Source organism: Nocardia sp. NPDC004068 (genome assembly GCF_042874315.1).
Lineage (GTDB): Bacteria > Actinomycetota > Actinomycetes > Mycobacteriales > Mycobacteriaceae > Nocardia.
This window is the reverse complement of sequence record NZ_JBIAMW010000007.1, coordinates 112140-223584: the sequence shown is the minus strand read 5'-3', so window position 1 is coordinate 223584 and position 111445 is coordinate 112140. Positions and strand designations below refer to the sequence as shown.

Annotated in this window: 111 protein-coding genes, 1 pseudogene and 1 riboswitch (2 of these 113 only partly in view); of the genes and pseudogenes, 65 read left to right on the top strand and 47 right to left on the bottom strand. The window is 69.3% G+C overall.

Annotation, left to right across the window (positions count from 1 at the left end; all coding sequences use genetic code 11):
- Positions 1-350: the 3' end of a metallophosphoesterase gene (locus ACFYTQ_RS19850; protein ID WP_387362715.1), read on the top strand. 772 nt of this gene lie to the left of the window's left edge; only the last 350 of its 1122 coding nucleotides appear in the window; the start codon falls outside the window, past its left edge; its stop codon occupies positions 348-350.
- Here the strand turns inward: ACFYTQ_RS19850 and ACFYTQ_RS19845 are convergent, their stop codons facing one another.
- Both ACFYTQ_RS19845 and ACFYTQ_RS19840 read right to left on the bottom strand, forming a co-directional pair.
- Positions 351-2027: a type VII secretion-associated protein gene (locus ACFYTQ_RS19845; protein ID WP_387362713.1), complete on the bottom strand. Its 1677-nt coding sequence runs from the start codon at positions 2025-2027 to the stop codon at positions 351-353.
- On the bottom strand, positions 2024-3226 hold the full coding sequence (locus ACFYTQ_RS19840) for a hypothetical protein (RefSeq protein ID WP_387362712.1): 1203 nt from the start codon (positions 3224-3226) through the stop codon (positions 2024-2026). Before ACFYTQ_RS19840 ends, ACFYTQ_RS19845 begins: the two co-directional genes overlap by 4 nt.
- Before the next feature lie 140 nt (positions 3227-3366).
- Between ACFYTQ_RS19840 and ACFYTQ_RS19835 the strand changes: the two genes are divergently transcribed.
- Complete coding sequence (locus ACFYTQ_RS19835; protein WP_387362710.1) at positions 3367-4644, top strand: FHA domain-containing protein; 1278 nt, start codon at positions 3367-3369, stop codon at positions 4642-4644.
- 24 nt (positions 4645-4668) lie between these two features.
- Here the strand turns inward: ACFYTQ_RS19835 and ACFYTQ_RS19830 are convergent, their stop codons facing one another.
- Positions 4669-6099, bottom strand: coding sequence for a metallopeptidase (locus ACFYTQ_RS19830; RefSeq protein WP_387362708.1), 1431 nt, complete (start codon positions 6097-6099; stop codon positions 4669-4671).
- 128 nt (positions 6100-6227) lie between these two features.
- Between ACFYTQ_RS19830 and ACFYTQ_RS19825 the strand changes: the two genes are divergently transcribed.
- The 8 genes from ACFYTQ_RS19825 (at position 6228) to ACFYTQ_RS19790 (ending at position 16304) form a co-directional block, all read left to right on the top strand.
- On the top strand, positions 6228-8729 hold the full coding sequence (locus ACFYTQ_RS19825; RefSeq protein ID WP_387362706.1) for an ATP-binding cassette domain-containing protein: 2502 nt from the start codon (positions 6228-6230) through the stop codon (positions 8727-8729).
- A gap of 58 nt (positions 8730-8787) precedes the next feature.
- Positions 8788-10665: a hypothetical protein gene (locus ACFYTQ_RS19820; protein WP_387362704.1), complete on the top strand. Its 1878-nt coding sequence runs from the start codon at positions 8788-8790 to the stop codon at positions 10663-10665.
- A 271-nt stretch (positions 10666-10936) separates the two neighbouring features.
- A complete protein-coding gene (rplM, locus tag ACFYTQ_RS19815; RefSeq protein ID WP_387362702.1) occupies positions 10937-11380 on the top strand; it encodes a 50S ribosomal protein L13 in 444 nt (147 codons plus the stop codon).
- Entirely contained in the window at positions 11377-11886 is a 510-nt protein-coding gene (gene rpsI, locus ACFYTQ_RS19810) for a 30S ribosomal protein S9 (RefSeq protein WP_387362700.1), read from the top strand. The genes rplM and rpsI overlap by 4 nt, the downstream gene beginning before the upstream one ends.
- A 165-nt stretch (positions 11887-12051) precedes the next feature.
- On the top strand, positions 12052-13419 hold the full coding sequence (gene glmM, locus ACFYTQ_RS19805; RefSeq protein ID WP_387362698.1) for a phosphoglucosamine mutase: 1368 nt from the start codon (positions 12052-12054) through the stop codon (positions 13417-13419).
- A 140-nt stretch (positions 13420-13559) separates the two neighbouring features.
- Positions 13560-13883 (top strand): hypothetical protein, encoded by a 324-nt coding sequence (locus tag ACFYTQ_RS19800; RefSeq protein ID WP_387362696.1) that lies wholly within the window; start codon positions 13560-13562, stop codon positions 13881-13883.
- Positions 13880-15322 carry a hypothetical protein gene (locus tag ACFYTQ_RS19795; RefSeq protein ID WP_387362694.1) on the top strand — a complete coding sequence of 481 codons (1443 nt, stop codon included), beginning with the start codon at positions 13880-13882 and terminating at the stop codon, positions 15320-15322. Before ACFYTQ_RS19800 ends, ACFYTQ_RS19795 begins: the two co-directional genes overlap by 4 nt.
- Complete coding sequence (locus ACFYTQ_RS19790) at positions 15309-16304, top strand: hypothetical protein (protein WP_387362692.1); 996 nt, start codon at positions 15309-15311, stop codon at positions 16302-16304. Before ACFYTQ_RS19795 ends, ACFYTQ_RS19790 begins: the two co-directional genes overlap by 14 nt.
- 2 nt (positions 16305-16306) lie before the next feature.
- Here ACFYTQ_RS19790 and ACFYTQ_RS19785 read toward each other — a convergent pair whose 3' ends face one another.
- A complete protein-coding gene (locus ACFYTQ_RS19785) occupies positions 16307-17959 on the bottom strand; it encodes an ABC-F family ATP-binding cassette domain-containing protein (RefSeq protein WP_387362690.1) in 1653 nt (550 codons plus the stop codon).
- A gap of 139 nt (positions 17960-18098) precedes the next feature.
- Here ACFYTQ_RS19785 and ACFYTQ_RS19780 point away from each other — a divergent pair, with 139 nt between their 5' ends.
- The 3 genes from ACFYTQ_RS19780 (at position 18099) to ACFYTQ_RS19770 (ending at position 19249) form a co-directional block, all read left to right on the top strand.
- Entirely contained in the window at positions 18099-18290 is a 192-nt protein-coding gene (locus tag ACFYTQ_RS19780; protein ID WP_387362688.1) for a PspC domain-containing protein, read from the top strand.
- Positions 18291-18351: 61 nt separating this feature from the next.
- Positions 18352-18660 carry a DUF6802 family protein gene (locus ACFYTQ_RS19775; protein ID WP_387362686.1) on the top strand — a complete coding sequence of 103 codons (309 nt, stop codon included), beginning with the start codon at positions 18352-18354 and terminating at the stop codon, positions 18658-18660.
- Positions 18661-18724: 64 nt separating this feature from the next.
- The gene (locus tag ACFYTQ_RS19770; protein WP_387362684.1) at positions 18725-19249 is read left to right on the top strand and encodes an OsmC family protein; all 525 of its coding nucleotides are present in this window, start codon (positions 18725-18727) and stop codon (positions 19247-19249) included.
- 4 nt (positions 19250-19253) lie between these two features.
- Here ACFYTQ_RS19770 and ACFYTQ_RS19765 read toward each other — a convergent pair whose 3' ends face one another.
- From ACFYTQ_RS19765 to ACFYTQ_RS19745, 5 genes are all read right to left on the bottom strand, one after another.
- Positions 19254-19979, bottom strand: a complete 726-nt coding sequence (locus ACFYTQ_RS19765; protein WP_387362682.1) for an ESX secretion-associated protein EspG — start codon at positions 19977-19979, stop codon at positions 19254-19256.
- A gap of 22 nt (positions 19980-20001) precedes the next feature.
- Entirely contained in the window at positions 20002-21192 is a 1191-nt protein-coding gene (locus tag ACFYTQ_RS19760; RefSeq protein WP_387362680.1) for a WXG100 family type VII secretion target, read from the bottom strand.
- Entirely contained in the window at positions 21189-21704 is a 516-nt protein-coding gene (locus tag ACFYTQ_RS19755; protein WP_387362679.1) for a hypothetical protein, read from the bottom strand. Before ACFYTQ_RS19755 ends, ACFYTQ_RS19760 begins: the two co-directional genes overlap by 4 nt.
- Before the next feature lie 44 nt (positions 21705-21748).
- Positions 21749-22315 carry a DUF3558 domain-containing protein gene (locus ACFYTQ_RS19750; protein WP_387362677.1) on the bottom strand — a complete coding sequence of 189 codons (567 nt, stop codon included), beginning with the start codon at positions 22313-22315 and terminating at the stop codon, positions 21749-21751.
- Between the two features lie 98 nt (positions 22316-22413).
- Entirely contained in the window at positions 22414-23280 is an 867-nt protein-coding gene (locus ACFYTQ_RS19745; RefSeq protein ID WP_387362675.1) for a dienelactone hydrolase family protein, read from the bottom strand.
- A gap of 88 nt (positions 23281-23368) precedes the next feature.
- Between ACFYTQ_RS19745 and glmS the strand changes: the two genes are divergently transcribed.
- The gene (gene glmS, locus ACFYTQ_RS19740; RefSeq protein ID WP_387362673.1) at positions 23369-25234 is read left to right on the top strand and encodes a glutamine--fructose-6-phosphate transaminase (isomerizing); all 1866 of its coding nucleotides are present in this window, start codon (positions 23369-23371) and stop codon (positions 25232-25234) included.
- A 203-nt stretch (positions 25235-25437) separates the two neighbouring features.
- On the opposite strand, the gene ACFYTQ_RS19735 is transcribed toward glmS, so the two are convergent.
- A complete protein-coding gene (locus ACFYTQ_RS19735) occupies positions 25438-26625 on the bottom strand; it encodes an MFS transporter (protein ID WP_387362671.1) in 1188 nt (395 codons plus the stop codon).
- A 133-nt stretch (positions 26626-26758) separates the two neighbouring features.
- On the opposite strand from ACFYTQ_RS19735, the gene ACFYTQ_RS19730 reads away from it, so the two are divergent.
- Positions 26759-27223, top strand: a complete 465-nt coding sequence (locus ACFYTQ_RS19730) for a MarR family winged helix-turn-helix transcriptional regulator (protein ID WP_387362669.1) — start codon at positions 26759-26761, stop codon at positions 27221-27223.
- A gap of 101 nt (positions 27224-27324) precedes the next feature.
- Here the strand turns inward: ACFYTQ_RS19730 and ACFYTQ_RS19725 are convergent, their stop codons facing one another.
- Positions 27325-27753 (bottom strand): cupredoxin domain-containing protein, encoded by a 429-nt coding sequence (locus ACFYTQ_RS19725; protein ID WP_387362667.1) that lies wholly within the window; start codon positions 27751-27753, stop codon positions 27325-27327.
- Positions 27754-28292: 539 nt separating this feature from the next.
- Here ACFYTQ_RS19725 and ACFYTQ_RS19720 point away from each other — a divergent pair.
- On the top strand, positions 28293-29723 hold the full coding sequence (locus ACFYTQ_RS19720) for an NAD(P)H-hydrate dehydratase (RefSeq protein ID WP_387363091.1): 1431 nt from the start codon (positions 28293-28295) through the stop codon (positions 29721-29723).
- Positions 29724-29849: 126 nt separating this feature from the next.
- Here ACFYTQ_RS19720 and ACFYTQ_RS19715 read toward each other — a convergent pair whose 3' ends face one another.
- Positions 29850-30665 (bottom strand): SDR family oxidoreductase, encoded by an 816-nt coding sequence (locus tag ACFYTQ_RS19715; RefSeq protein WP_387362665.1) that lies wholly within the window; start codon positions 30663-30665, stop codon positions 29850-29852.
- 20 nt (positions 30666-30685) lie between these two features.
- Between ACFYTQ_RS19715 and alr the strand changes: the two genes are divergently transcribed.
- The 6 genes from alr to tsaD are packed head-to-tail and all read left to right on the top strand — an operon-like array spanning position 30686 to position 35681.
- On the top strand, positions 30686-31900 hold the full coding sequence (gene alr, locus ACFYTQ_RS19710) for an alanine racemase (RefSeq protein ID WP_387362663.1): 1215 nt from the start codon (positions 30686-30688) through the stop codon (positions 31898-31900).
- Positions 31897-32994: an alpha/beta fold hydrolase gene (locus ACFYTQ_RS19705; RefSeq protein ID WP_387362661.1), complete on the top strand. Its 1098-nt coding sequence runs from the start codon at positions 31897-31899 to the stop codon at positions 32992-32994. The genes alr and ACFYTQ_RS19705 overlap by 4 nt, the downstream gene beginning before the upstream one ends.
- Positions 32987-33433 (top strand): tRNA (adenosine(37)-N6)-threonylcarbamoyltransferase complex ATPase subunit type 1 TsaE, encoded by a 447-nt coding sequence (gene tsaE, locus ACFYTQ_RS19700; protein WP_387362659.1) that lies wholly within the window; start codon positions 32987-32989, stop codon positions 33431-33433. Before ACFYTQ_RS19705 ends, tsaE begins: the two co-directional genes overlap by 8 nt.
- A gap of 51 nt (positions 33434-33484) precedes the next feature.
- Positions 33485-34147 (top strand): tRNA (adenosine(37)-N6)-threonylcarbamoyltransferase complex dimerization subunit type 1 TsaB, encoded by a 663-nt coding sequence (gene tsaB, locus ACFYTQ_RS19695; RefSeq protein WP_387362657.1) that lies wholly within the window; start codon positions 33485-33487, stop codon positions 34145-34147.
- Positions 34144-34650 (top strand): ribosomal protein S18-alanine N-acetyltransferase, encoded by a 507-nt coding sequence (rimI, locus tag ACFYTQ_RS19690; protein ID WP_387362655.1) that lies wholly within the window; start codon positions 34144-34146, stop codon positions 34648-34650. The genes tsaB and rimI overlap by 4 nt, the downstream gene beginning before the upstream one ends.
- Positions 34647-35681, top strand: a complete 1035-nt coding sequence (tsaD, locus tag ACFYTQ_RS19685; RefSeq protein ID WP_387362653.1) for a tRNA (adenosine(37)-N6)-threonylcarbamoyltransferase complex transferase subunit TsaD — start codon at positions 34647-34649, stop codon at positions 35679-35681. The genes rimI and tsaD overlap by 4 nt, the downstream gene beginning before the upstream one ends.
- Before the next feature lie 78 nt (positions 35682-35759).
- Here the strand turns inward: tsaD and ACFYTQ_RS19680 are convergent, their stop codons facing one another.
- Positions 35760-37211, bottom strand: a complete 1452-nt coding sequence (locus ACFYTQ_RS19680) for an Hsp70 family protein (RefSeq protein WP_387362651.1) — start codon at positions 37209-37211, stop codon at positions 35760-35762.
- A gap of 590 nt (positions 37212-37801) precedes the next feature.
- Here ACFYTQ_RS19680 and groES point away from each other — a divergent pair.
- The gene (groES, locus tag ACFYTQ_RS19675; RefSeq protein ID WP_195107235.1) at positions 37802-38104 is read left to right on the top strand and encodes a co-chaperone GroES; all 303 of its coding nucleotides are present in this window, start codon (positions 37802-37804) and stop codon (positions 38102-38104) included.
- A gap of 84 nt (positions 38105-38188) precedes the next feature.
- Positions 38189-39799 (top strand): chaperonin GroEL, encoded by a 1611-nt coding sequence (groL, locus tag ACFYTQ_RS19670; RefSeq protein ID WP_387362649.1) that lies wholly within the window; start codon positions 38189-38191, stop codon positions 39797-39799.
- 66 nt (positions 39800-39865) lie between these two features.
- On the opposite strand, the gene ACFYTQ_RS19665 is transcribed toward groL, so the two are convergent.
- The 3 genes from ACFYTQ_RS19665 to ACFYTQ_RS19655 all read right to left on the bottom strand — a co-directional run bounded on the left by ACFYTQ_RS19665 (position 39866) and on the right by ACFYTQ_RS19655 (position 41388).
- On the bottom strand, positions 39866-40165 hold the full coding sequence (locus ACFYTQ_RS19665) for a hypothetical protein (protein WP_387362647.1): 300 nt from the start codon (positions 40163-40165) through the stop codon (positions 39866-39868).
- Between the two features lies 1 nt (position 40166).
- Positions 40167-40742: a sigma-70 family RNA polymerase sigma factor gene (locus ACFYTQ_RS19660; protein WP_387363088.1), complete on the bottom strand. Its 576-nt coding sequence runs from the start codon at positions 40740-40742 to the stop codon at positions 40167-40169.
- Between the two features lie 352 nt (positions 40743-41094).
- The gene (locus tag ACFYTQ_RS19655; RefSeq protein ID WP_387362645.1) at positions 41095-41388 is read right to left on the bottom strand and encodes a WhiB family transcriptional regulator; all 294 of its coding nucleotides are present in this window, start codon (positions 41386-41388) and stop codon (positions 41095-41097) included.
- A 650-nt stretch (positions 41389-42038) separates the two neighbouring features.
- Here ACFYTQ_RS19655 and ACFYTQ_RS19650 point away from each other — a divergent pair.
- The 3 genes from ACFYTQ_RS19650 to ACFYTQ_RS19640 all read left to right on the top strand — a co-directional run bounded on the left by ACFYTQ_RS19650 (position 42039) and on the right by ACFYTQ_RS19640 (position 44755).
- On the top strand, positions 42039-42923 hold the full coding sequence (locus tag ACFYTQ_RS19650) for a hypothetical protein (protein WP_387362643.1): 885 nt from the start codon (positions 42039-42041) through the stop codon (positions 42921-42923).
- Between the two features lie 121 nt (positions 42924-43044).
- Positions 43045-43623: a sigma-70 family RNA polymerase sigma factor gene (locus ACFYTQ_RS19645; RefSeq protein ID WP_387362641.1), complete on the top strand. Its 579-nt coding sequence runs from the start codon at positions 43045-43047 to the stop codon at positions 43621-43623.
- A complete protein-coding gene (locus ACFYTQ_RS19640; RefSeq protein ID WP_387362639.1) occupies positions 43616-44755 on the top strand; it encodes an anti-sigma-D factor RsdA in 1140 nt (379 codons plus the stop codon). Before ACFYTQ_RS19645 ends, ACFYTQ_RS19640 begins: the two co-directional genes overlap by 8 nt.
- A gap of 87 nt (positions 44756-44842) precedes the next feature.
- Here the strand turns inward: ACFYTQ_RS19640 and ACFYTQ_RS19635 are convergent, their stop codons facing one another.
- The gene (locus ACFYTQ_RS19635) at positions 44843-45256 is read right to left on the bottom strand and encodes a DUF5319 domain-containing protein (protein ID WP_062512720.1); all 414 of its coding nucleotides are present in this window, start codon (positions 45254-45256) and stop codon (positions 44843-44845) included.
- Positions 45257-45510: 254 nt separating this feature from the next.
- Here ACFYTQ_RS19635 and guaB point away from each other — a divergent pair, with 254 nt between their 5' ends.
- On the top strand, positions 45511-47112 hold the full coding sequence (gene guaB / locus ACFYTQ_RS19630; RefSeq protein ID WP_387362637.1) for an IMP dehydrogenase: 1602 nt from the start codon (positions 45511-45513) through the stop codon (positions 47110-47112).
- Positions 47113-47224: 112 nt separating this feature from the next.
- Positions 47225-48373: a GuaB3 family IMP dehydrogenase-related protein gene (locus ACFYTQ_RS19625; RefSeq protein ID WP_387362635.1), complete on the top strand. Its 1149-nt coding sequence runs from the start codon at positions 47225-47227 to the stop codon at positions 48371-48373.
- 6 nt (positions 48374-48379) lie between these two features.
- Here ACFYTQ_RS19625 and ACFYTQ_RS19620 read toward each other — a convergent pair whose 3' ends face one another.
- Positions 48380-49177 (bottom strand): alpha/beta fold hydrolase, encoded by a 798-nt coding sequence (locus ACFYTQ_RS19620; protein ID WP_387362633.1) that lies wholly within the window; start codon positions 49175-49177, stop codon positions 48380-48382.
- Positions 49178-49388: 211 nt separating this feature from the next.
- Here ACFYTQ_RS19620 and guaA point away from each other — a divergent pair, with 211 nt between their 5' ends.
- Positions 49389-50948: a glutamine-hydrolyzing GMP synthase gene (guaA, locus tag ACFYTQ_RS19615; RefSeq protein WP_387362631.1), complete on the top strand. Its 1560-nt coding sequence runs from the start codon at positions 49389-49391 to the stop codon at positions 50946-50948.
- Between the two features lie 145 nt (positions 50949-51093).
- Entirely contained in the window at positions 51094-51528 is a 435-nt protein-coding gene (locus ACFYTQ_RS19610) for a ribonuclease domain-containing protein (protein ID WP_387362629.1), read from the top strand.
- Positions 51529-51591: 63 nt separating this feature from the next.
- Here the strand turns inward: ACFYTQ_RS19610 and ACFYTQ_RS19605 are convergent, their stop codons facing one another.
- From ACFYTQ_RS19605 to ACFYTQ_RS19595, 3 genes are all read right to left on the bottom strand, one after another.
- Positions 51592-51795 carry a hypothetical protein gene (locus tag ACFYTQ_RS19605; protein ID WP_387362627.1) on the bottom strand — a complete coding sequence of 68 codons (204 nt, stop codon included), beginning with the start codon at positions 51793-51795 and terminating at the stop codon, positions 51592-51594.
- Positions 51788-53419: a PspC domain-containing protein gene (locus ACFYTQ_RS19600; protein ID WP_387362625.1), complete on the bottom strand. Its 1632-nt coding sequence runs from the start codon at positions 53417-53419 to the stop codon at positions 51788-51790. The genes ACFYTQ_RS19605 and ACFYTQ_RS19600 overlap by 8 nt, the downstream gene beginning before the upstream one ends.
- A 72-nt stretch (positions 53420-53491) precedes the next feature.
- Positions 53492-54133: an MspA family porin gene (locus tag ACFYTQ_RS19595; protein ID WP_387362624.1), complete on the bottom strand. Its 642-nt coding sequence runs from the start codon at positions 54131-54133 to the stop codon at positions 53492-53494.
- 177 nt (positions 54134-54310) lie between these two features.
- On the opposite strand from ACFYTQ_RS19595, the gene ACFYTQ_RS19590 reads away from it, so the two are divergent.
- Positions 54311-55567: a PspC domain-containing protein gene (locus ACFYTQ_RS19590; protein WP_387362622.1), complete on the top strand. Its 1257-nt coding sequence runs from the start codon at positions 54311-54313 to the stop codon at positions 55565-55567.
- A 169-nt stretch (positions 55568-55736) separates the two neighbouring features.
- A complete protein-coding gene (locus ACFYTQ_RS19585; RefSeq protein WP_387363085.1) occupies positions 55737-56375 on the top strand; it encodes a response regulator in 639 nt (212 codons plus the stop codon).
- A gap of 24 nt (positions 56376-56399) precedes the next feature.
- Here ACFYTQ_RS19585 and ACFYTQ_RS19580 read toward each other — a convergent pair whose 3' ends face one another.
- Positions 56400-57560 carry a serine/threonine-protein kinase gene (locus ACFYTQ_RS19580; protein ID WP_387362620.1) on the bottom strand — a complete coding sequence of 387 codons (1161 nt, stop codon included), beginning with the start codon at positions 57558-57560 and terminating at the stop codon, positions 56400-56402.
- 184 nt (positions 57561-57744) lie between these two features.
- Here ACFYTQ_RS19580 and ACFYTQ_RS19575 point away from each other — a divergent pair, with 184 nt between their 5' ends.
- Together ACFYTQ_RS19575 and ACFYTQ_RS19570 are read left to right on the top strand one after the other, a co-directional pair.
- Positions 57745-58482: a hypothetical protein gene (locus ACFYTQ_RS19575; protein ID WP_387362618.1), complete on the top strand. Its 738-nt coding sequence runs from the start codon at positions 57745-57747 to the stop codon at positions 58480-58482.
- A gap of 240 nt (positions 58483-58722) precedes the next feature.
- Positions 58723-60648 (top strand): DNA polymerase Y family protein, encoded by a 1926-nt coding sequence (locus tag ACFYTQ_RS19570; RefSeq protein WP_387362616.1) that lies wholly within the window; start codon positions 58723-58725, stop codon positions 60646-60648.
- A 13-nt stretch (positions 60649-60661) separates the two neighbouring features.
- On the opposite strand, the gene ACFYTQ_RS19565 is transcribed toward ACFYTQ_RS19570, so the two are convergent.
- Together ACFYTQ_RS19565 and ACFYTQ_RS19560 are read right to left on the bottom strand one after the other, a co-directional pair.
- Positions 60662-61030 carry a VOC family protein gene (locus ACFYTQ_RS19565; protein WP_387362614.1) on the bottom strand — a complete coding sequence of 123 codons (369 nt, stop codon included), beginning with the start codon at positions 61028-61030 and terminating at the stop codon, positions 60662-60664.
- 30 nt (positions 61031-61060) lie between these two features.
- Positions 61061-61759 carry a class I SAM-dependent DNA methyltransferase gene (locus ACFYTQ_RS19560; RefSeq protein ID WP_387362612.1) on the bottom strand — a complete coding sequence of 233 codons (699 nt, stop codon included), beginning with the start codon at positions 61757-61759 and terminating at the stop codon, positions 61061-61063.
- A 164-nt stretch (positions 61760-61923) separates the two neighbouring features.
- On the opposite strand from ACFYTQ_RS19560, the gene ACFYTQ_RS19555 reads away from it, so the two are divergent.
- Both ACFYTQ_RS19555 and ACFYTQ_RS19550 read left to right on the top strand, forming a co-directional pair.
- Positions 61924-62691, top strand: a complete 768-nt coding sequence (locus ACFYTQ_RS19555) for an alpha/beta fold hydrolase (protein WP_387362610.1) — start codon at positions 61924-61926, stop codon at positions 62689-62691.
- Complete coding sequence (locus ACFYTQ_RS19550; RefSeq protein WP_387362608.1) at positions 62688-63602, top strand: sucrase ferredoxin; 915 nt, start codon at positions 62688-62690, stop codon at positions 63600-63602. The genes ACFYTQ_RS19555 and ACFYTQ_RS19550 overlap by 4 nt, the downstream gene beginning before the upstream one ends.
- Before the next feature lie 145 nt (positions 63603-63747).
- Here the strand turns inward: ACFYTQ_RS19550 and ACFYTQ_RS19545 are convergent.
- Positions 63748-64683 (bottom strand): annotated as a pseudogene (locus ACFYTQ_RS19545) (SDR family NAD(P)-dependent oxidoreductase); the annotation flags it as partial.
- 202 nt (positions 64684-64885) lie between these two features.
- Here ACFYTQ_RS19545 and ACFYTQ_RS19540 point away from each other — a divergent pair.
- Positions 64886-68224 (top strand): error-prone DNA polymerase, encoded by a 3339-nt coding sequence (locus tag ACFYTQ_RS19540; RefSeq protein WP_387363082.1) that lies wholly within the window; start codon positions 64886-64888, stop codon positions 68222-68224.
- Positions 68225-68230: 6 nt separating this feature from the next.
- On the opposite strand, the gene ACFYTQ_RS19535 is transcribed toward ACFYTQ_RS19540, so the two are convergent.
- Positions 68231-69199 carry a hypothetical protein gene (locus ACFYTQ_RS19535; RefSeq protein WP_387362607.1) on the bottom strand — a complete coding sequence of 323 codons (969 nt, stop codon included), beginning with the start codon at positions 69197-69199 and terminating at the stop codon, positions 68231-68233.
- A 207-nt stretch (positions 69200-69406) separates the two neighbouring features.
- On the opposite strand from ACFYTQ_RS19535, the gene ACFYTQ_RS19530 reads away from it, so the two are divergent.
- The 4 genes from ACFYTQ_RS19530 to ACFYTQ_RS19515 all read left to right on the top strand — a co-directional run bounded on the left by ACFYTQ_RS19530 (position 69407) and on the right by ACFYTQ_RS19515 (position 72711).
- Positions 69407-69766 (top strand): hypothetical protein, encoded by a 360-nt coding sequence (locus ACFYTQ_RS19530; protein ID WP_387362605.1) that lies wholly within the window; start codon positions 69407-69409, stop codon positions 69764-69766.
- Positions 69763-71316: a glycoside hydrolase family 19 protein gene (locus ACFYTQ_RS19525; protein ID WP_387362603.1), complete on the top strand. Its 1554-nt coding sequence runs from the start codon at positions 69763-69765 to the stop codon at positions 71314-71316. Before ACFYTQ_RS19530 ends, ACFYTQ_RS19525 begins: the two co-directional genes overlap by 4 nt.
- A gap of 116 nt (positions 71317-71432) precedes the next feature.
- Entirely contained in the window at positions 71433-72443 is a 1011-nt protein-coding gene (locus tag ACFYTQ_RS19520) for a hypothetical protein (protein WP_387362601.1), read from the top strand.
- Between the two features lie 37 nt (positions 72444-72480).
- On the top strand, positions 72481-72711 hold the full coding sequence (locus ACFYTQ_RS19515; protein ID WP_387362599.1) for a DUF167 domain-containing protein: 231 nt from the start codon (positions 72481-72483) through the stop codon (positions 72709-72711).
- Between the two features lie 4 nt (positions 72712-72715).
- Here ACFYTQ_RS19515 and ACFYTQ_RS19510 read toward each other — a convergent pair whose 3' ends face one another.
- Genes ACFYTQ_RS19510 through ACFYTQ_RS19495 form a run of 4 tightly spaced genes read right to left on the bottom strand, consistent with a single transcriptional unit; the run spans position 72716 to position 75187 of the window.
- A complete protein-coding gene (locus ACFYTQ_RS19510; protein ID WP_387362598.1) occupies positions 72716-73966 on the bottom strand; it encodes a YhgE/Pip domain-containing protein in 1251 nt (416 codons plus the stop codon).
- A 48-nt stretch (positions 73967-74014) separates the two neighbouring features.
- Entirely contained in the window at positions 74015-74479 is a 465-nt protein-coding gene (locus ACFYTQ_RS19505; RefSeq protein WP_387362596.1) for a tRNA (cytidine(34)-2'-O)-methyltransferase, read from the bottom strand.
- Between the two features lie 46 nt (positions 74480-74525).
- On the bottom strand, positions 74526-74939 hold the full coding sequence (locus ACFYTQ_RS19500) for a type II toxin-antitoxin system VapC family toxin (RefSeq protein ID WP_387362594.1): 414 nt from the start codon (positions 74937-74939) through the stop codon (positions 74526-74528).
- On the bottom strand, positions 74936-75187 hold the full coding sequence (locus ACFYTQ_RS19495; RefSeq protein ID WP_387362592.1) for a hypothetical protein: 252 nt from the start codon (positions 75185-75187) through the stop codon (positions 74936-74938). Before ACFYTQ_RS19495 ends, ACFYTQ_RS19500 begins: the two co-directional genes overlap by 4 nt.
- Positions 75188-75392: 205 nt before the next feature.
- On the opposite strand from ACFYTQ_RS19495, the gene ACFYTQ_RS19490 reads away from it, so the two are divergent.
- Positions 75393-75713 carry a DUF3017 domain-containing protein gene (locus ACFYTQ_RS19490; protein WP_387362590.1) on the top strand — a complete coding sequence of 107 codons (321 nt, stop codon included), beginning with the start codon at positions 75393-75395 and terminating at the stop codon, positions 75711-75713.
- Positions 75714-75716: 3 nt separating this feature from the next.
- Here the strand turns inward: ACFYTQ_RS19490 and ACFYTQ_RS19485 are convergent, their stop codons facing one another.
- Both ACFYTQ_RS19485 and ACFYTQ_RS19480 read right to left on the bottom strand, forming a co-directional pair.
- Positions 75717-76856, bottom strand: coding sequence for a homoserine O-acetyltransferase (locus tag ACFYTQ_RS19485; RefSeq protein WP_387363080.1), 1140 nt, complete (start codon positions 76854-76856; stop codon positions 75717-75719).
- Positions 76857-77013: 157 nt separating this feature from the next.
- Positions 77014-77124, bottom strand: a riboswitch (SAM riboswitch).
- Between the two features lie 53 nt (positions 77125-77177).
- Complete coding sequence (locus ACFYTQ_RS19480) at positions 77178-77831, bottom strand: TetR family transcriptional regulator (protein ID WP_387362588.1); 654 nt, start codon at positions 77829-77831, stop codon at positions 77178-77180.
- Between the two features lie 159 nt (positions 77832-77990).
- Here ACFYTQ_RS19480 and ACFYTQ_RS19475 point away from each other — a divergent pair, with 159 nt between their 5' ends.
- The 4 genes from ACFYTQ_RS19475 to ACFYTQ_RS19460 all read left to right on the top strand — a co-directional run bounded on the left by ACFYTQ_RS19475 (position 77991) and on the right by ACFYTQ_RS19460 (position 83308).
- On the top strand, positions 77991-79490 hold the full coding sequence (locus tag ACFYTQ_RS19475) for an MFS transporter (RefSeq protein ID WP_387362586.1): 1500 nt from the start codon (positions 77991-77993) through the stop codon (positions 79488-79490).
- A 255-nt stretch (positions 79491-79745) separates the two neighbouring features.
- Positions 79746-80963 (top strand): NADP-dependent isocitrate dehydrogenase, encoded by a 1218-nt coding sequence (locus ACFYTQ_RS19470; RefSeq protein WP_387362584.1) that lies wholly within the window; start codon positions 79746-79748, stop codon positions 80961-80963.
- A gap of 432 nt (positions 80964-81395) precedes the next feature.
- Positions 81396-82610, top strand: a complete 1215-nt coding sequence (locus tag ACFYTQ_RS19465) for an MFS transporter (RefSeq protein WP_387363077.1) — start codon at positions 81396-81398, stop codon at positions 82608-82610.
- A 56-nt stretch (positions 82611-82666) separates the two neighbouring features.
- Positions 82667-83308, top strand: coding sequence for a TetR/AcrR family transcriptional regulator (locus ACFYTQ_RS19460; RefSeq protein WP_387362582.1), 642 nt, complete (start codon positions 82667-82669; stop codon positions 83306-83308).
- A 3-nt stretch (positions 83309-83311) separates the two neighbouring features.
- On the opposite strand, the gene ACFYTQ_RS19455 is transcribed toward ACFYTQ_RS19460, so the two are convergent.
- A complete protein-coding gene (locus tag ACFYTQ_RS19455; protein ID WP_387362580.1) occupies positions 83312-83743 on the bottom strand; it encodes a hypothetical protein in 432 nt (143 codons plus the stop codon).
- A gap of 216 nt (positions 83744-83959) precedes the next feature.
- Between ACFYTQ_RS19455 and ACFYTQ_RS19450 the strand changes: the two genes are divergently transcribed.
- Genes ACFYTQ_RS19450 through ACFYTQ_RS19430 form a run of 5 tightly spaced genes read left to right on the top strand, consistent with a single transcriptional unit; the run spans position 83960 to position 88618 of the window.
- Positions 83960-85165, top strand: a complete 1206-nt coding sequence (locus tag ACFYTQ_RS19450) for a lipid-transfer protein (protein WP_387362578.1) — start codon at positions 83960-83962, stop codon at positions 85163-85165.
- Positions 85166-85178: 13 nt separating this feature from the next.
- The gene (locus tag ACFYTQ_RS19445) at positions 85179-85613 is read left to right on the top strand and encodes an SRPBCC family protein (RefSeq protein ID WP_387362576.1); all 435 of its coding nucleotides are present in this window, start codon (positions 85179-85181) and stop codon (positions 85611-85613) included.
- Positions 85610-86482 carry a MaoC/PaaZ C-terminal domain-containing protein gene (locus tag ACFYTQ_RS19440; RefSeq protein WP_387362574.1) on the top strand — a complete coding sequence of 291 codons (873 nt, stop codon included), beginning with the start codon at positions 85610-85612 and terminating at the stop codon, positions 86480-86482. Before ACFYTQ_RS19445 ends, ACFYTQ_RS19440 begins: the two co-directional genes overlap by 4 nt.
- A gap of 12 nt (positions 86483-86494) precedes the next feature.
- Positions 86495-87364, top strand: a complete 870-nt coding sequence (locus tag ACFYTQ_RS19435) for an SDR family oxidoreductase (RefSeq protein ID WP_387362572.1) — start codon at positions 86495-86497, stop codon at positions 87362-87364.
- 12 nt (positions 87365-87376) lie between these two features.
- Positions 87377-88618, top strand: coding sequence for an acyl-CoA dehydrogenase family protein (locus ACFYTQ_RS19430; protein WP_387362570.1), 1242 nt, complete (start codon positions 87377-87379; stop codon positions 88616-88618).
- An 80-nt stretch (positions 88619-88698) separates the two neighbouring features.
- Here ACFYTQ_RS19430 and ACFYTQ_RS19425 read toward each other — a convergent pair whose 3' ends face one another.
- Positions 88699-89541, bottom strand: coding sequence for an alpha/beta fold hydrolase (locus tag ACFYTQ_RS19425; protein ID WP_387362568.1), 843 nt, complete (start codon positions 89539-89541; stop codon positions 88699-88701).
- A 69-nt stretch (positions 89542-89610) separates the two neighbouring features.
- Between ACFYTQ_RS19425 and ACFYTQ_RS19420 the strand changes: the two genes are divergently transcribed.
- Genes ACFYTQ_RS19420 through ACFYTQ_RS19410 form a run of 3 tightly spaced genes read left to right on the top strand, consistent with a single transcriptional unit; the run spans position 89611 to position 91365 of the window.
- Positions 89611-90399 (top strand): exodeoxyribonuclease III, encoded by a 789-nt coding sequence (locus ACFYTQ_RS19420; protein ID WP_387362567.1) that lies wholly within the window; start codon positions 89611-89613, stop codon positions 90397-90399.
- Entirely contained in the window at positions 90396-90860 is a 465-nt protein-coding gene (locus ACFYTQ_RS19415; protein WP_387362565.1) for a ribonuclease domain-containing protein, read from the top strand. Before ACFYTQ_RS19420 ends, ACFYTQ_RS19415 begins: the two co-directional genes overlap by 4 nt.
- A 31-nt stretch (positions 90861-90891) precedes the next feature.
- Positions 90892-91365 carry a barstar family protein gene (locus ACFYTQ_RS19410; RefSeq protein ID WP_387362563.1) on the top strand — a complete coding sequence of 158 codons (474 nt, stop codon included), beginning with the start codon at positions 90892-90894 and terminating at the stop codon, positions 91363-91365.
- Positions 91366-91375: 10 nt separating this feature from the next.
- Here the strand turns inward: ACFYTQ_RS19410 and ACFYTQ_RS19405 are convergent, their stop codons facing one another.
- The gene (locus tag ACFYTQ_RS19405) at positions 91376-92008 is read right to left on the bottom strand and encodes a TetR/AcrR family transcriptional regulator (protein WP_387362561.1); all 633 of its coding nucleotides are present in this window, start codon (positions 92006-92008) and stop codon (positions 91376-91378) included.
- An 89-nt stretch (positions 92009-92097) separates the two neighbouring features.
- Here ACFYTQ_RS19405 and ACFYTQ_RS19400 point away from each other — a divergent pair, with 89 nt between their 5' ends.
- From ACFYTQ_RS19400 to yhjD, 3 genes are all read left to right on the top strand, one after another.
- Positions 92098-93042: an oxygenase MpaB family protein gene (locus ACFYTQ_RS19400; RefSeq protein ID WP_387362559.1), complete on the top strand. Its 945-nt coding sequence runs from the start codon at positions 92098-92100 to the stop codon at positions 93040-93042.
- 23 nt (positions 93043-93065) lie between these two features.
- Positions 93066-94091: a tryptophan--tRNA ligase gene (trpS, locus tag ACFYTQ_RS19395; RefSeq protein WP_387362557.1), complete on the top strand. Its 1026-nt coding sequence runs from the start codon at positions 93066-93068 to the stop codon at positions 94089-94091.
- 129 nt (positions 94092-94220) lie between these two features.
- Positions 94221-95264: an inner membrane protein YhjD gene (yhjD, locus tag ACFYTQ_RS19390; RefSeq protein WP_387362555.1), complete on the top strand. Its 1044-nt coding sequence runs from the start codon at positions 94221-94223 to the stop codon at positions 95262-95264.
- Here yhjD and ACFYTQ_RS19385 read toward each other — a convergent pair.
- The 4 genes from ACFYTQ_RS19385 to ACFYTQ_RS19370 are packed head-to-tail and all read right to left on the bottom strand — an operon-like array spanning position 95230 to position 98345.
- Entirely contained in the window at positions 95230-95946 is a 717-nt protein-coding gene (locus tag ACFYTQ_RS19385) for an ESX secretion-associated protein EspG (protein WP_387362553.1), read from the bottom strand. The two genes, yhjD and ACFYTQ_RS19385, sit on opposite strands and share 35 nt — an antisense overlap.
- Complete coding sequence (locus ACFYTQ_RS19380; RefSeq protein ID WP_387362552.1) at positions 95943-97343, bottom strand: hypothetical protein; 1401 nt, start codon at positions 97341-97343, stop codon at positions 95943-95945. The genes ACFYTQ_RS19385 and ACFYTQ_RS19380 overlap by 4 nt, the downstream gene beginning before the upstream one ends.
- A 1-nt stretch (position 97344) precedes the next feature.
- Positions 97345-97980: a DUF3558 domain-containing protein gene (locus ACFYTQ_RS19375; protein WP_387362550.1), complete on the bottom strand. Its 636-nt coding sequence runs from the start codon at positions 97978-97980 to the stop codon at positions 97345-97347.
- Complete coding sequence (locus tag ACFYTQ_RS19370; RefSeq protein WP_387362548.1) at positions 97977-98345, bottom strand: hypothetical protein; 369 nt, start codon at positions 98343-98345, stop codon at positions 97977-97979. Before ACFYTQ_RS19370 ends, ACFYTQ_RS19375 begins: the two co-directional genes overlap by 4 nt.
- A gap of 221 nt (positions 98346-98566) precedes the next feature.
- Here ACFYTQ_RS19370 and ACFYTQ_RS19365 point away from each other — a divergent pair, with 221 nt between their 5' ends.
- Positions 98567-99472, top strand: coding sequence for a helix-turn-helix domain-containing protein (locus ACFYTQ_RS19365; protein WP_387362546.1), 906 nt, complete (start codon positions 98567-98569; stop codon positions 99470-99472).
- A gap of 36 nt (positions 99473-99508) precedes the next feature.
- Here the strand turns inward: ACFYTQ_RS19365 and ACFYTQ_RS19360 are convergent, their stop codons facing one another.
- Positions 99509-99709, bottom strand: coding sequence for a hypothetical protein (locus ACFYTQ_RS19360; protein ID WP_387362544.1), 201 nt, complete (start codon positions 99707-99709; stop codon positions 99509-99511).
- Positions 99710-99819: 110 nt separating this feature from the next.
- Positions 99820-101121 (bottom strand): D-alanyl-D-alanine carboxypeptidase family protein, encoded by a 1302-nt coding sequence (locus tag ACFYTQ_RS19355; RefSeq protein ID WP_387362542.1) that lies wholly within the window; start codon positions 101119-101121, stop codon positions 99820-99822.
- Positions 101122-101264: 143 nt separating this feature from the next.
- Between ACFYTQ_RS19355 and ACFYTQ_RS19350 the strand changes: the two genes are divergently transcribed.
- Both ACFYTQ_RS19350 and ACFYTQ_RS19345 read left to right on the top strand, forming a co-directional pair.
- Positions 101265-102788, top strand: coding sequence for an MFS transporter (locus ACFYTQ_RS19350; protein WP_387362540.1), 1524 nt, complete (start codon positions 101265-101267; stop codon positions 102786-102788).
- 72 nt (positions 102789-102860) lie between these two features.
- On the top strand, positions 102861-103454 hold the full coding sequence (locus ACFYTQ_RS19345) for a TetR family transcriptional regulator (protein ID WP_387362538.1): 594 nt from the start codon (positions 102861-102863) through the stop codon (positions 103452-103454).
- Positions 103455-103458: 4 nt separating this feature from the next.
- On the opposite strand, the gene ACFYTQ_RS19340 is transcribed toward ACFYTQ_RS19345, so the two are convergent.
- The gene (locus ACFYTQ_RS19340; protein WP_387362536.1) at positions 103459-104337 is read right to left on the bottom strand and encodes a phenylalanine 4-monooxygenase; all 879 of its coding nucleotides are present in this window, start codon (positions 104335-104337) and stop codon (positions 103459-103461) included.
- Positions 104338-104491: 154 nt separating this feature from the next.
- Between ACFYTQ_RS19340 and ACFYTQ_RS19335 the strand changes: the two genes are divergently transcribed.
- A complete protein-coding gene (locus ACFYTQ_RS19335; RefSeq protein WP_387362534.1) occupies positions 104492-105259 on the top strand; it encodes an ATP-binding protein in 768 nt (255 codons plus the stop codon).
- 69 nt (positions 105260-105328) lie between these two features.
- On the opposite strand, the gene ACFYTQ_RS19330 is transcribed toward ACFYTQ_RS19335, so the two are convergent.
- The 4 genes from ACFYTQ_RS19330 to sdhC are packed head-to-tail and all read right to left on the bottom strand — an operon-like array spanning position 105329 to position 108729.
- Positions 105329-106096, bottom strand: a complete 768-nt coding sequence (locus ACFYTQ_RS19330) for a succinate dehydrogenase iron-sulfur subunit (RefSeq protein WP_387362532.1) — start codon at positions 106094-106096, stop codon at positions 105329-105331.
- Positions 106096-107862, bottom strand: coding sequence for a succinate dehydrogenase flavoprotein subunit (gene sdhA, locus ACFYTQ_RS19325; RefSeq protein ID WP_387363074.1), 1767 nt, complete (start codon positions 107860-107862; stop codon positions 106096-106098). The genes ACFYTQ_RS19330 and sdhA overlap by 1 nt, the downstream gene beginning before the upstream one ends.
- 32 nt (positions 107863-107894) lie before the next feature.
- Positions 107895-108326: a succinate dehydrogenase hydrophobic membrane anchor subunit gene (locus ACFYTQ_RS19320; protein ID WP_387362530.1), complete on the bottom strand. Its 432-nt coding sequence runs from the start codon at positions 108324-108326 to the stop codon at positions 107895-107897.
- A gap of 1 nt (position 108327) precedes the next feature.
- Positions 108328-108729: a succinate dehydrogenase, cytochrome b556 subunit gene (gene sdhC / locus ACFYTQ_RS19315; protein ID WP_387362528.1), complete on the bottom strand. Its 402-nt coding sequence runs from the start codon at positions 108727-108729 to the stop codon at positions 108328-108330.
- Between the two features lie 336 nt (positions 108730-109065).
- On the opposite strand from sdhC, the gene ACFYTQ_RS19310 reads away from it, so the two are divergent.
- On the top strand, positions 109066-109467 hold the full coding sequence (locus tag ACFYTQ_RS19310; protein WP_387362526.1) for a cytidine deaminase: 402 nt from the start codon (positions 109066-109068) through the stop codon (positions 109465-109467).
- A 139-nt stretch (positions 109468-109606) separates the two neighbouring features.
- Here ACFYTQ_RS19310 and ACFYTQ_RS19305 read toward each other — a convergent pair whose 3' ends face one another.
- Complete coding sequence (locus ACFYTQ_RS19305) at positions 109607-109876, bottom strand: hypothetical protein (RefSeq protein WP_387362524.1); 270 nt, start codon at positions 109874-109876, stop codon at positions 109607-109609.
- Between the two features lie 143 nt (positions 109877-110019).
- On the opposite strand from ACFYTQ_RS19305, the gene ACFYTQ_RS19300 reads away from it, so the two are divergent.
- Positions 110020-111312, top strand: a complete 1293-nt coding sequence (locus ACFYTQ_RS19300; RefSeq protein WP_387362522.1) for a thymidine phosphorylase — start codon at positions 110020-110022, stop codon at positions 111310-111312.
- Between the two features lie 109 nt (positions 111313-111421).
- Positions 111422-111445 carry the beginning of an adenosine deaminase gene (locus ACFYTQ_RS19295; RefSeq protein ID WP_387362520.1) on the top strand. The gene runs 1068 nt beyond the window's last position, so the window shows 24 of its 1092 coding nt (coding positions 1-24); the start codon lies at positions 111422-111424; its stop codon lies beyond the right edge, outside the window.

The window sequence follows — 111445 nt, the reverse complement described above, 5'->3', positions numbered from 1 at the left end:
CGGGCATCGACGATCCGACCGGGGTGACCGTGCCCGGCCACGGTCCCGATCTGGCGGCCGCGTTGTCCGGCGCGGATCCGGACCTGCCGGTGATCCTGCTGGCCCACCAGCCCAAGCAGATCACCGACGCGGTGAAAGCCGGTGTGGCGCTTCAGATCTCGGGACACACGCACGGCGGTCAGATCTGGCCGTTCCACTATCTGGTCCGTCTCGATCAGCCCGTCGTGGCCGGATTGTCCGAGCACGGGCGCACCCGGCTCTACACCAGTCGCGGCACCGGCTTCTGGGGACCGCCCTTCCGCGTCTTCGCCCCGAGCGAGATCACGGTACTGACCCTGCGCGCGGCCTGATCAGCCGAGAATTCGCAGATCGCGCAGCAGGCGATCGCAGGTGGGCGCGAACGCCGCCCACGCCTCGGGCACGGTGCGGCAGCCGACGCTGACCTGAAGCGCCGAGCCGACGATGACCCGCCAGTGGACGGTCGTTCCGTCGCTGGGGAATTCGTCGTAGGCGAGGGCCGGAACCCCGGGAACGCTCGCGTCCTCGCGCAGCGGACCGAAGGTTCCCGGCGGGCGCCGCTGGATCTGGGTTTCCAGCACCGCGCGCACATCGGCCAGGGTCGAGGCCGGATCCAACGCCTGCTGCACGAGCACGACGCGCTGAGTGGACCCGTCGGCCGTCAGTTCGGTACGGGAATCGGATTCGGCGGTGACGTGCCAGCCGGGCGGCACCGCGACCCGCACCCGACCGGTCGTGTGGAGAACGGGCTGCGCGGTCGGGGGAGGAACCGTCGGCGCGGTCGACGGCGAGGGCGTCGGCGCGGCGGATTCGCGAGTTTGCTTGCCGCCCAACGCCACCGCTGTCACCGCCGCCGCCACGACCACCGCGCCCACCAGAACACCGACGATCAACAGCGAGCGACGCTCCCGCGGCGACCGCGCGGCCCGTGCCCGATCGCGCAGCGAGTCGCGTCGCGGCCGCGTACCCGACTCTCGTTCGCGCGAGACCACCTGTCGCGGCGGCCGAGCGGCCCACGAATCCTGTTGCGGCAGAACGGTGTCGGAAGACAGTCCGGTACCCTGCGGCCCGTCGCGCAGCGAATCGCCTTGCCACGACGTCGCACTCGGCCCGTGGTCGTCAGGCCCCACTCGTTCGGGAGGTGCGTCGTGTCCCGCACGCGCCGCCCGTTCCGAATCGCGTTTTCGTGTCCGTGTGGCAGCGGCCCGCTCACGCAGCGAACCGGGTCGTTCGATGGCCGGGGGCAAACCGTCGCGGGCGCGATCGAAGCCCGTGCCCGCGAGCAGATCACCGCCGGTGATCGCGCGGACGTCGACGGCGAATCCGCACTGCCGGGCGACGGCCTCGCGCAAAGCGGTCAGGGTTTCGATATCGGGAATACCCAGTGCCGCAACGTAATTCGGCGCGCGACCGGCGAGCAGCCGCGCCACCACCGCGGCCATCGCATCCGGTCCGTGGTCCTCGCCGAGGTCCGCCGCGCCCACGGTGGGCTCGAATTCGCGGGACTCCAGCCAGATCTGCTGTCCGGACCGGCCGACCAGGCTGACCGTCGTGGTCAGCGGGGCCGGTTCGAGCACCGCGATGCGCTGCTGCTGGCCGGTGCTTCCGCTCGCCGCGGCCGCGCGCAGGGCCAGCGGTTCGAGGGTCACGGTCGCGGCGAGTCGGAGTGCGGCGGTCTCCAGGGCGTGCCGCCGCCGCATACCCCATTCGGAGGGGATGGCGAGGGTCAGGCGTTCGCAGGGGCCGGGCAGGCGCAGGTCGGTGAGGACCGCGCCGAGCACCATGGCCAGGGCGTCGGTGGTCGTCGGCGGAATCGGGGCGAACGCGATCCGGTCCGCGGTGGCCAGGCCGACCACGGACACGGCCGGGTCGGCGGGACGCAGCGGCGGGCCCACCACGAAACCGGCGCGATCGCTGGTCGGGACGATCGAGGGCACGCCGTCCCAATGCGTCGCCTCGCCGCGCGCCCACAGCCGGGTCTCGGTCAGGACGACGTCGACCGTGCTCACAGACTGTTGGCCAGCAGGGCGTACGAGGCGGCGGTCCGCTGGTCGGCGTCGGCGCGATCATTGCTGGTGATCACCGCGACGTAGCGCTTGTAGGGCACGTAGCAGCGGAACTTCGGCTCGTGTTGCAGATCGCCGGTGCTGTTGAGCTGCACGCACTTCGCGCCGGGGACGTCCTTGGGGGCGTCGGTCGGATCGTATTCCGAGCCCGCGACCGAGATGAGTCCGGTGATCAGCCGCTGACCCGCGGCCGTGTCGCGCACGCGCAGCACCGAGTTGTTGTCGCCGACCGACAGCGCGTCCATGCCGGTGTCGTCGACCAGGCGTTGCCGGGCCGTCTCGTCGGCCGCGATCTGCACGAAGGCCGCCGAACCGTAGACGGCGAACTTGTCCGGATCGGGTGTGCGCGCGGACCGGTCCCGCACGAGCGTGCGCGCGAGCATGCCCTCCGGATCCACGGGCAGCGCGTCGAGGCGGTCCTTGGGCGTCGGGGCGAACTGATCGAGCGCGGGCACCTGGGCGTCCAGCGTCTTCTGCACCCACGCCAGCAGATCCTGTTCCTCGGAGCGCGGGCGCTCGATGAACAGCGAGATCACGAATTCCTTGTAGGCCATGAAGGTTCCGACGTTCGCCACGCCCGGCCGGTAGTGGACGAACGCGTCGCGGTACTTCGGCAGCGGCAGTTTGCGATTGAGGTCCGGCGCGACGGCGAAGTCGACGTCCTCGAGTTCGCGGGCGGCCGCGCGGGCGGCGTCGGCGTCGGGAAAGCGCATGACCAGATTGGTGACCGTGGTCGCGCCCGGCGTGGGCCCGTTGCCGGACGTGGGCCGGTCCGCGCCCGCGGCGATGTAGCCGACGATCATGTTGCGGCGATCGAGCACGGGTTTGGACACCCCGGCCAGGAAGTGGTCGGTGGCGTCGGCGCTGTCGGGCACCACGCGGCCCTGTTCGCCGACCGACAGCGAGGGGTCGATGCGCACGGTCGGCACCACCGCCTGCGACATCCGCATCCCCTCGAGCAACGCGCCCTTACCGCTGGCGGTCTGGTCGTACCGGTGTCGGTCTACCGGATAGGAGCCGACGTCCAGATGCCGGACGTCGATCTCGCCCGCCGCCGGGGTGCCCTTCATGCCGCATCCGGCGAGCAACCCGGCCGCGGCCAGACAGACGACGAACAATGATGTGCGCTTGCAGCGGTCCATGGACCAGTCCCCGTCCCTCGCGGTGCCTCGCTCACAAATTACCGGAGCGCGGGCGCTCGAGCACCGGCGATCGCCGATTGCCTTAACCTTGTCGGTGTGGCGACGACCCCGCAGCTGTGTCCCGGGAGCCGATTCCGTTGATGGATCGGCAGGTCGAGATCGTCGCGGGCACGCATGTCGCGGTCCGGGTGGCCGGGGCACTGGTGCTGGTGGCCCATCGCGAACCCGGTGCGGCGCACGCGGATTCGACGGCCGTGCTCGCCGCCGAGGAGCTGGCCCGGCTCGTCGCCGAGGTGTCCGAGCAGACCGAGGGCGGTCCGGGACGGCTGGTGGCGCGCGAGGTGACCCGCTGGCTGATGCGCGAGGCCGAGCAGCTGTCGCCGCGGCGGCCGATCGAGCTCGGCATCCTGTCCCGGGCGGACTCCGGCGGGATCGCGATCTTCCTGCACGGCGGCGTGAGCGCCCTGCTGTCGGGCGCGCGCGGGACCGAGTACTTCCGCGGCGTGGACGCGGCCTTCGCGGTGGATCGGGTCGCCGAGCAACCCGACCGCGCGGCCGCGTTGTTCGTCGACGAGGAGGGGCGCGTACCGGAACTGCCCGATCGCGGCATCGGCTCACTGGTCGAGGGCGTGGCCACCGCGTCGGGCGCGGTCGTGTGGTTCGAGGCCGAGCGGCCGCGCGCGCGGCACCGTCCGGCCGACAGCGGCGGCGCGCATCGCCGTCCCGAACCGCCCGAGCAGTCGTTCACCGAACTGCCCACCGAGGCGATGCCCGACGCGCATCGCTCCCAGCCGCAACCGCGGCCCGAACCCGAACCGCGCCAGCCGGTTCCGCAGACCCAGCCCGATCCCGGCGGCGCGCACGCCGGGACCAATCCCGCGCCCCGGCCCGATCCCGAACTCGAACGCCGCCTCGAGGCGACCGCCAAGGCCACCTCGCTGACGGTCAAGGTGCTCGGATTCAAATGCGCCCGAGCCCATCCCAGCGATCCGCGGTCGGCGTTCTGCACGGTGTGCGGGATGCCGGTGGATCAGACCCAGCAGCCCGCCGAGGTCGTCCGGCCGCCGCTGGGCGTGCTCGTGCTCGACGACGGCATGACCTACATGCTGGCCGCCGACGCCGTGATCGGCCGCGAGCCCGAGACCTCCGAGGCCGCCCAACGCGGGCTGATGCCGCTCAAGATCGACGACGTGTCCGGCGGCATGTCCCGCGTGCACGCCGAGGTCCACCTGGTGAACTGGGATGTGCTGGTCGTCGACCGCGGCTCCACCAACGGCACCCGCGCCCGTCTGCCCGGCTACCACGACTGGATTCGTTTGCAGCCCAACCAACCTCTGGCCCTGACCCACGGGGCGGAGATCATGCTCGGCAACCGGGTGTTGCGCTTCGAGCCCGCCGCACCGCCGCCGTTCGGGTGACGAGATGCGGCGGATACCCACCACTCAGGTATAACGGGCCTCGCAGGTCTGCTGGGTGCCGAGGACGCCCGCGCGGAACGCGTCGACGCGGGAGAAGCCGCTGGGGACGGTCTTGCCCTCGACATCGCTGGCGGCCAGGCCGTCGGTGAGCAGGCCGGAGACGGCCTTGTCGAGATCGCCCGCGGTCAGGCGCAGGTCGCCGGGTTTGAAGGTGTGGTTGGTGTCGGAGAGTTTGGCCGTGATCACCCCGGACAGGCAGGCCGCGCGCAGCCCCGTCTTCGCGCCCGTGAGCCGTTGGCCCGCATTGCCTTGGACCGCAAGGGTATAGCGCGAGACGAAGACGACGAAGGCGTCGTAGTCGCCGGTCACCCGGGTCGGGAAGCCCTCCTGGTCGGAGGTGCTCGCGGTGCCGCGTTCGGCGAGCGCGGGGATGTCGGTGCCGATGGTGTTGGTGGCCGGGCAGTAGGTGACCGGGACCGTGTCGGCGCCGTCGGCGCAGTGCAGTTTCGCGCCGTGATAGTCGTAGGTCGGCGCGTGCGGGACCGGCATGATGGCCGCCATCTGCCGACTCAGCGTGACCAGATTGTCCTTGCTGATCTCGGCCTGGTCCTGGGTGCCGGTGTCGGCGGCCAGGGCCTCGGGCAGATTCTTGCGGCGGCGGTTGATGTCCTTCATATCGATGGCCTTGCACGCCTTGGGCCCGTCGGTGAACCCGATCTGCACGGCGGTGACGCGTTCGAAGGCCGAACCGTGCACGGCCTCCGGATCGCCCGGGTTGGCGTCGCGGATCGCGACCGTGGCGGCCAGCACGCTGTTCAGGCCGTCGGCGGTGTTGATGGTGAAGTGCCGCGATTTGCCCTCGGCCACATGGCGAATGAACGCGCCCGCGAAACAGTCGGCCTGCTGCTCCTTGACGATCACCGGATCCTTCGCCGACACGATGCGCGACATGGTCTGGATGGCGTGGCCGTACTCGTGGGCCAGCACCATCACCACGGCCATCTTGCCGAAGCTGTCCTGCATCATCGGCAGCAGCACGCCGCGGTCCCAGCCGATCGAGCTGTCCAGACGGCAGTACGCGGCGTTCACCAGGTGATAGGTGGTCTCCTTGCAGAACTGGGTCTCCTGGCTGCGCGGCGCCTTGGCCGTCCAGGAGAAGAACTTGGTGACCGGGCTGAACTCACCGTCGAACTCGTTGTGATATTCGCCCTGCCAATAGGTTTGGATGTCGTCGATGGCGTTGAGGGCCAGCTTGTCGAACTCGCCGTTGTCCGCGCCCGTGGCGGTGAGCGCGGAATCGGGGACGCCCGGTCGCGGGCCGCTCGGCTCGTTCGTGGTGGGCAGGCCGCCCACCTGGAACGGGTCGTCGTAGATCGAGACCGCGCGGCCGTCCGTCGTGCGGGTGCAGCCGGAGAGCAGGGCGGCCGCCAGCACGAGTATCGCGAGCACACCCATGGTCTGGCTCCTCGCCAACATCCACCCCTCCCCGGGCCGGTCACGTGTGGGTTTCGGACTTCCGACAGGATAATTGCGGGCACCGACGACCCACACCTGTGTCAGGAGTATCGAATATAGTCCGCCACATGGCATCACCGGCGGCGCAGAAGATCACCGTGCGCCATGAGGGAACCGACCGCGTCTTCGACTCCACGCAACGCGTCACCATGGGCCGCGCGCCGGAGGTGACGCTGTTCGTGGACAGCCCGTTGGTCTCGCGCGTGCACGCGACGCTCGCCTGGCAGGGTACTGCGTGGGTGCTCAGCGACAACGGAAGCACCAACGGCGTGTTCGTGGAGGCGCGACGGCTGACCGGACCGGTCCCCATCGACCGCCCCACCCTGGTCCGGCTGGGCGACGCCATCTCCGGACCGCTGCTGCATCTGCTGCCCGCCGCGGTGGGCCGCCCGGATTCCGGTGCGCCGCAACGGCCAGCGCCGCCGCAGCGCACTCCCGTCCCGCCGCAGGCGCGCCCGCACACCCCGCCCGAACAGCGTCCGCAGCCGGTGCCGCCGAATCGTGTTCCGCCGCAACGGCCCACCGCGCAGCCGATCCCGAATTTCAACATGACCGCCAAGGCCGACAGCTCCGCGCTGCCGCCGCTGCGGGCGCGCGCCTCGACGGCCCCGATCGCGCGGGCCGACAAGATCCCGGCGGGCGGGCTCACCATCGGCCGCACCAGCGACAACCAGATCGTGGTCAACGATCCGCTGGCCTCGCGCAAGCACGCGCGGCTGGTGAAGGCGGCCGAGGGCCTGGTGATCGAGGACGTCGGCTCGGCCAACGGCACCTTCGTCAACGGCCGCCGCGAGCAGCGGACCGCGCTGCGCGAGCGCGACATCGTCACCATCGGCAATGTCGACTTCGTCGTCACCGACGGCAAACTCGTGCACCGCAAGAAGCCGGTCGCCGAACAGGGCCTGAACGTGCACGGCGTCGGCTTCGCGGTCGAGGGCAACAAGCAGTTGCTGGTCGATGTGAACCTCGCCGCCGGGCGCGGCACCCTCACCGCGCTCATCGGGCCCTCCGGCGCGGGCAAGTCGACGCTGTCGAAACTCATTGCGGGAACGACCCATCCGTCGGCGGGCGTGGTCACCTTCGAGGGCCGCAACCTGCACGCCGAATACGAGGCCATGCGCAGCCGCATCGGCATGGTCCCGCAGGACGACGTGCTGCACCGCCAGCTCACCGTGCGCCAGGCGCTGGGCTTCGCCGCCGAACTGCGGCTGCCGCCCGACTCCACCAAGGCCGATCGCCAGCGGGTCATCGACGGTGTGCTGAAGGAACTCTCGCTCACCGAGCACGCCGACACCCGGGTCGATCGGCTCTCCGGCGGTCAGCGCAAGCGCGCGTCGGTGGCGCTGGAACTGCTCACCGGCCCGGCGCTGCTGCTGCTCGACGAGCCGACCTCGGGTCTGGATCCGGCGCTGGACCGGCAGGTGATGACCATGCTGCGCGAACTGGCCGACGCCGGGCGCACGGTCATCGTGGTCACCCACTCGGTGGCGTGCCTGGACATGTGCGATCAGGTGCTGCTGCTCGCGCCGGGCGGGAAGACCGCGTTCTGCGGGCATCCGGGCGCGGTGGGGCACTTCCTGGGCACCAGCGATTGGGCCGAGATCTTCGCGCGGGTCGCGGCCGATCCGGATCGGGCCTTCGCCAACTACCGGTCCCGGCAGGCCGCCGCGGTGCCGCCGCCACCACCGGCCGCGCCGCGCGGGGTGGCCGGGCAACCACCGAAATCCAGTGCGTGGAAACAGTTCTCGACATTGTCGCGGCGGCAGGTGCGGTTGATCCTCGCCGATCGGGGATATCTGGCGTTCCTGGTGGTGCTGCCGTTCGTGCTGGGGGTGCTGTCGCTGGTGGTACCGGGCAAGAACGGGTTCGCGCCGGGGCCGTTGGTGCCGTTGCCGGACGGATCGATGGTGCCCAGCGGCGGTGGGGAGACCCAGCAGTTGCTGGTGGTGCTCATCCTCGGGGCATGCTTCATGGGCTCGACGTTGACCGTGCGCGATCTGGTGGGGGAGCGGCCCATCTTCTACCGCGAGCGGGCGGTGGGGCTGCTGCCGTCGGCGTATCTCATGGCCAAGATCATGGTGTTCGGGGTGGCGGCGCTGGTGCAGTCCGCGGTGCTCGTGGGCATCGTGCTGGCGGGCAAGAATCCGCCGGGCAAGGGTGCGATCGTGCCCTCGGGCAGCGTCGAGCTCTACATCGATCTGGCGTTCACGGCCGTGACGTGTGTGGTGATCGGCCTGTTGCTGTCGACGATCGCGAAGTCCAACGAGCAGGTGATGCCGCTGCTGGTGGTGGTGATCATGTGCCAGCTGGTGATGGCGGGCGGCATGATCCCGGTGACCGACCGGATCGTGCTCGAGCAGTTGTCGTATCTGTTCCCCTCGCGCTGGGGCTTCGCCTCGGGCGCGTCGACCGTGGATCTGCGCGGCCTGTTCGCGGGCGCGCAGCCGGACGCGCTGTGGCAGCACAAGCCCGCCTTCTGGCTGCTCGACATCGCGATGTTGCTGGTGCTGACCACGATCCTGTCGTTGCTCACCTGGTCGCGGCTGCGGTTGCGGAAGTCCGCGACGTGACCGGCCGCCCGGCTGCCCCGTCGCGCACGTCTCGCGAACGGCAGGCACACTAGTGCGTGTGACGGCTCGAGTTGGGGCAGTGCATCTCGGCTGGGATGTGGTGTCCGTGGCAGCAGGGGGCGGTGGCATACCGATTCGCCCGGTCCAGGTGGAGGGCACGTATACGCCACCCGCGTACCTGCTGGCGGACGCGTCCGGCCGGTTGCACACCGCCGGTGTGGATCTGCAGCGCTCGGATCTGGGCATCGCCGTCTCCGATGTGCGGGACGTGCTGGGCCATCAGCAGATTCGCATCGCGGGCGCGACCTGGCCGGTGGAACTGGTGTTCCGGGCGCGGCTGTACAACCCGCTGGCCGCGGTGGGCAAGTATCTGCGCGGTAAGCCCGCGGTGGTGGCGCTGCCGTATCCCGACGACTGGCCCGACGAGAAGGTCGACGAGTACTGCCGGTTGGTCGAGCTGCTGGACGTGATCACCGAGCCGTTGCCGGAGTCGGTGGCGCTGTCGGGGTACGTGCGCGCGCTGGGCCTGGTGCATCCGCCCGAGCCCGGCCGCCGCCCGATCGGCGCGACCGGCGTCTACTCCGACGGCCGGATCTGCCTGGTGGTCGCGGTGCACGGCGACGACGAGCAGCCCACCGAATCGGTCGGCGTGCCCATCGCGCCCGAGGCCATGCGCGAGGCGCACGCGGCCGACAACCTGGTCATCGAGGTCATGGCCGCGGCCCGGTCGATCGGCGCGGACACGTCCACGGTCCTGCTCACCGGGAACGTGTGCTTCAACGACGCGCTGCGGCTGGCCTTTCAGAACCATCTGGGCCATCGCCTCCGCGTCGCCGACCATCCCATGCACGCCCTCGCCCTCGGCTCGGCCCATCTGCTGGTCACCGACAGCGAATCCCCGGACAACCCGTATCCGCCCGCGCCGCCGAATCCGGTTCCGCCACACGGAACGACGGGTCCGGGCGGTGCCAGTGCCGCCGCGCCGGGGCAGGGTTACGGTGGTGCCACCGCGCCGCCGAGCGCACCCGGCCCCGGGGTCGTCGGTCCCCCGGGGCAGGGCTTCACGGGTCCGGCCGGGAGCCCCGGTGGCGGAGCGACGGGGATTCCCGGATTCGGGTACGGGGGTGCCGGGCCGACCGGAGGGTTTCCGGGTGCGGCGGGCGTGACCGACAGCGGGCGACATGCTGTGGTCGGGCCCGAGGTCGCGAATCCCGGTGTGCCGGGCCAGGTTTCGGGGCGGCACAGTGTGCGCGCGCCGCAGGGGCCGGTGCTCGATCAGGGGCCGCGGCACGTCGGGACTCCGGAAAGCACTGGGCGGCAAGCAGATTCGCCCCCCGCGGAGGGGCGGCACGCGGCACGGGAGTCGGCGGAGGAGCCCACGACCCGGGTCGATCGGGAGCAGCTGGGCGGACTGGGCGCGTACGCGAGCCGGTTCACCCGGCCGCCGAACCCGGTCGCGGACGCTCCCGCCGAGGACGACGACGAACAGCGCAAGGGCAAGCTCTGGGGCAAGGTGCGCGACAACCTGTTCGGCACCCCCGCCATCGTGGGGGCCGTCGCGCTCGCCGCGGTCGCCCTGCACGCGGGCGGCGAACTCCACCACCTCGCCGACCCGGTGGACGCGACGGCCGCCGTCGACACCCGCACCGGCGCGGCGGTCGAGGCGGCCCCGACCGCTGCCGGGGCCGCCGCCTTCGACGCGCGGTCCGCGACGTTCGACATCCGCTCCGACTTCGGCGCCTGGCCCTCGGTGCAGCGGGCCTCGCGCGTCCCGCCGCGCACCCCCGAATGCGCGCTGACCCCGTACGCCCGCCCGAACACCGGCCCGCACGCCATCGGCGACAAGGACTGCGCCCACCTGGGCGTGGACAACCTGCGCTACCTCGTGCCGACCGTCCCGGGCGTCACCAATCAGGGCCCGCCCACGCGCATCTGAACACCCGTGCACGCGGCCGTCCCCGCGGGTCCCGCAGGCGTCCAGGCGAGCCCGACCAGGGCCGTCCCCGCGCGTCCCACAGGCCGTCCAGGCGAGCCCGCCCGGGCTGATTTCAGGGGACACCGGCCTCGCTGGTATCGTGATCCGCTGGCGTGCGGTACGGCGCGGTTCCATCGTGCCGTCGTACGAGTCCCGGGTCTCCACCGGCCGCCGGGGTCGCTCGACCGCTCACGCCCGGCCGGCAGCCGAACCGACAGACAAGGGATGCACTGTGCCTACGTACAGCCCGAAGGCCGGTGACGTGACCCGCAAGTGGTACGTCATCGACGCCACCGACGTAGTGCTCGGACGCCTTGCCGTGCAGGCAGCCAACCTGCTGCGTGGCAAGACCAAGCCGACCTACGCCCCCAACGTGGATGGTGGCGACTTCGTCATCATCATCAACGCCGACAAGATCGCGATCGCCGGTAACAAGGCCGATCGCAAGTTCATCCACACGCACTCCGGCTTCCCGGGCGGCTTGAAGTCGCGGTCGGTCCGGCAGCTCATGGAGACTCGCCCCGAGCGCGTGGTCGAGAAGGCCATCAAGGGCATGATTCCGAAGAACAAGCTGGGCAACCAGATCGCGGGCAAGCTGAAGGTTTACGCGGGCCCGACGCATCCGCACGCCGCTCAGCAGCCCGTTCCGTTCGAGATCAAGCAGGTGGCCCAGTGACCGCTCCCGAGGAATTCAACGAAGAGATCGTCGCCGAGCCGACCGCCGAGGTCGTCGAGGAGGAGTACGGCTACGAGGCCGACGCCGAGCCCGGCTTCGCCCCCGCCCCGGTGCTCATCGACCGCCCGGTGCAGACCGTCGGCCGCCGCAAGGAGGCCGTGGTCCGGGTCCGCCTGGTCCCCGGTTCCGGTCAGTTCACCCTGAACGGCCGCACGCTGGAGAACTACTTCCCGAACAAGGTGCACCAGCAGCTGGTCAAGTCCCCGCTGGTCACCGTCGAGCGCACCGAGACCTTCGACGTGCACGCCCGCCTGGTCGGCGGCGGCCCGTCCGGTCAGGCCGGCGCGCTGCGCCTCGCCATCGCCCGCGCGCTGATCGAGGTCACCCCCGAGGATCGTCCCGCCCTGAAGCGGGCCGGATTCCTCACCCGTGACCCGCGTGCGACCGAGCGCAAGAAGTACGGCCTCAAGAAGGCCCGCAAGGCCCCGCAGTACTCGAAGCGCTGATCTTGCGACGGGCGCACGGCCCTTTCCGGCACCCAGCCGGTGCCGGAAGGGGTACGGTCGTCCCGTTACCTGTACGAGAGCAGGCGCCCGCGCCGAATGTTTCGGAATCGTCGGGCGCCTGCTCTCGTGCTGTATCGACACCGAAACCAACGCGAGGGCGAGGGAATGCGACGTTTGTTCGGCACCGACGGGGTCCGCGGGCTTGCCAACGAATCGCTGGGTCCTGAACTGGCACTTCATGTTTCGGCCGCGGCGGCGCAGGTGCTCAGCCGGGGCGAGCGGCGGGCGGTGGCCGTGGTGGGCCGCGACCCGCGCGCCAGCGGCGAGATGCTCGAGGCCGCCGTCACGGCGGGCCTGACCTCGGCCGGGGTGAACGTGCTCTCGGTGGGCGTGCTCCCGACGCCCGCGGTGGCCTATCTGACCGCCGAATACGACGCGTGCCTGGGCGTGATGATCTCCGCCTCGCACAATCCCATGCCCGACAACGGCATCAAGATCTTCGCCGCGGGCGGTCACAAACTCGACGACGCGGTCGAGGACCGCATCGAGGAACTGGTGCGCGAGCGCGACTTCCGCCGCCCCACGGGTGCGGGCATCGGCCGGGTGCTCGGCGGGTCCGGCGTGGACGGCCGGGTCGACGCGCACTACAGCCTCGCCGGAACGCACGAACGCTACGTCGAACATCTCGTGGAGGCCGCCGGTCGCGAGCTGAACGGTCTGACCGTCGTCGTCGACTGCGCCAACGGCGCGGCCTCGGACGTGGGCCCGGCCGCCTACCGCGAGGCGGGCGCCCGGGTGATCGCGATCAACGCCGAGCCGAACGGCGTGAACATCAACGACAATTGCGGCTCCACGCATCTCGAGCAGGTCTCGCGCGCGGTCCGCGAATACGGCGCGGATCTGGGTCTGGCCCACGACGGCGACGCCGACCGCTGCCTGGCCGTGGACGCCTCCGGCGCGGTGGTGGACGGCGACGCGATCATGGCGATCCTGGCGCTGGGCATGTTCGAGGCGGGCGAGCTGGCGCACGACACGCTGGTGGCCACCGTGATGAGCAACCTGGGCCTGCATCTGGCGCTGCGCGAGGCCGGAATCACCGTGCGCACCACGGCCGTCGGCGACCGCTACGTGCTCGAGGAGTTGCGCCGCGGCGGATTCACTTTGGGCGGTGAGCAGTCCGGCCACGTGGTCTTCCCGCGCTACGGCACCACCGGCGACGGCATCCTCACCGGCCTCGAACTCATGGCCCGCATGGCCGAAACCGGCCGCAGCCTGGCCGAATTGGCATCCGTGCTGCGGACCGTGCCGCAGGTGCTGGTGAACGTCCCCGTCACCGACAAGACCGCGGTCGCGTCCGCCCCCGAGATCCGCGACGCGGTGGCCGAGGCCGAACGCGTCCTCGGCGAGACCGGCCGAGTCCTGCTCCGGCCCAGCGGGACCGAACAACTCGTCCGGGTGATGGTCGAGGCCACCGACCAGGACCGCGCCCGTTCCCTCGCCGACGACCTGGCCAAACGGGTGGCGTCCCTGTAACCGGACGAAAGTCCGGAATGGAATTTTCGCCGGTGGTGGGTGACACTGGAGGAGATCGGGAGCACCGCCTCCTACCACGAAGTATGGTGGACGCTAATCACTCTGCGACAGCGCAAGCTTGGGTTCCGTGAGGGGGAACAGTGAATACGCTGAAGCTCGATCCGGCGGCAATGGCTACCTACACCGCCATCGCGGATACCGTCTCGCGGCAACTCGCCTCGGCCTCGGCGACCGCGGCCGGGGCGGTGAATCCGGGCCGGTTGTCGGCCGACCTCGGTTTGGTGGGCGCGGATTTCGCGGCCCGCTTCACCGCCGCGGTCTCCGAGCACGCGCAGGCGTTGTCGACCGCGAGCCAGCTCGTCGCCGCCTACGGGCAGGTGCTGCGCGAGAGCAGCACGGCCGCCCAGGGCACCGACGACGCCTCGGCGGGCGCGATCACGAACACCGGTGAGGTGATCGCATGAGGTCCGTGCTGCGGCGGCGGCCGACCGAAACGGTCGTCCAATCACCCACCACCACAACCGATCCCACCGTCGATCCGCCGATCGTGGCGACCCTGGTCCGCCCGCTGTTGCAGCTGCGCGCCTCGCTGGGCACCGGCCGCGCCGCGCCCGACGAGACCATCGCCGCCGCCCTGTCCAACTCCTCGGCGCAGGCCGCCGACACCGAGGCCCCGCACCGCGAGGGTGTGCACGCGGTCGAGTCCACCTGGGTCGGTGCGGGCGCGGACGCCGCGGTGCCCGCCCTGCGCACCACCCAGACCCAGATCGGCGACATCTCCGATCGCGGCCCGGCGTATCTGGCCGTGCTGTCCGACGCGCACGCCACCAGCGCCCGCGCGGCCCAGCAGGTCGATCAGATCATCGCCGATTTCCGGCGCGACGCCCGCACGATCCTCGGCAACGCCACCGCCGCGCCGGACACCGACGCCGTCATCACGCGCGCGACTCAGGCACTGCGCGATGCCATTTCGGCCGTCCAGTCCGCCCGCACCGAGATGGACGGGCACAGTCAGCGCCTGTCGGACATGGGTCCGCTGACCGTGACCCAGCCCGCGGGGCTGTCGGATTCGTCGTCCCCGTCGCCGGCCTACACGACGCCGAGCACCTACAGCGACGGCGGTACCGGCTACGAGTACGACACGCCGCAGTACGGCGCCGCGCCGAACCGGGTGCCGCTGGATCCGGCCCAGGCCGCGCAACTTCAGTTGCAGCAGCAGCTGATTCAGGCCGGGGTGCAGGTGGGCACGGCCGCGATCAACGCGGGCGTGGACATCGGCACCCACCTGATCGACAAGATCGCCGAGGTCGGCACGCACGCGATGGACACCGTCGCGGCGTCGGTCGACAAGGTGGTCGACAAGGCCGTGCCCGAACTCATCCATCCGGGCTCGACGACCAACGGTGACAGCTCGACCGGGGCCGCGTCGTCCTCCTCCGACGGCGGATCGAAGGTGTTCGACTTCGGCGGCACGGGCGGCGGCGCCTCCTCCTCGGGGCAGTCGGCCCCGAGCACCGCCAATCCCGGTGCGGTGCTTCCGGTCTCGCCGACTCCGCCGCAGAGTCAGCCCGCCGGGCCCAAACCGGTGCCCGCACCCGACCCCGAACCGGTCGCGCCCCCGCCCGCCGCGGCGAGCGAACCCGCGCCCGCGCCCATGCCGAATCCCGATCCGCCCGTGGCCGCCCCGGCCCCGGTGTCGCCCGATTCGGGTCAGCCCGGCCAGTCCGGTCAGTCCGGTCAGCCCGGTGTCACCGGCGGCCTGGCGATGCCGCCGAGCACCGGCAACGACTCCGAACACAAGCCGCGCGGCGACGGCCAGCTCGGCGTGACGGTGCCCGCGAATGTCGCGGAGGAGATGGTTCCGGCCGCCGTCATCGGCGACTTCGGCGATGACACGATCTGATCCGGGCGACCACGAATCCGGGCAGGGCAATCCGTTCGACCTGGGGCTGCCGATGCTGCGCACCCCGGCGCGGCGCGGCGGCAAACGCAAGCGCCCGGGCCGCCGGGCGCCCCGCCGCCGCGAGGAGCCGAACGGTCCTGCGCCCGAACCACTTCCGATCGCCGACGAGTCGGCCTACGAATCGGGCGACTGGGAGCAGTGGCTGGATTCGGGACCCGACGACCGGCGTGCCGCGCTCGCGCCGGAGGACGACGAGGACCACGACCCGCGTGAGCGACCGCGCTCCCACGACTACGATCCGCCGGACGATCTGGTCGACAAGTCCGCGCTGGTCCCCACCCTCATCGATCGCTCGGGCGGCAACCCCGGTCCGCGCCTGCGCCACCCGCGCCGACCCCGGCGGGACAATCGGCGCGGCGACAAACTGATCGCGGCCATGGTCATGATCGGGCTCGGCGTGGTCGTGATCGCGGTGCTGCTCACCGTCATTCACACCGGCAAACGCGCCAAACCCGCGGCCACCGTCACCCGGCCGGTCCCCGCGCACACGTCGACTCCGGCCGCCTCGTCCGCCGCCCCCACCTCGGCCGCCCCGGCGGGCTCGGTGGCGGCCGACGGCTGCGAGCAGCGCCGCACCGCCGATATCGTCTCCGGCACCGATCCGGGCGGCACCGGCAGCGGTCCCGACACCATCCTCGCCTTCGAACGCGCCTACTACGTGCAGCGGTCCGGTTTCGCGGCGCGCGCGGTCGTCGCCGACGACGCGAAAGTGCGGACCGCCGAGGAGATTCAGCGCGGCATCAACCAGATTCCGGTCGGCACCCGCTACTGCGTGCAGATCACCCGGGCGGGCGACGAGGGCCAGTGGGAGGTCCGCCTGACCCAGCAGAAGCCCGACGAACAACCGCAGACCTTCACCCAGATCATCACCACCAAGACCATCGCCAACCGCACTCTGATCGCGGATATCGCGGCGGGCTGAGGTCAGGACTCCTCGGACAACCGGCCGCGCTCGACGTGCCAGCGGCGGGTGGCGCGCACGGTGTCCAGCATCCGGCGGTCGTGGGTGACCAGTAACAGTGTGCCGGGGAAGGATTCGACGGCCTGCTCGAGCTGTTCGATGGCGGGCAGGTCGAGGTGGTTGGTGGGTTCATCGAGCACCAGCAGGTTGACCCCGCGCGCCTGCAACAGCGCGAGGGCGGCGCGGGTGCGCTCGCCCGGCGACAGGGTTTCGTTGGGGCGCAACACATGTGGGCCGCGCAGACCGAACTTCGCCAGCAACGTGCGGACCTCGGCGTCGGGCCAGTCGGGGATCTGCGCGCCGAAGGTCGCCGCGAGGGTGGCCGGGCCGCGGAACAGCCCGCGCGCCTGATCCACCTCGCCGATCGCCACGCCGGAACCGAGGGTGGCGGTGCCCTCGTCCGGGCGCACCCGGCCCAGCAGCAACCCCAGCAGCGTCGACTTGCCCGAGCCGTTGGCGCCGGTGACCACGATGCGGTCGCCCCAATCCACTTGCGCGGTAACGGGTCCCAGCGTGAAGTCGCCGCGGCGCACCGTGGCGCCGGTGAGCGTCGCGACCACGGATCCGCTGCGCGGGGCGGCCGCGATGGACATGCGCAGCTCCCACTCCTTGCGCGGCTCCTCCACCGCGTCGAGGCGTTCGATGCGGCGCTGGGTCTGACGCACCTTCGACGCCTGCTTCTCGGTGGATTCTGCGCGCATCTTGCGACCGGCCTTGTCGGAGTCCAGCTTTCGTGGATCGCGGGCCTTGCGCCGGGCGTTGCGAACGCCGTGTTCGAGCCAGTTGCGCTGGGTCTGCATGCGGTTCTCCAGCGCTGCCTTGGTGTCGGCGTACTCCTCGTACGCCTCCCGGGCGTGCCGCCGGGCGATCTCGCGTTCGGCCAGATAGGACTCGTAGCCGCCGTCGTAGCTGCCGACCTGCTGCTGCGCGAGATCCAGCTCGACGACGCGATTCACGGTGCGCGCCAGGAACTCTCGATCGTGGCTGACGATCACCAGCGGCGCCCGCACCCCGGCGACGAACTGTTCCAGCCGTGCCAGGCCGTCGAGATCGAGATCGTTGGTGGGCTCGTCGAGCAGCAGGATGTCGAAGCGCGACAACAACACCGACGCCAGGCCTGCGCGGGCGGCCTGACCGCCGGACAGCACGGTCATCGGGGTGTCCAGGCCGTGCGGGAGGCTGTCGATCAGGCCGAGGTCGGCGGCCACCTCCGCGGCGCGCTGTTCGAGATCCGCGCCGCCCAGGGCCAGCCAGCGTTCCAGTGCGGGGGAGTAGTCGTCCGCGCCGCCGTCGGCGAGCCGTTCGGCGGCGTCGTCCATGATCCGTTGCGCCGCGGCGACTCCCGTGCGCCGGGACAGGAAACCCAGCACGGTCTCGTCGGGGACCCGTTCGGGTTCCTGCGCGAGATAGCCGATGGTGGCGTCGGGCGGGCTGAGGACGATCTCGCCGGTGGGCGGGCGCTGCCCGGCGAGCATGCGCAGCAGCGTGGACTTGCCCGCGCCGTTCATGCCGACCAGGCCGATCACGTCGCCGGGCGCCAGCACCAGATCCAACTCGGTGAACAGGGTGCGTTCGCCGTGCCCGGCCGACAGCCCGCGTGCGTGCAGAGTGGTCACCTCGACAGTGTGCCGGGGTCGGGGTGCGACCCTGAGGCCGGGCCGCCGGAAATCAGGGTGCCGATCGGTCCCCTGCCCGATGCGGCGTCGGGCGGCCCTCGCGCACAGTGGAAGAGTACCTCGACAGAAGGAGAATTCGATGACCGTCCCCACCCGCCGCCTCACCCGGACGCCGGACGACAAGTGGATCGCGGGCGTCTGCGGCGGCATCGCCCGGTACTTCGGCTGGAACGCCGGCATCGTGCGGCTGCTGTTCGTGCTGTCGTGCCTGCTGCCCGGGCCGCAGTTCATCGTGTATCTCGTGCTGTGGGTGATCATTCCGAAGTACTGAGGGCGGCCCGGCTCGCATAGGATGGGCAGACATCTCGACGCACGTCCCCGAGGAGCCGCACATGATCTCATCAGGCGATCTGCCGGGCCTTGATCTGCCGAACGCCGACGCGCACTCCGACCTCGGCGGCCTCGGCCCGGTGGAACTGCACGATCCGACGCAGGACCTGACCGGTGACGGCATCCCCGACACCGAGACGGTCCACGGCGCGCACGCCATGGAGGTCTGGACCGATATGGACCACGACGGCACCGCCGACCACGTCTCGATCGTCGACGACGACGGCGATTACGCCGCATGGGAATTCCATCACAACCCCGACGGCACCACCGAGTGGGTGCGCACCGATCAGGGCCACATCGGCAAGTAGCGCGTTTCGCTCAGCGCGACGACAACCCTCCTCGCGCCCGGCTCGTCGTCCTAGCCTCACCGAGATGACGACAGAAGTGGGCAACGCGCTCAACGACATCACCGAGGCGACCGCGCGGGCGGTCGCGCAGGATCCGGGCAACGCCGCGGTCGTGTTCGCCGCGTCGGGCCGGCCCGAGGGCACGGTCGGGACCGTGGTCACGGCCGGACGGCACACCGTGCGGGTGGACGAGCCGCCGAGCCTGGGCGGCGACGACACCGCGGCCAATCCGGTGGAGGTCTACCTCGCCGCGCTCATCGCCTGCCACACCGTCACCTACCGGTTCTGGGCGCAGCGGCTCGGCATCGCCGTCGCCGATCTCGCGATCGAGGCCGAGGGCGATCTGGATGTGCGCGGCTTCTTCGGACTCGACGACGCGGTGCGGCCGGGTTTCCAGAAGGTGCGGCTGACCGTGCGCGTGACCGGACCCGAATCGGCGGACCGCTACGCCGAACTGCATCGGGCCGTCGAAAAGCACTGCCCCGTACTGGATCTCACCGCCGCGCCGACGCCGGTCGAATCCACGCTCGTCACAACGGTTTCCGCGTAGCCGTTCACCACGGTTCGTCCGCGTCGTCGCGCAGCCGGCGCAGGGCCTGATCGAACCAGCCGGAGAACAGGGCGGTCAGGTCCGCGGTGCCGGCGGGGCGGACGGTGAGATGTTCGCGGGTGCACTGCTGGAGATAGCGGCCGTCGTCGGCGACGTCGATCCACTGGGCGGTGTACCAGGGCTCGGCGGCGTTGTGGAGGTATCCGGCCAGCAGACCCGCCGCCCCGCCGCCGTCGGCCGGGCGCTTCGCCAGCCGACGATATCCGGCGGCGTCGGTGGCGTCCGCGAGGTGGAAGGTCGCCGGTTGCGCGGTCCCCGCCGGGAACGTCGGCAGGATGTGCGCGAGCCGCGGGGCCAGTTGCTCGGTGGGGAACAGGCGGCAGCGGATGCGGCCGTGACTGTCGTCGCCCGCGGTCTGGGTCACCAGCACCGCGTGATTCGCGTCGCGCGCGCCCACGATGCGGTACTCGCGCGGCACCCCCTTGCCGAGAGTCGTGGAGCTGCCCAGGATCTCGACGCGCAGCTCGCAATTGGTGAGCGTGTGGAAGGCGAGCCGGATGAGTTGGGTTTCCTCGGCGTCGTAGCGCGCGCGGACCGCCGTCCGGTGCGCGGCCACCTCGTCGTTGCTGGGGAATCGGCTGGTGTAGGAGATCAGCGGCGGAAACCGATCGTTCGCGTCGCTGTACCACAGGACCGCGAAATCATCCGGATCCCAATCCCATTCGGGCATTCGTGTCTGTCCTGTCGTGCGGCTACCGCTGCGGTGGTTCGGGTTGATCGTGGTCGCCTCCGATCACACCGCCCGGGATGGTCCGGGGAGGCTTCCCGAGGAGCTCCTCGGTGTTGTCCATGTTCTTGAGCCAGTCGGGGGTGTCGTGCGTGTTCTCGTCGTCCTCGGATTTGCCTCTGCCGCCGGGCATTCCGGGCAGGCCCATCCCGGGCGTCCCCGGGTTCCCCGCCCGCGCCGCGGCCGCGGCCGCCGCCGGTGTGCCGACTCCCGGCGCCCCGGGCACGCTCCGGCCCGGCGCGTTGACCGAGGATCCGCCCCCCGAGCCCCCGCCCCCGCCGGGGAAGCCGCCGGTACCCGGCACGCCCCCGCCACCGGAACCCGGTGCGCCCGAACCGATTCCGGCGGGACGAGTGGAGGCCCCATGATCCGAGCCCGTCGCGGAGGCGGGATCGATGCCGGTACCGCCGGGCTGAACCGAGGCGGGATCGGTCGGCGTCGCGTGATCGCCGGAGGGATTCGGCGCGTCCCGCCCGGGATCGACCTCGTCCAATCCCGGGACGGGACCGTCACCCGAATGACCCCCGCTATCCCCCGGATTCGGCCCAGAACTCGGCTTACCCCCACCGTCGTCGGTGCCGCCGTTGCGCCCCGCTATCTCGGCCGTGTACAGCGGGTTGGTGGGGCTGACGGGTTGCGGCAGCACGGGGATCCGGCTGTCGGCGGTCTTGAAATCGGTGAGGTAGTAGTTGCGCATGGCCTCGCGGGCGTGATCGCGAGCAGCGTCGATGGACTTGCGGGAGCGGGGGCCGTTACCCCAGCCGTCGGGGTTCCAGAAGTGCCAGCCTACGGAGTTGTGGGGTTCGGTTACGTTGGCTTTGGTGTTGTCGACGCCGGTTACCGCGGTGGTGACCGTTTGGGACAAGGCACTCAGGGCTGGGGCCAAGTCGAGGGCTCGTTGGGCGTAGGTGTCGATGGCCTGGCGGGACGCTTCGGCGGCGGGGCCCTCCCAGGCGGCGGCGCTGGAACGCCGTATGCGCGTGGCGAATTCGGTAACGGTGGTTTCCCACGTTGCGGCGAGCCTTTGATAGTTCCCGGCCGCCGTATAGGCGTCGGACGTGTTCTGCGGGTTGAAGGCTCGATAGATAGCCCAGTGCTCGAGGGCGTCCGGATTTTCACCGCCGGATATCTGCGGGGGTTCGTTGGGGATCGTCATCGCCATTTACCGTCCGGTTGCTGAATCGGTCCTTGGACCAGGCCTGGGAGGATCTTGCTGGGCGGCATACTTGCCGACACCTCGTTGTACCTGGCCGCGAACTCTTGATCCGCTTCGATGTACTTCTGCGCGATCGTGCGGTGCAGTTGTTGCAGGTCGTCGACGATCTTGTAGTGCTGGTCCAATATGTTGTACAGGTTGTTGTCGCCCGCATCGCCACTCCCGTTCACCGAGCCCGCCTTCGCCCGGAACCGATGGACCAGAATGCGAGCCGACGGCAGAATGTCCTGATCCTCACCGAGCCCCCAATGTTCTTGATGAGCAAGGTTTCTCGCGATCAGTTGCAGCTGCCGGATCGCGTCCTTGAAGGCCGCGCAGTCGCGATCGATATAGGCAAATTCCTCGGCGTTCAAACGCACGTCGGAGTTGAATCGGACCCTGAGGTGACCCGCCTCGGCCTCTTTGATCAGCGCCTCCAACGGCGTCGGTGCCGAGGGTTTGTCATCGGTCATTGCAGGTCTCCTCCCGTGACGGAGCGGCGTAACGCTCGGCGGCCTCAGGCGGATGCGGGAATCAGGGGCACGACCTTACCGGCGAGGTTCTTCCCCAGTTCGCAGGTGTCCATGTTGCCGGTCTTCCGATTCGAGGCCGGGTTGTCCAGCGAGAACTCCACGCTCCCTCCCTTGAGGTCGACGTTGAGGATGCAGATGTGCTTGGTGTCGGGCTCGTCGTTGTCGTGGTAGGTCAGTGCCGGGCGCCCGCCGATCGTGAGTTCTTCCGCCACGGTGAATGCGCGATTTTCGCGGATCATCTGCAAGGTGATGTTGGTCGTTCGGATGGAGGCCGCATAGCCGTCCGATACAACCCACTGGCAACCGCGCCACTGAGTACCGCCGCTGCCATCGGAGTTCGCGCTGATCCGGCTGTGCAGCTGCTCCGTGTCGAGCACGGACTGCGGAATGGAGCACGGATCGAATGCTGTTGGCGCGGGCGCGAGCCTGGTCGACGAGGCCTGCGGGGAATCAGCCGTCGGAGGACCGTCGGAGTGCGATCCGCATCCGGTCACTGTCACGACCAAGGCCGCCGCGACCGCACCGGGAATCGAATTTCCCCACCTGCTCATCGCACCCTCTCGATTCGACTGTCGCACAGGACGACCGGATCGGCCCCCCTTCACCTGGTCCTGACCGTACCGCCCCACCCCCCACCAGGCAATCGCCCCTACTTCCGCAACAACTGAACAGCCTGCAACAGTTGCCGTTTCGACGGCGCCTCCACCTCCGGCTCCGGCGCGGCGTGCGGATCGACCAATTGCGTATGCGGCACAACCGCTTCCGGGTCCGCGAAGGGCTTGTAGGTCTTGTCGCCGAGGAGTTGGTGCACGAGGTAGCCGACCAGCACGGCGCGGGTGGTGCGTTCGGTGCGGGGCTCGTGTTTGCTCGCGCCGAGGGCGGCGAGGGCGCGGCGGCCCTCGATGATGCCGTTGTGGGAGGCCTTGTCGATCGTGCGGAGGATGGCGGGGCCGCCCCAGGCGGCGGCGAGGGGGACGGCGTTGCAGCTCAGGGAGTCGAGGTCGGCGGCTCCGGCGACGATGAGGGCGGGGGTTTCGATGTCGGGGGCTAGGGATTCGGCGGAGGGGGCGGTGGGGGCGGGGTAGAGGGCGGCGACGGCGGCGACCTTGCGTTGGGCGGCCGCGATGACGGCGGCTCCCGCGCCCATGCCGTGTCCGGCCAGGGCGAGGCGGTCGGGGTGGACGCTGATCCTGCCGTCGCCCAGGCGAACTCCGTTGCAGATGTCGAGCGTGGTGAGCAGATCGGTCGCGAGGTTCAGATGTGACGGAATCGGCCCGCGCTCGGTATCGGGGGCGGCCGCGACGAAACCCCAGGACGCGAGGTGCTCGAGCAGCTTGCGATAGTTGCCGACCCCGGTCAGCCAGCCGTGGCCGAAGACGACCGCGGGCAGGTTCAGCCCGCTCTCGGGAGTGAACACCACCCCCGGCTGACCGGTGATGCCCAGGTTGCCGCGCATGACCCGGTGTGGTCCGGGACCGGCCAGAGAGCTCAGGAGCGATTTCACAGACGCCGACACGGACTCGAACTTAACCGATCACCCCGGCACACACCGCGCGTCGCCGTCCGATGCGCGTCCGCGCCGCCGCCCAGTACGCTGAGTACCCATGTGCGGAATCGTGGGCTACGTCGGTTACCGGGACGCGCTGGGCGTAGTCGTGGACGCGCTGCGCCGCATGGAGTACCGAGGATACGACTCCGCGGGGGTGGCGATCCTCGACGGCTCGGGCGGCATCGCGGTGGAACGCAAGGCCGGCCGCCTGGCCAATCTGGAGGCCGAACTCGGCGCGTCGGGCGCCGCGGCGTTCGCGGGCAGCACCGGCATGGGCCACACCCGCTGGGCCACGCACGGCGCGCCGACCGACCGCAACGCCCACCCGCATCGCGACGCCACCGGCAAGGTCGCGGTCGTGCACAACGGCATCATCGAGAACTTCGTCCCGCTCCGGCGTGAACTCGAGGAGGCCGGGGTCGAGTTGCGCAGCGACACCGACACCGAGGTCGCGGTGCATCTGGTCGCGCGCGCCTACGCGGCGGGCCCGACCGCGGGCGATTTCGTGGGCAGCGCGCTGGCCGTGCTGCGGCGGCTCGAGGGCGCGTTCACGCTGGTCTTCACGCACGCCGATCATCCCGGCACGATCGTGGCCGCGCGGCGCTCGACGCCGCTGGTGGTCGGGGTGGGCCAGGGCGAGATGTTCATCGCCTCGGATGTGACGGCGTTCATCGAGCACACCCGCGAGGCCGTCGAACTGGGTCAGGACCAGGCCGTCGTGATCACCGCCGACAGCTACACCGTCACCGACTTCCACGGCGAGGACGGCGTGTCGACCCGGCCGTTCACCATCGACTGGGATCTGGCCGCCGCCGAGAAGGGCGGGCACGACTACTTCATGCTCAAGGAGATCGAGGAGCAGCCCGGCGGCGTCGCCGACACCCTGATCGGGCATTTCGCCGAGGGCCGGATCGTGCTGGACGAGCAGCGGCTCGCCGATCAGGAACTGCGCGAATTCGACAAGGTCTTCGTGGTCGCCTGTGGCAGTTCGTATCACGCGGGCCTGCTGGCCAAGTACGCGATCGAGCATTGGACCCGGCTGCCGGTCGAGGTCGAGCTGGCCAGCGAATTCCGTTATCGGGACCCGGTTCTCGATCGTTCGACGCTGGTGGTGGCGATCTCGCAGTCCGGGGAGACCGCCGACACGCTGGAGGCCGTGCGGCACGCCAAGGATCAGAAGGCGCGCGTGCTGGCCATCTGCAACACCAACGGCGCGCAGATCCCGCGCGAGTCCGACGCCGTGCTCTACACCCGCACCGGGCCGGAGATCGGCGTCGCCTCGACCAAGGCGTTCCTCGCGCAGATCACCGCGAACTATCTGGTGGGCCTGGCCCTGGCCCAGGCGCGCGGCACCAAGTACCCCGACGAGGTGGCCCGCGAGTTCGCCGAGCTGGAGGCGATGCCGAAGCTGGTCGAGCGGGTCCTCGAGACCGCGCCCCAGGTGCGGGCCATCGCGCGGCAGTTCGCGCATCAGTCCACGGTGTTGTTCCTCGGCCGCCACGTCGGCTACCCCGTCGCGCTCGAGGGCGCGCTCAAACTCAAGGAACTGGCGTACATGCACGCCGAGGGCTTCGCCGCGGGCGAACTCAAGCACGGCCCGATCGCCCTGATCGAGGAGGGCCTCCCGGTGATCGTGGTCATGCCCTCCCCGAAGGGCCGCGCGGTGCTGCACTCCAAGCTGCTCAGCAATATCCGCGAGATCCAGGCGCGGGGGGCGCGCACGATCGTGATCGCGGAGGAGGGCGACGACACCGTCCGGCCGTTCGCCGATCACCTGATCGAGATTCCGGCGGCGCCGACGTTGTATCAGCCGTTGTTGTCGACGGTGCCGTTGCAGGTGTTCGCGGCCGAGGTGGCTCAGGCGCGGGGGTATGACATCGACAAGCCGCGCAACTTGGCGAAGTCGGTCACCGTGGAGTAAGGGGCTGGCTTCGCGCCCGTTTCGTCTTGGGTCCTGTCGTCGTCTCGGATCTTCTTCTCGCCCTTGACGGTTCGTCGTCTGGACCTGCGCTGTGCCCTCGCTCGGATCTTCGCTGCCGCCCCTGGCCCCGTCCCGTGTGCCTCGGCTCGGCGGCTAACCGCTTGTGCCCGAAGCTTTTTCGGGCAAGAGCCTACTCGCTCCGATCAATTGCCAACGCCGACAAGGTCTTCGCTCGAAGGCTCGCGCGATTCGCGTCGCTCCAACAGCCCCGAGGCGACGGCCAGCATGACGGCGCTGCCGGAGAGGGCGACGCCGACCCAGTTGGTGGCCGGGTAGCCGAAGCCCGCGTCGATGACCAGGCCGCCGAGCCAGGCGGCTAGGGCGTTGCCGAGGTTGAAGGCGCCGATATTGAGGGCCGAGGCGAGGGTGGGGGCGGTGGCGGCGTAGTCGAGGACGCGCTTCTGGAGGGGTGGGACCGTGGCGAAACCCAGTGCGCCGATGAGCATTACGGTGACGGCCGCGGCGAACTTGTTGTGCGCGGTGACGGTGAACAGGGCCAGCACCAGCGCGAGGCCGGTCAAGGTGAGGTAGAGCATCGGCATGAGGTGCCGGTCGGCGTAGCGGCCGCCGAGCAGGTTGCCGATGAGGAAGCCGACGCCGAACAGGGCCATGATCCAGGTGACCGAACTCTCCGCGTAACCGGTCACATCGGTCATCATCGGCGCGAGATAGGTGAGCGCCGCGAAGACGCCGCCGAAGCCGAGCACGGTCATCGCCATGGCGAGGACGACCTGCGGATTACGCAGCACCGCAAGCTCTTTCCGCAGCCGGGCCCCGGGCTGGGCGGGTTGATCGGGAACCAGCGCGGCCACCCCGGCGAAGGCGATCGCCCCGACCACCGCGACGAGCGCGAACGCCAGTCGCCAGCCGAAGTGCTGACCCAGCAGCGTGCTCAGCGGCACGCCGACGATCGCCGACACGGTCAGACCGGTGAACATCATCGCGATCGCCCCGGCCCGGCGATCCGGTCGGACCAGACTGCCCGCGACGATCGATCCGATCCCGAAGAACGCCCCGTGCGCCAGCGACGCCACGATCCGCCCGGTGAGCATCAGCCCGAAACTCGGTGCGGCCGCCGAGAGCGCGTTACCGCCGATGAGCAGGCTCAGGCTGATCAACAGCATGCGCTTGCGGGACACGCGGGTGCCGAGTCCGGTCATCACGGGCGCGCCGGCCAGCACGCCGAGCGCGTAACCGCTGACCAGCCATCCGGCGGTCGGAATCGAGACGCCGAAGCCGTCGGCGATTCCCGGGAGCAGGCCGACCACGATGAATTCGGTCGTGCCGATGGCGAACGCCCCGACGGTCAGGGCGAGCAGTGCGAGCGGCATGGATGCGCCTCCCAAAGCAATGCGTACGAGTATTACAGGCGTAGACAATAGTTGCACACGCCTGTTAGATGCAAGCGCATGTTGTTTCCGGGCGATGGTTATCCTGGAGGCGGACCCCACGCAGGAGGAACACATGACCGCGGACGCCGCGCTCACCGGCCTCGCCGACGGCTGGTACGCCCTGTCGGTGCTGCACGATCGCATCGAATCGCGCATCGAACGCGCCCTACAGTCGGGTCACGGCTTGAGCGTGCGCGAATTCTCGCTGCTCGTGGTGCTGAGCCGACAGCACAGCGGACCGGGTGGGCATCTGCGGATGAACCAGGTCGCCGAGTCGGTGGCCCTGAGCCAGAGCGCGACGACGCGATTAGTCACCCGCCTCGAGGACCGCGGCCTGCTCCAGCGCTACCTGTGCCCCGACGATCGGCGCGGCATCTACACCGACGTCACCGCCACCGGCCTGGCACTCCTGGAACAGGCCCGCCCCACCCACGACGACGCCCTTTCCTCCGAACTCCGCCAAGCCGCCGCAGACCCCGAACTGGCCCCCCTGGTCTCGGCCGTGGAAGCCCTGAACACCACCGCCACCACCCGCTGACCCAACCCAGCCGCACCCCTTGCGTGGATCCGCACACCTTGCAAGTGGTGCGGATCCATACAAAGGGTGCGGCTGGGTTTGGGAAACGTTGGGGGCGTGGGTTATTGGACCGTGATCGTGCCGCGCATGTCCGGGTGCAGCGGGCACAGGTAGCGGTAGGTGCCCGGGACGGTGAAGGTGTAGCTCCACTCGCCGTGGCCGGTGATGGGGCTGTTGATGCCCATGGCGGCGTCGCCGATGCCCTGCACCGCGTGCGGGGATTTGTCGGAGAACTTCCAGGTGACGGTGTCGCCGACCTTCGCGGTGAGGGTGGCGGGGGTGAATTTCATGTCGTCGACGGAGACGGTGAGGGTGGTGGGTTTGGCGGGTGCCGCCGGGGCGTCCGAGGCGGTGGTCGTCACGGTGGTCGAGGACACCGGGGCGGAAGTCTTTGTGTCCGAACCACATCCGGCCATCGTCAATACCGCGGCGACCACCCCGAGTCCGATCCCGATGTGCCTGGCTGTTCCGCGGTGAGCGCCGATCGACATGGTGCTCACCCTAGACGGGGGCGAATAAGGGTTGTGAGGTGCGGTCCGGTGTGCTTGGTCGGGGTGGGTTGTGTTCACGAGTGTCGCTGTCCTCTCCACTGCTCGCCGGACGGTGGTGTGATTCGTGGCCCGACGTGTGGCCGGATGGCAGCGCGGCGGGTGTGACGGCGTTCCGATGAGTGAGGGTGGCCGGAGCGGGTGGTGTCCCTGGCGCCCCGACGAGCGGGCGCGGCCGGAGCGTGGTGGTGGATCGTGCTCCCGTGACGGGACGCGGTCGGAGCGGGGCGGTATCGACGATGTTCCGGATGAGTGCGTGCGGCCGACGGATGGTGGCGTGGTGGTACCACCGACGAGTGGTCCCGGCCGGAGCATGGCGGGTCCGAGAGGGTGGATGAGGCCGGGTCTGCGGGCCGCGTGAGCCCGTAGACCGACCGTGGCGGAAACCTGCTTCGGATGGACACTTCCACAACCGGTTGTGCCAACGGCACAGCGGTACTCTGCGAGCACGGGCGGTCTCTTCGAGGAGGCGAGTGATGCGGGTGCGGGGTTACTTCACTGCGGATGAGGTACGGGCCGCGGAGGCGGAGCTGTTCGGGCGGGTTCCGGCGGGGATGCCGATGCGGCGGGCGGCGTATGGGCTGGCGGATGTGGTCGCGGGGGAGCTGCGGGAGCGGACCGGGGGAGTGGCGGGGCGGTCGGTAACGCTGCTCGTGGGGTCGGGGGACAACGGCGGGGACGCGTTGTGGGCCGGGTCGATGTTGCGGCGGCGCGGGGTGGCGGTGTCGGCGGTGCTGTTGTCGCCGGAGCGGGCGCATGCCGAAGGGCTCGCGGCATTGCGGCGCGCCGGGGGACGGGTGCGGGAGGATCTGGGTGATCCGGATCTGGTCGTCGATGGGATCGTGGGCATCTCGGGTCACGGTCCGTTGCGGCCGCGCGCCGCGGAACTCGTTGCGGCGGTTGCGGTTCCGATCGTGTCGGCCGATCTGCCCAGCGGAGTCGATCCCGATACCGGCGCGGTGGACGGGCCCGCCCTGCGTGCCGATGTGACGGTGGCGTTCGGCGCCTACAAGCCGGTGCACGCCCTGGCCGCCCCGTGGTGTGGCCGTATCGAACTCGTACCCATCGGCCTGCGGCTGCCCGAGCCGATCCTCGCCGCCCTCGAACCGTCCGCCGTCGGCGCCCACTGGCCCGTACCCGGCCCGCACGACGACAAGTACACCCAGGGTGTCACCGGCGTCTGCGCGGGCAGCGCGGCCTACCCCGGTGCGGCGGTCCTGTGCACCGGCGGCGCGGTGGCCGCCACCTCCGGCATGGTCCGTTACGCGGGGACCGGAGCCGGGGAAGTGCTCGCACACTTCCCGGAAGTCATTGCGGCGGAAGATGTTTCGAAGACCGGTCGAGTGCAGTCCTGGGTCTTCGGCCCCGGCGCGGGCACCGACGACGCGGCCCGCGACCGCCTCTCCGAAATCCTCGCCACCGATCTCCCGGTCGTCGTCGACGCCGACGGCCTGACCCTCCTGGCGGCCGACCCCACCCTGGTCACCAACCGCCCCGCCCCCACGATCCTCACCCCCCACGCGGGCGAATTCGCCCGCCTCACCGGCCAACCCCCGACCCCCGACCGCGTGGCCTCGGTTCGCCACCTCGCCGAAACCTGGCAGGTGACGGTCCTCCTCAAGGGCCGAGCGACCCTCGTCGCCTCCCCCAACGGCCAGGTCCTGGTCAACGAGGCGGGCGGCTCCTGGTCCGCCACCGCGGGCGCGGGCGACATCCTCTCCGGCATGATCGGCGCCCTCCTGGCCGCGGGCCACACCCCCGCGATCGCCGCCGCCTCCGCCGCCCGAGCCCACTCCCTCGCGGCCAACCTCGCCGCCCACGCCCACCCCGGCCCCGGCGCCCCCATCTCCGCCACCCCCCTCCTCCACCACATCCCCCCAGCCATCCAAACCCTGCGAGCCCAAGCCTCCTAAACCCCCACACCCCCAACGCCCACAAACACAGCCGCACCCTTTGTTCCGATCCGCACCCCTTTCAGAGCCCGGAAAGGGGTGCGGATGCGAATAAAGGGTGCGGCTGGGGTGCCGGGCCTGGGGGTGTCAGCCTTGGGCGGCGAGGGAGAGGGACTCCCATTTGCGCCAGGTGTCCAGGCGGGATTCGTAGTCGGCGGTGGCGATCTTCAGGGGGGCCTCGCCGAGGAAGAGGCGGAGGGGAGGTTCGGGGGTGTCGACGATGGTGAGGATGGCTCGGGCCGAGGCGGTGGGGTCGCCGGGGCGGGCGGCGGCGCGGGTGCGGTTGCGAGCCTCCCGGACTTCGGCGTAGGCGGGGTTCTCGGTGCTGTGGCGGGAGCTGGGGCCGGACCAGTCGGTGCTGAAGCCGCCGGGTTCGATGAGGGTGACGTGGATGCCGAAGGGCGCGACCTCCTGGGCGAGGCTCTGGGAGAAGCCTTCCAGTGCCCACTTCGAGGCGTGGTACGCGCCGAGATTGGGGAAGGCGCTGATGCCGCCGATGCTCGAGACCTGGAGGATATGGCCGCTGCCCTGGGCGCGCAGGATCGGCAGGGCGGCCTGGGTGACCCACAGCGCGCCGAAGACATTGGTCTCGAACTGGGCGCGGATCTCGTCCTCGGTCAGTTCCTCGATCATGCCGAAATGGCCGTAACCGGCGTTGTTCACGACGACGTCGAGGCGGCCGAAGTGCTCGGCGGCCTGTCGCACCGCCGCGAAGTCGGCGTCGCGATCCGTGACGTCGAGCCGCAGGGGGAGGAAGGTGTCGGGGTACTTCGCCGCCACGTCCTCGACGGTGCCGAGGTCACGGGCGGTTCCGGCGACGCGATCCCCGCGCTCGAGGGCGGCCAGCGTCCACTCGCGCCCGAATCCGCGCGACACACCGGTGATGAACCAGACCTTGCTCATGTGTCCCTCTTTCCAGTCGGATGAATCTCCACCGGCCACGCTACTCACCTGGAGTGCACTCCAAGCAAGCGGAAGTGGCAGGATCGGTAATCGTGAGTAGCGCCGACCCGCAGGTGGAGACCGTCGTCGACCTGGACGCCATCGCCCACAACGTGCGCGTCCTGCGCGAGCACGCGGGTGACGCCGCGGTCATGGCCGTCGTGAAGGCCGACGGGTACAACCACGGCGCGGTCCCGGTCGCCCGTGCCGCGCTGGCCGCGGGCGCCGCCGAACTCGGCGTCACCAATATCGGCGAGGCCCTGGCGCTGCGGCGCGCGGGCATCACCGCCCCGATCCTGAGCTGGCTCAACACCCGCGACGCCGATTATGCCGCCGCCATCGCCGAGGACATCGAACTCGGCGTCTCCTCCGCGGCCCAACTGCGGGCGATCGAACAGGCCGCGCGAGCTCTCGGCCGCCCGGCCACGGTCTCGCTCAAACTCGACACCGGCATGAACCGCAACGGTGTCTCACCCACCGAATACCCGGTCGTGCTGGAGCTACTGCGAAACCTGGTGTCCGAGCGCGCCGTTCGCTTCCGCGCCATGTTCTCCCATCTGGCCTGCGCCGACGAACCCGGCCACCCGTCGATCGACCTGCAACGCAACCGATTCCTCGACGCCATCGCCACCGCGAAACACCATCGGCTGCAACCCGAACTGGTCCACCTCGCCAATTCCCCCGCCACCCTCACCCGCCCGGACCTCGCCTTCGATATGGTCCGCCCCGGCATCGCCGTCTACGGCCTCTCACCCGTCCCCGCCGTCTCCGACTTCGGCCTGCGCCCGGCCATGACCTTCCGCGCCAGCATCATCCTGGTGAAACAGGTCGCCGCGGGCGAGGGCGTCTCCTACGGCCACCAGTGGATCGCCCCGCGCGACACCACCGTCGCCCTCGTCCCCGCGGGCTACGCCGACGGGGTGCCGCGAAATCTGGGCGGGCGCATGCGGATTCGCATCGGCGAGCACACCTACCCGAGCATCGGCCGGATCTCCATGGACCAGTTCGTCATCGACCTCGGCGACAATCCGGCCGGAGTCCGCCAGGGCGACACCGCGATCCTCTTCGGCCCCGGCGATCCCCACCCCCAGCACTGGGCCGACATCCTCGGCACCATCAACTACGAGGTCGTCTGTTTCCCTCGCGGCCGGGTCGTGCGACGCTATGTGGGAACGCGGCAAGGGGACAGGGGATGAATACGCGACGCTCACGCAGGTTCCGGACCACCATGCGCCGCGGCGGCATCGCGACCGCCGGGGTGCTCGGCGGCCTGGCGGGCGCGCACGCGCTGCGCCGGATGGGTGCGGCCGTGAGCTGGCCCGCCCGCCGCGACGAACTGCGCGACGAGGACTTCACCCTGCTCGATCGCGACCCGGCGCGCACCGTCACCGCCGACGACGGGGTGACGCTGGCGGTGCGCGAATGCTCCGGCGAAAAGCCCACGGCCACGGTCGTTTTCGTGCACGGATTCTGTAACACCATGGCGGCGTGGCACTTTCAGCGCCGCGATCTGGAACGACTCTGGGGCGGCAAGGTCCGCCTGCTGTTCTTCGACCAGCGCGGCCACGGCCGATCCGGGACGCCGAGCACCGAGAGCTGCACCGTGCCGCAACTGGGCCGCGACCTGGTCGCGGTGATCGAGGAGTGCGCGCCGCGCGGGCCGATCATGCTGGTCGGACATTCCATGGGCGGCATGGCGGTCCTGGCCGCGGCGGCGCAGTTCCCCAAACTGTTCGCCGATCGGGTGCGCGCGGTGGCGCTGCTGTCGACCGCGGCGGCGGAGGTGAGTTCCGCGGGAGTGGCTCAGCTGCTGCGCAATCCGGCCATCGACGGCTTCCGCGCGGTCACGCTCGCCTCACCCGCGCTGGCACAGGCGGGGCGGGTCACCGCGCGCGGGGTGATCACGCCGTTCCTGCACGTCAGCTCGTTCCACGGGGAGGTGAGCCCGACGCTGTCCCGGTTCACCACCGCCATGATCGATCGGACGCCGGTGTCGACGATCGTGAAATTCCTGAAAGCCCTGGAGCTGCACGACGAATCGGCCGCGCTGCCCACCCTGGCCCCGCTGCCCGCGCTCGTCCTCGGCGGCGTGCACGATCTGGTCATCCCGTTCCGCAACTCGCTCGCCCTGGCCCGGCAACTGCCCGACGCCGATCTGGTCCGGGTCACCGACGCCGCCCACATGGTGCAGCTGCAATATCCGGATCTGGTGAACGCGGCCCTCGATCGGCTGCTGGTCCGCAGCGGCGCCCTGGGGCGACGCGCCCGGCGGAAGGCCGCGCATGGCTGAGCAACGGATCCTGCCCACGGTCACCGACACCGAGGAGCTGGGTCGCGAACTCGCCGCGACACTGCGGCCCGGCGATCTGGTCGTGCTCGACGGACCGCTCGGCGCGGGCAAGACCGCCCTGACCCGGGGGATCGCGGCCGGGCTCGGCGTGCAGGGGCGGGTCAGCTCGCCGACGTTCATCATCGCCCGCCAGCACCGGCCGGGCCCGCAGCCGGGCGCGGTCGCGCTGGTGCACGTCGACGCGTACCGGCTCGGCGGGGATCTCGGCGAACTCGACGCGCTCGATCTGGACACCGAACTCGACGACGCGGTCGTGGTCGTGGAATGGGGGCTGGGCGTGGTGGAGCATCTCACCGATCGGCATCTGCTGGTCCGGCTGCGTCGCGAACCCGACTCCGAGGTGCGCACCGCCACCTGGGAATGGCTCGGCCGCGCCTGAGTTCACCGGTTGCCGTCGGTCGGGTGACCAACCGGTATCGTGAAGCCAATCATGCTTGTACTCGCCGTTGACACCGCGACACCCGCCGTTACGGCCGGACTGGTGAATCTGGAGCACGATGCCCTCGAAACCCTCGCCTCCCGGGTGACCGTGGACGCGAAGGCCCACAACGAGGTGCTCACGCCCCAGATCCTCGCCTGTCTGGAGGCGGCCGGGCGGTCGCGGACCGAACTCGACGCCGTCGTCGTCGGCGTCGGCCCGGGTCCGTTCACCGGGTTGCGGGTCGGGATGGCCACCGCCGCCGCGTTCGGTGACGCGCTCGGCCTGCCCGTGCACGGCGTGTGCAGTCTCGACGCCATCGCCGCCGACGCGTGGCGCGAGATCTCCGATGCGGACGCCGAACTGCTGGTCGTCACCGACGCGCGGCGCCGCGAGGTGTACTGGGCCCGCTACCGTCGCGGCGGCCGGATCGAGGGGCCGGATGTGTGCAAACCCAACGAGCTCGATTCCGGCGACGCCACCGTGATCGCCGGATCCGCCTCGCACGTCGACCTTTTCGACCTGCCCGTGCTGCCCGACGAGACCCCGTCCCCGGCGGGACTGGTCGCGTGCGCGGCCGCGGATCTGCTGGCCGGGGTCGCGCCCGAGGCCCTGGCGCCGTTGTATCTGCGCCGCCCCGATGCGGTGGAACGCAGCTATCAGGCGGTGCGATGAGCGAGCGGACCGGGGTGGGCGTGCGTATCGAACCGATGGGCCCGGCCGATGTCGAGCGTTGCGTGGAACTCGAGAAACTGCTGTTCCCCGAGGATGATCCGTGGCCCGCGGTGGCCTTCCATTCCGAATTGGCCGCCCCGCACAATCGTTACGTCGTCGCGCGCGACGAATCCGGCCACCTGCTCGGCTACGCCGGGGTCGCGCTGCTGGGCACCGGGGAGCATCCCGAGGCCGAGGTGCACACGATCGGCGTGGATCCGCTGCGGCACCGCGCGGGCGTCGGCACACTGCTGCTGCGCGCCCTGCTGGCCGCGGCCGAGGAACGCGGCGGCCCGGTGTTCCTGGAGGTCCGCACCGACAACGCCGGGGCCATCGCGCTCTACGAGAAGCACGGTTTCCACATCATCGGCCTGCGCAAGAACTACTACCAGCCCAGCGGCGCCGACGCGTTCACCATGCGCCGCCCGGCGCGCACGGGCCAGCACACCGGGGTGTTGTCATGATCGTGCTGGGTATCGAAAGCTCCTGTGACGAAACGGGAGTCGGCATCGTTCGGCATCGTGCCGACGGGACCTGTGAGTTGCTCGCCGACGAGGTCGCCTCGAGTGTGGCCGAGCACGCGCGGTTCGGGGGTGTGGTGCCGGAGATCGCGTCGCGCGCGCATCTCGAGGCGATCGTTCCGGCCATGCGGCGGGCGTTGGCCGCCGCGGGCGTGGCGCGGCCCGACGCGATCGCGGTGACCATCGGGCCCGGGCTGGCCGGGGCGCTGCTGGTCGGGGTCGCGGCCGCGAAAGCCTATGCGGCGGCGTGGGATCTGCCGCTGTACGCTCTGAATCATCTGGGCGGCCACGTCGCCGTCGACACCCTCGAGCACGGTCCGATGCCGCCGTGCGTGGCGCTGCTGGTCTCCGGTGGGCACACGCATCTGTTGCGGGTCACCGATCTCGCCGAGCCCATCGTGGAGTTGGGCAGCACCGTGGACGACGCGGCGGGGGAGGCGTTCGACAAGGTGGCGCGGCTGCTGGGGCTGGGCTTTCCGGGCGGTCCGGCCCTGGATGCCGCTGCGGCGCACGGGGATCCGCGGGCGATCGCGTTCCCGCGCAGTATGACCGGTCCCCGGGACCCGCGCTACGACTTCTCCTTCTCCGGGCTGAAGACCGCGGTCGCCCGCTATGTGGAGGGCGTTCACAAGGACGGCGGTGAGCTGCCGATCCCGGATATCGCGGCGTCGTTCCAGGAGGCGGTCGCGGATGTGCTCACCATGAAGGCGGTCCGCGCGGCCCGCGACGTCGGCGTGGACACGCTGGTGCTCGGCGGCGGCGCGACGGCGAACTCCCGCATCCGCTCGATGGCCGAGGAACGATGTGCGGCGGCCGGTTTGACCCTGCGGGTGCCCAAGCCCCGGCTGTGCACCGACAACGGCGTCATGATCGCGACCCTCGGTGCCCACGTGATCGCGGGCGGCGCCAAGCCCTCTCCGCTGACGGTGGCCACCGACCCGGGGCTGCCGGTGTCGACGAGCCAAATTCGCTGACCGTCCCCGGCAAGGGGACTCGGACCGTGCCTGTCGAGGCGACCGGGACCGGCAGGTCGAATTCGTCGACCGTGCCCGTCAGGGTGCCGGGACGACCACTGGTTCGATGGCGGATCCGGGGTGGTACTGCGGAAGGATCTGCGCCCGTTGGGCATTGGGCCGGGGTGTCGGACCGTCCTGGAGGGCGGTGCCGAGCATCGGGCCCAGGAGCCGGGGGAGATCCGGCAGCGGGATCTGCGGGAGATTCGGGTCGGGGCGCAGGGGTGGGGCGATCGTGGTCGGCGGGCGGCCGGTGCCGCCGGGCGTCGTGGCCGGTGTCGTGCCAGATTCGGCCGGGCGGCCGCTCGGGCTCGGCGTCGGGCTCGGGCCGGGTGTCGTGGTCGACGTCGGCGCGCTGGAGGTCGGGGACGGCACCGCCGACGGGGTGAGCTGACCGGTGTCGGTGGTACCGGCCGGGGTGACGTCGTGGTTGGCGGCGGGCACCAGCTCCTTGACGCCGTAGCCGACGACCAGGCCCACCACCACGACCGCGCCCGCCAGCGTGCCGACGAGTTTGGTGAAGGTGCCGGTGGACCCCTCGTTGCCCAGCCCGATCGCGGGCAGGGCCGAGGGCTGGGCCGAATCCGCGATCAGCGCAGCGCCTTTCGCGATCACCGCCTCCGGCTCGGACACGCTGTACACGCGCGGCTCCAGCAACTTGTCCAGGCGAGCGACCACGGCCGGGATGTTCGCGCCGCCGCCGATGACCGCGACCGCCTGCGGCTCCTTGGGCGCGCGGGTGAACACCGCCGACGCGAACAGGGCGGCCTCGTGCAGCAGATCGGCGATCAGCTCCTCGAAGTCGGCGCGGGTGAGCTTGAGCGGTTGTCCCGCAACGTGATCGATGGTGACCGCGGGCGCGATGGACAGATGCTCCTTGGCGACGCGGCTGCGGTTGATCAGCGTGTTGCGGTTGGGCCGGGTGCCGCGCCGGGCGAAGTGACAGTCGAGCAGGTGGTGGTAGATCAGCTCGTCGACGGCGTCGCCGCTGATCGCCGGGGTGCGCTCGCAGCGCAGCACGGTGTCGTCGACGAGATCGGCCACGGTGACGCTCATCCCGGACGCGCCGAGGTCGATCACGGCCACCGTGTCGTAGCGGTCGAGCAGGCCGGTGTGCCGCAGATAGGTAAGGGCCGCAGTCGATTCCGGGATCAGCTGCACATCGCGGCGCTGCCTGCCGATGGCCGCGCGGATGGCGACCGCCTGCTCGCGGTCGCGGTAGGCCACCGCGATCGCGGCGGGGCCACCGGTCGCGGCGTCGGTGCGGGACAACGGAATTCCGCTGTGGGTCGCCACCGGGTACAGGAATTCGCGGGGCATCTGGGTGGTCATCAACTCGATCGACGACACCACGAGCTCACCGAGATCCGAATGCGCCATGTCCGCCGTGACGACTCGATAATCGAAACTCTGGGTGCCATTGGGCGATGTGCCGACCAGGGCCGAGCACACCACCTCGTTCCCGGCGGAGATGCCGAGGGATGTTCGCATGTTCACCTCCCTTCGAGCGGATGGTCACGGTGTCGCCGACCATCCCGAACGGACAGCACGAACCTCCGCGTTGTCGGCGGAAGGCCCGAGCAGCGGATCCGGAGCTCACTAGCGGTCTTGCTCTCGTCTCAGGCATGCGCGAGGGGTGTCGCGCGTGGGGTGAAGCAGTTGTCAAGTGCTCGGCGGGCGGCGTGACGAGGCGCGGGGCGCGACATCACAGGAGCCGCCGTCCATAGTGTCACAATCCGTTATCCGAACGTTACAGTTTTTCGAGATCAATTGCTACGTACCGAAGGCGTGTCGCGTTTGCGCCATTGCCTTTTCGCGCACCCGCGCCGAACTGGTCGGATGCACATCCCGCTACCGTTGGGCGGTCCCCGATCTCCAGCACTACCCGCCCTTGAGCGCTGGCACTCTCCTGTATAGAGTGCTAGGTGGCACTGGATGTGCTCAGATGCCAGCTTGACTACTGAGCAGGGGTCCCGGCACCCGCGACGACGGGGCTATGCCCAGGGTCAACACCATGACCGAACCGTGAGTCCGGGGAACGGCCCCGGACGACCGAATCCCCTGAAAGTGGAGGGCTCAACGTGGCGAGCGTGAACATCAAGCCGCTCGAGGACAAGATCCTCGTCCAGGCCAACGAGGCCGAGACGACGACCGCCTCCGGCCTGGTCATTCCCGACACGGCGAAGGAGAAGCCCCAGGAGGGCACCGTCATCGCCGTCGGTCCGGGCCGGTGGGACGACGAGGGCGAGAAGCGCATTCCGCTGGATGTGAAGGAAGGCGACACCGTCATCTACAGCAAGTACGGCGGCACCGAGATCAAGTACAACGGCGAGGAGTACCTGATCCTGTCCGCGCGCGACCTGCTGGCCGTCGTCGACAAGTGATCGCGCCGTAACCCGGCCCTGCCCCGGTGTCCCCACGTGGGGCATCGGGGCAGTTCGCGTCAACCCCCACAAAGGAATCCACACATGGCAAAGCAGATCGAGTTCGACGAGAAGGCTCGTCGGGCGATGGAGCGCGGCGTCGACAAGCTCGCCGACGCCGTCAAGGTCACGCTCGGCCCGCGCGGCCGACATGTCGTGCTGGCCAAGGCCTTCGGCGGCCCGACGGTCACCAACGACGGCGTCACCATCGCGCGTGACATCGACCTCGAGGATCCGTTCGAGAACCTGGGCGCGCAGCTGGTCAAGAGCGTCGCCACCAAGACCAACGACGTGGCCGGCGACGGCACCACCACCGCGACCGTGCTGGCGCAGGCGCTGATCAAGGGCGGCCTGAAGAACATCGCCGCGGGCGCCAACCCGATCGCCCTCGGCCAGGGCATGAGCAAGGCCGCCGACGCGGTCTCCCAGGCGCTGCTGGCCGCCGCGAAGCCGGTCTCCGGCGAGCAGGCCATCGCGCAGGTGGCCACGGTCTCCTCGCGCGACCCCGAGATCGGCGAGATGGTCGGCAAGGCGCTGACCGTCGTCGGCAAGGACGGCGTGGTGACGGTGGAGGAATCCTCCACGCTGCACACCGAACTCGCCGTCACCGAGGGCGTGCAGTTCGACAAGGGTTACCTCTCGGCGTATTTCGTCACCGACCCGGACAAGCAGGAGGCCGTCCTCGAGGACACCTACGTCCTGCTGCACCGGGAGAAGATCTCCTCGCTGCCGGACTTCCTGCCGCTGCTGGAGAAGATCGCCGAGTCCGGTAAGCCGGTCCTGATCATCGCCGAGGACATCGAGGGCGAGGCGCTGTCCACGTTGGTGGTCAACGCGATTCGCAAGACCATCAAGGTGATCGCGGTCAAGGCGCCGTTCTTCGGCGACCGCCGCAAGGCGTTCCTGCAGGACCTCGCCGTCGTCACCGGCGGCACGGTGATCGAGCCGGATCTGGGCATCACCCTGCGCGAGGCCACCCTCGACCAGCTGGGCCGGGCCCGGCGCGTGGTGGTCGGCAAGGACGATACCACGATCGTCGAGGGCGCGGGCACCCAGGAGGCCATCGACGCGCGCATCGCCCAGCTGCGGGCCGAGATCGAGGCCACCGACTCCGACTGGGACCGCGAGAAGCTCGAGGAGCGGCTGGCCAAGCTGTCCGGCGGCGTCGCGGTGATCAAGGTCGGCGCGGCCACCGAGACCGCGCTCAAGGAGCGCAAGTACCGCGTCGAGGACGCGGTCAGCGCGGCCAAGGCCGCGGTCGAGGAGGGCATCGTGCCCGGCGGCGGCACCGCGCTCGTGCAGGCGGCGGCCAAGCTGACCGAGCTGGCGCAGTCGCTCAGCGGCGATCAGGCCGTCGGCGTGGACGTGGTGCGGCGGGCCCTGCAGGCGCCGCTGTACTGGATCGCCAGCAACGCCGGCGTCGACGGCGCCGTCGTGGTGAGCAAGGTCGGCGAGGGCAAGGACGGCTTCAACGCCGCCACCCTGACCTACGGCGATCTGATCACCGACGGCGTGGTGGACCCGGTCAAGGTCACCCGGTCGGCGGTCCTCAACGCCGTCTCCGTGGCGCGGATGGTGCTCACCACCGAGAGCGCGGTGGTCGACAAGCCCGCCGAGGAGGACGAGCACGACCACCATCACGGTCACGCGCACTGAGCCGACCACGACGACACGGGCCGTTCGCATCCGGGATGCGAACGGCCCGTGGTGTTCTCGGAGCGTTCAGTGGTTGGTCGCGGAATTCCCGCGGTGATTGGATCCGCACGGGTGCGGCGAGCGGTTGGCGGGCAGGTCTTCGGCAATCGCGGCGAGCAATCGATCACGCAGTGACGCGGGCGGGGCGGTCGCCGCCGCCGAGGCGAATTCGGCGAGCGCGTCCCTGGTCTGCTGCACTTCCTCGGTGAAAGCGGCGCGCAGGGCCGGATCCGAGCTGTCGAGTAGCTCCCGCACCGCGCGCTGGTCCTCGTCGCCGATCGATCCGAGCGCGACCGTGTGCGCGAGATCGATCTGGCTTTCGTTCATCTCACGTCACTCCCAAACTCTTCTTGAGTCGTGTCAATCCGTCGCGAATACGAGACTTGACAGTCGGTAACCCTACGCCCAGATAGGCGGCGACCTCGGCATAGGTGCGTCCGCCGAAATAGGCCAGCGAAATCGCCTCGCGCTGCGTTTCGGTCAGTGTCGCCAGCCCGGCCAGCACCGCCTGCTGTTCGAGCCGTCGCCCCACTTCTTCGGTGACCTCGTCGAATTCGTTACCCAGTCCGGTCGCCCCGTAGGCGATCTCGCGCTGGGCATGGGCCTGCTCCGCGCGCACGCGATCGACCGCCCGCCGGTGGGCGAGCGTCATGAGCCAGGTGACCGCCGAACCCTTCGCCGGGTCGAAATTGGCTGCGGTACGCCAGATCTGGAGGTAGACCTCCTGCGTGGTCTCCTCGGCGTAACCGGGGTCGTGTAGGACGCGAAGGACCAGGCCGAACACCCGAGCACTGGTACGGTCGTACAGCTCGGCGAAGGCGTGCTGGTCGCCTCGTCCGCACCGCGCTAGCAGTTCGGCGAGTTCGATGCTCTCGGCTGCGCGTGCCGTCACCGCGGAGTCCAGGCTCGCCCCGACTTGCTCCTGGAACGAGTCGCCCTCTGCGGCCGGCGGCCGCGTTGTCACAACGCTCCATTCTGTGTCATCGGCCACCAACCTAGCGTGCCGCTATGACCTCCTCTCGGCTGGGGTATCGGCAAACTGCCTGGCGCTCAGACGTTTTCGGACATATCCGAAACGTCCCCTCGGCATTTGTCCAGGACACGCCGAGACACGCGGAAGTCCGAAAACGCGGCGACAGGTGGGCGAGGTGTTCGCCTCGCAACATTGGCCGGGTGTTTGCTAGGCATTCGGCGCGCCCGGGTCCATGGATGGCCCGCGGCGGTGACGAATTTCCGAACGGCGACGATGCCGCGGGTCAGACGGTCATGCGGCGGCGGCTGCGCCGGGCGTGCATCTCGCGTTCGGTCTCCGACATTCCGCCCCAGATGCCGTACGGCTCACTGACCTTGAGGGCGTGGCTGCGGCACTGCATGAGCACCGGGCAGGTCCGGCAGATCTCCTTGGCGCGCAACTCGCGCTGGGCGCGGGCCCGGCCGCGCTCGCCGTCGGGATGGAAGAACACCGACGAGTCCACCCCGCGGCAGGAACCGCGCATCTGCCAGTCCCAGACGTCGGCATTCGGACCAGGGAGATGGGTGGGCATGGGCATGAGAACTCCTTGTGGTGCGAGCTCGTCGGCGTTGTCGAGCGATGCTTTGTCAGCAGCGGTCTGTCCGGGCACGGGCGCGGTCGGATGTGGATCCGCCGAGATCGGGCTCGGACCGTTGTCACCGGAGGTCCGGTGATCGCAGTTCGTGGTCGCCCTGATTTCGAGCGGCGCCAACCACGGCGATGACGTACGTTAGGACGCACGACGAAATGGAGTCAATAGTTTCTCCTTCGTCGATCGAAATAGCGGCAGACCCCAGATTTAACCTGCATGCTATTTACTTCCGGGCCCCGGCTGGTGATACTGATCTGTTGGCCGGTTTCTCCCCGTCGCGCCCGGGTTCGGTGATCTGTGGGGTAATCCCAGTTCACGACACATTTTTCCAGATAGAAGTGCCAACTGGGCCCCGGGCCGGTGTCGGCGTGGTATGCGTGGAAGTGCATCGATGCGGCCAATCGGGGCGAGCCGTAGATGGCCGCGCCGAGGCCTCCAGGTTAATTATCCGAAAAGCATACGAATTCTTAAGCCTCGTGCTGAGTGATAGCCCACGACAGATTTACGTGATGGAAACACCGCCGCGGCTTTCGGGGCGCTGGCCGGTTGCCGGATGTTCGTGCCGACCCCGCGGCGGGCTCGCTAGAGTGCGGGCCGTGAACGAGTCGCGGAAAGCGCCGGGCGGGCTGCTGTCCAGAGGAAACACGGTGTTCGCCGACGCGGCGTTCGGGGCCCGGCCGGGTCTCGGTGCTGCCGAGTTGCCGCCGATCGGCGACGCCGTCGACGCCTGGCTGTGCGCGGTCGTCCTGGGTGGTCAGGGCCGATACGCCGCCGCCCGCGCCCGGCTGCGCGCGGTCCGGATCGACACCCCCGACCCGGTGCTCGCCTCCCTCGCGACCAGCACCGAGGCGTCGCTGCTGCGTCAAATGGGTTGGCACGCACGGGCTTCCGCACTCGACGGCCGCGCGCTCGCGCTGGCGGTCGGCGACTCGGCCGGGCTCGGCGACGAGGCCGATCCCGATCGCGCCGAAGCGGTTTGCGACGCGTTGACCGGACTGGCCGCGGACGCGCTCGGCACGGCCCGTCCGGCCCTCGCGAACCGGCTGCTGGAACGTTGCCAGAAAATTCTGAGCGATTCGCCGGACCGCTGGCGTTCGCGGGTGCGCTGGCATTGGGTGGCGGCCGAAACCGCGCTCGCCGCACCCGGACTCGCGCCCGTGCCCGCGCGCGTGCGGGCGGAGCGGGCGGTCGAACTCGCCGACGCCGGGCCCTCGGTCCGGCACCGCGTCAAGTCCCGCCTACTGCTCGCCGCGGCGGCCGCGGCCGCGGGGGAACTCGACCGCGCCCGCGCGCTCGCCGCGGAGGTGGCCGACCGCACCCGCGAGCACGGGCTGCTCCCGTTGGCATGGGCGTGCGCGATGTTGCGCTCGGGGCTGTCGCCAGACAGTTCGGCCGCGGCGGAATCGGCGCAGCTGGCGGCGGCTCTGGCCCGGTACGGCGGCGTGTTGCGCACGGGCACGGAGGATCTCGCCGAGTTGTGATCGCAGGTGTTGCCGAACTCGAGCATCGAAGCCGCTATTGTTGGACCCGTTCCGCCGGACCGGGCGGAAGCACCGGTCATCACCGACCGTGCCACTTGTAACGCCGGGAATCTCTCTGACGATGACGCACACGGGCGAGGAGTTGGACGCCGCCGTCGCTGACGCAGCGCAAGGCGATCGTTCGGCTTTAGCCCAGGTACTGGAGATCATCCGCCCGCTGGTGGTTCGCTACTGCCGCGCGCGGATCGGTTCCGCGGAGCGTGGGCAGCTCTCCGCGGACGACGTTGCGCAGGAGGTCTGTTTGGCTGTGATGACCGCCCTGCCTCGTTATCAGGACCAGGGGCGGCCGTTCATGGCATTCGTGTACGGGATCGCTTCGCACAAGGTCGCCGACGCTCATCGCAACGCCGCCCGTAACAAGGCGGACGCGATGGCCGAAGTACCAGATGTCATATCCACCGACCAAGGGCCGGAACAGCGCGCTCTCGAATCCGAAACGAGCCGGCAGATGAACTCACTGCTGGCGACACTTCCGGAGAAGCATCGAGAGATCCTGATCCTGCGTTTGGTCATGGGTCTGTCAGCAGAAGAAACAGCACTTGCCGTGGGCAGTACGGCCGGTGCTATACGAGTGGCCCAGCATCGGGCGCTCGCGAAACTCAAGTCACAAGTGGCGAGGGCAGGTGAAATGTATGGCTAGGGATGGCGAGCGCGGTCGGGGCGACTGGAAGGCGCGGCGTGGATCGCAGAACAGCGATCCCTATGCCGAGGCATCCGGTGACACCGGACCGGTCGACATCGCCGCGGTCCGCCGCGACGATGCGCTCATCGACGCCATCGCCGGCGATGGACCCGTGGCGACCGACAGTGCCGAGGAGTTCCAGCTCGCGAGCCTGCTCGCGAACTGGCGGGCCGAGCTCGTCGAGGCCCCGATGCCGGCCGGACCGAGTCTGGACACCATTGTCGCGGCGGTCAATCAGGAGATCGGTGCGCGGCAGGCGAGGGTTAACGGCAATCGCCGCGGACATCTCCGGCTGGTGCGTCCGATCATGGGCGCGGCGGCGGCGCTGGCCCTGATCGTCGGTGGTATGACGGCGTTCTCCTACAACGCGCAGCCGGGCGATCCGCTGTGGCGGGTCAAGGAGGTCGTGTTCAGCGAACAGGCGCAGACCACGATATCGCAGCGGGCCGACGATTCGCTGGGCGAGGCGAAAGCCGCGCTGGCGGCGGGTGATCCGGCCAAGGCCAAGGAGGCCCTGGAGAGCGCCCAGTCGAACGCGACCCAGGTCAGCGATCCGGCACGCAAGTCCCAGCTGGAGAAGCAGCTCGCCGATCTGATCGCGCAGCTGCCGCCGGATCTGCAGAAGGCGATTCCGGTCGTGCCGCGCGGCACGAGCGAGTCGACGGCGCCGAACACGCCGCCGAGCAAGGACCAGACCGTGGGCGGCACGCCCGGGCGCACCGTCGATCCGCGCAGCGCGACCGCGCCCGGCGAATCGGGCGGCGGCACCGGCACCGAGCCGAACACTCCTGTGCCCCCGGCGCATTCGCAGCCGCCGACCGTGCCGCCGACGGCGGCCGAACCGCCGCCGACCGGATCCGGCAACGAGCCGCCGCAGACCCAGGAACCCACGGTGCCGACCACCATCGCCAATCCGGGCGGAACCGCCCCCGGCGGGTCGGTGCCGGGGGGCTCCGGGACCGGCGGCGGCACCGGCGCCTCCGGGCCGACCGGTCCGGCGACCCAGCCGAATCAGCCGCCGGTGTATCCGACCGGTTCGGTGCCCACGTTCAGCGTTCCGGGCGGGGTCCTGCCGGGCGGCGTGCGCTAGGGGTAGGCGCTCCGGCCGCGCGGGCGGGAGCACGAACTTCACATCATCGAACCGATCGCAGCCAGCGATCGGTTTTTTCGTTGCGCCTCAGGCGTCGAAGCCGTCGAACCCGTCGCCGTGCAGCGCCTCGTTCATCGAGGCGTCGGCGTAGCCGCGGCAGTAGTCCCACGTGACGTACGCTTCGGGCTGCGGATCGTAGGCGGGCTCGTGCGGGCGCACCGTGCCGTCGACCAGCAGTTGAAGCAGGTTGGCGCGCAACATGTCCCAGTCGTGGTAGTGATCCTGCCGGCAGTCCTCGCAGCTGACCACGAGCCCGCGGATGCCGCGGTGCGCCAGCAGCGCCTCGTAGACCGCGAGGTCGGCGAGATCCTCTTCGACCGCTAGCCGCTCGTGAGGATCCAGCGGTTCCCCCGGCTCGATGGCATCGAGCGCGGCCGACGGGTCGGAGGGATCTCCGGCGAACGGATCCGGCGGCAGGCCAGGTGGTAGATGGTCACGCACAATCCCACGGTACGCAGAACCACCCCCTCCGCGCCAGCGCTGTCGGCATTTTGCCGCGCCTGTCGCAGCAATTCGCCCGGGTACCGCCGCACATCGGCCGTTCGGCGTGTCGGCAACACCTGGCAACCGGGTGTGTCGCGGGGCGCGCGGCGGGTTCCGCGGGGCGGAGGCGGCGCGCTCGGAATTATCCGGGGCCGATACCATGTTCACAACAAGGTGCCGGGTAGCTGTCTTCGGCTCCGCCAATCCGTCAGATGTTCGCGATCCGGGTCCGCACCCCGGGTCGTTGCTTTCGAGGTCCAGGAGGGGTCGATCCGATGACTAGTCCCGTGATGGGCGAAGCCGTACGCCCTCTTACGGGTGGTGACGATCCGAACAAGATCGCCATGCTCGGCCTGACGTTCGACGATGTCCTGCTGTTGCCCGCCGCGTCCGATCTCATTCCCAGCACGGTCGACACCTCCAGCCTGCTGACCCGCGAGATCACCCTGCGCACGCCGCTGGTGAGTTCCGCGATGGACACCGTCACCGAGGCCCGCATGGCCATCGCCATGGCCCGCGCGGGTGGAATGGGCGTGCTGCACCGCAATCTGTCGGTGGCCGACCAGGCTTCGGCCGTCGAGACCGTGAAGCGGTCCGAGGCGGGCATGGTCACCAACCCGGTGACCTGCCGCCCGTCCGACACCCTCGCCGAGGTCGACGCCATGTGCGCGCGCTACCGCATCTCGGGGCTGCCGGTGGTCGACGAGACGGGCGAGCTGGTCGGCATCATCACCAACCGGGACATGCGCTTCGAGGTGGATCAGAACCGCCGCGTCGCCGACGTCATGACCAAGGCCCCGCTGATCACCGCCCAGGAGGGCGTGACCGCCGAGGCCGCGCTGGGCCTGCTACGCCGCCACAAGGTGGAGAAGCTGCCCATCGTCGACGGCAACGGCCGGCTGCGCGGCCTCATCACCGTCAAGGACTTCGTCAAGACCGATCAGTACCCCAACGCCACCAAGGACCGCGACGGCCGCCTGCTGGTCGGCGCCGCGGTCGGCGTGGGCGAGGACTCCTGGTCGCGCGCGATGTCGCTGCGCGACGCCGGGGTGGACGTGCTGATCGTCGACACCGCGCACGGCCATCAGGTCCAGGTGCTGCAGATGGTCTCCAAGCTCAAGGCCGAGGTGGGCGACACCATCCAGGTCGTCGGCGGCAATGTCGCCACCCGCGCGGGCGCGTCCGCACTGGTCGACGCCGGTGTCGACGCGGTCAAGGTGGGCGTGGGCCCCGGCTCGATCTGCACCACCCGCGTGGTCGCCGGGGTGGGCGCGCCGCAGATCACCGCGATCCTCGAGGCCGTCGCCGTGTGCAAGCCCGCGGGCATCCCGGTCATCGCCGACGGCGGCGTGCAGTACTCCGGCGACATCGCCAAGGCCATCGCCGCGGGTGCGTCGACCGTCATGCTGGGCTCGCTGCTCGCCGGGACCGCCGAATCCCCGGGCGATCTGATCTTGGTGAACGGCAAGCAGTTCAAGAGCTACCGCGGCATGGGCTCGCTGGGCGCCATGCAGGGTCGCGGCCAGGCCAAGTCCTATTCCAAGGACCGCTACTTCCAGGACGACGTGCTGGCCGAGGACAAGCTCGTGCCCGAGGGCATCGAGGGCCGGGTGCCGTTCCGCGGCCCGGTCAACCAGGTGATCCACCAGCTGGTCGGCGGCCTGCGCGCGGCCATGGGCTACACCGGTTCGCAGAACATCCCGCACCTGCAGCAGGCGCAGTTCGTGCAGATCACGGCGGCGGGACTCAAGGAGAGCCACCCGCACGACATCACGATGACCGTCGAGGCGCCGAACTACACTGGCCGCGGCTGAAAAACTTCCGGACGGTTTGTCGGACCGGTCCCACTCGGCGGGGACCGGTCTCTCGCCGTGCCCGCCGCGAGCGGTCGCAAGCGCGACCGACGAGATGTAAGGAGAACAACCAGTGCGCGACATGGTCGAGATCGGCATGGGCCGGACCGCCCGGCGTACCTACGAGCTGGACGACGTCGACATCGTTCCCTCGCGGCGGACCCGCTCGTCCAAGCAGGTCTCGCTGGCCTGGCAGCTGGACGCGTACCGCTTCGACATCCCGCTGGTGACCCATCCGACCGACGCGCTGGTGTCCCCGGAACTGGCCGTGGAGCTGGGCCGTCTCGGCGGTCTCGGCGTCATCAACGGTGAGGGCCTGTGGGCCCGGCACGCCGATGTGGCCGCGCGCATCGATCAGCTCGTCGAGGTCGCCGAGAAGGAGGGCACCGAGGCCGCCGTCGCGCTGTTGCAGGAGTTGCACGCCGCGCCCATGCAGCCGGATCTGCTGGCCGCTGCGGTGGCCCAGGTGCGGTCGGCGGGCGTGACGGTGTCGGTGCGCGTCAGCCCGCAGAACGCCCGCACGCTGACCCCCGCGCTGGTGCAGGCCGGTATCGATCTGCTGGTGGTGCACGGCACGATCATCTCCGCCGAGCACGTCAGCGGCGCCGACGAGACCGGTGGCGAGCCGCTGAACCTCAAGACCTTCATCGCCGAACTCGACGTCCCCGTGGTGGCGGGCGGGGTCAGCGATCATCGCACCGCGCTGCACCTGATGCGCACCGGCGCGGCCGGGGTGATCGTCGGCTACGGCTCGACCCCGGGCGCGACCACCACCGGCGAGGTGCTCGGCATCGGCGTGCCGATGGCCACCGCGATCGCCGACGCCGCCGCGGCCCGGCGCGACTATCTCGACGAGACCGGCGGCCGCTACGTGCACGTCATCGCCGACGGCGACATCGTCTCCTCCGGTCAGCTGGCCAAGGCCATCGCCTGCGGCGCGGACGCGGCCATGCTGGGCGTGCCGCTCGCGCTGGCCCAGGAGGCGCCCGGCCGCGGCTGGTACTGGCCGTCGGCGGCCGCGCATCCGTCGGTGCCGCGCGGCGCGCTGCTGAAGTTCGCCGAGCAGGAGGAGCGGCCCGGCCTGCGGCAGTTGCTCTACGGTCCGTCCAACGATCCGTGGGGTTCGATGAATCTCGTTGGCGGCCTGCGTCGTTCGATGGCCAAGGCCGGATACTGCGAACTCAAGGAGTTCCAGCGGGTCGGCCTGAGCGTGCGGGCCTGACCCGAATCACGATGCGCGCGAACCGGCTTCGTCGCGCAGGAAGCCGCGGATGGCGGCGTTGATCCGATCCGGATGGGTCAGGTTCACCGCGTGCCGCGCGCCCTCGATCTCGAGATAGCGCGAATTCGGCAGCGCCCGCGCGGTTTCGCGCGCGTGCCCGCGCGAGACGCCCGCCGCCGTCGGGTGAATCACCAAGGTGGGGCAGGTGATCTCGGACAGCCGCTCCAGCACCGAATCGCGGGCGAGCAGACAGCCCGCGGCCACCTCGAGGTCGGCCGGATCGCGGGCGAGCCAGCGCTCGGTCCACACCGCGCGAAGCCGCGGATCGTCGCCGATCAGCCAGTGCGCCAGCCGGTCCGCCAGCACCCGGCGGGCGGCGGGCTTGTGCCACAGATCCAGGAAGCGCCGGGAATTCGCGAGTTCGTGACGGCCCGGCGCGTGCGCCTCGGTGGCGATCAGGATCAGCGCCGCGACCCGCTCGGGGGCGAGCAGCGCGGCCCGCAACGCGCTGAATCCGCCCTGGGAGATGCCGCCGAGCACCGCGCGTTCGACGCCGAGCTGATCGAGCACGGTCAACGCGTCGCGGGCCGCGGTCCAATAGGTGAACGGCAAACCCTCGTCGCGGGTGCGGCCGTGCCCGCGGGCGTCCCAGGCGACGACGCGGAACTCCGGCGACAGCGCGGCGGCCTGCGCCGCGAACATCGTTCGGTCCATGAAGAATTCGTGCCCGAACAAGACAACCGGGCCGTTGCCGCCACTGTCCTCGAAATGTATTTCGGCGTCGATCGCACGGGCGAATGGCACGAGCACGAGGATAGCTGGCCCGGCACGGGCGCACGTCCGGTTGCCGGGGGCCTGCAAGATCGTTACCGAGCGGGCGGCTGCCACCGGTTCGCCGCGCAGCGGCATTGCGGCCCACCGGGATTCGCGGTCGGCCACCGCGGCGCCCGCGCGCGCTAACACGCGGGGGCGGAGCGGATCGGCGGCGCTCTGACGTGCTCATTAGACTGACCCGGTGGCAGAAACCCAGCGACCAGTTCTCGTCGTCGACTTCGGGGCGCAGTACGCGCAGTTGATCGCGCGGCGGGTGCGCGAATCCAGCGTGTACTCCGAGGTGGTTCCGCACACCGCGACCGTCGAGGAGATTGCCGAGCGCCAACCGCTCGCGGTGATCCTGTCCGGCGGCCCGGCCAGCGTCTACGCCGACGGCGCGCCGAAACTGGACGCGCGGCTGTTCGATCTGGACGTCCCCGTCTTCGGCATCTGCTACGGCTTCCAGGCGATGGCCCAGGCCCTCGGCGGCACGGTCGCCCACACCGGCACCCGCGAATACGGCCGCACCGAACTCAATATCGACGGCGGCCTGCTGCACGGCGGCCTGCCGACCATCCAGCCGGTGTGGATGAGCCACGGCGACGCGGTCACCGACGCCCCCACCGGTTTCGAGGTCACCGGCACCACGCCCGGCGCGCCGGTCGCGGCCTTCGAGGACCGGGCCCGGCGACTGGCCGGGGTGCAGTACCACCCGGAGGTCCTGCATTCCCCGCACGGCCAGCAGGTGCTGAGCCGGTTCCTGCACGAGATGGCCGGGATCAAGGGCACCTGGACGCCCGCCAATATCGCCGACGCGCTGGTCGAGCAGGTTCGCGAACAGGTCGGCGACGGGCACGCCATCTGCGGTCTGTCCGGCGGGGTGGATTCCGCGGTGGCCGCCGCGCTGGTGCAGCGGGCCATCGGCGACAAGCTGACCTGTGTGTTCGTCGATCACGGCCTGCTGCGCGCGGGCGAGCGCGAGCAGGTGCAGCGCGATTTCGTCGCCGCGACGGGAGCCAAGCTGGTCACCGTGGACGCGGTGGACAAATTCCTCGGCGAGCTGAAGGGCGTCACCGATCCCGAGGAGAAGCGCAAGATCATCGGGCGCGAGTTCATCCGCTCGTTCGAGGACGCGGTCACCGGGATCGTCGGCGATCAGGGGGAGACCTCGGTCGAATACCTGGTGCAGGGCACGCTGTATCCCGATGTGGTCGAATCCGGCGGCGGTTCGGGCACCGCGAACATCAAGAGCCACCACAATGTCGGCGGCCTGCCCGAGGACCTCGAGTTCGAACTGGTCGAGCCGCTGCGGCTGCTGTTCAAGGACGAGGTCCGCGCGGTCGGCCGGGAGCTGGGCCTGCCCGAGGAGATCGTGGCCCGCCAGCCCTTCCCGGGGCCGGGTCTGGCCATCCGCATCGTCGGCGAGGTCACCCACGACCGGCTCGAGACGCTGCGCCAGGCCGACGCCATCGCCCGCGAGGAACTCACCGCGGCCGGGCTGGACCGGCAGATCTGGCAGTGCCCGGTGGTGCTGCTGGCCGAGGTGCGCAGCGTCGGCGTGCAGGGCGACGGCCGCACCTACGGGCATCCGATCGTGCTGCGCCCGGTCTCCAGCGAGGACGCCATGACCGCGGACTGGACCCGGCTGCCCTACGACGTGCTCGAACGCATCTCGACCCGGATCACCAACGAGGTCGCCGAGATCAATCGCGTGGTGCTGGACGTGACCTCCAAGCCGCCGGGCACCATCGAGTGGGAGTGAGTGCGGCCCAGCAGATTTCACCGGCCCGCCACGGACGCGACGCGTGCCGTGCCGCGCCGATTCAGCTCGGTTCGCGACGGTTGACGATCGAATGCCCGTGGTCACGGCCGGTCCCGCGACCGGCTCCCGTCTGCGAAGGATGCCGATGAAGGTTCTGGAGAGTACGCCGAAGTCGTTGTGGGCCAGGTCTTTCGCGGCCGTGGTGCTGGCCGCGTTCGCGGCGCTGGCAATGCTGGTCGCCCCGTCCGCCGGGCCGGGCGCGGTCGCCTCGAGCGTCGCCGAGGTGCGCCTGGTCGCCGACGCCGTCCCCGCGCGCGCCTGGGACACGCTGCGCCTGATCGATGCGGGCCAGTGGCCGCCGTCGGACGCCCCCGGCACGCACGGCGGGGAGACCTGGAAGAACCGCGAGGGCCGCCTGCCCGCCACGGACTCCGGCGGCGCGGTGATCCGCTATCAGGAATGGGACGTCAACCGGAAACAGCCGGGGCATAACCGCGATGCCGAACGGATCATCACCGGGAGCGACGGTTCGGCCTGGTACACCGGCGACCACTACGAAACCTTCACGCGCATGCGGTGATTCCTCGATATGCGAAAAGGGCTCGGATCTCATCGGATCCGAGCCCTTTCGCCTTGTTCCGGCCTACCCCTTCTTCCGCGGCGAGATCACCAGGATCACGCCCACCAGAATCGCCACCCCCACCACGATCCAGCCGATGGGCACCGCGCTGTTCGCGGGCCAGGCCGACGGGCCGATGAAGGCCCATACGCTCACCAGGAGCGCCAGCACCCCGGCCAACAGCAGCGAAATCGACGGCCCCCGACGGGTTTCGGACTTGTCACTCATGAATCACCTCCGCGGATCCGGCGTGGACGACGACATTGAGGGTGAGGGTGGGCCCGGTCTGCGGCCCGGTGTAGGCCGGGGGACATCGGACGTCACCCATCTTGGCGACGCAGATCGTGTGCAGCCGCATATTCGACGGCACCAGCACCCGCGCGTCGCCCATCTGCACCGGCACGTTCACCGTCCGGTCCTCGGTCAGATTCAGCGAGCGCAGATCCAGCGTTCCCGAACCCAGCTTCACGCTGTAGGCGGGCAGCAGCTGATCCATTGCGGCGGGCCGCCATTCGTGATCGCCCATCGCACCCCGGTCGAATTCGACGGGCCCCACCATCGAGGCCAGGATCACGAATCCGGCCAGCGGCGCCAGCACCACCATCAGCCCCCACCCCCGCCGCAGGAACGCCCCGAGCAGCAGGCCCAGCCCGACCACCGCGAGCGCCACCGCCCCGATCCGCGCGGGCGTCATCCACTCCACCCCCGATGCGGCCACCGCACCCGCCGCCGCGGCGGCCAGAAGGGCCAGCCCGATCACCAGGGGCGTGAGCCGCGAGCGGGGACGGCGCGGCGTCGGCGGCGCGACGACCGGACGTTCGGGACCGGGCTCGGGCAACTCCCACGCCAACGGCGCGACACCGAGCGGATCCCAGCCGGGCGGGGTGGGGCCGAACCGCGTCGGATCCACCGTCCGCGCGTGTGGCGTCCCGGACGAAACCCGATGTGCCGCTTCGGATTCGTCAGCGGGTGCTTTTCCCGGCATCACCATCGTCTCGGCGTCGTGGCGCAGCTTCGCGGTCTCGGCGTCGTCACCGCCGTCGCGCGGGATCACCGTGGTGGGGGTATCGGCCTCGTCGCGCGGGATCGCCGTCGTCGAGTCGTCGGCCGTGTCGCCCGGCACCGTGTCGGTCGGGTGGTCGACTCCGTCGTGCGGGATCGCGGTCGTCGGCGTACTCGACCCGTGGGTCTCGTCCCGTGGGATCACCTCGGTCGGGGCGGTACGCGAAACCGGTTGTGCCGCAGTATTTCCGGGGGTATCGGGTTCATAGTGGTCGGGCAGTCGGGTGTAGGGCCCGTACTGGTTCGCCGACCACGGCGACCCACCCGGGAAGGCCGTTCCCGGATACCCCGTGGCGGCGATATCGCCCTCGGGCACTCCGGTGTAGCCGATCGGCGGTTCCGGCTGCCGCAGAAACAGCAGCCACCACCCGGCCAGCATGAGCGCCAGGCTGATCAGCCCCGACCCGCCGAGGCCGAGCCCGACCGGTCCCATGGTGCTGACCGCGATCGCCAGCGCCACGATCAAGACGATCGTCTTGGTCGGCGACTGCGCGCTGTACCCCTTGTTGAGCAGCCCCTCGGCGGGGGAGACCTGGTCCTCGGCCGCGGGCAGCAGCAGCCACGCCACCAGGTACAGCACGATGCCCGCGCCGCCGAACAGCGTCGACACCACGAACGCCACCCGGATGAGCACGGGATCCACGCCGTAGCGCTGACCGAACCCGGCCGCGACGCCCGCGATCGGGCCCTGCCGCGGGCGCCGGACGGGCCGCGTGCGCCACAGCTGGTGCAGCTGATCGTTGAATCCGGTTCGGCCGGGGCCCCCGGCCCACCCGCTCGCTCTCGTCATGTTCTCCATGGTGGCCGTGACCAGGCCCGACCGCATCGGGGTTCACCCTGAATGGATTCCTGAATCCGGCCCTCAGCCGATCTGGATCGAATCGCCGAGGATCATTCCGGTGCCGCTGGTCTCGGGCGTGTCCGCGGTGATGCTGGTGTAGGGCCGCAGGGTGAGGGGGCCGACGCAGTTGTCCACCTCGATGCGGAAGTCGCGGCTGTAGAGGGTGCCGGTGGTGTCGTCGCGCAGATCCTTGTCGGCGACCTTGACGTCGGTGATCTTGCCCGGCTTCAGCGAGGCGTCGATCTCCGCCGAGCCGGAGAGGGTGCCGTCGACGACGTCCCAGTAGAGGCCCGGGGAGACCGAACTCGGCGAGACGTACAGATTCCCCGACAGCTCCGAATAGCCCGACAGCCCCACCTTCAACGCCAGCGTGGCGTCCACCTCCGCGGCGCAGGCCACGAAGTATCCGGCGTGCAGCTTGCCGGTCGCGGGCGCCGACGCGCGGCCGTAGAAAGTGCCGTCCGCCAACACCTCTCGATTGGTCGGCATCCCGTTCACCGCGGGAATGGCGTGCGCGGTCTGATCGGCGTTGCCGACGGTGTAGTCCAGTCCGGGGACCGAATACGTCTTCTCCGCGGCGGCGGCCGGTGCCGCCGCGACGCCGATCGTCAGCGCCGCGATCATCGCGCTCTTGCCGTACATCTCGCTCCTGATATCCCGCATCGTGCGCACCCTGCGGTGCGGGGACCACCCTCGAACGCGGTCCCGCAAGATCGTTACCGAGGAAGCTGGCGGATTCCTGTGAGTGAGCCGGGAGTGCCCTGCCAGCCCACCCCGAGCCGGGAGATCGGGGTGTTTCCGGATGGTCGGCGCCCGGCGGGCCGTGCCAGTATCGGAGGCATGTACCCGTCCATGCCCGCGTTCGACGCGCGCGGAATCACCGCCCCCGCGCCGACGGTCCCGCGGTTGCTGCGCCGGTCCGGCGGCCGGGTCGTCGGGGGCGTCGCGGGCGGGATCGCCGATCATCTCGGCGTCGACGTGTTCAAGGTGCGGATGGGCTTCGTGCTGCTGTCCGCGCTCATGGGCGCCGGGATCGTCGCCTACGGCATGTTGTGGATCTTCACCCCCGCCGGTGGCGACGCGCCGCCGCCGTCCGCCTCCGAGCGGCGGCAGGCGGTCGGCATGGTGTTGCTCGGGCTGGCGTTGTCGGTGTCGCTGACCTGGCTGTTCAGCGGGACCGCCGCGCGGGTGCTCGGCCCGATCATCGTGGTCGCGATCGGCGCGGCCCTGGTGTGGCGCGAATTCGACGACGAGGGACCACGTTCCATCATCGGGCTGCCGGTGCGGCCGACCGTGCTCACCTGGACGCGCATCCTGGGCGGGGTGACGTTGATCGTGGTCGGGCTCGGCGTGGTCGTGCTCGCCCGGATCAATCTGAGTTCGCTGGGTTCGGCGCTGATCGCGGTGGCGGTCACGCTGATCGGCGTCGGCCTGCTGACCGTGCCGCTCTGGCTGCGCATGATGCGCGCGTTGAATTCCGAACGCGCGGCCCGCATCCGCAACGAGGAACGCGAGGAGATCGCCTCGCACCTGCACGATTCGGTGTTGCAGACGCTCGCCCTCATCCAACGGCAGGCCGACGACGCGCAGGAGGTCACCCGCCTGGCCCGCAGTCAGGAACGCGAATTGCGCAAATGGCTGTTCGAGGACACCGTCCCCGCCCAGTCCAGCCTGGCCGCCGCCCTGCGCACGATCGCCGGCGAGGTCGAGGACCAGCACGGCGTCCAGGTCACCCCCGTCACGGTCGGCGACGTCTCGATGGACCCCGCCGACACCGGCATCGGCCTCCCCAAGGAACACTTCACCGCCCTCCTCGGCGCCACCCGCGAGGCCCTGGTCAACGCCGCCAAACACGCCGGCGTCCCCACCATCGACCTGTTCGCCGAGGTCGAACCCCACCAGGTCAGCATCTTCGTCCGCGACCGCGGCAAGGGCTTCGACCCCACCCGCATCCCCCCCGACCGCCGCGGCCTCGCCAAATCCATCCGCACCCGCATAGAACGCCGAGGCGGCACCACCGAAATCCACTCCACCCCCGGCCGAGGCACCGAAGTCCGAATCACCCTCCCCCGCAAAGACTCCGACCCCCCCACCTGACCCCAGGTACACCAGTACAGCCGCACCCTTTATTCGAATCCGCACCCGTTGTAAGGCCATGCAGGGGGTGCGGATTCGAATAATGGGTGCGGCTGGGGTGGGGGAAGCTGTGGGGGCGTGCCTCGGTGTGGTAACGATGTCGGTGGTCCAGGTGAGGAGTGCGGTGAGTATTCGGGTTTTTCTGGTCGATGATCATGCGGTTTTCCGGTCGGGGGTGCGGGCCGAGTTGAGCCGGGAGGCCGATATGGAGGTCGTGGGTGAGGCGGGGGGTGTGGCGGAGGCCGTGGCCGGGATCAAGGCGACACGGCCGGATGTGGTGTTGCTCGATGTGCACATGCCCGACGGGGGCGGGGTGGCCGTGTTGCAGGGGATCGAGAGTCCGGGCCCGGTGTGCTTGGCGCTCAGCGTGTCCGACGCGGCCGAGGATGTGATCGCGGTGATCCGGGCGGGCGCGCGGGGTTATGTCACCAAGACCATCTCGGGACCCGAACTGGCCGAGGGCATTCGGCGCGTCGCGGGCGGGGACGCGGTGTTCAGCCCGCGGCTGGCGGGTTTCGTGCTCGACTCGTTCACCGGCCGCTCACCCGCGCCGGAGCCGCCGCTGGATCCCGAACTGGACTCGCTCACCCCGCGCGAACTCGAGGTGCTGCGCCTGCTCGCCCGCGGCTACACCTACCGCGAGATCGCCGAAACCCTGTTCATCTCGGTCAAAACCGTGGAGACCCACGCGTCCAACGTGTTACGCAAGACCCAGCAGTCCAATCGCAACGCCCTCACCCGCTGGGCCCATCGTCGCCGGATCGACTGAGGGTCGGTGTTGCGGCACAACGGATTACATCGCCGCGACGAGAATCACGATCAGAATCAGCAACCCGATCAACAACCCCACCGCGATGGCCAGCGGCGCGGCATTGGGTCCGAGACCGCCCAGTTTGGGCGCACCGCTCGATTGCCGTTGCGGCGCGGGCGCACTCGGGGACATCGCGCGCGGTGGCCGCGGCAGCGGTGAGGAGTGCGGGCTGCGGAGGCCGCTGGCGGAGTTGCGCGCCGCCCAGGCCGGGATCGTGCCGTCCTCGGTGCGCACCGGAGCGTTGAGGATGTAGGGCCCGGTGCCGGGACCGAAGACGGCGGTGAGGATCTCGTCGCGCGCCTGGGCCATGCTCGGACGCCGCTGCGGGGCGGGCTCCATCATGTGCAGCAGCACCTCGGTGAGCGGTCCGCTGCGGCTGGGCGGGATGATCTGCGCCATCGCGGCCCGCTCGACGGTCACATTGTTGTCCTCGTGGAAACCGTACGGCGGCTGACCCTCGACCGCGGTGTAAAGCGTTGCGCCGAGCGAGAATACGTCGCTCGCCGCGGTCGGCCGCATCCCGCGCGCCACCTCCGGCGGCAGATACGCGGGCGTGCCGGTGATGACGTCCTCCGGCTCGTCGCCGGTGTCCCCGGCCCCGCTCGAGATGCCGAAGTCGCTCAGCTTCACCTTGCCCACCTCGGCGCCGCGATCGGCGACCAGGATGTTGCCCGGCTTGATGTCCCGATGCACGATCCCTGCGGCGTGCGCGGCCGCGAGCGCGTCGGCGACCTGCGCGCCGATCTGGGCGACCTCGATCGGCGGCAGCGCCTCGACCAGCGCCATCGCCTTGGCGACGCTGCGCGAGGGCAGATACTCCATCACCAGCCACGGCTCACCCGCCTCGAGCACCACGTCGTAGACCGCGATGGCGTGCTCGTGCGACAGCTTCGCCGCGACCCGGCCCTCGTGGATGATCCGGTTGCGGACCTCGGTGGCCTCCTGCTCGGTGAGTCCGGCTGTGGTCAACACCTGCTTGATGGCGACGTCCCGGTTGAGCAGCCGATCGTGGGCGAGCCACACCGCGCCCATGCCGCCTCCGCCGAGCTTCGACTGCAGGCGGTAGCGGCCGGCGACCAGATATTCGGGGCCGACGATGGGACGGGAGCGTTCGGTCACGGCGCGAGGATAGCCGAAAACCATCCTGACTGGCCTGCTTCGGAACTCGAGCGCGACGGGCGCGGTCCTTGACGGGATCGGGGGGTGGGGTTCTACTGAGAGCAAGTCGAACGTATATTCGAGTCACATCGATAGCTGGATCTGTGCTGAACGGGCTTCGAATCCGGCGTCGATGGGAGTCCATCGGCAGAGGATTGGGTGGTCGAAGATGGGTTCGTCCGAGGCGGTGACCGCGGAGCGGCTGGCCGAGCTGCGCCGGCGCATGGCCGCGATCCCGGCCCGCGGTGCGGTGACGGCCGGGCGGGTACCGGCTGCCGACGAGTTGCGCAGGGAGCCGTTGCCCGTCCCGTCCGCGCTGCTCGAGCTGCTGCCCGAGGGCGGCCTGGCCAGGGGATCGGTGGTGTCGTACTCGGGAGCGACGTCCCTGCTGGCCGGTCTGCTCGCCGCGGTCACCGCCGCCGGGGGCCATGCCGCGGCCGTCGGCCTGCCCCGCCTGGGTCTGCTCGCCGTGGCCGAGATGGGCGCGCAGCTGGGCAGACTGGCCCTGATCCCCGACCCCGGCGCCGATCCGGTCGAGATCGCCGCGGTGTTGCTGGACGGCCTCGACCTGGTGGTGCTCGGCCTGAACGGAATCTCGGTGCCGCCCAGCCGCACTCGCGTCCTGGCCGCCCGCGCCCGCAGCAAGGGCGCCACCCTCGTCGTCACCGGCGGCGCCTGGACGGGCGCGACCCTGCGCATGCACAGCAAGCTCGCCGGATACGAGGGCCTGGGCCGCGGCCGCGGCCGCCTCCGCACCATCCACCTCGACGTCTCCGTCCACACCCGCTCCACCTCCCCCCGCACCGGCCGCCTCACCCTCCACCCCCGCGACGACCGCGTGGAATGGCTTGCGCCCCAACAGAATACGACTCCACCGCTGGAAGTGGTCGGCGATGTGGCGTCATGAGCCTCTCGCGGGCGGCGTGCACGAGGAGATTCGGCAGCCCCCTCGCGGGAGCGCGGACAAGGGAGTCGGCTTACCGCCCGAGTCCGCTCGGGGGGTGCGTATGAGAGGTTCGGCTGCCGTCCGAGCCTTCTCGCGGGATGCGTATGAGAGAGTTCGGCCGCTCAGCCCTCTCCGGAGCGCGCATGAAGAGGCTTGGTCGCCGACTGTCCCAGCGCTCCAGCGGATTTCGATGAGGTGAGCATGCCGACGCGGAAGCGGTCGGGGGCGCGGGTGTTGGCGGTGTGGTGTCCGGATTGGCCTGCGGTCGCGGCCGCCGCGGTGGCCGATGTGCCGCCCACGCGGCCGGTGGTGGTGTTGCACGCCAATCGGGTGGTGGCGTGTTCGGCGGTGGCGCGCGGGGCGGGGGTGCGGCGGGGGCTCAAGCGGCGGGAGGCGCAGGCGCGTTGCCCGGATATGCATGTGGCGCAGTCGGATCCGGATCGGGACGCGCGGCTGTTCGAACCTGTTGTGGCGGCCGTGGACGCGACCGTGCCCGGCGTGGAGGTGCTGCGGCCGGGGCTGCTGGTGCTGTCCGCGCGCGGCGCGGCGCGGTTCTTCGGCTCCGAGGAGGCGGCGGCCGAGCGGCTGGTCGACGCCGTCGCGGCGACGGGGGTGGAATGTCAGATCGGCATCGCCGACGAGTTGTCCACCGCGGTGATCGCCGCCCGTCGCGCCACCCTCGTCGCACCCGGCGCGGGGGCGCGGTTCCTCGCGCCGCTGCCGGTCGCCGAACTCGCCCTCGAACCGAGCCTGGCCGCCCCGGAACGCGAGGAACTGGTGGACCTGTTGCACCGCTTGGGTTTGCGCCGCATCCGCGACTTCGCCGCGCTCACCCCGGTCGAGGTCGCCTCCCGCTTCGGCGCCGACGCCATCCGCGCGCACCGCTGCGCCCGCGCCGAATCCGAACGCCCGCCCTCGGCTCGCCCGCCCGAACCGGATCTGATCGTCGAATATCCCTGTGACCCGCCGATCGAACGCGTCGACGCCGCCGCCTTCGCGGGCCGCCTGCTGGCCACCCGCCTGCACGACCGCCTGTCCGCCGCGGGCGTGGCCTGCACCCGCCTGTCGGTGGTCGCGGAAACGGCCGCGGGCGAACGCCTTTCCCGCATCTGGCGCTGCGCCGAACCGCTCACCCCGGAGGGCACCGCCGACCGCATCCGCTGGCAACTCGACGGCTGGCTCACCCAGCGCGCGCTGTCGGGACAGCACCCGGATCCCGGAGCCGATTTCGGCCGCGTCCACGGCCGGGCCGACCCCGAATCGGAACACCAGCGCCGCGACCCGTACCGAGTCGGTGCACCAGAGACGACGCCGCGCGACGAACCCCGGCGCGGCGACCGGGATCGGCAAACCGACTCGACCACAACAGATTTCGGATCCGATCCGGCGGGGGAAGGAAACGGATCCTCCCGCCGCCCCGGAAGATTGCCTCCCGAGCGCCCGCGCCGACCGTCCGCGGAACCCGCCCCCGACGATCGACGCCCCGGATCGGGCCGAGGAGCGCAGGCCGACGGACATGGTCGCCGCTCGACTCCGGCCGCCGCGATCCCGAGCGCCCCCATCGTCCTGCTGCGCCTGGAACCGGTGGAGGTGGTCGCCTCCGGCGCACTGCAACTCGGCCTGTGGGGCGGGGTCGGGGAGGACGACGAGCGGGCCCGGCGCGCACTGGTCCGCGTCCAAGGACTGCTGGGCGGCGAGGCCGTGCGGATCGGGGTGCTGAGCGGCGGCCGCGGCCCCACCGAACGGGTGACCTCGGTGCCGCTCGGCGACGAACTCGTGCCCGCGGCCGACCCGGGACGACCCTGGCCGGGCCGACTGCCCCAACCCTCGCCGACCGTGGTGCTGCGTAATCATCCGGAGGTCACCCTGGAGGCCGACGACGGCACGCCCGTCTGGACCACCGAGCGCGGGCTGTTCACCGCCGAACCGGCCGTCCTGCGCTGGGGCGACAAGCAGTGGCCGGTGTCCGGCTGGGGCGGACCCTGGCTGCTGGACGAGCGCTGGTGGTCCGGCGACCGCGCGGGCGACTGCGCCGTCCGCGCCCAGGTCATGCTCGACGGCCAGTTCCGCGTCCTGCTGCTGCTCGGCTACGCCGACACCTGGCATGTCGAGGGCCTCTACGAATGACATCCGCGCCCGGTCAGGACCTCTTCGGCAGTTCCTGCACGGCCCACTTGTTGCCGTCGGGATCGGCGAAGTAGGTGAACAGTCCCCAGCCCTCGTCCTTGACCGGCGTGGCCTCGACGCCCGCGGCGACCAGATCCCGGTACGCCTGCTCGGCGCTGGCGACCACCACCTGCATGCCCTCGACGCTGCCCGGCGCGGCCTGCGTGATGCCCCTGCCGATGCAGATCGAACAGCCCGAGCCCGGCGGGGTCAGCTGCACGAAACGGATGTCGGGCGTGGGACTTTCGTCGTAGTCGGCATTGAAACCGATCTTGGTGTAGAAGTCCTTGGCGCGGTCGACATCGGTGACCGGGATGGCGACGAGCTCGATTTTCCAATCCATGCCGCGAAGCATCTCACCGGGCACCGACAACTACGGCCGAGTCCAGGTCAGGGCCATCGTGAAGGGGTGTCCGCGCAGTCGCGCCCACCGGGGTTTGGCCGCCAGCCACGCGTCGTCCACCACCGCCTCGGCCGCCTCGACCAACCGCCAGCCCGCCGCGACACCGGCGTTGACCCGATCGCTGAACAGGTGCAGATGGGTACTGATCGCCAGCGACTCCCCGGTCGCGTCGGTGTAGTGCGTCGGCATGCCCGTCACCATGATGAACTGCGGGTGATAGCTGACCGCCACGAACGCCGCCGTGGGCGCGGCCAGCCGTCGCGCCTCCTCGAACAGCGGACCGAGTTCGGGCAGATGCTCGTCGATGAGCGAACAGATCACCAGATCGTAAGCGCCGCCGGGCAATCCGGTGTCGCGCACATCGGCCAGGGTGAGCGAGTCGTGCGCGCCGCGCTCGCGGGCCCGGGCCAGCATGCCCGCGCTCAGATCCACGCCGTCGATCCGCTCGACGCCCTTGCCGCGCAGCCACGCGCCGGTCCGCCCGGTGCCGCAGCCGAGGTCCACGGCCCGGCGCAGCCGTCCCCATTCGGGTCGGCGCAACCGGTCCAGCAGGGCCAGATCCATCTCGTCCATGACGGTCTGCTCGTAGGTCGGCGCCCAGCCGTCGTATCCGGTGGCGACGTCGACGGTGCGATAGTTCCGGCTGTCGAAATCGGCGAAGGTCGGCATGTCGGCAGTATGCGTGCCGAAGCCGCGACGGCCCAGCCATTTTCGCGGGCCGCTGCGTTCGCGTCCGATCGCCCGATGAGAGAGGTATGCGGACTGCGCCGGGGACTATGGCGGAGGGCACAACCCACGGCGATGCCGACGAGCGATCCGTATCGTGGGAAATCGTGGAATCGACAGTTACCCGGGTGCCGCTGGACGGCGTGCTGATCGCCTATCGCGATTCCGGCCCGTCGCCGGTCGAGCATCCGCTCTCCGACGTGCCGGTGCTGTTGGTGCACGGCATGGGCGGCGACGGTCACACCTGGGATCGCTTCGCGCGGCGACTGTTCGGGCTGGGCCGCCGGGTGATCGTCCCCGATCTGCGCGGCCACGGCCGCAGCGCTCACACCGAGTCCTACCGCTTCGACGAGTTCGGGGCCGACGTGCTGCGGCTGTGCGAGCGGCTCGAGTTGACCGAGGTCGATCTTGTCGGGCATTCGCTGGGCGGGTACGCGGTCTCGTGCGTGGCGATCGAGCGGCCCGACCTGGTCCGCCGCCTGGTGATCGAGGAACAGCCGTTGCCGCTGCGTTCCGGCGACGAGCAGCTCGCCCTGACACGGCGCATGCCCACGGTCGCCGAACTGTGGCACGCCAGCAGCAGCCTGCTGCGGCATCCGCGCGCGGTGCTGGCCTTCGACCGTTCGATGACCCGGACCGCGCTGGAACAGTTCCGCAAACCCAATCCGGAGTGGTGGGAGGCGTTGCGCGGCATCACGGCCCCGACACTCATGCTGTGCGGGGGCCCGGGCGGCATGGTCGATCCGGACAAGCTCGAGATCGTGCGCACCAGCATCGCCGACTGCGCGGTCGAGTCGTTCGCGTGCGGGCACAGCATCCATCGCGACCGCTACGGCGAATTCGCCACCGCGGTCCTGCCGTTCCTGGGCCATTGACCGATTTCGAGGGCATGCTCTGTTCGGCGGCGGCGGCCGATCTTCCCCTGCCCGGCACCGCGACCCGGGTTTCGGGCTGGTTGTGCGTCGAACAGCCGGGAGCCTGGGGCCGGGATGTGATCGGCGACGAGGTCCTCGGTCCCGAGATCACCGCGGAACTCGCGCCCCGGCTGAAGGCCGCGCGGGTGCGCCCGACCCTGATCCGCCGCCCCGGTCGCAACGAATTCACCGGTACCCGAACGGTTTTCCTCGTCGCCTCCCGTCCCCGCGACTCGTGGTGTGAACGCCTCGAGATCACCGATCTGAAACAACTGCTCGACCTGGACCTGAGCCTGCTCGACGGCCCCGCTCCGAAAATCGGTGCGCCGGTGACCGATCCGCTGGTTCTGGTCTGCGCCCACGGCAAACGCGATCAGTGCTGCGCCCTGCTCGGCCGCCCCATCGCCGCCCGCCTGTCCGCCGAGTACCCGGACCTGGTCTGGGAGTGCTCCCACACCGGCGGTCACCGATTCGCCCCCGCCCTGGTGCTGCTCCCCTCCGGCCTCACCTACGGCCGCGTCGACCCCGAGGCCGCGCTCGCCGCCGTGGCCGCCGCCCACCGAAACGACCTCGCGCTAGAGGGTTTTCGCGGCCGCAGCTGCTACACCCCGGTCGAACAAGCCGCCGAAATCGCCGTCCGCCAGCGCGTTTCCGCCCCCGCCGACTCCCTCACGGTCACCACCACCCCCGACGCCACCCCCACCGGCGACCCTTCGACCTTCGCGGGCGCGGCCACCGTCACCCACCGCGACGGCCGCCGCTGGCACATCACGGTCCACACCGTCGCCTACCCGGCCCGCCCGGCCAGTTGCGGCGCCAAACCGAAACCGGCCACCGGGCTCGTCGTCGACGACATCCGCGAGTTACCTTGAGCCGCAACATGTTACTTGCTCTCAGCTGGGACTCTGCCGCTCCGGCGCTTGTGCGGCCGCCCTTACCGAAGGAGTCGCGAGATCCTTTGGGCCACAAGGGTCGCGCTCATCGCTGAGGCTCTGCTCGTCATGTGGTGTTCGACTGTCACCAATGGGTGCCGGGCACCAGGCGGGCCGCGCGTTGCAGGGCCGTGCGGGTCACGCGGGCGGGGGTGGACACCGGGCGGCGGGGCTTCTCCTGGGGCTCGGGGGCGGGCGATTCCGTGGGGGTTTCGGAGGTGGGCTCGCCCTTGGCCGCGGGGGAGTCGGGGAGCGCGCGGTAGTAGCGGTGCAGGATGGCGTCCTTGAGGCGCGGGGTAAGCAGGCTGCCGTATTCGGCCAGGGTGCCGACGGGGACGTCGATGCGCTTGGGGCGCTCGGTCAGGGCGCGAACGATGGTGGCGGCCGCCCACTCCGGTGATTCCGAGGGGCCCTGGCGGCCGCTCGGCGCGATCATCGGCGTGCGCACCAAGGGCATGTGGATGGTGGTGAAGGTGACGTTGTCGGCGAGCATCTCGGCCGCGGTGACCTCCGCGAACTTGTCCAGCGCGGCCTTGCTGGCGAGGTAGGCGGCGAAGCGCGGCGTCGCGACCTGCACCCCGGCGCTGGAGATGTTGACGATGTGACCGAACTTGCGTTCGCGCATCTGCGGCAGCAGTGCCAGCGTCATCCGCACGGCCCCGAAGTAGTTGACCGCCATGGTCCGTTCGAAGTCGTGCAGCCGGTCGGTGGATCGGTGCACGGCCCGGCGGATCGACCGTCCGGCATTGTTGACCAGCATGTCCACATGACCGTGCTCGTCGAGAACGGTCGTGACCGTCCGCTCGACCGAATCGGAATCGGTGACATCGCACTGGTATCCGTAGGCCCGGCCCCCGGCGGCCCGGATCTCCTCGACGACGGAGGCCAACTCCTCGCCTCGCCGCGCGAGCAGGAAGACCACCGCGCCCTTCTCGGCGACCGCGATCGCCGCGGCCCGGCCGATCCCGGAGGAGGCTCCCGTGATGAGCACGTGTCTGCCGGTCAGATCCCGGCGGGCGCGCCGACGGGATCGATAACCGCCGGATTCGAGGGTCTCGGACATCACGCTCTCCCTTGATGCGATCGATGTGCCCTGAACTTACTCCAAAGTAAGTTCGCTCGCCAATGTGGCTGATCACAGTCCGGATACCGAACTTCCCCAGTTCGAGTCTCGAATGTATGTTCGAGACAAATAGGAACCGATCGGTATGCCGGAGGTGTGCATGGGCTGGAGCGACGGCCCGCCGACCTGGGCGGAGATGGAACGGGTGCTGTCCGGAAGACCGGGCCGTCCCGCCGATCCGCCCGGCGACGGCGGCGACAGCCCGGCCTGGTCGCGCAAGCGCGGGACCTACCGAGCGGGATCGCGTCCGCCCACCGAACCCACGGTGCCCTACGCCGAACTGCACACCCACTCCGCCTACAGCTTCCTCGACGGCGCCTGCCAGCCGGAGGATCTGGTCGAGGAGGCCGTGCGGCTGGGACTCGAGGCGCTCGCGCTCACCGATCACGACGGGTTCTACGGGGTGGTGCGCTTCGCCGAGGCGGCGGCCGAATGGGGGCTGCCCACGGTCTTCGGCGCGGAACTGTCGCTGGGCAGCGCGGCGCGGGCGAGCGCGCACCTCGAACCTCGCGGCCGCGCCCGCCGCCCGGCCCCCGCCGATTCCGAGCCGCGCACCGGCGTTCCCGATCCCGCGGGCCCGCATCTGCTGGTGCTGGCGCGCGGGCAGGAGGGTTATCGCCGGTTGTCGCGCGAGATCTCGGCCGCGCACATGGTCGCGGGGGAGAAGGGCATCCTGCGCTACGACCTGGACCGGCTCACCGAGGCGGCCGGGGGACACTGGCAGATCCTCACCGGTTGCCGCAAAGGCCCGGTGCGCCAGGCACTTCAGCGCGGCGACGCCGCGGCCGAGGCGGCGTTGCGCGAGCTGACCGATCGGTTCGGCGCCGACCGCGTGACCGTGGAGCTCACCCACCATGGCATCCCGACCGACGACGAACGCAATGCCCGGCTGCTCGCCCTGGCCGATCGCGTGGGCCTGCCCGTGATCGCCACGACCGCAGCGCATTTCGCCGCGCCCCGGCACCGCCGCCGGGCCATGGCCCTGGCCGCGATCCGGGCCCGGCAGAGCCTGGACGAGATGGACGGCTGGCTGGCCCCCGCGGGCGGGGCGCATCTGCGGTCGGGGGCGGAGATGGCCCGGCTGTTCGAGACCTGTCCGCAGGCGGTGACCAATGCCGTGACGCTCGCCCGGGAATGCGCCTTCGACCTGAAACTCATCGCGCCGGAACTGCCGCCGTTCGAACTCCCCGACGACCACGACGAGGATTCCTGGCTGCGCAAGCTCGCCTACGAGGGCGCGGCCCGCCGCTACGGGCCGCCGGAACGAAACCCCAAGGCGTACCGGCAGATCGACCACGAGCTGCGGATCATCGCCGATCTCGGCTTCCCCGGTTATTTCCTGGTGGTACACGACATCGTCGCGTTCTGCCGGGCCAACGACATCCTGTGCCAGGGTCGCGGTTCGGCCGCCAATTCCGCGGTCTGCTACGCCATCGGCATCACCAATGTCGATCCGGTCAGCAATGATCTGCTGTTCGAACGGTTCCTGGCGCCCGAACGCGACGGGCCGCCCGATATCGATATCGACATCGAATCCGATCGGCGCGAGGAGGCGATCCAGCACGTCTACGCCAAATACGGCCGCGAATACGCCGCCCAGGTGGCCAATGTGATCACCTATCGGGGGAAGTCCGCGGTGCGCGATGCCGCACGGGCCCTGGGCTTTTCGCCCGGTCAGCAGGACGCGTGGAGCAAACAGGTGAGCCGCTGGACCGGGGTGGCGGGCGAGCGGCACACCGACATCCCGGACCGGGTGCTGGAACTGGCCGGGGAGATCGAGGGGCTGCCGAGGCATCTGGGCATTCACTCCGGCGGCATGGTGATCTGCGATCGGCCCATCGCCGACGTCTGCCCGGTCGAATGGGCCCGCATGCCCGGGCGCAGCGTCCTGCAGTGGGACAAGGACGATTGCGCCGCGGCGGGGCTGGTGAAATTCGACATGCTCGGCCTGGGCATGCTGTCGGCGCTGCACTACATGATCGATCTGGTGCGCGAGCACACCGGACAGGTCGTCGAGCTGTTCGAGCTGGATCTGCGGGAGACGGCCGTCTACGAGATGCTGTCGCGGGCGGATTCGGTGGGGGTGTTCCAGGTGGAGTCGCGCGCGCAGATGGCCACCCTGCCCCGGCTGCGGCCGCGTGCCTTCTACGACCTGGTCGTGGAGGTGGCGCTGATCCGGCCCGGACCGATTCAGGGCGGTTCGGTGCATCCCTACATCCGCCGCCGCAACGGCGCGGAGGAGGTCACCTACGAGCATGAGGCGCTGCGCAATTCGCTTGAGCGCACGCTGGGTGTGCCGCTGTTCCAGGAGCAGTTGATGCAGATGGCCGTCGATGTCGCCGGTTTCAGCGCGGCCGAGGCGGACCAATTGCGCCGGGCGATGGGTTCCAAACGTTCTACCGAGAAGATGGAACGCCTGCGGGAGCGGTTCTATCGGGGTATGCGCGAATTGCACGGCATCACCGGCGATCTGGCGGACCGGATCTACGAGAAGGTGTACGCGTTCGCGAATTTCGGCTTCCCGGAAAGCCATTCGCAGAGTTTCGCCGCGCTGGTGTTCTATTCGGCGTGGTTCAAGCTGCATCATCCGGCGGCGTTCTGCGCGGGGCTGCTCAACGCCCAGCCGATGGGGTTCTATTCGCCGCAGTCGCTGGTGGCCGACGCGCGCAGGCACGGGGTGGTCGTCCACGGTCCGGACGTCAACCACAGCCTCGCCGACGCCACCCTGGAACAGCGCGGCACCCAGGTGCGGCTCGGGTTGGCCGCGGTCCGGCACATCGGCGACGAACTGGCCGAGAAGATCGTCGCCGCACGGGAGTTCGGGCATTTCACCTCCTTCTTGGATCTGACCGGTCGGGTGGAGCTGACGGTGCCGCAGGCCGAGGCGCTGGCCACCGCGGGTGCGCTCGCCAGCCTGGGCCTGACCCGGCGCCAGGCGTTGTGGGGCGCCGGGGCGGCGGCGGGGGAGCGGGCCGACCGCCTGCCGGGCACCGGCGCCGCCACCACCGCCCCCGCCCTGCCCGGCATGGGTGAGCTGGAGCTGGCGGCGGCCGACGTCTGGGCGACGGGGGTGTCGCCGGGCAGTTACCCCACCGAATTCCTACGCCCGCAACTGGATTCGCTCGGTGTGGTGCCCGTGAACCGCCTCGGTGCGGTGGCGGACGGGACCAAGGTGCTGGTGGGCGGCGCGGTCACCCATCGGCAGCGGCCCGCCACCGCGGCCGGGGTCACCTTCATCAATCTGGAGGACGAGACCGGCATGGTGAACGTCGTCTGTTCGGTGGGGCTGTGGCACCGCTATCGCCGGGTCGCCCAGAGCGCACCGGCTCTGCTGATCCGCGGGCGTATCCAGAACGCCGAGGGTGTGGTCAGCGTGGTCGCCGAACATCTTCAGCGCATGGATCTGCGGATGGGGTCGAAGTCGCGCGACTTCCGGTGAGCGCGTTCAGAAGTCGCCGCTACCACCCCCGCTGTCACCACCGCCGCCGTCGAATCCGCCGCTGTCGCCGCCACCGAAATCGGCGTCGCCGCCTCCGCCGCCCCACTCCTGGGGCGACTGGTCGTAGCCGGAATCCGGTGGCGGCTGGTCGTAGTCGTGCGCGCGTTCCTCGTCGCGACCTTCCATCCGGCCCAGCTCGTAGCCGAGCAGACCGCCGCCGACCGCGCCCGCCGCCGCGCCGAGGCCGCCCGCCATCCCCGGGCTCATCCCGCGGCGGCCGTATCCGGGACCGTAGCCCTGGTCGTAGCCGGGGCCATAGCCTTGGTCGTAGCCGCCGGGGCCGTAACCTCCCGGCCCGTAGCCGCCGGGCGGGTTCCCCCGGGTGAAAGGACCGCCGCCACCCCGGCCGCGGCGCCGGAACAATGCCACCACCGCGGCGATGACCAGCGCGATGACCACCAGCGGGCACAGCACGCTCCACAGGCTGAAGCCGGTGTTGTGCCGACTGTGCTGGGCCTGCGGGGCGGGCGTGGCGTGGTTGCTCCGGGTGGGTGCGGGCTGATTCGCCGTCTGCGCAAGTGAATTCAGCGCGCCGACCGTCGCGGCGGTGTAGTCGTTGCCGCCGAAGTCGTTCTGGAACGCCTTGATCGCCGGGGACGCGTCGCGGATATGCGAGTTGGATCCCGTGCGGATGGCCAGATGTCTGGACTTGGTGTTGATGGCGATCACCACGTCGTTGGGCGCGGTGACATGCGATTGCGCCTTCTGATCGAAGCCCGCGCTGTTGTCGGCGAGCTCCTCGGTGGTGAAGACCTGGACCGGATCCGGCACGGCATTGCCCGCGTCGGTGACTCTCGCGTCGTCGAGGACGTTCGAGTCGTCGTGGATTGTGACCGGCCCGGCAGCCGCCGGACCTGCGAATATCAGCAGCAGTGCCGCCAACATTCCGAGCAGTAACGCACCGTGCTTGGCCATAGCGCACTCTCCGCTCGTGCGAGGCTCCTGCCTCCCCGCTCCCATTCGCGAGGGTACCGCCCCGACTCGACAGACCGGAAGGTCTATTGCAATCCGCTGCAATCCGCACCCTTTATTCGAATCCGCACCCCTTGCAAGCCATGTAAAGGGTGCGGATTCGAATAAAGGGTGCGGCTGCATATTCGTTCGTGACAGGTGTCGGCGGGCGTGGTTACCGTGGTCGAGTCGCTCGGGAACGAACGGTTAGGGGGATTCATGCGGGACAGATGTATTCTCGACGCCGAGGCCGTCATGCGCTTCGGATGCGTTGCGCGGCAAGCGTTTCAGGATTTGGACGGTGCCGCGGAAAGGACGGTGGAAGGTCTCGCTCGGGTCGCGGAATCGATTCCGTGCAGCGCGATGATTCCGGCCTGGTGTGAAACGGCCTGTACGCTCGCCAATTTGGTGCAGCACAGTGCCGATCATTTCGGCCGGGTGGCCGAGCACACGGACCGAACCGCCGACGCCGTGACCCAATTCGATCGCGCGGTGGCCGGGGAACTCGACGAAACGGCGGTGCGGACATGACGCCGCCCCGTTCCGTGCTCAGCACGTGGCGCGCCTCGGCGGCGGCCGAACGCCTGCGTGCCGAATTCGACCGGCACATCAACGATCTGGAGTCGCTGTCCACCGTCGTCCTCGCCGAATGCCGCCGTCTCGAGGACGGCGGCTGGCAGGGCGCGGCCTTCGACGCGGTCCTCACCCACGTCGAGACCACGCATCGGCACAACCGCCTGCTCTGCGAGCGCGCCGCGGTCCTCCGCGACGCGGGGGTGCGAGCGCTGTCGGACCTGCACCACACGGCCCTGGTCCTGCTGGACTACGTCGCCGACGCGGAGGACGCCGGTTGCGTGGTCGACGAGAACTGGCGCGTGAGCGCGGAAACCGTTCACCTCACCAGCGAATGGGGTGAGGTGATCGCCGAGGCCGCCGCGGCCGTCGCCCGCGCCGACGAACGCGGCCGCGCCACCATCCGAGCCGCCCTCGACGAATTGAACCAGCTCGCAGTGCTTTTCGCCTTCCCCGCGCTACCGGAGAGGGCGAATGGCGACGATCCCCGCAAGAGCGGGAACGGGCCTTCGCCGTCGGCAAGCGAGCAGACGGGAACGACGTCCGAGGGTGTCCCGGCTACGGGTGAGGGTGAGAACGCTCCCTGGCCAGCGGCTGGGGGGCAGGCGGGTACGCCCTCCCCGAATGGCGCGGGTACGGAGGCTGCGGGGGAGGGTGAGAGCCCTCCTTTGTCGTCGGTTGTGGACGAGGCGGGTACGCCGTCTCCGAATGGCGCGGATACGGAAGTCGCGGGCGAGGAGGAGAACGCTCCCTCGCCGTCGGCTGGGGAGCAAATGAAAACGACGTCGCTCGACGCTCCGGATGGGGAAGGTGCGGACGGAGAGGCCGAAACACGTTGTGCCGGTACCACTGCGGATGGAGAGGAGAGCGAGCAGGCCGCTACACAACCGGCCGAGGACGGGGCGGGTGAGGGTGAGGGTGAACCGACTGTGCCGGACCTGCCGGTGCTCGAACCGCCACCTCTCGACGGGATCAGCGTCGAACAATTGACGGCCATCATGCCCGGTCTGCCAACTGATCTGGCCGAGCGGTATCTGCCCGCGCTCAATGCGGCCCTGTGGGAGGGCGAGATCACCACGCGGTTGCGTCGGGCAGCGTTCCTCGCCCAACTCGCACACGAGAGCGGGCAGCTGCGATATTTCGAGGAACTGGGTGACGACGAATACTTCCGGCAGTACGACCCGGATGGGGCGAATCCGGCGGCGGGCAATACCGAGCCCGGTGACGGGCCGCGGTATCACGGGCGTGGTCCCATCCAGTTGACCGGGCGGGCCAACTATCGCGAGGCGGGCGCGGCGCTCGGGCTGGACCTCGAGGGAGACCCCGAGCTGGCCGCCCGGCCCGATATCGGGTTTCGAATAGCCCAGTGGTACTGGAATTCCCGCGACCTCAACCAGCTCGCGGACGCGGCCGATTTCGTGGCGATCACCCGGGCGATCAACGGCGGTTATCACGGCCTCGCCGACCGCGAGGCGTACTACTACCGGGCATTGGAGGTGCTGCGATGAACCGAAACTCCGGTCCTCGCAGGTGTGCGGTGGCGGTGGTGTTGTTCGGGGTGGCCTTCTCGGCCGGATGTGCCGGTGGGCAAACGCGCACCGACGCAACGCAATCCGTTGCCTCTGTGCGTGACGATACGATGGCGCAGGCCAGGGGACACCCGTTCGTCTACTACGCCCGCGGCGGCGAGCTCGTGCTGGCCACCCCGGAACGGACCATCGCTCGACATCGAGGCACCTACACCGGATTCGGCTTCACGCACGATAATTCGCGAATCTACGCGCTCGACGGCGCGGGCGGACTGACGTCCTTCGACGTGGCCGCCGGAGCGGAGTCCCACCGTTTCGACTGCCACTGCACCAAGGTCTTCCCCTTGGCGGGCGCCTCGGTCGGCTGGTGGCAGCCCGATGGATTCGCCGATACCGACCTCTCGTCACCGAAACCGATTGTCCCGAAGGAGGTTCGAATGTCACCGCCGCGAGATCCCCTTACCCCGGGCAACACGTTGTCCGGTCCGCAGCTGCTGGCCGCGCACGCGAACGGGTTGATCCTCGATCTGACCGAAGCGCCGCCGGGCGTGACCTGGGCCGTCAATCACCTGTTCCACATCGACACCGCCACCGGCGCCGCGCGCGAGCTGGGCCGCGTCGAGGACGTCAATATGCCGCTCGTCCCCGGCGCGTTCCGGTCCGACGGGCGCGAGGCCGCGTTCATCGGACACACTCGCGACGGAAGCACCTGCGGCAGAGCGCATCTGGTCTCGGTTCAGTTGCCCGAGGGCCGGATCGATACGCAACGTCTCCCCGTCGAGTCCACCTGTTCGGCGATCACCGATCTGCGCTGGGCCGGTGCCACAGTGATCGCGACCGGATTGATGTGGGAACCGACGGCCCCAGAACGACTGACGGGAACCGAGGTGTGGACCCGCACCGGCGGCCAGTGGGACCGTCGTGGCGACACCGCCACCCTCCGCTACGGCCCGCTCACACCGCAGGTCACCCTGCGCGTCCAGCGCACCGGAACCGAGGGCGTGCACGCGGTCCAGTCGGGTGACCTGGTGCTGTCGAGCGCCACCGAGACGCGGGTGCTGGCACACGATGTCGTCGACGTCCGGCTGCCGGGGGTACTGCCGTGAACGCTACGGTGTCGGAAACCGAGGACAGGAGCCGCGCGTGCCGACCGTGGTCCGGGCGACCATCAAACCCAACAGCGGGAAGGGTCCGCTCGTCGAGACGCTCGACGACGGGACCCTGCTGCTGTACGTCCGGGCGCCCGCCGTGGAGGGGAAGGCCAACAGAGCGGCGGTCGAACTGCTGGCCGAACACTTCGGCGTGGCCAAGAGCCGGGTGCGGCTCACCGCCGGGGCGACCTCGCGGTACAAACGCTTCGAGATCGGCGACTGAGCGGTCACTCCTCGGCGGTCGACGAGCGGGCTTGCAGCCGTTCGTATCCCAGCGTCGCCAGCATCCCGACCACGATCGCGAAGCAGACGCCCACCGAGCACATCACCAGCGCCCGGGTGAGTCCGGCCGCCGCGCGGGCGTCGAAGTACAGGATCGAGCGCACCCCGAGGAACACCTGATGCATGGGCTCGAATTCGGCCAGCGCCCCGTACAGCCGGGGCGTCGCCTGCACCGGCATGATGCCGCCGGAGGACGGCAGGCCGAGCGCGATGAACACGAGCATGTTGATCGGCATGCCCAGGTTGTTCAGCACCGGCAGCCGCAGCGCGGAGGCCACCGCCGAGACCACCGCCAGATTGGCGAGTGCCGTCATCCCCACCGCGAGCGAGGCGAACATGCTGAAACCGAACAGGGTCAGCCGATGATCGACGGGCATACCGAGCCAGTAGGCGATCAGCTCGTAGCAGCCCGCCATCACCAGGGCCACGACCGCGATCAACGCCCACTTGAAAAGCAGTGCGCGCCAACGGTTCACCTTGGGGTCGTCCCGGGTGACGGTGTCGACGCCGATATTGATCAGCATGCTGCTGGTGAAGCCCGCGAACACCACCAGCAGCGTGTAGTAGAAGGCGGAGATGCCGTTGGCCGTGCCCTCGGGCAACGGCGCGAACTGGGTGGTGGTGACCTGGGCGGGCGACGAGAGCGTCACCAGCGCCGCGTCCGACATGACCACCTCGTTCGCTCGCGCTTGTTCGGTGGTCGTCCCGCCCAGGCGCTTGTCGACCTCGGTGAGCACGGGCGTGAGCAGCTGGGTGGTGAGCGCGATCGCGGTCGTCCCCGCGCGCGGATTGGTCCGCAGTTCGATCCCGGGCGCGGTGCCCGTGCCCGCCGCGGGCCGGGTGAGCGCGGCCAACCGGTCGCTGAAGTCCTCGGGAATCACGATGGCGCCGTAGATGTTTCCCACCGACATCAGCCGATCGGACTCCGCGGCGTCGACCACGTGCCACTGGATCCGACCCGCCGGGAACGCCGCGCGCACCTGCTCGGCCACCAGCGCGCCCTCCGACCCCCGATCGGTGTTCACCAACGCCAGCGGAAAGTCGTGCAGATTCCGCTGGGGGTGCAGCACACTGCCCAGATACGACAGCGCGAGCAGGGTCAGCAACCCCATCGCGATGACGAGCGGGACCGCCCACGTCTTGTGCTCCCAGCGGGAACCGTCGTCCGTGTCGTTCTCGTCGGTCGTCGACGTCACAGCGCGACGCTAACAGCACATCCGTGGCAATTCGCCGCCGACATGCGGTCACACCGCGCCCGGGAACCCCAACTGCCGCCACGCCTCGTACACCGCCACCGCCGCCGCGTTGGACAGATTCATCGACCGCCGTCCGGGCAACATGGGGATCCGCACCTGATCGGTCACGCGCGAATCGGCGAGCACCTCCTCGGGCAGCCCGGTCGGCTCCGGCCCGAACAACAGCACATCGCCCTTGCGGAACGCGACATCGGTGTTCCACGTCGTCGCCTTTGCCGTGAACGCGTACACCCGCTCCGGCCGAATGAATTCATAAGCCGCGGAAAGGTTTTCATGCACGGTCACCGAGGCCAGATCATGGTAGTCCAACCCCGCCCGCCGCAACTTCGGCTCCGACAGATCGAACCCCAACGGCTCCACCAGGTGCAGCTCACACCCCGTCCCGGCCGCCAGCCGAATGGCATTGCCGGTATTGGGCGGAATACGAGGCTCGAAGAACACCACATGCAGCATGCGGCCAAGTCAACCAGGTAGGAGTGGCTCCTCGATAACACGGCGATCAGTCGGGAAGCAGCCGGAGCGGAGCAGCATGACGAGTCCGGACGGCGCTGAAATGTCGGAGATCCAAGGTCGCTACTTCATTGACTCCGAGACGTTCGGCAACGGCGATCACGGCGGCGTCGACCGCGCCTAACGGGAAGTCGGCATACCTGCGAACCAGCTCGGCCATCCGGAGAAGATCGGCTCGGGTGAGGTCGACGAGCTCGATTTCTTTGTGGGCGACCGACTCTAGAAACTGGGCTTCTGCTGATGGCCCGACACGGGTTTCCACGAAGTAGCAGACCTCCGACAGAACCGGGCTGGGCACAAGCACCGGCCCGGGATGAACTTCGAGGAGATCGAGGCAGCGTTGATGATCAGCGTCATTCTCGTTCAATACGGCTACGAGCGGGCCGGTGTCGCAGACGATCACCCGGCCTGTCTACCACGTTCCTCGCGGAGCACGTCTTCCGACCTCGCCGCGAGATCGGGCTCCGCGTGCATCAGGCCGGAAAATGAGAGATGCCGTCGCCGTTCGTTGGCAGGTTCGGCAGCGGTGCCGCTTTGCGGGGAAGCGGTGACGACCAACTGCAACGCGACGGCTCGCAAGGCGTGCGCCTGGTCCGGCGTCAAACGATCGACCAGACGGTGCAGGTCATCGTAGTCGTACGCAGCGGTCATAGACTGAATTGTAGTGGCTTGCCACTTTCAGGGCATGACAGTATGCGCGAGTAGCGTCATGCCGCAGGTGGACGCTCAGCCGGTATTTCGCGGATGTCGATGCTTGAGTCGAAGAAGGAACACCACATGCAGCACGTGGCCCCAGTATCTCGTGCCGGTCAATCCGGCGGCCTGCGGGCATGACCCCTGATGCCAGAATGTGGGCGTGACCGATGCGCTCGAACACCCGCACCCTCATCAGCACGGGCCGGTGGGGCGGTTTCTCCGGACGAATCTGCCGATTCTGCTGGTGGTGGCCGTGCTGGTGGTGGCGGTGGTGTTCGTGGCGCAGGATCGGTGGCGGCGTGGGGCGTTCTTCATCGGCGGGGCGACGTTGCTCGCGGCGGCGTTGCGATTGTGCCTGCCGACGGTGCGGGTCGGGTTGTTGGCGGTGCGCAGCAGGCCGTTCGATGTGGGGGCCTACACCTTGCTGGGCGGCAGCATCGTCGCGCTCGCGGCGACGATCAGCAGCCTCGGGGTGGCCTGAGCGTCAATCGCGGGCGGCGCGAGCGAGTTCCATCGTCTCGGCCAGCAGCTTGCCGACGGCCTCGGTCTCGGTGAGGAAGCCGTCGTGGCCGTCGCGGGAACGGACCACCTCGAGTTCCTTGCAGCCGGGGAGCAGATCGGCGAGCTCCTGCTGGGTGCGCAGCGGGTAGAGGCGATCGGAGTCGACGCCGCCGACGATGCACGGGACGGGGGTGGCGGCCAGCGCCGCCTCGATCCCACCGCGGCCGCGGCCGACGTCGTGCCGGTTCATCGCCTCGGTGAGCAGGACGTAGGTGGCGGGGTCGAACCGCTGTACGAGCTTCTCCGCCTGGTACTCCAGGTAGCTCTGCACCGCGTAGCGGCCGCCGTGCCACGGATCCTCGTCGGCCTGACCGTGATTCTCGAAGCGGTGGTCGAGTTCGAACTCGGTGCGGTAGGTCAGGTGCGCGATGCGACGGGCGATGCCCATACCGGTGGTTGGGCGACGGCCGGTGCCGTGGTAGTCGCCGCCCTGCCAATCGGGGTCGGCCTTGATGGCGGCGATCTGCGTGGTCTGGGTGCCGATCTGATCGGCGGTGGCGCGCGGCCCGACGGCCAGCACCAGCGCGGCGCCGACACGGTTGGGATGGCCGATCATCCACTCCAGTACTCGCATGCCGCCCATCGAGCCGCCGACCACGGCGGCCAGCCGCGACACGCCCAGCAGATCGAACAGCGCCACCTCGGCGGTCACCTGATCGCGAATGGAGATCTCGGGAAACCGTGAGCCCCAAGGCTTTCCGTCGGGAGCGAGGGACGCGGGCCCGGTGCTGCCCTTGCAGCCGCCGAGCACATTGGTGGCGATGACACACCACTCGTCGGTGTCCAGCGGCAGACCCGGGCCGACGACGCCGTCCCACCAGCCGGGCAGCGGATGCAGTGCGTCGGGCGCGCCGACCACGTGCGAATCACCGGTCAGGGCGTGCTCGACCAGCACGATGTTGTCCAGGTCGGGCGAGAGCTCGCCCCAGCGCTGCACCGCCAGCTCGACGTCGGGGATCGTCGCGCCGCTCTCCAGGCGCACGTCCCCGATGGCGATCGTCTCCAGACGACCGTCGGCCGGGGGAAGCAGCGCGGCCGCCGAGGTGCTCGATTCGATACTCACGGTCACCGGGCCGCCGCCGTCCGAAGGGCACACACGATGTCGATGGTAACGGTCGGGTTACTCATAGCCTGCTCCTATGGGTCGCCGGACTGGGCTTGCTGGTGTTATCGGACGAGAGCCGACAACAGCAACAGCGCATTCGCGGGGACCTCCTCGATCGTCGCGCTTGCTCCCGACCCTCGGGAGCCCGGTCATCACCCGGAGCACCCCACCGCAACTGGAGGGTTGCCGGCCAGCGAGCCGGGGCTTGGCGCTGGCGCTCATGACCTTTCGAAAATGGTAGCGGATCGGCCGAACCGGACGCGAGACGGTCTCGGCGGCCTAGCCGCGCGCCTGTGCCATCGGTACCGCGCAATGCTGGATGAACTCGGCATAGGCCGCCTTGACGGCGCGAATGTTGGCCTCTGCGGACACGTTCGGGGCGCAGTCCATCGACGGCGTCTCGCATTCCATTCCGGCCCGCATGATCGCGTTCCACGTGCCCGCGATGACCCGCACGGTCAGCGAATCGGGGTCCGCGCCGATGCGCTCGGCGATAGCGGAATGGATCTCGATGGTCTTGGTGTCGGCGATGTCCATGCTGCGGGCGCGCACGGTGGCGCTGCTGCGGGTGATCCGCTGCATCTGCTGGAACCACTCGAACGGCGGTTCCGCGCCCGCGAGGCTGTTGGTGACCACGGTCAGGAAGGTGTCGTGCAGGGCGACGAGCTCGTTGCCCGTGACGGGCTGCTTGCGCAGCTCGGCCCCGAGGACCCTGCCCATCTCCTCGATGGGCGCGAGGACGATGTCCTCCTTCAGCTCGAAGTACCGGTTGACCGTGCGCGGCGAGACGTCGGCGGCATCGGCGATCTGCTCGACGGTGGTCGCGTCGAACCCCTGGGCATCGCACAGGCGCAGCGCCACCTCGATGATCCGCCGCCGGGTCTGCTGCTTCTTGCGCTCCCGGAGGCCGAGCTGGGTAGGTGACTCGAGCATGACCCCATCCTATCGCCAACGGCTCTTATTGTGACGAGATACGTCAAATGTCGCACTACGACATTTTTCTCTTGACGCCACTTGTCCGACGATGACAGGATTGCTGTCACGTTCCAACGACGCGACGGAACTGCTTCTTCCACTCAGGAGTCCCCCCTCATGACAGAAACCGGGACCGCAGAACTCGCTCCCACTCAGACCTCGACCGGGTCCAAGAGCCCGACCCGGTGGTGGGCCCTCGGCGTGCTCGCCCTGGCCCAGCTCATGGTGGTTCTCGACGCCACCATCGTCACGATCTCGCTGCCGTTCGCCCAGCGCGATCTGAACATCAGCGACGGCGACAAGCAGTGGATGCTCACCGCCTACACGCTGATCTTCGGCGGCCTGTTGCTGCTCGGTGGCCGCCTCGCCGACTACCTGGGTCGCCGCCGGATGTTCCTGGTGGGCTTGGTCGGCTTCGCCGGCGCCTCCGCGCTGGCGGGCCTCGCCCAGAACGCCGCCGAACTGTTCGCCGGGCGCGCGTTGCAGGGCGCGTTCGCGGCCGTGCTGGCGCCCGCGGCGCTGTCACTGGTGTCGGTCACCTTCACCGAGGCGCGCGAAAGGGCAAGGGCCTTCGGCGCTTTCGCGGGTGTGTCCGCGGGCGGCGCGGCGATCGGCCTGATCGCGGGCGGCGCGCTCACCGAGTACGCCGACTGGCGCTGGTGCCTGCTGGTCAACACCCCGGTCGCGCTGCTGGCCGTGGTCGGCGCGCTGGCCTTCGTGATCAAGGATGTGCCCGCCCCGCGGACGGGCGGCTACGACGTGCCCGGCGCGGTGACCGTCACCCTCGGTCTGATCTCGGTGGTCTACGGCTTCAGCCGCGCGGCCGAGGACGGCTGGCTGGCCTCGACCACCCTCGCCCTGCTGATCGCGGGTGTCGCGCTGCTCGCGGTGTTCGTCGCGATCGAGCGGCGCACGTCGAATCCGCTTCTGCCGCTGCATATTCCGGGTGAGATCAACCGGGGTGGCTCGTATCTGGTGGCGCTGCTGGTGCCGATCGCGATGTTCGCGATGTTCATCAACCTGAGCTACTACCTGCAGATCACCCTGGGCTACAGCTCGCTGAAGGCGGGCGTGGCGTTCCTGCCCTTCCCGATCGGCATCGTGATCTCCGCGGGTGTGGCGAGCGCGCTGCTGCCCCGCATCGGTCCGCGGCCGCTCATGATCGCCGGCTCGGTGCTCGGCATCGCCGGACTGCTCTACCTCGCCCAGCTGAGCTACGGCGACAGCTTCGCCGGCAGCGTGCTGCCCGCCATCGCGCTGATCGCCCTGGGTATGGGCGCGACGTTCGTGTCCATGCAGACCACCGCGCTGCATCAGGTCGAGGCCGAGGATTCGGGTGTGGCCAGCGCGCTGCTCAATGCCGCCCAACAGGTCGGCGGCGCGATCGGCACGGCCCTGCTGACCAGCATCTCGGTGCAGGTCGCCCAGCGGTACGCCGAGAACCACCCGACCATCGACAATGTCGTCGCCCGGGCCGCGATCCACAGCTACAACGTGGCGTTCTACATCGGCGCGGGCTTCTTCGCGGCCGCGATCGTGATCGTCGCGCTGATGATCCGCGACAAGCCGGAGAACCTGCTCGAGGGGGACGAACACGCCGTGGCCGTGGCCGTCTGACGAGGTTCCGATTCGCGCGCTGCCCTGCCTTCCCGCGCGGAAGGCGGGGCAGTGCTCGTTTTCGGGTCGAGCTCACCGGCGGGCATCCCCTGGAAGTGAGCCCACGGCTACCAGTACGCTTGTCTTGTTAAGCACCAGGAGTCCCGCGGACAACGCGGGGCGTATACGTTGTCTGTTGAACAGCTGGGGTCCGCTCACAAGCGTGTTCACCTGGCCGTGCAATGGGAGCACCTTCCTAGGAGGACACGAAGATCCATGTCCAAGATCAAGGTTGAAGGGACCGTCGTCGAACTCGACGGTGACGAGATGACCCGGATCATCTGGCAGTTCATCAAGGACAAGCTGATCCACCCGTACCTCGATGTGAACCTCGAGTACTACGACCTGGGCATCGAATATCGGGACAAGACCGACGACCAGGTGACCGTCGACGCGGCCAACGCCATCAAGAAGCACGGCGTGGGCGTCAAATGCGCCACGATCACCCCCGACGAGGCCCGCGTCAAGGAATTCGGTCTCAAGAAGATGTGGCGCTCGCCGAACGGCACGATCCGCAACATCCTCGGCGGCACGATCTTCCGCGCGCCGATCATCATCTCCAATGTTCCGCGGCTGGTGCCGGGCTGGACCAAGCCGATCATCATCGGCCGTCACGCCTTCGGCGACCAGTACCGGGCCACGGACTTCAAGGTGCATCAGGCGGGCACCGTCACCCTCACCTTCACCCCCGAGGACGGCAGCGAGCCGATCGTCCACGAGGTCGTGAAGATCCCCGAGGACGGCGGCGTGGTGATGGGCATGTACAACTTCAAGAAGTCCATCGAGGATTTCGCGCGCGCGTCGCTGAACTACGGCCTGCAGCAGAACTACCCGGTCTACATGTCCACCAAGAACACGATCCTGAAGGCCTACGACGGCATGTTCAAGGACACGTTCCAGGAGATCTACGAGACCGAGTTCAAGAACGAGTTCGACGCGGCCGGGCTGACCTACGAGCACCGGCTCATCGACGACATGGTCGCCTCCGCGCTGAAGTGGGAGGGCGGCTACGTCTGGGCGTGCAAGAATTACGACGGCGACGTGCAGTCCGACACCGTGGCGCAGGGCTTCGGCTCGCTGGGCCTGATGACCTCGGTGCTGCTCACCCCGGACGGCCGGACCTGCGAGGCCGAGGCCGCGCACGGCACGGTGACCCGGCACTTCCGCCAGCACCAGCAGGGCAAGCCCACCTCCACCAACCCGATCGCCTCGATCTTCGCGTGGACGCGTGGCCTGGCCCACCGCGGCAAGCTGGACAACACCCCCGAGGTCATCGGCTTCGCGCAGACCCTCGAGGACGTCGTCATCAAGACCGTCGAGGACGGCCAGATGACCAAGGACCTGGCGCTGCTGGTCGGCGGCGATCAGGGCTATCTGACCACCGAGGAGTTCCTCGGTGTGCTCGACGCCAACCTGGCGCGCGAACAGCGCTGAGTCGGTGATCCGCCTCGCGCCTGGGCTGTGGCGCGAGGTGGGGCGAACATCCGGGCACCCGCCCCCGCCGATCGGTCGGTGGCCGCGGGTGCCCGTATCGTGTCGTGGGCCGTCCGGTTGCCGAGGTCTGCCGGTTGCGTCCGGATTGCCCTCGGCGTGATCTCCGTGACAGCTCGCGGCTTTCGGACCCGGGTACGGCGACTTCCTTCCGATCGAAAACACTTGTCCGCCAAGGTCGTTGATCATTTCCGCCGGAAACCGGGCGCGACCACCGGAGGCCGGTGAGTGGAATCACGGTTGTTCCGGCTTTAAAGCCCGGGAAGTGCTGTGTTGACCTGGGGCGTGACCTCATCGACCCGATCAGCCTCCGCGGCCGTCCACCAGCACGGTCCCTCCGGCACGCCCGGGCGCGGCACCTGGCACATCCCCGCCATGCTCGCGTTGGCGCTCGGTGGTTTCGGTATCGGCACCACCGAATTCGTCACCATGGGTTTGCTGCCCGATATCGCGCACGCCATGCGCGTGTCCGAGCCGAGTGCCGGACACGCCGTCTCGGCCTACGCCCTGGGGGTGGTGGTCGGCGCCCCGGTCATCGCGGCGCTGTGCGCCCGGGTGCCGCGCAAGCGCCTGTTGATCGCGTTGATGGCCGCCTTCGCGCTCGGCAACGCCGCCTCGGTCGTCGCGCCGACGTTCGACACGTTGCTGGTCGCGCGCTTCGTCTCCGGCCTGCCGCACGGCGCCTACTTCGGCGTCGCCTCGCTCGCCGCCGCGACCCTGGCCCCGGTGGGGCAGCGCGCGAAAGCCGTTGCGGCCGTGATGCTCGGCCTCAGCGCCGCCAATGTGGTGGGCGTGCCCGCCGCCACCTGGCTGGGCCAGCACCTGGGCTGGCGCGACGCGTATGTGGTGGTCGCGCTGATCGGGGTGGCCACGGTGCTCGCCATCGCGCGGTATGTGCCGGAGTTGACCGGCGTGCGGGTCACCGATCCGCGCACCGAACTCGGCGCGCTGCGCCGCCCGCAGGTGGTGCTGACGCTGCTGGTCGGGGCGATCGGCTTCGGCGGCATGTTCGCGGTCTACACCTACATCACCACCACGCTCACCGATGTGGCGCACCTGCCGCTGGGATTCGTGCCGCTGGTGCTGGCGCTGTTCGGCCTCGGCATGGTCGCGGGCAATATCGTCGGCGGCGTGCTGGCCGACCGCGGCGTGGACCTCGCGATCTACGCCGCCATGATCTCCATGGTGGTCGTGCTCGCGGGTTTCGTTGCCGCGGCGCACAATCCGTACACCGCGGCGATCGGGGCCTTCCTGGTCGGCGCGACCGGAGCCGCGCTGGCCCCCGGTTTGCAGACCCGGTTGATGGACGTGGCCCACGACGCGCAGACCCTCGCCGCCGCGCTGAACCACGCCGCCCTCAACATGGCCAACGCGGCGGGCGCGTGGCTGGGCGGAGTCGTCATCGCGGCCGGATTCGGTTACACCGCACCGGCTCTCGTGGGCGCGGGCCTGGGCATCGCGGGCGTGCTGCTGTTCACCGTCACCGTGTCGCTGGCCCGTCGGCGGCACCCCTATCCGGAACTGGATCAGGAGGCCGAACGCCTGATGGTCGAGGCCGCCGAGGCGGTCGTCGTGCCCCGACGGCGGTGACCGGGGCGGCCGCCGGAGTTCCGTTCAGATCTGAACGTAAGCGTACAATCCCGGAAATGACCAGGTCCGCCTCCCGGCCCCAGCGCCGCACGCAGGAGCAGCGCAGCAGTGAGATGCGGGTGCGGCTGCTGGACGCCACCATCGACTGTCTCGTCGAATACGGTTACGCCGGAACGACAACGCCGCGGGTGGCCGAGCGGGCGGGCGTGACGCGCGGGGCGCAGGTGCACCACTTCGGCTCGAAGAACGATCTCGTCGTCGCGGCCATCAGTCATCTCGCGCAGCGACGGACCGAGGCGGCCATCCAGGAACTCGGCCGGGTCAATGCGGGTGACGATCCGCTCGGCGCCGCACTGGATTTCCTGTGGGAGCTGCATCAGGGGCCGCTGTTCATCGCCGCCATGGAACTGTGGGTGGCCGGTCGCGCGGATCCGGTGCTGGCCGCCGCGCTCGAGAAGGTCGAACCCTTCGTCAACAACGCCGTGCTGATGGCGGTCTCCCAATTGGTCCCGGATGACGTGCGGCGCAAGGAGGTTCGCGACTTCGCCTACACGGCGATGGACACGCTGCGCGGAATCCTGGTGTCCAACTTCGTGTCTCCCGATCCCGAACGGGCGCTACGCCGCTGGCACCGCGCCTCGGCGCACCTCCGTCGCGCCGCGGCCGCGGCCCTGCCGGGGCTCGACGGATCGCGCTAGGACCTACAGTCCGTGCGCCTCGGCCACCTGATCGAGGAACGTCCACAGGTCTGCCAGCTGATAACTGTCCGGCGCCTCGTTCCCGCCCTGGAACGGGTACGGCTTGGCGGCGTACACCTGCCCGGCGGCCAAGGGGCCCAGCCGATCACAGATCTCCGAGACGTGATCGGGGCGTAGCACGAAGTCGGCGAAGCGCGGTTCGGTGAGCACCTGATCCGCGAACTCCCACACGCTGACGAACGGTCCGTAGCCCGTCGCCCCCGCCCGATACGGGTACAGGATGGCGTAATCGCCGGTGTCGAGGTTCGCCAGGAAGGCATGACCCAGGCTGGAATAGCCGACGACGGAGTCGAAATGGGCGAAGTGGCGAGCCCAGCTGGGGATGGCCTCGGCGGTCGGAACGGGCTCTATCAGCCGGAAGCAATCGGAGGTCACCGCCCCATCCAACCAGCCCCTCGCGGGGGTAATCCAATACACCGTACAACGCTGGATGTATGTGCGGGACCAGCTAATTGACGGCGATTCTGTCAGTGGGCCTGGATCGGCTCTTGCAGTGTTACATACAGCTCTGTATGTTTGTTTCCGTCCGGTCCGCAGCGGACCGTCCGCGCCGTCGCCGTCATCCGGCCGCGGCCCGAGGTGAGGAGTTCGATGGCGAACAAGGTCTACGTCGTCGGCGTCGGCATGACGAAGTTCGAGAAGCCGGGGCGGCGCAAGAACGAGAACGGCAGCGACTGGGACTACCCGGACATGGCCCGCGAGTCCGGCACGAAAGCCCTTGCGGACGCGGGCATTTCGTACGATCGGGTGCAGCAGGCCTACGTCGGCTACGTCTACGGCGAGTCCACCTCCGGCCAGCGCGCGGTCTACGAGCTGGGCATGACCGGCATCCCGGTGGTCAATGTCAACAACAACTGTTCCACCGGTTCGACCGCGCTCTACCTTGCGGCGCAAGCGATTCGGGGCGGCCTGGCCGACTGCACGCTCGCCCTGGGGTTCGAGAAGATGCAGCCGGGCTCGCTGGGCGCGACCTACGACGATCGCGAGCAGCCCATGGCCAAGCACATGATGGCCCTGGCCGAGATCTCCGAGGTGCTCTTCCCGCCCGCGCCCTGGATGTTCGGCGCGGCCGGGCGCGAGCACATGAAGACCTACGGCACCACCGCCGAGCACTTCGCCAAGATCGGCCTGAAGAACCACCGGCATTCCGTGCACAACCCGTACGCGCAGTTCCAGGACGAGTACACCCTCGCCGAGATCCTGGACTCGCGGATGATCTACGACCCGCTCACCAAGCTGCAATGCTCGCCGACCTCCGACGGATCCGGCGCGGTGATCCTGGCCTCGGAGTCCTTCGTCGACGAGCACGATCTGGCCGGGCAGGCGGTGGAGATCGTCGGGCAGGCCATGACCACCGACTACGCCTCCACCTTCGACGGAACCGCCAAGAATCTCGTCGGCTACGACATGAATGTGCAAGCGGCACGGCGGGTTTACGAGCAGTCGGGCCTGGGCGCGGAAGACTTCCAGGTGATCGAGCTGCACGACTGCTTCTCCGCCAACGAACTGCTGCTCTACGAGGCGCTGGGCCTGTGCGCCGAGGGCGAGGCGGGCAAGCTCGTCGACGACGGGGCGACCACCTACGGCGGCCGGTGGGTGGTGAATCCGTCCGGCGGGCTCATCTCCAAGGGCCACCCGCTGGGCGCGACCGGTCTGGCGCAGTGCTCGGAGCTGACCTGGCAGCTGCGCGGGCAGGCCGACAAGCGTCAGGTCGAGAACGTGACCGCGGCGTTGCAGCACAACATCGGACTGGGCGGCGCGGCGATCGTCACGGCGTACCAGCGCGCGGACCGCTGAGAGAGGAAATCGCATGGGCCACATCGAGTACACCAAGAAGATGTCCGCCGACCCGCAGGCGCTGTGGGCGGTCGTGGGCAACCCGAACACCTGGGGCGACTGGTTCTCCATCCACGAACGCTGGATGGAGGAACCGCCCGCCACCCTGGCGCCGGGCACCAAGCTGATCGCCAAGGTCGTCATGCTGGGCATGGCCAACAAGTTCGAATGGAACGTCGCGGCGGTGCAGGCGCCGACCACGCTCACCCTCACCGCCGCCGGAATGGCCGGGGTGAAGGTCGAATTCACCTTCGACATCAGCCCCGCGGGCGAGGGCAGCGAACTGTCCATCCGCGGCGATTTCGAGGGCGCGCTGATCAAGGGCGCGCTGGGCAAGGCGGTGGAGAAGGACGGGCTGAAGCAACTGGAGAAGTCGCTGGACGCCCTCGACGCGCTGGCCACGGCATGAGCGGAACCGCCACGCGCGCGGTCGATTTCGACGATTCCGGACTGGGCAACTGGAGCGACGAGGAGACCTTCGAGGTCACCGCGGAGCGCATCGCCGACTACGCCGCCGCCACCAACGATCCGATCGAGGCGCACCGGAGCGGGACGATCGCCTCGCCCGTGTTCGCGATCGTGCCGGTGTTCGACGCCATGATGGTGCCCGTCATCGACGTGGCACCGATGGACATCTTCGGCCGGGTCCTGCACGGGGAGCAGGACTTCCACTTCCACCGTCCGATCCGGCCCGGCGATGTGCTCACCGCGCGGGCCCGCGCGATAGGTTTCACCGGCCGGGAGAACGGCAGCTCGATCACCATCCACGTCGAAACCCGCGACCAGGCCGGGGAATTGGTCAACGAGCAGTTCCTGACCGCGTTCTTCCGCAATATCGACGCGGGCCGGACCGTCGGCGAGGCCGCGCCGGAACACAAGTTCCCGGACGCCCTGCGGGGTACCGATCCGGCGGCCGTGGTGCCCGCGCACATCGACGACGATCAGACCTACCGCTACTCCCCGGCCGCCGGGGATCCGGTCCCGCTGCATCTGGACGAGCAGGTCGCCCGCGACGCCGGACTGCCCGGAATCATCGCGCACGGGCTGTGCACCATGGCGTTCGCGTCGTGGGCGGTGCTGACCGCGGTCGGTGGCTCGGACACCCGTCGGCTGCGGCGCTTCGCGGTGCGCTTCGCCAAGATGGTCTTCCCCGGCGACGACCTGGAGACCCGCATCTGGCCGGTGCGCGCCGAAAACGGCGTCACCACATACGCATTCGAGACCGTGCGGGGTGCGGACGTCGTGCTGACCGACGGCCTCGCCGAACTCGCGGACTGACAGGAGACGAACATGGGCGCACTGGACGGCAAGGTCGCCGTCATCACCGGCGCGGGCCGCGGAATCGGGCGCGAGCACGCGCTGCTGTTCGCGCGGGAGGGCGCGGCGGTCGTGGTCAACGATCTGGGCGGCGACAACACCGGCGCGGGACACGACACCGGCCCGGCGCAGCAGGTGGTGGAGGAGATCGTCGCCGCGGGCGGGCGCGCGGTCGCCAACACCGCCAGCGTGGCGCAGTGGGACGGCGCGAAAAGCCTGGTGGACCAGGCGATCTCGGAATTCGGCCGACTCGATGTGGTGATCAACAACGCGGGCATCCTGCGCGACGGCTTCATCGCCGGGCTCGAGGAAGCGCAGTGGGACGCGGTCATCGCGGTGCATCTGAAGGGGCACTTCAATGTGCTGCGGCACGCGGCGGCGTACTGGAAGGCCGAGGCCAAATCCGGCAATCGGCCCAACGCGGCCGTGGTGAACACGGCCTCGGCCTCGGGCACCACGGTGCCCAACGCGGGACAGGCGAACTACGGCGCGGCCAAGGCGGCCATCGCGGCGCTGACGCTGGTGGCCGCCGACGAATTGGAACGCTACGGTGTGCGGGTCAACGCCATCGCCCCGATTGCCCGCACCCGGCTCACGCTGGCCACGCCCGGCATGGGCGCCATCTTCGCGGCCGAGATCCCCGAGGGCGAGTTCGATCCGTTCAGCCCGGCCAACATCTCACCGCTGGTGGCGTATCTGGCCTCCGACAAATGCCCGCTGACCGGCAAGGTGTTCGCGGTGCAGGGCGGCGCGATCTCCGAGCTGGGCGGCTGGCACGACGTGAAGACGATCGAGACCGAGGGGCCCTGGGCGATCGAGGACATCGCGGCTCGGCTGCCGTAGAAGGAGAACACCATGTTCGAGTGGTCCGAGACCGACGAGATGATCCGCACCGCGGTGCGCGCGTTCATCGACAAGGAGGTGCGGCCGAATCTCGACGCGCTGGAGAGCGGCGAGATGCTGCCGTATCCGGTGATCCGGAAGCTGTTCGCGCAGTTCGGGATCGACGCGATGGCCGCCGAGGCCGTGGGGAAGATGCTGGCGAAGCAGCGGGCGCGGGAGGCGGGGGAGGACGCGGCCGAGCGGACGGAGTCGGCCGGATCCCCGTTCAGCGGCCAGGATTCGATGATGGCCGTGCTGATCGGCGAATTGTCCGGCGTCTGTTTGGGTTTGGTGTCGGCCATGGGGGTCAGCATCGGTCTCGGGGCCACCACGATCATGGCGCGGGGGACGCTCGCGCAGAAGGAGCGCTGGCTCGCCGATCTGGTGACGATGAGGAAGGTCGCGTCGTGGGCGATCACCGAACCCGATTCCGGCAGTGACGCGTTCGGCGGGATGAAGACCTACGTCAAGCGGGACGGGGAGGACTACATCCTCAACGGGCAGAAGACGTTCATCACCAACGGCCCCTACGCCGACACCGTCATCGTGTACGCGAAACTCGACGAGGGGGAGGGCGACAAGCGCAACCGCAAGGTGCTGACCTTCGTGCTCGACAAGGGCATGGAGGGTTTCACCCAGGGCAGGCCGTTCCGGAAGATGGGTCTGCACGCCTCGCCGACCGGTGAGCTGTTCTTCGACAACGTCCGCCTCGGCCGCGACCGCCTGCTCGGCGAGACCGAGGAGCACAAGGGCGGCGACGGCCGCGACAGCGCCCGCTCCAGCTTCACCGCCGAACGGCTCGGCGTCGCGTTCATGGCCCTGGGCATCATCAACGAATGCCACCGGCTCTGTGTCGATTACGCGCGCAACCGAACCCTGTGGGGCCAGGAGATCGGCCGCTTCCAGCTGGTCCAGCTCAAGCTCGCCAAGATGGAAGTCGCCCGGATCAACGTCCAGAACATGGTCTTCAACGCCATCGAACGCTCCCGCGCGGGCAAGCCCCCCACCCTCGCCGAAGCCTCCGCCATGAAGCTCTACTCCTCCGAGGCCGCCACCGACGTGGCCATGGAGGCCGTCCAACTCTTCGGCGGCAACGGCTACATGACCGAATACCGAGTCGAACAACTCGCCCGAGACGCCAAGTCCCTCATGATCTACGCGGGTAGCAATGAGATCCAGGTGACCCACGTGGCCAAGGGGCTGCTGGGGCTCTGAACCTCTCTGTCCCCCGGCGCGCTTTTCGCCGGGGGACCGGCGGATCGGAGGCCGAGGGGGTCTTCCGATCCGCCGGTCATTCATACCGCTCGCAGATGCGTGCGGCTGGCATAGACGTGTTCGGCGATGAGGGTGGCGATGCGGTCGGGGGCCTCGAGCATGGGGACGTGGCCGACGCCGTGGATCAGGATGCGGTCCGCGGATTCGGGGAGGTCGCGCAGGAAGCGTTCGGCGAAGGGACGATTGGGGATGACCCGGTCGTATTCGCACATGAGCAGTCGCACCGGCGTGCTCAGCGTGGGCAGGTATTCGAGGGCCTCCGAGCGCAGGCCGCTGAGCAGGACCGGCAGCATGGCCCGGCAGTTGATCGCGGACAGGATGGTGGCCTCGAGGGCGCGCCGCGGGACCGCGCTCGCGCTCTTGGTCAGCAGCAGCGACGCGAATCGGCGCGCGGGCGCGCTGACCCGCAGGGCCGGGCTCATCCGCTTGCCGATCTCCACCACCGGCACCAGGCTCAGGAACTTCAGCCCCACCCGGATCTGCAACAGCGACGGGCTGTTCCAACCACCCGCGGGCGCGATGGCCGTGAGCGTGCGCGCCCGGCCCCGGCGCGCCAGCTCGAACCCCACCCACGCGCCCAGTGAATTGCCCGCGATATGGCAAGTGCGCCAACCCATTTCGTCGAGTTGATCCTCGATCTGATCGGCGAGGGCGTTGATGTCGAGGTACCAGCCGTTCAACTCCGGCCCGCCCCAGTGCCCCCGGAAGGCCGGAGCGAACACCTCGCAAGTCCCGGACAATCGGAACGCGACCTGTTCCCAGCAGTGCGGCGACAACATGAAGCCGTGCAACAGGAGTAGCGGATCGCCGGAGCCCGTGTGCAGGGCTTTCGTCGGCATGGGCGGGGCGGTGCGGGACGTCATCGTCCTCACCCCTTCCTGGACCTCGATGTCCACCGGGAGTGTGTCTGAGCAGCATTGTACGGTCGTGGCGTGTCCAAAATCATCAGTACGATCAACGTGAACGGGATTCGTGCCGCGACGGGCAAGACGGGTAGGGGGATGCTCGAGTGGCTCGCCACCACCGAGGCGGACATCATCTGCCTGCAGGAGACCAGAGCAACCGACGAGCAGACGCGCGCCGCGCTGGCGACCGCGCTGCGCGACGGCTGGTATCTGGCGCACGCCGAACCCGGCTCGAAAGGCCGCGCGGGCGTGGGCATCCTGTCGCGCCGCGAACCACGTTCCGTGCGTATCGGTTTCGGTAGCCCCGAATTCGACGGCGCGGCGCGCTATATCGAGGCCGAATTCGACGACGTCACCGTCGCCAGCGTCTACGTCCACACCGGCGAGGCGGATACGCCGATGCAGGACGAGAAGTACCGCTTCCTCGGCGAGCTCGGCGCGCACCTGCGGTCCCGCACGGGCGATTTCGTCATCTGCGGCGACTGGAACGTCGCCCACACCGAACTCGACATCAAGAACTGGAAGGGCAACCTGAAGAACTCGGGTTTCCTGCCGGGCGAGCGCGCCTGGCTGGACGAGCTGTTCGCCGCCGGCTACGTCGACGTCGTGCGCACCCTGCACCCGGGCGTACCCGGCCCGTACAGCTGGTGGTCCTACCGCGGCCGCGCCTACGACAACGACGCGGGCTGGCGCATCGACTACCACCTGGCGCGCGGTGAGATCGCGGGCCGCGCCAAGCAGGCCGTGGTGGAGCGGGCCGCCGAGTACGCGCTGCGCTGGTCGGATCACGCGCCCGTGACGGTGCAGTACCGATGAACCTGTCCGGCAAGCGTTTTCGAAGTCTGCTCGCGCTGGGCGGGGTGGTGGTCGTGGTGCTGCTCGGGCTGTTGACCGCGCACGAGACCACGACGCATTCCACCTCGTCGCCCACCACGAGCGCCAAGGCCGTGGCGACGCCGGGTAAGGCGGCCGCCGCCCCGACGAGCCGGGCGCCGGGCGTCCCCGATCGCGCGTACCAGACCTTGGTCGAGATCGACGCGGGCCGTTGGCCGGATTCGGCCGACGCGCCCGGGACCAAGGGCGGGGATCAGTGGCTCAATCGCGATGGGACGCTGCCGAAGTCGGATGCGGCGGGCAGGTCGATCGGCTATCGCGAATGGGACGTCAATCCCAAGGTGCGCGGCCAGACCCGCGACGCCGAGCGCATCGTGACCGGCAGCGACGGTTCGGCGTATTACACCGGTGATCATTACCGGACGTTCACCAAAATGCGCTGAGCTGTCGGAACCCATGCGAACAGGAGGCCAGATGAGTTCCCCGATGACGCTGACGCAGTTCCTCACCGGCGCGGCGACCGAATCCGCCACGCCCGCACCGGTTCTCGGGGCGGTTCCCGCCGCCGACCGGGACTTCAGCGGCGTGCGGTACCAGGCGCCGGACGGTTACGTGGTCCGGGAGCTGCGCGGCCAGAAGATGGGCAGCCTCGCCGAGCTCTACGACGAGTTCGCCGCCGCCTTCCAATTCCCCTACTACTTCGGCCAGAACAAGGACGCGTTCGACGAATGCCTGCGCGACCTCGACGACTTCGTCGGTCGCGCAACGGGTTACGTCGTGGTGGTCCGCAACGCCGCCCAACTCCTCGTGCACGAACCCGCCCAGCGGGATTGGTTCACCGAGGCCATGCGCGACGCCGCCGCCTACTGGTCCGCTCGCGACACGCTCTACCGCGTGGTGCTCCAGGCCGAACCGGGCACCTTGGGAGCGGCCGCGCTCACCTTGTGAGGCACTCCGGCTAACCCGATCGCCGCGCCAGATCCTCGCCGAGCAGGACGAACACGTCGGTGGTGTGGGCGATGAGTTCGTCGCGGGTGAGGGGGAGATCGCCGTGCAGCCAGCCCGCGAGGACCTGGACGAGACCCCCGACGAGGTAGGTGGCGCGGAAGGCGATCGCCGGGTCGGGGCGGTCCGATCCGATGGCGAGGAAGTCGACGCCCTGGGCCGCAACGAGATTCGCGAAGGCGCGGATGGTCGCCAGGGTGCGCGAGCGCAGTTCGGGGGTGGCGGCGCTGAGGATGAGGGCGACGCGGGCCTTGCGCGGGTCGTCGGTGAGGACCTCGATGCCCGCGCGGACCGCGGCCTCGGACATGCCCCGCGTGTCGGTGGGCGCGGTGCGCAGGGCGTCGACGATGGCCGCGGCCAGTTCCTCGGCCATGCCGTCGAGCAGGGCGATCAGCACGGCGTCGCGGCTGTCGAACTGCTCGTAGTAGTACCGCTCGTTCAGTCCGGCCCGCGCGCACAGCCCGGCGACCGTCAGCTTGTCCAGGCCCTGGCCCCCGATGATCTCCAGCGCGGCCTCGAGCAGCGCGGCCCGGCGCTGGGCGCGGCGCTCCTCGGCCGAGACACCACCGTAGGTTCGCGCGGTCATCCGTCCGATTGTATGGGCCCGGCACGGCCGCCCCTCAATTTGGTGGAAGGTCTTGCCAGATTCGGGAATCTGGTAGACGCTATTGCCAGATGTCCGGCACAGGAGGCGACATGTCCGGTTACTTCTCCGACGACTCGATGATCCGGCGGGTCATGCGCAAGCGGGCGGTCGGCCTCACCTACGGCCAGCGCGCGCTGGTGATCGGGGCCGTGCATCCGCTGCTCTACGTGGGCACGGCCGAGCACACCGAACACCGCACCACCCCGTACACCCGGCTCGCGCTGACCGGTCGTCTGTTCGAGGCGGTGTCGCTGGGCAGCACGGAGGAGGCCGACCGGGCGCTGGCCTTCACCGACAAGAAGCACGCGCGGGTGCGGGGCGGCCTGCCCGAGGACGCCGGGCCGTATCCGGCGGGTACGCGCTATTCCGCACACGACCCGCACCTGATGTTCCTGACCATGGCGTTCACCTTCGACTCGGCGGAGGTCATGCACGACGTGCTGGTCCGCAGGCTCACCGCCGCCGAGCGCGAGGGCCTCTACCAGGACTACGTCCGCTGGGGTGAGCTGTTCGGCATGCCGCGCGACGCGGCCCCCGGCAGCTACCCGGAGTTCCGGCGCTTCTTCGACGAGTACCTCACCTCCGACCAGCCGTATCTCACCGACGAGGCCCGGCTGGTCGGCTCCTACCTGGCCGGGAAGCGCGTCGCGTATCCGCTGCCGATGCCGCTGAATCGGGTGGTGACCGGCGTGCATCTGCTCGTCCAGGGCAGTCTGCCGCCCCGCATCCGGGAGCTGTACGGGATTCGGTGGGGTGCGCGCGAGCAGCTGTCCTACCGTTCGCTGGCCCGGGCCGTGCGGACCGCGCATCTCGCCCCGCCGCTGGCTCCCCGGGCGCTGCGCGACAAGCTCTACGGGCCCAGCGCGCCCCTGTACCGGCTGCTCGGCGATCGGGAGAAGCGCCTGGTCGCGTCGGGTCGGCCGAGTATGCCCGGGGTCGATCCGCGCAACCACGCCCAGCGCCATGCCGGGTGAGGCGGACATGCGAAGATCGGAGCATGTCGAGTCCTGCTACATCCGGTGAGCGCAAGCAGCGGGTCCTGTCCGGGATCCAGCCGACGAGTGATTCCTTCCACCTCGGCAATTACCTTGGCGCGCTGCAATATTGGGTGACGTTGCAGGACGACTACGACGCCCTCTACTTCATTCCGGACATGCACGCCATCACGGTGCCGCAGGACCCCAAGCAGTTGCGTCGGCGCACCGAGCGGGCCGCGGCGCAGCTGCTGGCGCTCGGCATCGACCCCAAGCGCTCGACGCTGTTCGTGCAGAGCCAGGTGCCCGAGCACGCCGAGCTGACCTGGGTGCTCCAGTGCATCACCGGCTTCGGCGAGGCAAGCCGGATGACGCAGTTCAAGGACAAGTCGGCCAAGCAGGGTTCGGACAACGCGACCGTCGGCCTGTTCACCTATCCGGTGCTGATGGCCGCCGACATCCTGCTCTACCGCCCGCAGCTGGTGCCGGTGGGCGAGGATCAGCGCCAACATCTCGAGCTGACCCGAAATCTGGCGCAGCGCTTCAACACTCGGTTCAAGAAGACCTTCGTGGTCCCCGAGGCGCACATCGTCTCCGGCACCGCCAAGATCTACGACCTGCAGGATCCGACCTCGAAGATGAGCAAGTCGGCCGCCACCGACGCGGGCCTGCTGAATCTGCTCGACGATCCGAAGGTCTCGGCGAAGAAGATCCGGTCCGCGGTCACCGACACCGAACGCGAGATCCGCTACGACCCGGAGACCAAGCCCGGGGTGAGCAATCTGCTGGTGATCCTGTCCGCGCTCACCGACACCCCGATCGTCACCCTGGAAAACGATTACGCCGGAAAGGGATACGGCGACCTGAAGAACGACGTCGCCGACGCCCTCGTCGATTTCGTCACTCCCTTGCAGGCGAAGGTTCAGCAATACCTCGACGACCAGGGCGAACTCGATCGCATTCTGGCCGACGGCGCCGACCGCGCCCGCGAAATCGCCGGTAGGACCCTCGCGCAGGTGTACGACCGCGTCGGTTTCCTCACCCGCTGAGCGTTTTCCGGCCCGCCCGCCCGGGTATCGGGAAGGTGACCGACGCGCTGGGCAAATCTGTCGCTGTCGGCCGCGCAAAGGTGCGACAGTACATGCACGATCGCTGCCGAGTGGGTTCCGGGAGGACGGGTGTTCGACAAGGTCAGGGGGCGGATCGAACGCGAGGTGCAAGCGCGCCCGTGGTTGGACCATCTGGTCCGCGCGGGCGGCCGGTATCAGCGGCAGCGCGGCGACTACTACGCGGCAGGCGTCACGTATTTCACTGTGCTGTCATTGTTTCCGCTGCTCATGGTGGGTTTCGCGGTGGCCGGGTTCGTGTTGTCGCACGATCCGGATCTGTTGCACGAGGTGCAGGACAAGATCGTTCAGAACATTCCCGGCTCGCTCGGCGGGCAGCTGAACGATCTGATCGATCAGGCCATCGACTCCCGCACCAGCGTCGGGGTGATCGGTCTGGTCGGCGCTTTCTACGGCGGGCTGGGCTGGATGGCCAATCTCCGCGCCGCGCTCACCGAACAGTGGGAACAGCAAGCGCAGGACGGCAATTGGGCCACCTCGAAGCTCTCCGATCTGCTCGCACTGGTCGGGCTCGGGTTGGCGATGGTGGTGTCGCTGGGTCTGTCCGCCCTCGCCGGTAGCGATCTGGGACGGAGTCTGCTGAAGGCGATCCACCTGGACCACGCGCCGGGGGTCGGGGTGCTGCTGCGCGTCGTCTCGCTGCTGTTGGCGGTGTGCGCGTCGTGGGCGGTGTTCGTGTGGGTGATCGCCCGGCTACCGCGACAACCGGTCACCATCGTGAGCGCGATCAAGGCCGCGCTGATCGCCGCCATCGCCTTCGAGATCTGGAAGCAGATCGCCAGCTTCTATCTGCACAAGGTGCTCTCGAGCCCGGCGGGGGTGGCGTTCGGTCCGATCATCGGCCTGATGGTGTTCGCGTACATCACCGCGCGGATCATCCTGTTCGCCACGGCGTGGGCGGCGACCGCGCGGGAGAACGAGGCGGAGTTGGATGTCGCCCCGCCCCCGCCCGCGGTGATCGAGCCGCGCATGAACGCCGGATGGTCGGCCGGGGTGGGGGCGGTGTTGTTCGGGGCCGGGGCGGTCGCGGCCGGGGTGGTCGCCGGGGTGTGGGGTGTGCTCAGTCGGCGTGGACGGGTTGGGTCAGGCGGGTGAGTTCCCGCTGGAGTCGTTCCGCGGACCAGGGTTCGACGTGCAGATCGTTGTGCTGCTGGTAGTAGACGTAGCGTCCGTCGCCCTCGACGTCGAACCAGCTGAGGTACTGCGGGGGATGGGGTCGCGCGGTGTGCAGGCCCTGCTGGATCTCGAGATGACCCGATCCGGTGCGCGGGGCGGTCAGCAGTCTGCGCATCCGGCTGGTCACGGTTTCCCTTGTGCCCGTCCATGATTCGAGATCGGTGCGGATGCAATCCAGGCTCTCCACGAGCGCCGTCTGCCGACCCGCCTCGACCTTCCCCAGGACCGCGACGAACACCTTCGGCACGATGGCCGGGGAGCCGACCTCGACGACGACATTGCCGCCGACTTCCGTTGTGGGACCGGGTCTTTGGACGAGCGTCACGCCCACGGTCGTATCGATGGCCCCGAACGCGCGCACGGGCCGCTTCCGGGTGCCCGTAACGGTCAGCGTGACAGCGGGATTCGCCGCCACGCGCAGCACCGCCGACAGATCGGCGTCACCCCCGAGCGGCAACCGCTCCCGCAACTCCCGCGCGAGCCGCTCGGCCTCGCTCTGCCATGCCGTCGACGAGTACAGACTCAACGGGAACGGATACCGATCCTTCCCCGTCTCCTGCCACAGATGCATGAACTCATCGGGAGTGAACTCCCACCTCACCGCCCCGAACCCTCACCCTCGTCCGGTCTGGTCTGCGCGGCGGGGATATCCGCTCCGATGGCTTGGGGGACCGTTCGTTGCCTGGGCCCGAACAGTTCCTCCTCGCGATCCCTGATCAGGTAGTCGGGGGTCTTGTGCTCGGCTTCGTCGTCGTCCTTACGGCCGTGCGCGCCGGGCATACCCATGCCCGGCATACCGGATGTGCCAGCGGCGCCCGCCCGTCCGGCGGCAGCGGCGGCCGGGTTTCCGGCACCGGGCATTCCCGGCACGCTCCTGCCGGGGGCGTTGGCGGTGCTTCCGCCGCCCGTTCCGCCTTGACCGCCGCCGGATGTCCCCGGGCGCAGGCCGGAACCGCCGCCTCCTCGACCACTCACGCTCGAGCCGGGAGAGTCGACTCCGGCGGGTCGGGTATCGGCTTCCGACGAGGTGCCGCCACCAGTGCCCGAAGTTCCTTGCGTCCCAGACGAATTCGATCCGTCGGTCGAAGCCGGCGAGACGCTGGCCGGATCGGTGCGCTGACCACCGTCGGTGGAGTTGGGATCCTGTGTGCCGTTCCCGGACTGCTCACCGGTTCCGCCACCGGTTTCGCCGGTTCCGCCGCTGGTTCCCCCTGTCCCGCCGTTCGTCCCGCCGGTGCCGCCACCGGTGCCGGGCCAGGAGTTGCCGCCGCCGGTTCCGGGGTTGACCTCGCCGGGGGAGTCGACGGGGACGAAGGTCGGAACCTTCTGTCCGGCAGGGCGATAGGTGGGATCGTAGTTCAATTTCATCGCGGCAATGGCCAGCTGCCGAGCCTCCCCGGCGGATCGAACCCCGCCGACCGCCTGTTCGGGCACCTCCGCGCCCAGCCCGAGCAGCGCAGCGGCGAAATTCGTCGTACTCGTCGGCTTCTCCGGCACGGGCGGCGGCACGTTGTTCTTGACCGCCTCGGCGCCATAGCCCGCGGCATGAATGCGGGCGCCGACGGCTTGCATGACCTCTTGAACCTCGGTCCCTTGCTGAACGAAGGTCCGGGCCGCATCACTCGCCGTGTCTGCGAGCGTGCCCTTCAATTTCTCCGAAAGCGTCTTCTGAATGGAGATGTTCAGACCGAAGAGCGCGCCTCCGACGGCAGCGGAGATCTCGAGCCATTTCTGGGCGGCCGCGTGCATCGCATCCGGTTGCATCGACCTCTGCACGGTATTGAAGATCTCTTCGTGACTCATTCTCTCCCAGTGCTCGAGGTCCACGATGTAGTCGGGATCGGTACTCGTATGACGAAGACCTCGCTGTACCGACTCGGCACCTTGCTGGCTTTTCGTAGCCCGGTCGTGGCTCTGACCCGCGTCCGTACCCGTCTGGGTGATAGCGCCTGCGGTGGCCGCGGTGGGGTTGATCGGCGAACCGTCACCATTGGCCATGTCAGTTGTCCTTCCCGATGGACGGTTCTATGGCAGTGGCGGTTTCGAGCAGGCCATCGCAGGGATTCAGGCCCTCGCCGCGTCCGCTGAGGGTCAGAGTTACTCCCACATCCACGAAACCGGCCTTGGTTCGCAAATGGATGTCACACGCGATCGGTAGCTTCGGATCTCGAACCCACATGGCTTGGCGGCCGTTGATGGTGATGGGTTCGCTCCACGCGCCGTTCTTCTGGAGATCTTCCTCCCACGTGACATTCCCCGAAATAACGGACAGGAAGCGGGCTTTGGAGTTGAAGTTGCAGATGAAGAACGTCTGTTCAGCGACTTGGTCGCCCTTACGCGCTCGGCTGTTCGGATCGTATCCGGATTGGGAGACCGCGGCGTCAGGTATCCATGTGCAGGGGTCGAAGACGACTCGGGGGCGCTGCGCGGTGACGTATTTGTCGGGTTGTGTCGGCGGTTGCAGGCTCGGCGCGGTCAGCGTTGGGTAGGGCGATGTGAAGGATGCGGGCGCCGCAGTTTGCTGGGAGGGGGATCCCGTCTCATGGGAACCGTCGCTGGGTGAGGTCGAACATGCAGTAGCGGTGAACGCAACGAAGACGAGAGCAAGCGACGGTCCGTAGCCCGAAAGTTTCACTGGTTCTGCGCTCCTGAGGTCATCTTGATCGCCAGCGTGTTCAAAGCCTCGGCTTCCTCGATCATGTTGCCCGCCCGAAGATAGGCCGCAGCCATTCTGAGGGCAGCCTCTTGCATACCCGTCAGCGCGTTCGTGAGCTCGAGCCCTTTGCCACTGAACCCCTCTTGGAGCCTCTTCGAAGATTCGAAATCGCCGAACCCCACAAGCCTCTGAAGGTTGACCGAATCTCGAACATGCACGTCGAGCGACTCGGCGAATCGCTGAAAGATCTTGGCGCACTCCTGTGCCGCCCCCGCCTCCATCCTGAACTTCCCGCTCACAGCCTCCTGGTACAGCGCATCAGCCGTCGACTGCCCCACGTCCACCCACGTCCCTCCCTTCGTGCGCCCAGGATTCACCTACCTTACTGGACGCACCATGGAGGCGAGTGGTTCCCCTCGGCAAGGATTCACCCTCCAAGATGGAAGTCTTGCTGGGGTTATGCGGTATTCGTATGTATCCGGCGTGAATCGCCGACCATGCTCCATCCGGGCTACTAGCATGGCGCTGGATGGCAGGCGTATCACCAACGAGCGCAGGGGCATTCATGACCGAAGGCAATTCGACGTTGGCGCGGCGGCGGTTGGGGCGGAAGTTGCGGGGTGGGCGGTTGGGGGCGGGGTTGACGTTGCAGCAGTCGGGTGGGGTGATTCGGGTGGGGGCCAGTTCGGTGCATCGGCTGGAGCGGGGGTTGGTTTCGGGGGTGGATGACGGGCAGGTGGCCGCGCTGTGTCGGATCTACGAGTTCGACGCGGAGCAGACGCGGGATGTGCTGGCGTTGGTCGAGGAGGGGGAGGGGGTCGAATGGTGGGGGGAGTACGAGGATGTGATGTCGGCCGAGTTCCGGACCTATGTGGGGCTGGAGGGGGCGGCTCGCGAGATCCGTTCGTACGAGGCCGATTTGATGCCGGGGCTGTTGCATACGCCGGCGTACGCGCGCGTGTTGTTGGAGACGCTCTACCCGGACGAGGACGCGGCGACCATCGATCGGCGGGTGCGGCTGCGGATGCGGCGGCAGGAACTGCTGGAGATTCCGGACGGGCCGGGTTTCCAAGCGGTCGTGCGGGAGTCGGCGATCCGGATGACCGTGGGCGGGCCGGAGGTGATGGCCGAACAGTGTGAACGGTTGGTGGAGGCCAGTTTTCGGCCCAATATCGATATTCGGGTGCTGCCGTTCAGTCGGGGACTCCCGATGCGGGAGGGCGGCGGCCCGTTCGTGCTGCTCGACTTCGGATCCGACGGATCGGGCGAACTCGTCGAGACCCCGTTGGTCTACATCGAATCGTTCCGCGGCGAACAGTATCTGACCGAACCCGATGTCGTCCGCAAGCATCGCGAGGTGTACCACACCCTGCTGCGCAATACGCTGGGACCGGAGTCGAGTCGGGAGATGCTGCGCCGGGCGGGCGCGGAATTCGAGTCCCGAATGGACGAAAGCCCCCGGGAAGCTTGAACTTTCGCTTCCCTGGGGGCTTTCCGTCCGAAACGGTCAGCGGTTGGCGTGGCTGTGCTGCCCGCCCTTGACCTTGGCGTCCGTCGGCTGGGCGGCGGCGCCCTTCTTACCGGCGGCCGAGGGGTCGGCGCTGTTCTTGTCACCGAAGCTACCGGTGCTGGCCTGACCGCCCTTGCGGGCCTGCTCCGCCGTGTCCGAGCGGTTGCCGAACTGGCCGGGATTGTTCTGGTCCGCCATGGTTAGCTCCCTTCTTCGGTTACTCAACTGAAAGCCGTACGATCGGCTCGTTCAGCGGGTGCCCGAGCAACCCGGAGTCAAACAACGCGATTCGCGAAAAGTGGCGGCGATTACGATCGCGTCCGGCCCCGGAGCGACCACGCGGCGATCCCCAGCCCGATGACCAGCACCAAGCCCGCGATGATCGCGATCGTGCCCCAACTGCCGTGCCGTTCCGCGGGCGTGGCGGTGGTGTCCGAATTCGGGTGCGGCGGCGGGGACGCAAGTGTCACACCGGGATTCGCCGTCGTGCCGGTGTCGCCCGGCAGCGTGCCGACGCTCGCGTCGCGCGGCAGCGCGAAGCCGTAGTCGAGCAGCCGGGCCGCCTGTTCGGGCGGCCGGATCGGCAGCACGTCGGCCTTCAGCAACGTCACGACCAACCGGTGTCCGCCGCGCGCGGCGGCGGTCACGAAGGTTTGCCGGGCGTCGTCCGTGTAGCCGGTCTTGCCGCCCAGATCGCCGTCGTAGTCGAACAGCAGCCGGTTGTCGTTGGCGATCGGAAAACCCGGATGGTCCTTGTCGTCCGGGATCTTCGGGTCGGCGGGGTAGCCCGGGAAGTCGACCTGCTCGGTGTGCACGATCTCGGCGAACGCCGGAATCGTCATGGCCTCGCGGAACAGCAGCGCCAAATCGTATGCGGACGTGCTCATTCCGGGCCCGTCCAGACCCGATGGCGTGGCGGCGCGAGTGTCCAAGGCGCGCAGGCGTTTCGCCAGCTCGTTCATCTTGGCGACCGTGGCCCGGTCCCCGCCGAGCTGTGCGGCGACGGCGTGCGCGGCGTCGTTGCCCGAGCACATGAGCAGCGCCTGCATCAACTGCTTGTTGGTGTAGCGGCCGCCGGGGCCGATGCCCACCCGGGTGCCGTCGGCGTTCGCGTCCTCCTGCGTGCCGACCACCACCTTGTTCAGGTCGAGGGCGCGCAGCGCGACCGTGGCGAGCAGCACCTTGATGGTGGAGGCGGGCCGGTAGCGCCCGTGCGGATCCTTGGCGGCCAGCACCCGGCCGGTGTCCAGATCCGCGATCGTCCACGCGGTCGCGGAGATCTCGGCGGGGACCGGGGGCGCCTTGTCCGGCAGGACCAGGCCGCAGCCGCCGAGCCGGTCGCCGCCCACGGGCGACGCGGGCACCGGCAGCGGATCGGGGCCGGTCTCGCCGGGTCCGGGGACCTCCGAGGCGTCGATCGCCGGGGGCGGAGCCGTCTTGTTCGGGCAGGAGTCGGTGTTCGGGGTGGTGAACGGCGTCGTCGTACCGGTCGGCTGGGCGTCGGCGAGCGTCGGGGACAGCGTCAGCGCCGCGGCGCCGAGGAGTCCGGCCACCAGCGTGGCCGCCAACGATCTCGGGCGGCGAGCGCGCCGGGTCATGCGGGTCCTCATCACTGTCGAGCTTAGGGCAATCGCGGGGTTTGCCGAGTTCAGGGCGGTGAGATGGGATGGTATTGACATCTACTACAAAATGAGAGCTACTATCAAAAAGAAGAAGCTTTCGAAATCCCATTTTCGGCCCAGGAGGGAACGGCATGACCGGGAACGAGGCGAGCCGGGCTCGCTGGCTGGCGCTGGGCGCGCTGGCCTTGGCGATGCTCACGATCGGCCTGGACACCACCGTGCTGGTCGTGGCGCTCCCCACCATGGCGGTGGATCTGCACGCGAATACCGCTGCGCTGCAATGGTTCACGACCGCGTACACGCTGGCGCTCGCGGGCTTCATGCTGCCCGCGGGGGCACTGGGAGACCGCTACGGGCGCAAGAGGTTCCTGCTGGGGGCGCTGGCCCTGTTCGGCGTCGCGTCGCTGTGGTGCGCGTTCGCGTCGTCGTCGGGGGAACTGATCGCCGCGCGGGCGGTGCTCGGGATCGCGGCGGCGACCATGATGCCGCTGTCGATGTCGGTGCTGCCGGGACTGTTCCCGGATCGGGCGGAACGGCAACGGGCCCTGACGATCTGGGTGACCTCGACGGCCCTCGGGCTGCCGCTGGGGCCGATCGTGGGCGGCTGGCTGTTGCAGCACTTCTGGTGGGGTTCGGTGTTCCTGATCAACGTGCCGTTGGTGATGGTGGGACTGCTCGCGGTGGCCGGGCTGGTGCCGGAGTCGCGCAGCGGCAACGTCTTCCGGATCGATCTGGCCGGGGTCGTGCTCTCGGCGGGCGGGATGCTGGGCTTCACCTACGGTTTCATCCGGCTGGGCGAGCGGGACTGGGGAGATGTGATCGCGTGGTCCGCCGTGGCGGCGGGTGTGGCGCTGTTGGCGGCGTTCGTCGCGTGGCAGCGGCGCGTCGCGCATCCGCTGATCGACCTCGGATTGTTCACCGCGGCCGGATTCCGGTGGGGCACCGCGTATTCCGTAGTCGTCAACTTCGCCATGTTCGGCCTGTTCTTCACCGTGCCGCAGTACTTCCAGGCCGTGCTCGGCGTCGATTCGCTGGGCAGCGGGCTGCGGTTGCTGCCGCTGATCGCGGGTCTGGTGCTCGGCACCCGGCTGGTGGACAGGCTGTCGCCGAAACTGGGTCTGCGGGTCGTGCTGACCACCGGATTCCTCGTTCTCGCGGGCAGTTTGGTGATGGGTGCGCTCACAAAGGTGGACAGCGGCTACGGCTACACCGCGATCTGGACCACCCTGCTCGGCGCGGGCATGGGCTTCGTCATGCCCTCCGCGATGGGTATGGCCATGGGCGAACTGAGCGCTGAGCGGTCGGGATCGGGTTCGGCCCTGATCCAGGCGCTGCGGCAGGCGGGCGGCACCATCGGGGTCGCGATCCTGGGCACCGTGCTGGCCGTGCGATACCGTGCCGAACTGGGCGCGGACAATCGGGAACCGGTCTCCGACGGCGTGAATTCCGGTGTGGCCGTGGCCCATCGGGTGGGTGATCCGAACCTGCTGGCCCACGTGCAGTCCGCCTTCGTCGGCGGAATGGGCGCGATGCTCTGGGTGTGCGCGGGCATCTGCGCGGTGGCCGCCGTACTGGCGGCCCTGGTGACCCGCCGCTCCGGACCGGGAGCTCCGGTCACCTCTGATGCGGGCCGGTCCGAGGTACAGGTGGGTTGAGTGGGCCGCCGATGCGGGCCGGTCGCAGGCGCGGGTGGGTTGAGGCGGCCGCCGATGCGGGACAATCGGTGCATGTCGGCTGAGACGAAGGCGCCCGCGGGGTTACGCGAGCGGAAGAAGGAGCGCACCCGCCGCACCATTCGGACCGAGGCGATGCGGTTGTTCAAGAAGCAGGGGTACGGGGAGACCACCATCGAGCAGATCGCCGAGGCGGCCGACATCTCCCCGAGCACCTTCTTCCGCTACTTCCCGTCCAAGGAGCAGGTCGTACTCGCCGACGATCTGGACCCGATCATGATCCGCGCGGTCGAGGAGCAGCCCGCCGAGCTGTCCGCGCTGACCGCGGTCCGCAACGCCATCCGCGAGACGTTCGCGAGCATGGACGACGAGCAGCGCGCCTTCGAACAGGAACGGATGCTGCTGGTCTGGAACGAACCCGAACTGCGCGGGGTGATCGCCCAGGAGACCGAACGCAATGTCGACCTGATGACCGAACTCATCGCCCGGCGCACGGGCCGCGCGCCCGACGACTGGCAGGCGCGCGCCTTCGCCGGGGCGCTCATCGGCGCGACCATGACCGCGTTCGGTCCGGGCGGGCTGGATATGGACCGGATCGAGCTGATCGGCGAGTTCCTCGCCGCGGGCATGCCCGGATTCGCCGAATAGCGCCTCAGGCGGTATGCCCGGCGACGACGTCGTCGGTCATCGTCGCGAAGAAGCCGCCGACCACGTCCTCGATCTCGCCGATCGATCGCGCGCAGTACAACACCGGCTGGTAGTGGGTGATGTCGTAGGCGGCCGTGCCCATCTCGTGAATGTCCAACGGCCGCAAGGTCGCCGAGCGGAACTCCTCGATCTCCCCGAACGAGGACAGCAGTCCCGCGCCGTAACAGCGCACCTCACCGTGTTCGCGGACCACGCCGAACTCCATCGAGAACCAGAACACGTCGGCCAGGAACTTCAGCGCCGCAACGGTTTCCAGCCGGGTCGCCGCCGCGCCCACCTCGGCGTAGATCGCCGCGAACCGCGGGCTCGCCAGCTGGTTGGCGTGGCCGATGACCTCGTGGATGGCGTCCGGCTCCGGGGTGTAGAGCGGCGCGGAATGGTGACGGATGTACTGGGTGGCGTGGAAGGTTCGCTCGGCGAACGCGCCGAAGAACTCCCGCAGCGGGACCAGCCCCGCGGCCGGGACATAGCGAAAACCGCTGAGCGGCACCAGTTTCGCGGTCACCTCGTGCAGTTGCGGAATGTGGTCGCCCGGGAGCGCCAGCCGCTCCTCGCCCGCCAGGATCTCCGCCGCGGCGTAGTGGCGGTGCTTGCGGGCCAGCTCGGCCGAGACGATCCGCCAGACCTCCTGTTCCTCGTCGGTGTAGTCGATCGTCGGTAGCGGCTCACCGGGCCGGTACGACAGCGCCAGGGCGGCGATCGCATTGCGGCGGGCCCGGTACTCCGGATCGTGCCCGCCGGGGTGCTCGTCGCTCAGGTGCACGGTCACGTCGCCGTCGGTGCTCGCGGTCACCGGCGAGTACAGCTGAGCCTCGTTGAACATGTCTCGATGCAAGCACCGGCAGGCAGATCCGACAACAAACCCCGGATTTGCTGGTCGAATTGCCTAGCTGCGTTCGAACCGTGAGGTTCCGGGTAAGGCAAGGGATGACGGAGGTGCGGTGCCCGACCGACGACGGTGGTGATGAAGCGACGTGATGGTAGAGCACGAGATCAGATGGGCCGCGCACCAGCTCGACGGGTGTGCGGTGGTGCGCCCGGAGGGCGAACTCGATCCGATCACCTATCGCGGCTTCGGTGAGGATCTGGCCGAGTTCGCCATGCGGCTGCCGCGGGCGGTGATCGTCGCGGTCGACGATCTGCGGGTGTGGGCCGAGCCGTTGCTGACCATCTTCGCCAATGTCTGGATGCGGGTCGGCGAGCGGCCCGGGGTGCCGATCCTGCTGGTCGCCGAGGATCCCGAGGTGCGCGGGTTGTACGAGCACAGCGCCGTGCGGCGGTTCGTGCCGGTGCACGAGTCGGTGAGCGCGGCGGTGGCGGCGGCGGATCGGCCCGCGCCGCACCGGCACGACACCCTGACCCTGGCCCGCACCGACGACTGTGCCCGGCGCGCACGGCGATTCGTCGACGAGGCGTGCCGGAACTGGCAGGTCATGGAGGTCTTCGCCGACGCCGAACTGGTCGTGACCGAACTGGTGGAGAACGCCCTCGCGCACAGCCGCGCGGGCACCGAGATCAGCGTGCGGGTGGAGCTGCGGCAGGATCTGCTGACCGTCGCCGTCCGCGACGACGATCCGCGCGAGGCGGTGCTGCACGAACCGCTGCCGGGGGAGACGCATCTGTACGGCCTGCATGTGGTCGCCCGGCTCGCGCACGGCTGGGGCTGCGCGCCGCGCGTGCCGACCGGCAAGGTGGTGTGGGCCGCGTTGCCGACCGGAACCGAGGCCGGGCGGCAGTTCGGCTGAGCCCGGACGGACCGAAGGCCGCCCCCTCGAATGAGGTTGACGGCCTTCGGTTTTCGGCGATTGCGTCGGTCAGCGGGCGAACAGCAGCGCGCGCTTGACCTCCTGGATGGCCTTGGTCACTTCGATGCCGCGCGGGCAGGCGTCGGTGCAGTTGAAGGTGGTGCGGCAGCGCCACACGCCCTCGACGTCGTTGAGGATGTCCAGGCGTTCGCGGGCGCCCTCGTCGCGGCTGTCGAAGATGAACCGGTGCGCGTTGACGATGGCGGCCGGGCCGAAGTAGCTGCCGTCGCTCCAGTACACCGGGCACGAGGTGGTGCAGCACGCGCACAGGATGCACTTGGTGGTGTCGTCGAAGCGCGCGCGGTCGGCCTGGGACTGGATGCGTTCGCGGGTGGGCTCGTTGCCGTGCGTGATGAGGTACGGCTTGACGGCCTTGAACGCGTCGAAGAACGGATCCATGTCCACCACGAGATCCTTCTCCACGGGCAGGCCGCGGATCGGCTCGACGGTGACGGTCAGCGACTTGCCGCTCTTGGGCAGCATGTCGCGCATCAGCACCTTGCACGCGAGCCGGTTCACGCCGTTGATGCGCATGGCGTCCGAACCGCACACGCCGTGGGCGCAGGAGCGGCGGAAGGTGAGCGTGCCGTCCAGGTAGGACTTGATGTAGATGAGCACGTTCAGGAACCGGTCGGTGGGCAGCACCGGCACCTGGAACGAATCCCAGTGCGCCCCTTGGCCGTCCTCGGGGTTGAACCGGGCCACCTTGACGGTGATCATGGTCGAACCCTCGGGCACCGGAGCGGCCTTCTGCGGGGCCTCTGCTACAGCGGTCATCAGTACTTACGCTCCATCGGCTCGTAACGGGTCTGCACCACCGGCTTGAAGTCGAGCCGGATATCGGCGATCAGTTCGGCGTGCGCGCCGGGCTCGACGTCCTTGTACGCCATGGTGTGACGCATGAAGTTGACGTCGTCGCGGTCCGGGTAGTCCTCGCGGGCGTGGCCGCCGCGCGACTCCTTGCGGTTGAGCGCGCCGACCACGGTCACCTCGGCCAGCTCGAGCAGGAAGCCCAGCTCGACGGCCTCGAGCAGATCGCTGTTGTAGCGGCGGCCCTTGTCCTGCACGGTGATGTGCGCGTAGCGCTCCTTGAGCGCGTGGATGTCGGTGAGCGCCGTCTTGAGGGTCTCCTCGGTGCGGAACACCGCGGCGTTGGCGTCCATGGTGTTCTGCAACTCGGTGCGGATGTCGGCGACGCGCTCGTTGCCGTGATCCGACAGCAGGCTCGACAGCCAGCCCTGCACGTATTCGGCCGGGGCGTCGGGCATTTCGACGAACTCGCTGCGCTGGGCGTACTCGGCGGCGGCGATGCCCGCACGGCGGCCGAACACATTGATGTCCAGCAGCGAGTTGGTGCCCAGGCGGTTCGCGCCGTGCACCGACACGCACGCGCACTCGCCGGCGGCGTAGAGGCCGGGCACGACGTCGGTGTTGTTGCGCAGCACCTCGCCGCGGATGCGGGTCGGGATGCCGCCCATGACGTAGTGACAGGTCGGCATGACCGGCACCGGCTCCTTCACCGGGTCCACGCCCAGGTAGGTGCGGGAGAACTCGGTGATGTCGGGCAGCTTCTCCTCGAGCACGTCCTCGCCGAGGTGGGTCACGTCGATGTAGACGTAGTCCTTGTTCGGCCCGGCGCCGCGGCCCTCGAGGACCTCCTTGACCATCGAGCGGGCGACGATGTCGCGCGGCGCGAGGTCCTTGATGGTCGGGGCGTAGCGCTCCATGAACCGCTCGCCGGACGCGTTGCGCAGGATGCCGCCCTCGCCGCGCACGGCCTCGGAGATGAGGATGCCCAGGCCCGCCAGGCCCGTCGGATGGAACTGGTGGAATTCCATGTCCTCCAACGGAAGTCCCTTGCGGAACACGATCGCCATGCCGTCACCGGTGAGGGTGTGGGCGTTGGAGGTCGTCTTGTACATGCGGCCCGAGCCGCCGGTGGCGAACACGATCGCCTTGGCATGGAAGACGTGCAGCTCGCCGGTGGCCAGCTCGTAGGCGACCACACCGGTCGCCACCGGGCCGCGGTCGGTGTTGGTCAGCACCAGGTCCAGCACGTAGAACTCGTTGAAGAACTCGACGTCGTGCTTGACGCAGTTCTGGTAGAGCGTCTGCAGGATCATGTGGCCCGTGCGGTCGGCGGCGTAGCACGCGCGGCGCACCGGGGCCTTGCCGTGGTCCCGGGTGTGCCCGCCGAAGCGGCGCTGATCGATCTTGCCCTCGGGGGTGCGGTTGAACGGCAGGCCCATCTTCTCCAGATCGAGCACGGCGTCGATGGCCTCCTTGGCCATGATCTCCGCGGCGTCCTGGTCGACGATGTAGTCGCCACCTTTGACGGTGTCGAAGGTGTGCCACTCCCAGTTGTCCTCTTCGACATTGGCCAGCGCGGCGCACATGCCGCCCTGGGCCGCGCCGGTGTGGGAGCGGGTCGGGTACAGCTTGGTCAGCACCGCGGTGCGGGCCCGGGGACCGGCCTCGATCGCCGCGCGCATCCCCGCGCCACCCGCGCCGACGATCACGACGTCGTAGCGGTGCTCCTGGATGGGACGAGTCTCACTCATCGGAGGTGGCGTTCCTAACTGATGTTGGGGTCGAAGGTGAAGATGACGTAGGTGCCCACGCCCATGATCAGGATCATGGAGATCGCCAGCAGCGTCTTCAGCCAGAAGCGGGTCGAGTCCTTGCGCGAGTAGTCGTCGATGACCGTGCGCAGGCCGTTGCCGCCGTGCAGCTGGGCGAGCCACAGCATGGCCAGATCCCACAGCTGCCAGAACGGGCTGGCCCAGCGGCCCGCGACGAAGCCGAAGTTCAGCCGCTTCACGCCGCCGTCGAGCATGAGCATGATCGTCATGTGGCCGATGACCAGCACGACCAGCAGCAGGCCGGAGAAGCGCATGAACAGCCAGGCGTACTTCTCGAAGTTGTTGCCCCGGGTACGCCGGGGGGCGCGGGGAGCGTCGAGGCTGGCCGGGCGGTCGTAGGACTTGCCGAGGACGGGTGCAGACATATCAGTGCTCCGTGAACAGGTAGAAGAACTGGCGTCCGACCCCGGCGCCCGCGACGACGACCCAGATCGCGAGCACGATCCACAGCATCAGTCGCTGGTAGCGCGGGCCCTGGGACCAGAAGTCGACGAGGATGACCCGGATGCCGTTGAGGGCGTGGAACAGCACGCACACCACGAGGGCCATCTCCATCAGGGCGACGACCGGGTTCTTGTACGTCTCGATGGCCCGGTCGTAGGTGTCCGGGCTGACGCGCACCAGAGCGGTGTCGAGGACGTGGACGAACAGGAAGAAGAAGATCGTGACACCGGTGATCCGGTGCAGGGCCCAGGACCACATGCCCGGGTCGCCGCGGTACAGGGTCTTCCGCTTCGGCTGAGCCGGAGCTTCGAGCGTGGTCGTCATAGAGTGCGGTGCCTCCAACGTCGTTGATGGACACGCCGGGCGCACCCGGCTAGTCGGACCCGGTCGCGGTTTCGGCGCGGGACTGGAGAGCCGTTGGATCTGGAAAACACCAGCTCGTGCCCGGAGCCAACACCCCGGAGGCTGTGGTCGACCCGCCGCCGGGAACCTGAACCGATCTGTCTGGAACTCTAATCCCCGGCGAATGGCGGAACTAATTCGGCGTGCTGAGCGTTGGAGCACAATTCGGCATAGTTAGGTTTGCCTTGCCTATTCGATTGACGTGGTCGTTCGCCCTTCTCTACCGTCGTTTCCGAGTCGTCCGAGCGGAGGTCCGGTATGCCCGAAATCGATTGGGATGCCTTGCGTCACAAGGCAATTGAGGTCATGCGCAACGCGTATGCGCCGTACTCGCGGTTTCCGGTCGGGGCCGCCGGACTCGGTGCCGACGGGCGAATCGTCCTCGGATGCAATGTGGAAAATGTCTCATACGGTTTGGGCCTCTGCGCCGAATGCGTACTCGTCGGTAACCTCGCCGCAACCGGTGGCGGACGATTGCTGGCGGTTTCCGTGTGCGACTCGCGAGGGGCGATCCTCATGCCGTGCGGGCGGTGTCGGCAGGTGCTCTATGAGCACGGAGGTGCGGAGATGTTGGTCGACCACGCCGAGGGGCCGAAGCCGTTGGGGCGTTTGCTGCCCGATGCCTTCGGGCCGGAGGATTTGGCGGCCGGGCGGGAATGATGTGAAATATCGCACCTCCGCTCGATCGCTACCCATTCCCGCGGCCGCCGCGCGCTCGGGGCTACTGCGCGAAGTTTCGTCATTCGGCACGAAATGCGCAGTGCCCCAAGCGTTTACCGATGAACGAAGGCGTCCGCTCTCAGGTCTGATCCTCCAGCACCGCGTCGATCTCCTCCTCGGTCGGCATGGCGATCGGAGAGAACGGGATCGGCGGTAGTCCGAAATGCTGAAGGATGCGGGCCATGCCCGCTTGCAGATAGTTGACCCCGTCCACCAATTGGGACTCGATCAATTCGCTGCGGATCGAACGCCGCTCGAGCCGGTAGATCGACGCTCCGTGGCTCTCCTCGATATCGGTTACGCGGCCCTCGAGCTTTGTCACCCGGCGGCCGAGTTCGGTGTACGACATACCTTCCCCCTTCGTCGATTCCGTATGGCGGCGAGGCTACCCCAGGGCAACAGGGCTTTCCGCGTGTCGCCGAGGCGTTCGGACAGTCGCACCCCGCATTGGAATCCGCACCCTTTCCAGGCCCTTCTGAGAGGGTGGGACACATGGTGAGTGCGCAGTCGGCGGTGTCGGTGATCGCGGCCAAACGGGACGGAGACGAACTGAGCGACGACCAGATCGCCTGGGTCGTGGACGCTTTCACGCGGGGGGAGGTGGCCGACTACCAGATGGCCGCGCTGGCCATGGCGATCGTGTGGCGCGGGATGACGCGGCGCGAGATCGCCACCTGGACCCGGGCCATGATCGAATCCGGGCGGCGGATGGACTTCACCGACCTGCCGCGCCCGACCGTCGACAAGCATTCGACGGGCGGGGTGGGCGACAAGATCACCCTGCCGCTGGCCCCCGTGGTGGCCGCCTGCGGGGCGGCCGTGCCGCAGCTGTCGGGTCGCGGCCTGGGCCACACCGGCGGCACGCTCGACAAGCTGGAGTCGATTCCGGGGTGGCGGGCCGACGTCCCGGTCGAGCGGATGCGCGCGATGCTGACCGATCCGAGCGTCGGCGCGGTGGTGTGCGCGGCCGGAGCCGATCTCGCCCCCGCCGACAAGCGGCTCTACGCCCTGCGCGATGTGACCGGGACCGTCGAATCCATTCCGCTGATCGCGAGTTCGATCATGAGCAAGAAGATCGCCGAGGGCACCGCCGCACTGGTCCTCGATGTGAAGGTCGGCGGCGGCGCCTTCATGAAGGACGCGGACGCGGCCCGCGACTTGGCCCGCACCATGGTCGAATTGGGCACCGACGCGGGCGTGCGCACGGTCGCGCTCCTCACCGATATGGACACCCCGCTCGGCCGCACCGCGGGCAACGCGCTCGAGGTCGCCGAATCGGTCGAGGTGCTCGCGGGCGGCGGACCCGCCGACGTCGTGGAACTCACCCTGACCCTGACCCGGGAGATGCTGGCGCAGGCCGGAATTCATGATGTCGACCCCGCCGACGCGCTCGCCGACGGCCGGGCCATGGACCGCTGGCGAGCCATGATCGCGGCCCAGGGCGGCGACCCGGACGCGCCGCTGCCGCGCGCCCGCCACACCGAGGTGATCACCGCCGACCAGAGCGGCACCCTCACCCGGCTGGACGCCATGGGCGTCGGCCTCGCGGCCTGGCGGCTCGGCGCGGGGCGGGCGCGTCAGGGCGATCCGGTGCAATTCGGCGCGGGCGTCGAAATGCACGCCAAGCCGGGCGAATCGGTGACGGCCGGGCAACCGCTGCTGACCCTGCACACCGACACGCCCGAGTCGATTCCGGCCGCCCGCGACGCACTGCGCGGGGCCTACGTCATCGGGGCCGAGCCGGGTACGGACACCCCGCTCGTGCTGGACCGCATCGCCCCCTGAGCGCCGCTCGGCGACACGCGGGCGACATCGGGGCGTCGATTTGCCCGCGCCGGGGTGCACACCGGGGAAGTCCGCTGCGGAACGCGTCCGATGCGGATAGCGTCGGTACATGACTGGACCGATGCCTTTGACA

What these genes read in the sequence shown, in the direction of transcription:
- ACFYTQ_RS19840 (WP_387362712.1), bottom strand. Translation starts at nt 3,226, where the DNA reads ATGGACCGCTGCAAGCGCACATCATTGTTCGTCGTCTGTCTGGCCGCG.
- ACFYTQ_RS19835 (WP_387362710.1), top strand. Translation starts at nt 3,367, where the DNA reads ATGGATCGGCAGGTCGAGATCGTCGCGGGCACGCATGTCGCGGTCCGG.
- ACFYTQ_RS19830 (WP_387362708.1), bottom strand. Translation starts at nt 6,099, where the DNA reads ATGGGTGTGCTCGCGATACTCGTGCTGGCGGCCGCCCTGCTCTCCGGC.
- ACFYTQ_RS19825 (WP_387362706.1), top strand. Translation starts at nt 6,228, where the DNA reads ATGGCATCACCGGCGGCGCAGAAGATCACCGTGCGCCATGAGGGAACC.
- glmM (WP_387362698.1), top strand. Translation starts at nt 12,052, where the DNA reads ATGCGACGTTTGTTCGGCACCGACGGGGTCCGCGGGCTTGCCAACGAA.
- ACFYTQ_RS19795 (WP_387362694.1), top strand. Translation starts at nt 13,880, where the DNA reads ATGAGGTCCGTGCTGCGGCGGCGGCCGACCGAAACGGTCGTCCAATCA.
- ACFYTQ_RS19790 (WP_387362692.1), top strand. Translation starts at nt 15,309, where the DNA reads ATGACACGATCTGATCCGGGCGACCACGAATCCGGGCAGGGCAATCCG.
- ACFYTQ_RS19780 (WP_387362688.1), top strand. Translation starts at nt 18,099, where the DNA reads ATGACCGTCCCCACCCGCCGCCTCACCCGGACGCCGGACGACAAGTGG.
- ACFYTQ_RS19775 (WP_387362686.1), top strand. Translation starts at nt 18,352, where the DNA reads ATGATCTCATCAGGCGATCTGCCGGGCCTTGATCTGCCGAACGCCGAC.
- ACFYTQ_RS19770 (WP_387362684.1), top strand. Translation starts at nt 18,725, where the DNA reads ATGACGACAGAAGTGGGCAACGCGCTCAACGACATCACCGAGGCGACC.
- ACFYTQ_RS19765 (WP_387362682.1), bottom strand. Translation starts at nt 19,979, where the DNA reads ATGCCCGAATGGGATTGGGATCCGGATGATTTCGCGGTCCTGTGGTAC.
- ACFYTQ_RS19760 (WP_387362680.1), bottom strand. Translation starts at nt 21,192, where the DNA reads ATGACGATCCCCAACGAACCCCCGCAGATATCCGGCGGTGAAAATCCG.
- ACFYTQ_RS19755 (WP_387362679.1), bottom strand. Translation starts at nt 21,704, where the DNA reads ATGACCGATGACAAACCCTCGGCACCGACGCCGTTGGAGGCGCTGATC.
- ACFYTQ_RS19750 (WP_387362677.1), bottom strand. Translation starts at nt 22,315, where the DNA reads ATGAGCAGGTGGGGAAATTCGATTCCCGGTGCGGTCGCGGCGGCCTTG.
- glmS (WP_387362673.1), top strand. Translation starts at nt 23,369, where the DNA reads ATGTGCGGAATCGTGGGCTACGTCGGTTACCGGGACGCGCTGGGCGTA.
- ACFYTQ_RS19735 (WP_387362671.1), bottom strand. Translation starts at nt 26,625, where the DNA reads ATGCCGCTCGCACTGCTCGCCCTGACCGTCGGGGCGTTCGCCATCGGC.
- ACFYTQ_RS19730 (WP_387362669.1), top strand. Translation starts at nt 26,759, where the DNA reads ATGACCGCGGACGCCGCGCTCACCGGCCTCGCCGACGGCTGGTACGCC.
- ACFYTQ_RS19725 (WP_387362667.1), bottom strand. Translation starts at nt 27,753, where the DNA reads ATGTCGATCGGCGCTCACCGCGGAACAGCCAGGCACATCGGGATCGGA.
- ACFYTQ_RS19715 (WP_387362665.1), bottom strand. Translation starts at nt 30,665, where the DNA reads ATGAGCAAGGTCTGGTTCATCACCGGTGTGTCGCGCGGATTCGGGCGC.
- alr (WP_387362663.1), top strand. Translation starts at nt 30,686, where the DNA reads ATGAATCTCCACCGGCCACGCTACTCACCTGGAGTGCACTCCAAGCAA.
- ACFYTQ_RS19705 (WP_387362661.1), top strand. Translation starts at nt 31,897, where the DNA reads ATGAATACGCGACGCTCACGCAGGTTCCGGACCACCATGCGCCGCGGC.
- tsaE (WP_387362659.1), top strand. Translation starts at nt 32,987, where the DNA reads ATGGCTGAGCAACGGATCCTGCCCACGGTCACCGACACCGAGGAGCTG.
- tsaB (WP_387362657.1), top strand. Translation starts at nt 33,485, where the DNA reads ATGCTTGTACTCGCCGTTGACACCGCGACACCCGCCGTTACGGCCGGA.
- rimI (WP_387362655.1), top strand. Translation starts at nt 34,144, where the DNA reads ATGAGCGAGCGGACCGGGGTGGGCGTGCGTATCGAACCGATGGGCCCG.
- tsaD (WP_387362653.1), top strand. Translation starts at nt 34,647, where the DNA reads ATGATCGTGCTGGGTATCGAAAGCTCCTGTGACGAAACGGGAGTCGGC.
- ACFYTQ_RS19680 (WP_387362651.1), bottom strand. Translation starts at nt 37,211, where the DNA reads ATGCGAACATCCCTCGGCATCTCCGCCGGGAACGAGGTGGTGTGCTCG.
- groL (WP_387362649.1), top strand. Translation starts at nt 38,189, where the DNA reads ATGGCAAAGCAGATCGAGTTCGACGAGAAGGCTCGTCGGGCGATGGAG.
- ACFYTQ_RS19665 (WP_387362647.1), bottom strand. Translation starts at nt 40,165, where the DNA reads ATGAACGAAAGCCAGATCGATCTCGCGCACACGGTCGCGCTCGGATCG.
- ACFYTQ_RS19655 (WP_387362645.1), bottom strand. Translation starts at nt 41,388, where the DNA reads ATGCCCATGCCCACCCATCTCCCTGGTCCGAATGCCGACGTCTGGGAC.
- ACFYTQ_RS19645 (WP_387362641.1), top strand. Translation starts at nt 43,045, where the DNA reads ATGACGCACACGGGCGAGGAGTTGGACGCCGCCGTCGCTGACGCAGCG.
- ACFYTQ_RS19640 (WP_387362639.1), top strand. Translation starts at nt 43,616, where the DNA reads ATGGCTAGGGATGGCGAGCGCGGTCGGGGCGACTGGAAGGCGCGGCGT.
- guaB (WP_387362637.1), top strand. Translation starts at nt 45,511, where the DNA reads ATGTTCGCGATCCGGGTCCGCACCCCGGGTCGTTGCTTTCGAGGTCCA.
- ACFYTQ_RS19610 (WP_387362629.1), top strand. Translation starts at nt 51,094, where the DNA reads ATGAAGGTTCTGGAGAGTACGCCGAAGTCGTTGTGGGCCAGGTCTTTC.
- ACFYTQ_RS19605 (WP_387362627.1), bottom strand. Translation starts at nt 51,795, where the DNA reads ATGAGTGACAAGTCCGAAACCCGTCGGGGGCCGTCGATTTCGCTGCTG.
- ACFYTQ_RS19600 (WP_387362625.1), bottom strand. Translation starts at nt 53,419, where the DNA reads ATGACGAGAGCGAGCGGGTGGGCCGGGGGCCCCGGCCGAACCGGATTC.
- ACFYTQ_RS19595 (WP_387362624.1), bottom strand. Translation starts at nt 54,133, where the DNA reads ATGCGGGATATCAGGAGCGAGATGTACGGCAAGAGCGCGATGATCGCG.
- ACFYTQ_RS19590 (WP_387362622.1), top strand. Translation starts at nt 54,311, where the DNA reads ATGTACCCGTCCATGCCCGCGTTCGACGCGCGCGGAATCACCGCCCCC.
- ACFYTQ_RS19580 (WP_387362620.1), bottom strand. Translation starts at nt 57,560, where the DNA reads ATGGTTTTCGGCTATCCTCGCGCCGTGACCGAACGCTCCCGTCCCATC.
- ACFYTQ_RS19575 (WP_387362618.1), top strand. Translation starts at nt 57,745, where the DNA reads ATGGGTTCGTCCGAGGCGGTGACCGCGGAGCGGCTGGCCGAGCTGCGC.
- ACFYTQ_RS19570 (WP_387362616.1), top strand. Translation starts at nt 58,723, where the DNA reads ATGCCGACGCGGAAGCGGTCGGGGGCGCGGGTGTTGGCGGTGTGGTGT.
- ACFYTQ_RS19565 (WP_387362614.1), bottom strand. Translation starts at nt 61,030, where the DNA reads ATGGATTGGAAAATCGAGCTCGTCGCCATCCCGGTCACCGATGTCGAC.
- ACFYTQ_RS19560 (WP_387362612.1), bottom strand. Translation starts at nt 61,759, where the DNA reads ATGCCGACCTTCGCCGATTTCGACAGCCGGAACTATCGCACCGTCGAC.
- ACFYTQ_RS19540 (WP_387363082.1), top strand. Translation starts at nt 64,886, where the DNA reads ATGGGCTGGAGCGACGGCCCGCCGACCTGGGCGGAGATGGAACGGGTG.
- ACFYTQ_RS19535 (WP_387362607.1), bottom strand. Translation starts at nt 69,199, where the DNA reads ATGGCCAAGCACGGTGCGTTACTGCTCGGAATGTTGGCGGCACTGCTG.
- ACFYTQ_RS19525 (WP_387362603.1), top strand. Translation starts at nt 69,763, where the DNA reads ATGACGCCGCCCCGTTCCGTGCTCAGCACGTGGCGCGCCTCGGCGGCG.
- ACFYTQ_RS19505 (WP_387362596.1), bottom strand. Translation starts at nt 74,479, where the DNA reads ATGCTGCATGTGGTGTTCTTCGAGCCTCGTATTCCGCCCAATACCGGC.
- ACFYTQ_RS19495 (WP_387362592.1), bottom strand. Translation starts at nt 75,187, where the DNA reads ATGACCGCTGCGTACGACTACGATGACCTGCACCGTCTGGTCGATCGT.
- ACFYTQ_RS19480 (WP_387362588.1), bottom strand. Translation starts at nt 77,831, where the DNA reads ATGCTCGAGTCACCTACCCAGCTCGGCCTCCGGGAGCGCAAGAAGCAG.
- ACFYTQ_RS19475 (WP_387362586.1), top strand. Translation starts at nt 77,991, where the DNA reads ATGACAGAAACCGGGACCGCAGAACTCGCTCCCACTCAGACCTCGACC.
- ACFYTQ_RS19470 (WP_387362584.1), top strand. Translation starts at nt 79,746, where the DNA reads ATGTCCAAGATCAAGGTTGAAGGGACCGTCGTCGAACTCGACGGTGAC.
- ACFYTQ_RS19465 (WP_387363077.1), top strand. Translation starts at nt 81,396, where the DNA reads ATGCTCGCGTTGGCGCTCGGTGGTTTCGGTATCGGCACCACCGAATTC.
- ACFYTQ_RS19460 (WP_387362582.1), top strand. Translation starts at nt 82,667, where the DNA reads ATGACCAGGTCCGCCTCCCGGCCCCAGCGCCGCACGCAGGAGCAGCGC.
- ACFYTQ_RS19450 (WP_387362578.1), top strand. Translation starts at nt 83,960, where the DNA reads ATGGCGAACAAGGTCTACGTCGTCGGCGTCGGCATGACGAAGTTCGAG.
- ACFYTQ_RS19445 (WP_387362576.1), top strand. Translation starts at nt 85,179, where the DNA reads ATGGGCCACATCGAGTACACCAAGAAGATGTCCGCCGACCCGCAGGCG.
- ACFYTQ_RS19440 (WP_387362574.1), top strand. Translation starts at nt 85,610, where the DNA reads ATGAGCGGAACCGCCACGCGCGCGGTCGATTTCGACGATTCCGGACTG.
- ACFYTQ_RS19435 (WP_387362572.1), top strand. Translation starts at nt 86,495, where the DNA reads ATGGGCGCACTGGACGGCAAGGTCGCCGTCATCACCGGCGCGGGCCGC.
- ACFYTQ_RS19430 (WP_387362570.1), top strand. Translation starts at nt 87,377, where the DNA reads ATGTTCGAGTGGTCCGAGACCGACGAGATGATCCGCACCGCGGTGCGC.
- ACFYTQ_RS19425 (WP_387362568.1), bottom strand. Translation starts at nt 89,541, where the DNA reads ATGACGTCCCGCACCGCCCCGCCCATGCCGACGAAAGCCCTGCACACG.
- ACFYTQ_RS19415 (WP_387362565.1), top strand. Translation starts at nt 90,396, where the DNA reads ATGAACCTGTCCGGCAAGCGTTTTCGAAGTCTGCTCGCGCTGGGCGGG.
- ACFYTQ_RS19410 (WP_387362563.1), top strand. Translation starts at nt 90,892, where the DNA reads ATGAGTTCCCCGATGACGCTGACGCAGTTCCTCACCGGCGCGGCGACC.
- ACFYTQ_RS19405 (WP_387362561.1), bottom strand. Translation starts at nt 92,008, where the DNA reads ATGACCGCGCGAACCTACGGTGGTGTCTCGGCCGAGGAGCGCCGCGCC.
- ACFYTQ_RS19400 (WP_387362559.1), top strand. Translation starts at nt 92,098, where the DNA reads ATGTCCGGCACAGGAGGCGACATGTCCGGTTACTTCTCCGACGACTCG.
- trpS (WP_387362557.1), top strand. Translation starts at nt 93,066, where the DNA reads ATGTCGAGTCCTGCTACATCCGGTGAGCGCAAGCAGCGGGTCCTGTCC.
- ACFYTQ_RS19380 (WP_387362552.1), bottom strand. Translation starts at nt 97,343, where the DNA reads ATGGCCAATGGTGACGGTTCGCCGATCAACCCCACCGCGGCCACCGCA.
- ACFYTQ_RS19365 (WP_387362546.1), top strand. Translation starts at nt 98,567, where the DNA reads ATGACCGAAGGCAATTCGACGTTGGCGCGGCGGCGGTTGGGGCGGAAG.
- ACFYTQ_RS19360 (WP_387362544.1), bottom strand. Translation starts at nt 99,709, where the DNA reads ATGGCGGACCAGAACAATCCCGGCCAGTTCGGCAACCGCTCGGACACG.
- ACFYTQ_RS19355 (WP_387362542.1), bottom strand. Translation starts at nt 101,121, where the DNA reads ATGAGGACCCGCATGACCCGGCGCGCTCGCCGCCCGAGATCGTTGGCG.
- ACFYTQ_RS19350 (WP_387362540.1), top strand. Translation starts at nt 101,265, where the DNA reads ATGACCGGGAACGAGGCGAGCCGGGCTCGCTGGCTGGCGCTGGGCGCG.
- ACFYTQ_RS19345 (WP_387362538.1), top strand. Translation starts at nt 102,861, where the DNA reads ATGTCGGCTGAGACGAAGGCGCCCGCGGGGTTACGCGAGCGGAAGAAG.
- ACFYTQ_RS19340 (WP_387362536.1), bottom strand. Translation starts at nt 104,337, where the DNA reads ATGTTCAACGAGGCTCAGCTGTACTCGCCGGTGACCGCGAGCACCGAC.
- ACFYTQ_RS19335 (WP_387362534.1), top strand. Translation starts at nt 104,492, where the DNA reads ATGGTAGAGCACGAGATCAGATGGGCCGCGCACCAGCTCGACGGGTGT.
- ACFYTQ_RS19330 (WP_387362532.1), bottom strand. Translation starts at nt 106,096, where the DNA reads ATGACCGCTGTAGCAGAGGCCCCGCAGAAGGCCGCTCCGGTGCCCGAG.
- ACFYTQ_RS19320 (WP_387362530.1), bottom strand. Translation starts at nt 108,326, where the DNA reads ATGTCTGCACCCGTCCTCGGCAAGTCCTACGACCGCCCGGCCAGCCTC.
- sdhC (WP_387362528.1), bottom strand. Translation starts at nt 108,729, where the DNA reads ATGACGACCACGCTCGAAGCTCCGGCTCAGCCGAAGCGGAAGACCCTG.
- ACFYTQ_RS19310 (WP_387362526.1), top strand. Translation starts at nt 109,066, where the DNA reads ATGCCCGAAATCGATTGGGATGCCTTGCGTCACAAGGCAATTGAGGTC.
- ACFYTQ_RS19305 (WP_387362524.1), bottom strand. Translation starts at nt 109,876, where the DNA reads ATGTCGTACACCGAACTCGGCCGCCGGGTGACAAAGCTCGAGGGCCGC.
- ACFYTQ_RS19300 (WP_387362522.1), top strand. Translation starts at nt 110,020, where the DNA reads ATGGTGAGTGCGCAGTCGGCGGTGTCGGTGATCGCGGCCAAACGGGAC.